General features: G+C 47.9%; 120 protein-coding genes, 3 tRNA genes, 3 riboswitches and 1 other annotated feature (2 of these 127 cut by a window edge). Of the genes, 93 read left to right on the top strand and 30 right to left on the bottom strand.

Features of this window, described 5'->3' with window-relative positions; translation table 11 throughout:
- The 4 genes from HMPREF1705_RS05235 to HMPREF1705_RS05250 all read left to right on the top strand — a co-directional run.
- Nucleotides 1-2,749, top strand: the 3' portion of a protein-coding gene (locus HMPREF1705_RS05235) for a UPF0182 family membrane protein (protein ID WP_242603533.1). It extends 59 nt beyond the left edge of the window; 2,749 of the gene's 2,808 nt are visible here — the last part of the coding sequence; the start codon falls outside the window, past its left edge; its stop codon occupies nt 2,747-2,749.
- Nucleotides 2,750-2,857: 108 nt separating this feature from the next.
- Nucleotides 2,858-4,162 (top strand): DUF362 domain-containing protein, encoded by a 1,305-nt coding sequence (locus HMPREF1705_RS05240; protein WP_057940745.1) that lies wholly within the window; start codon nt 2,858-2,860, stop codon nt 4,160-4,162.
- 195 nt (nt 4,163-4,357) lie between these two features.
- Entirely contained in the window at nt 4,358-5,248 is an 891-nt protein-coding gene (locus HMPREF1705_RS05245; protein ID WP_057940746.1) for a hypothetical protein, read from the top strand.
- Between the two features lie 244 nt (nt 5,249-5,492).
- Nucleotides 5,493-6,020, top strand: coding sequence for a Glu/Leu/Phe/Val dehydrogenase family protein (locus HMPREF1705_RS05250; protein WP_242603535.1), 528 nt, complete (start codon nt 5,493-5,495; stop codon nt 6,018-6,020).
- A 79-nt stretch (nt 6,021-6,099) separates the two neighbouring features.
- Here the strand turns inward: HMPREF1705_RS05250 and HMPREF1705_RS05255 are convergent, their stop codons facing one another.
- Both HMPREF1705_RS05255 and HMPREF1705_RS05260 read right to left on the bottom strand, forming a co-directional pair.
- Nucleotides 6,100-6,936 (bottom strand): phosphoenolpyruvate hydrolase family protein, encoded by an 837-nt coding sequence (locus HMPREF1705_RS05255; protein ID WP_057940747.1) that lies wholly within the window; start codon nt 6,934-6,936, stop codon nt 6,100-6,102.
- 18 nt (nt 6,937-6,954) lie between these two features.
- Nucleotides 6,955-8,166 (bottom strand): Tm-1-like ATP-binding domain-containing protein, encoded by a 1,212-nt coding sequence (locus tag HMPREF1705_RS05260; RefSeq protein ID WP_057940748.1) that lies wholly within the window; start codon nt 8,164-8,166, stop codon nt 6,955-6,957.
- A 98-nt stretch (nt 8,167-8,264) separates the two neighbouring features.
- Here HMPREF1705_RS05260 and HMPREF1705_RS05265 point away from each other — a divergent pair, with 98 nt between their 5' ends.
- The 47 genes from HMPREF1705_RS05265 (at nt 8,265) to HMPREF1705_RS05495 (ending at nt 51,271) form a co-directional block, all read left to right on the top strand.
- A complete protein-coding gene (locus HMPREF1705_RS05265; RefSeq protein WP_009201850.1) occupies nt 8,265-8,909 on the top strand; it encodes an L-fuculose-phosphate aldolase in 645 nt (214 codons plus the stop codon).
- 10 nt (nt 8,910-8,919) lie between these two features.
- Nucleotides 8,920-9,948, top strand: coding sequence for a 2-hydroxyacid dehydrogenase (locus HMPREF1705_RS05270; protein ID WP_009201849.1), 1,029 nt, complete (start codon nt 8,920-8,922; stop codon nt 9,946-9,948).
- A 42-nt stretch (nt 9,949-9,990) separates the two neighbouring features.
- Nucleotides 9,991-11,532, top strand: coding sequence for an FGGY-family carbohydrate kinase (locus HMPREF1705_RS05275; protein WP_009201848.1), 1,542 nt, complete (start codon nt 9,991-9,993; stop codon nt 11,530-11,532).
- 320 nt (nt 11,533-11,852) lie between these two features.
- Nucleotides 11,853-13,265 (top strand): C69 family dipeptidase, encoded by a 1,413-nt coding sequence (locus HMPREF1705_RS05280; protein ID WP_040348281.1) that lies wholly within the window; start codon nt 11,853-11,855, stop codon nt 13,263-13,265.
- A gap of 278 nt (nt 13,266-13,543) precedes the next feature.
- Nucleotides 13,544-14,752 (top strand): PocR ligand-binding domain-containing protein, encoded by a 1,209-nt coding sequence (locus tag HMPREF1705_RS05285; RefSeq protein WP_009201845.1) that lies wholly within the window; start codon nt 13,544-13,546, stop codon nt 14,750-14,752.
- Nucleotides 14,753-14,755: 3 nt separating this feature from the next.
- Complete coding sequence (locus tag HMPREF1705_RS05290) at nt 14,756-16,351, top strand: helix-turn-helix domain-containing protein (protein ID WP_009201844.1); 1,596 nt, start codon at nt 14,756-14,758, stop codon at nt 16,349-16,351.
- A gap of 196 nt (nt 16,352-16,547) precedes the next feature.
- Nucleotides 16,548-16,892, top strand: coding sequence for a BMC domain-containing protein (locus tag HMPREF1705_RS05295; RefSeq protein ID WP_040348279.1), 345 nt, complete (start codon nt 16,548-16,550; stop codon nt 16,890-16,892).
- Nucleotides 16,892-17,344: a EutP/PduV family microcompartment system protein gene (locus HMPREF1705_RS05300; protein ID WP_057940749.1), complete on the top strand. Its 453-nt coding sequence runs from the start codon at nt 16,892-16,894 to the stop codon at nt 17,342-17,344. Before HMPREF1705_RS05295 ends, HMPREF1705_RS05300 begins: the two co-directional genes overlap by 1 nt.
- Nucleotides 17,341-17,619 carry a BMC domain-containing protein gene (locus HMPREF1705_RS05305; protein ID WP_009201841.1) on the top strand — a complete coding sequence of 93 codons (279 nt, stop codon included), beginning with the start codon at nt 17,341-17,343 and terminating at the stop codon, nt 17,617-17,619. Before HMPREF1705_RS05300 ends, HMPREF1705_RS05305 begins: the two co-directional genes overlap by 4 nt.
- 23 nt (nt 17,620-17,642) lie before the next feature.
- A complete protein-coding gene (gene pduB / locus HMPREF1705_RS05310; RefSeq protein ID WP_009201840.1) occupies nt 17,643-18,470 on the top strand; it encodes a propanediol utilization microcompartment protein PduB in 828 nt (275 codons plus the stop codon).
- Nucleotides 18,471-18,500: 30 nt separating this feature from the next.
- Nucleotides 18,501-20,171: a propanediol/glycerol family dehydratase large subunit gene (locus tag HMPREF1705_RS05315; protein ID WP_040348277.1), complete on the top strand. Its 1,671-nt coding sequence runs from the start codon at nt 18,501-18,503 to the stop codon at nt 20,169-20,171.
- 13 nt (nt 20,172-20,184) lie between these two features.
- A complete protein-coding gene (locus tag HMPREF1705_RS05320; protein ID WP_009201838.1) occupies nt 20,185-20,844 on the top strand; it encodes a propanediol/glycerol family dehydratase medium subunit in 660 nt (219 codons plus the stop codon).
- 24 nt (nt 20,845-20,868) lie between these two features.
- Nucleotides 20,869-21,402, top strand: coding sequence for a diol dehydratase small subunit (locus tag HMPREF1705_RS05325; RefSeq protein WP_009201837.1), 534 nt, complete (start codon nt 20,869-20,871; stop codon nt 21,400-21,402).
- A 27-nt stretch (nt 21,403-21,429) separates the two neighbouring features.
- On the top strand, nt 21,430-23,265 hold the full coding sequence (locus HMPREF1705_RS05330; RefSeq protein ID WP_009201836.1) for a diol dehydratase reactivase subunit alpha: 1,836 nt from the start codon (nt 21,430-21,432) through the stop codon (nt 23,263-23,265).
- On the top strand, nt 23,262-23,723 hold the full coding sequence (locus HMPREF1705_RS05335) for a glycerol dehydratase reactivase beta/small subunit family protein (protein ID WP_009201835.1): 462 nt from the start codon (nt 23,262-23,264) through the stop codon (nt 23,721-23,723). Before HMPREF1705_RS05330 ends, HMPREF1705_RS05335 begins: the two co-directional genes overlap by 4 nt.
- 18 nt (nt 23,724-23,741) lie before the next feature.
- Complete coding sequence (locus HMPREF1705_RS11135; RefSeq protein ID WP_009201834.1) at nt 23,742-24,341, top strand: BMC domain-containing protein; 600 nt, start codon at nt 23,742-23,744, stop codon at nt 24,339-24,341.
- Nucleotides 24,307-24,621 (top strand): BMC domain-containing protein, encoded by a 315-nt coding sequence (locus tag HMPREF1705_RS05345; RefSeq protein WP_040348276.1) that lies wholly within the window; start codon nt 24,307-24,309, stop codon nt 24,619-24,621. The genes HMPREF1705_RS11135 and HMPREF1705_RS05345 overlap by 35 nt, the downstream gene beginning before the upstream one ends.
- 49 nt (nt 24,622-24,670) lie before the next feature.
- The gene (locus HMPREF1705_RS05350; protein ID WP_009201832.1) at nt 24,671-25,300 is read left to right on the top strand and encodes a PduL/EutD family phosphate acyltransferase; all 630 of its coding nucleotides are present in this window, start codon (nt 24,671-24,673) and stop codon (nt 25,298-25,300) included.
- Entirely contained in the window at nt 25,297-26,196 is a 900-nt protein-coding gene (gene eutJ, locus HMPREF1705_RS05355) for an ethanolamine utilization protein EutJ (RefSeq protein WP_009201831.1), read from the top strand. The genes HMPREF1705_RS05350 and eutJ overlap by 4 nt, the downstream gene beginning before the upstream one ends.
- The gene (locus tag HMPREF1705_RS05360) at nt 26,177-26,833 is read left to right on the top strand and encodes a hypothetical protein (RefSeq protein ID WP_009201830.1); all 657 of its coding nucleotides are present in this window, start codon (nt 26,177-26,179) and stop codon (nt 26,831-26,833) included. The genes eutJ and HMPREF1705_RS05360 overlap by 20 nt, the downstream gene beginning before the upstream one ends.
- A gap of 2 nt (nt 26,834-26,835) precedes the next feature.
- On the top strand, nt 26,836-27,153 hold the full coding sequence (locus HMPREF1705_RS05365; protein ID WP_040348275.1) for a hypothetical protein: 318 nt from the start codon (nt 26,836-26,838) through the stop codon (nt 27,151-27,153).
- Nucleotides 27,150-27,446 (top strand): EutN/CcmL family microcompartment protein, encoded by a 297-nt coding sequence (locus HMPREF1705_RS05370; RefSeq protein WP_009201828.1) that lies wholly within the window; start codon nt 27,150-27,152, stop codon nt 27,444-27,446. The genes HMPREF1705_RS05365 and HMPREF1705_RS05370 overlap by 4 nt, the downstream gene beginning before the upstream one ends.
- Nucleotides 27,447-27,467: 21 nt before the next feature.
- Entirely contained in the window at nt 27,468-28,409 is a 942-nt protein-coding gene (locus HMPREF1705_RS05375; RefSeq protein WP_009201827.1) for a cob(I)yrinic acid a,c-diamide adenosyltransferase, read from the top strand.
- An 11-nt stretch (nt 28,410-28,420) separates the two neighbouring features.
- Nucleotides 28,421-29,803: an aldehyde dehydrogenase family protein gene (locus tag HMPREF1705_RS05380; protein ID WP_057940750.1), complete on the top strand. Its 1,383-nt coding sequence runs from the start codon at nt 28,421-28,423 to the stop codon at nt 29,801-29,803.
- A 13-nt stretch (nt 29,804-29,816) separates the two neighbouring features.
- Entirely contained in the window at nt 29,817-31,139 is a 1,323-nt protein-coding gene (locus HMPREF1705_RS05385) for a 4Fe-4S dicluster domain-containing protein (protein WP_009201825.1), read from the top strand.
- 13 nt (nt 31,140-31,152) lie between these two features.
- On the top strand, nt 31,153-31,701 hold the full coding sequence (locus tag HMPREF1705_RS05390; RefSeq protein ID WP_040348271.1) for a BMC domain-containing protein: 549 nt from the start codon (nt 31,153-31,155) through the stop codon (nt 31,699-31,701).
- A 30-nt stretch (nt 31,702-31,731) separates the two neighbouring features.
- Complete coding sequence (locus HMPREF1705_RS05395) at nt 31,732-32,829, top strand: glycerol dehydrogenase (RefSeq protein WP_009201823.1); 1,098 nt, start codon at nt 31,732-31,734, stop codon at nt 32,827-32,829.
- A 228-nt stretch (nt 32,830-33,057) separates the two neighbouring features.
- Nucleotides 33,058-34,191: an ATP-NAD kinase family protein gene (locus HMPREF1705_RS05400; protein ID WP_057940751.1), complete on the top strand. Its 1,134-nt coding sequence runs from the start codon at nt 33,058-33,060 to the stop codon at nt 34,189-34,191.
- 61 nt (nt 34,192-34,252) lie between these two features.
- The gene (locus tag HMPREF1705_RS05405; protein WP_262349492.1) at nt 34,253-34,771 is read left to right on the top strand and encodes a TIGR01440 family protein; all 519 of its coding nucleotides are present in this window, start codon (nt 34,253-34,255) and stop codon (nt 34,769-34,771) included.
- A gap of 50 nt (nt 34,772-34,821) precedes the next feature.
- Nucleotides 34,822-36,675, top strand: coding sequence for a RiPP maturation radical SAM C-methyltransferase (locus HMPREF1705_RS05410; protein ID WP_242603603.1), 1,854 nt, complete (start codon nt 34,822-34,824; stop codon nt 36,673-36,675).
- A 57-nt stretch (nt 36,676-36,732) separates the two neighbouring features.
- The gene (gcvPA, locus tag HMPREF1705_RS05415) at nt 36,733-38,139 is read left to right on the top strand and encodes an aminomethyl-transferring glycine dehydrogenase subunit GcvPA (protein ID WP_009201819.1); all 1,407 of its coding nucleotides are present in this window, start codon (nt 36,733-36,735) and stop codon (nt 38,137-38,139) included.
- Between the two features lie 19 nt (nt 38,140-38,158).
- Nucleotides 38,159-39,718, top strand: a complete 1,560-nt coding sequence (gcvPB, locus tag HMPREF1705_RS05420) for an aminomethyl-transferring glycine dehydrogenase subunit GcvPB (RefSeq protein WP_009201818.1) — start codon at nt 38,159-38,161, stop codon at nt 39,716-39,718.
- A 122-nt stretch (nt 39,719-39,840) separates the two neighbouring features.
- A complete protein-coding gene (locus HMPREF1705_RS05425) occupies nt 39,841-40,365 on the top strand; it encodes a Fur family transcriptional regulator (protein WP_234945540.1) in 525 nt (174 codons plus the stop codon).
- A complete protein-coding gene (locus HMPREF1705_RS05430; protein WP_242603539.1) occupies nt 40,271-41,374 on the top strand; it encodes an ABC transporter ATP-binding protein in 1,104 nt (367 codons plus the stop codon). The genes HMPREF1705_RS05425 and HMPREF1705_RS05430 overlap by 95 nt, the downstream gene beginning before the upstream one ends.
- Before the next feature lie 28 nt (nt 41,375-41,402).
- Nucleotides 41,403-42,101, top strand: coding sequence for an ABC transporter permease (locus tag HMPREF1705_RS05435; RefSeq protein WP_242603541.1), 699 nt, complete (start codon nt 41,403-41,405; stop codon nt 42,099-42,101).
- Between the two features lie 170 nt (nt 42,102-42,271).
- The gene (locus tag HMPREF1705_RS05440; RefSeq protein WP_091461666.1) at nt 42,272-42,574 is read left to right on the top strand and encodes a DUF5320 family protein; all 303 of its coding nucleotides are present in this window, start codon (nt 42,272-42,274) and stop codon (nt 42,572-42,574) included.
- Nucleotides 42,575-42,585: 11 nt separating this feature from the next.
- Complete coding sequence (locus HMPREF1705_RS10945; protein WP_057941011.1) at nt 42,586-43,143, top strand: NifB/NifX family molybdenum-iron cluster-binding protein; 558 nt, start codon at nt 42,586-42,588, stop codon at nt 43,141-43,143.
- Nucleotides 43,144-43,191: 48 nt separating this feature from the next.
- Nucleotides 43,192-44,067: an ATP-binding protein gene (locus HMPREF1705_RS05450; protein ID WP_057940756.1), complete on the top strand. Its 876-nt coding sequence runs from the start codon at nt 43,192-43,194 to the stop codon at nt 44,065-44,067.
- Nucleotides 44,068-44,088: 21 nt separating this feature from the next.
- Nucleotides 44,089-44,964 carry an ATP-binding protein gene (locus tag HMPREF1705_RS05455; RefSeq protein ID WP_057940757.1) on the top strand — a complete coding sequence of 292 codons (876 nt, stop codon included), beginning with the start codon at nt 44,089-44,091 and terminating at the stop codon, nt 44,962-44,964.
- Nucleotides 44,965-44,968: 4 nt separating this feature from the next.
- A complete protein-coding gene (locus HMPREF1705_RS05460; RefSeq protein ID WP_057940758.1) occupies nt 44,969-45,367 on the top strand; it encodes a NifB/NifX family molybdenum-iron cluster-binding protein in 399 nt (132 codons plus the stop codon).
- A gap of 1 nt (nt 45,368) precedes the next feature.
- Nucleotides 45,369-45,644: an indolepyruvate ferredoxin oxidoreductase subunit alpha gene (locus HMPREF1705_RS10645; RefSeq protein WP_071804891.1), complete on the top strand. Its 276-nt coding sequence runs from the start codon at nt 45,369-45,371 to the stop codon at nt 45,642-45,644.
- Nucleotides 45,645-45,801: 157 nt separating this feature from the next.
- Nucleotides 45,802-46,587, top strand: a complete 786-nt coding sequence (locus tag HMPREF1705_RS05470) for a 4Fe-4S binding protein (RefSeq protein ID WP_057940759.1) — start codon at nt 45,802-45,804, stop codon at nt 46,585-46,587.
- Between the two features lie 30 nt (nt 46,588-46,617).
- Complete coding sequence (locus HMPREF1705_RS05475) at nt 46,618-46,800, top strand: hypothetical protein (RefSeq protein WP_131725251.1); 183 nt, start codon at nt 46,618-46,620, stop codon at nt 46,798-46,800.
- Between the two features lie 127 nt (nt 46,801-46,927).
- Nucleotides 46,928-47,878, top strand: a complete 951-nt coding sequence (locus HMPREF1705_RS05480; RefSeq protein WP_057940761.1) for a radical SAM protein — start codon at nt 46,928-46,930, stop codon at nt 47,876-47,878.
- A 455-nt stretch (nt 47,879-48,333) separates the two neighbouring features.
- The gene (locus HMPREF1705_RS05485; RefSeq protein ID WP_040348264.1) at nt 48,334-49,395 is read left to right on the top strand and encodes a FecCD family ABC transporter permease; all 1,062 of its coding nucleotides are present in this window, start codon (nt 48,334-48,336) and stop codon (nt 49,393-49,395) included.
- Between the two features lie 50 nt (nt 49,396-49,445).
- Nucleotides 49,446-50,186, top strand: a complete 741-nt coding sequence (locus HMPREF1705_RS05490; protein WP_262349493.1) for an ABC transporter ATP-binding protein — start codon at nt 49,446-49,448, stop codon at nt 50,184-50,186.
- A complete protein-coding gene (locus HMPREF1705_RS05495) occupies nt 50,183-51,271 on the top strand; it encodes an iron ABC transporter substrate-binding protein (protein WP_009201802.1) in 1,089 nt (362 codons plus the stop codon). Before HMPREF1705_RS05490 ends, HMPREF1705_RS05495 begins: the two co-directional genes overlap by 4 nt.
- A gap of 202 nt (nt 51,272-51,473) precedes the next feature.
- On the opposite strand, the gene HMPREF1705_RS05500 is transcribed toward HMPREF1705_RS05495, so the two are convergent.
- The 5 genes from HMPREF1705_RS05500 to HMPREF1705_RS05520 all read right to left on the bottom strand — a co-directional run bounded on the left by HMPREF1705_RS05500 (nt 51,474) and on the right by HMPREF1705_RS05520 (nt 55,957).
- The gene (locus HMPREF1705_RS05500) at nt 51,474-51,734 is read right to left on the bottom strand and encodes a type II toxin-antitoxin system RelE family toxin (protein WP_009201801.1); all 261 of its coding nucleotides are present in this window, start codon (nt 51,732-51,734) and stop codon (nt 51,474-51,476) included.
- On the bottom strand, nt 51,721-51,933 hold the full coding sequence (locus tag HMPREF1705_RS05505; protein WP_057940762.1) for a type II toxin-antitoxin system Phd/YefM family antitoxin: 213 nt from the start codon (nt 51,931-51,933) through the stop codon (nt 51,721-51,723). The genes HMPREF1705_RS05500 and HMPREF1705_RS05505 overlap by 14 nt, the downstream gene beginning before the upstream one ends.
- Before the next feature lie 49 nt (nt 51,934-51,982).
- Complete coding sequence (locus HMPREF1705_RS05510; protein ID WP_057940763.1) at nt 51,983-53,452, bottom strand: NAD(P)/FAD-dependent oxidoreductase; 1,470 nt, start codon at nt 53,450-53,452, stop codon at nt 51,983-51,985.
- A gap of 151 nt (nt 53,453-53,603) precedes the next feature.
- Nucleotides 53,604-54,137: a nickel pincer cofactor biosynthesis protein LarC2 gene (larC2, locus tag HMPREF1705_RS05515; protein ID WP_057940764.1), complete on the bottom strand. Its 534-nt coding sequence runs from the start codon at nt 54,135-54,137 to the stop codon at nt 53,604-53,606.
- A 29-nt stretch (nt 54,138-54,166) separates the two neighbouring features.
- A complete protein-coding gene (locus HMPREF1705_RS05520) occupies nt 54,167-55,957 on the bottom strand; it encodes a hypothetical protein (protein ID WP_057940765.1) in 1,791 nt (596 codons plus the stop codon).
- Nucleotides 55,958-56,310: 353 nt separating this feature from the next.
- On the opposite strand from HMPREF1705_RS05520, the gene HMPREF1705_RS05525 reads away from it, so the two are divergent.
- From HMPREF1705_RS05525 to ilvB, 6 genes are all read left to right on the top strand, one after another.
- Nucleotides 56,311-57,087 carry an Mrp/NBP35 family ATP-binding protein gene (locus tag HMPREF1705_RS05525; protein ID WP_057940766.1) on the top strand — a complete coding sequence of 259 codons (777 nt, stop codon included), beginning with the start codon at nt 56,311-56,313 and terminating at the stop codon, nt 57,085-57,087.
- Nucleotides 57,088-57,384: 297 nt separating this feature from the next.
- Nucleotides 57,385-57,912 (top strand): acetolactate synthase small subunit, encoded by a 528-nt coding sequence (gene ilvN / locus HMPREF1705_RS05530; RefSeq protein ID WP_057940767.1) that lies wholly within the window; start codon nt 57,385-57,387, stop codon nt 57,910-57,912.
- Between the two features lie 35 nt (nt 57,913-57,947).
- The gene (gene ilvC, locus HMPREF1705_RS05535; RefSeq protein WP_057940768.1) at nt 57,948-58,958 is read left to right on the top strand and encodes a ketol-acid reductoisomerase; all 1,011 of its coding nucleotides are present in this window, start codon (nt 57,948-57,950) and stop codon (nt 58,956-58,958) included.
- 18 nt (nt 58,959-58,976) lie between these two features.
- A complete protein-coding gene (locus HMPREF1705_RS05540; RefSeq protein WP_057940769.1) occupies nt 58,977-60,536 on the top strand; it encodes a 2-isopropylmalate synthase in 1,560 nt (519 codons plus the stop codon).
- Between the two features lie 24 nt (nt 60,537-60,560).
- Nucleotides 60,561-61,700 (top strand): isocitrate/isopropylmalate dehydrogenase family protein, encoded by a 1,140-nt coding sequence (locus HMPREF1705_RS05545; protein WP_057940770.1) that lies wholly within the window; start codon nt 60,561-60,563, stop codon nt 61,698-61,700.
- 5 nt (nt 61,701-61,705) lie between these two features.
- Complete coding sequence (gene ilvB, locus HMPREF1705_RS05550; protein ID WP_057940771.1) at nt 61,706-63,370, top strand: biosynthetic-type acetolactate synthase large subunit; 1,665 nt, start codon at nt 61,706-61,708, stop codon at nt 63,368-63,370.
- Between the two features lie 158 nt (nt 63,371-63,528).
- On the opposite strand, the gene HMPREF1705_RS10820 is transcribed toward ilvB, so the two are convergent.
- Complete coding sequence (locus tag HMPREF1705_RS10820; protein ID WP_370739594.1) at nt 63,529-63,672, bottom strand: hypothetical protein; 144 nt, start codon at nt 63,670-63,672, stop codon at nt 63,529-63,531.
- Complete coding sequence (locus HMPREF1705_RS05555; RefSeq protein WP_057940772.1) at nt 63,665-63,997, bottom strand: hypothetical protein; 333 nt, start codon at nt 63,995-63,997, stop codon at nt 63,665-63,667. The genes HMPREF1705_RS10820 and HMPREF1705_RS05555 overlap by 8 nt, the downstream gene beginning before the upstream one ends.
- A 229-nt stretch (nt 63,998-64,226) precedes the next feature.
- On the opposite strand from HMPREF1705_RS05555, the gene HMPREF1705_RS05560 reads away from it, so the two are divergent.
- The 11 genes from HMPREF1705_RS05560 (at nt 64,227) to pssA (ending at nt 76,381) form a co-directional block, all read left to right on the top strand.
- A complete protein-coding gene (locus HMPREF1705_RS05560) occupies nt 64,227-65,336 on the top strand; it encodes an ABC transporter ATP-binding protein (protein ID WP_057940773.1) in 1,110 nt (369 codons plus the stop codon).
- 14 nt (nt 65,337-65,350) lie between these two features.
- On the top strand, nt 65,351-66,016 hold the full coding sequence (locus tag HMPREF1705_RS05565) for an ABC transporter permease (protein WP_187366928.1): 666 nt from the start codon (nt 65,351-65,353) through the stop codon (nt 66,014-66,016).
- Nucleotides 66,017-66,030: 14 nt separating this feature from the next.
- A complete protein-coding gene (locus HMPREF1705_RS05570; RefSeq protein ID WP_057940774.1) occupies nt 66,031-66,948 on the top strand; it encodes a glycine betaine ABC transporter substrate-binding protein in 918 nt (305 codons plus the stop codon).
- Nucleotides 66,949-67,044: 96 nt separating this feature from the next.
- Nucleotides 67,045-67,205, top strand: a riboswitch (cobalamin riboswitch).
- A 108-nt stretch (nt 67,206-67,313) separates the two neighbouring features.
- Nucleotides 67,314-69,242 (top strand): TonB-dependent receptor, encoded by a 1,929-nt coding sequence (locus tag HMPREF1705_RS05575; protein WP_057940775.1) that lies wholly within the window; start codon nt 67,314-67,316, stop codon nt 69,240-69,242.
- Nucleotides 69,243-69,408: 166 nt separating this feature from the next.
- Nucleotides 69,409-70,083, top strand: a complete 675-nt coding sequence (gene sdaAB / locus HMPREF1705_RS05580; RefSeq protein WP_057940776.1) for an L-serine ammonia-lyase, iron-sulfur-dependent subunit beta — start codon at nt 69,409-69,411, stop codon at nt 70,081-70,083.
- Nucleotides 70,080-70,964 carry an L-serine ammonia-lyase, iron-sulfur-dependent, subunit alpha gene (gene sdaAA / locus HMPREF1705_RS05585; protein WP_057940777.1) on the top strand — a complete coding sequence of 295 codons (885 nt, stop codon included), beginning with the start codon at nt 70,080-70,082 and terminating at the stop codon, nt 70,962-70,964. The genes sdaAB and sdaAA overlap by 4 nt, the downstream gene beginning before the upstream one ends.
- Before the next feature lie 54 nt (nt 70,965-71,018).
- Nucleotides 71,019-71,801: an ATP-binding protein gene (locus HMPREF1705_RS05590; RefSeq protein ID WP_057940778.1), complete on the top strand. Its 783-nt coding sequence runs from the start codon at nt 71,019-71,021 to the stop codon at nt 71,799-71,801.
- A gap of 103 nt (nt 71,802-71,904) precedes the next feature.
- Entirely contained in the window at nt 71,905-72,435 is a 531-nt protein-coding gene (locus tag HMPREF1705_RS05595) for a nitroreductase family protein (RefSeq protein ID WP_057940779.1), read from the top strand.
- 125 nt (nt 72,436-72,560) lie between these two features.
- Nucleotides 72,561-74,999: a DNA gyrase subunit A gene (gene gyrA / locus HMPREF1705_RS05600; protein WP_057940780.1), complete on the top strand. Its 2,439-nt coding sequence runs from the start codon at nt 72,561-72,563 to the stop codon at nt 74,997-74,999.
- 1 nt (nt 75,000) lies between these two features.
- Nucleotides 75,001-75,657, top strand: a complete 657-nt coding sequence (locus tag HMPREF1705_RS05605; protein ID WP_009201776.1) for a phosphatidylserine decarboxylase — start codon at nt 75,001-75,003, stop codon at nt 75,655-75,657.
- Nucleotides 75,658-75,664: 7 nt separating this feature from the next.
- Entirely contained in the window at nt 75,665-76,381 is a 717-nt protein-coding gene (gene pssA / locus HMPREF1705_RS05610; RefSeq protein ID WP_057941013.1) for a CDP-diacylglycerol--serine O-phosphatidyltransferase, read from the top strand.
- 50 nt (nt 76,382-76,431) lie between these two features.
- On the opposite strand, the gene HMPREF1705_RS05615 is transcribed toward pssA, so the two are convergent.
- The 13 genes from HMPREF1705_RS05615 to HMPREF1705_RS05675 all read right to left on the bottom strand — a co-directional run bounded on the left by HMPREF1705_RS05615 (nt 76,432) and on the right by HMPREF1705_RS05675 (nt 87,697).
- Complete coding sequence (locus HMPREF1705_RS05615) at nt 76,432-77,715, bottom strand: dicarboxylate/amino acid:cation symporter (RefSeq protein ID WP_057940781.1); 1,284 nt, start codon at nt 77,713-77,715, stop codon at nt 76,432-76,434.
- Nucleotides 77,716-77,903: 188 nt separating this feature from the next.
- Nucleotides 77,904-78,695 (bottom strand): energy transducer TonB, encoded by a 792-nt coding sequence (locus HMPREF1705_RS05620; protein ID WP_165588961.1) that lies wholly within the window; start codon nt 78,693-78,695, stop codon nt 77,904-77,906.
- Nucleotides 78,695-79,090 carry an ExbD/TolR family protein gene (locus tag HMPREF1705_RS05625; protein ID WP_057940783.1) on the bottom strand — a complete coding sequence of 132 codons (396 nt, stop codon included), beginning with the start codon at nt 79,088-79,090 and terminating at the stop codon, nt 78,695-78,697. The genes HMPREF1705_RS05620 and HMPREF1705_RS05625 overlap by 1 nt, the downstream gene beginning before the upstream one ends.
- Entirely contained in the window at nt 79,087-79,974 is an 888-nt protein-coding gene (locus HMPREF1705_RS05630) for an ABC transporter substrate-binding protein (RefSeq protein ID WP_057940784.1), read from the bottom strand. Before HMPREF1705_RS05630 ends, HMPREF1705_RS05625 begins: the two co-directional genes overlap by 4 nt.
- Nucleotides 79,967-80,596 (bottom strand): MotA/TolQ/ExbB proton channel family protein, encoded by a 630-nt coding sequence (locus HMPREF1705_RS05635; RefSeq protein ID WP_242603545.1) that lies wholly within the window; start codon nt 80,594-80,596, stop codon nt 79,967-79,969. The genes HMPREF1705_RS05630 and HMPREF1705_RS05635 overlap by 8 nt, the downstream gene beginning before the upstream one ends.
- Nucleotides 80,597-80,638: 42 nt before the next feature.
- Complete coding sequence (gene thiW / locus HMPREF1705_RS05640) at nt 80,639-81,151, bottom strand: energy coupling factor transporter S component ThiW (RefSeq protein WP_057940785.1); 513 nt, start codon at nt 81,149-81,151, stop codon at nt 80,639-80,641.
- Between the two features lie 30 nt (nt 81,152-81,181).
- Nucleotides 81,182-82,108, bottom strand: a complete 927-nt coding sequence (locus HMPREF1705_RS05645) for an ABC transporter substrate-binding protein (RefSeq protein ID WP_057940786.1) — start codon at nt 82,106-82,108, stop codon at nt 81,182-81,184.
- A gap of 70 nt (nt 82,109-82,178) precedes the next feature.
- Nucleotides 82,179-82,922, bottom strand: a complete 744-nt coding sequence (locus HMPREF1705_RS05650) for an ABC transporter permease (protein WP_057940787.1) — start codon at nt 82,920-82,922, stop codon at nt 82,179-82,181.
- On the bottom strand, nt 82,915-83,658 hold the full coding sequence (locus HMPREF1705_RS05655) for an ABC transporter ATP-binding protein (RefSeq protein ID WP_057940788.1): 744 nt from the start codon (nt 83,656-83,658) through the stop codon (nt 82,915-82,917). Before HMPREF1705_RS05655 ends, HMPREF1705_RS05650 begins: the two co-directional genes overlap by 8 nt.
- Nucleotides 83,659-83,724: 66 nt before the next feature.
- Nucleotides 83,725-83,835: riboswitch (TPP riboswitch) on the bottom strand.
- A gap of 72 nt (nt 83,836-83,907) precedes the next feature.
- Nucleotides 83,908-85,002, bottom strand: a complete 1,095-nt coding sequence (locus tag HMPREF1705_RS05660) for an ABC transporter ATP-binding protein (RefSeq protein WP_009201765.1) — start codon at nt 85,000-85,002, stop codon at nt 83,908-83,910.
- Entirely contained in the window at nt 84,999-85,628 is a 630-nt protein-coding gene (gene modB, locus HMPREF1705_RS05665) for a molybdate ABC transporter permease subunit (RefSeq protein WP_057940789.1), read from the bottom strand. Before modB ends, HMPREF1705_RS05660 begins: the two co-directional genes overlap by 4 nt.
- A complete protein-coding gene (gene modA / locus HMPREF1705_RS05670) occupies nt 85,625-86,386 on the bottom strand; it encodes a molybdate ABC transporter substrate-binding protein (protein ID WP_009201763.1) in 762 nt (253 codons plus the stop codon). The genes modB and modA overlap by 4 nt, the downstream gene beginning before the upstream one ends.
- A 120-nt stretch (nt 86,387-86,506) precedes the next feature.
- Entirely contained in the window at nt 86,507-87,697 is a 1,191-nt protein-coding gene (locus tag HMPREF1705_RS05675; RefSeq protein WP_009201762.1) for a coenzyme F420-0:L-glutamate ligase, read from the bottom strand.
- Nucleotides 87,698-87,931: 234 nt separating this feature from the next.
- Between HMPREF1705_RS05675 and HMPREF1705_RS05680 the strand changes: the two genes are divergently transcribed.
- The 7 genes from HMPREF1705_RS05680 (at nt 87,932) to HMPREF1705_RS11080 (ending at nt 92,720) form a co-directional block, all read left to right on the top strand.
- The gene (locus HMPREF1705_RS05680; RefSeq protein ID WP_009201761.1) at nt 87,932-89,938 is read left to right on the top strand and encodes an FAD-dependent oxidoreductase; all 2,007 of its coding nucleotides are present in this window, start codon (nt 87,932-87,934) and stop codon (nt 89,936-89,938) included.
- 13 nt (nt 89,939-89,951) lie between these two features.
- Nucleotides 89,952-90,503 (top strand): hypothetical protein, encoded by a 552-nt coding sequence (locus tag HMPREF1705_RS05685; protein WP_009201760.1) that lies wholly within the window; start codon nt 89,952-89,954, stop codon nt 90,501-90,503.
- A 127-nt stretch (nt 90,504-90,630) separates the two neighbouring features.
- Entirely contained in the window at nt 90,631-90,753 is a 123-nt protein-coding gene (locus HMPREF1705_RS11140) for a hypothetical protein (protein WP_009201759.1), read from the top strand.
- A gap of 145 nt (nt 90,754-90,898) precedes the next feature.
- Entirely contained in the window at nt 90,899-91,777 is an 879-nt protein-coding gene (locus tag HMPREF1705_RS05690) for a lysophospholipid acyltransferase family protein (RefSeq protein WP_009201758.1), read from the top strand.
- Nucleotides 91,778-91,788: 11 nt separating this feature from the next.
- Nucleotides 91,789-92,250: a RuvC family protein gene (locus HMPREF1705_RS05695; protein WP_242603546.1), complete on the top strand. Its 462-nt coding sequence runs from the start codon at nt 91,789-91,791 to the stop codon at nt 92,248-92,250.
- Nucleotides 92,240-92,434 (top strand): hypothetical protein, encoded by a 195-nt coding sequence (locus tag HMPREF1705_RS11075; protein ID WP_009201756.1) that lies wholly within the window; start codon nt 92,240-92,242, stop codon nt 92,432-92,434. Before HMPREF1705_RS05695 ends, HMPREF1705_RS11075 begins: the two co-directional genes overlap by 11 nt.
- Nucleotides 92,424-92,720: a chemotaxis protein CheX gene (locus HMPREF1705_RS11080; RefSeq protein WP_009201755.1), complete on the top strand. Its 297-nt coding sequence runs from the start codon at nt 92,424-92,426 to the stop codon at nt 92,718-92,720. The genes HMPREF1705_RS11075 and HMPREF1705_RS11080 overlap by 11 nt, the downstream gene beginning before the upstream one ends.
- A gap of 19 nt (nt 92,721-92,739) precedes the next feature.
- Here HMPREF1705_RS11080 and HMPREF1705_RS05705 read toward each other — a convergent pair whose 3' ends face one another.
- Together HMPREF1705_RS05705 and HMPREF1705_RS05710 are read right to left on the bottom strand one after the other, a co-directional pair.
- On the bottom strand, nt 92,740-93,288 hold the full coding sequence (locus HMPREF1705_RS05705) for a chromate transporter (protein ID WP_009201754.1): 549 nt from the start codon (nt 93,286-93,288) through the stop codon (nt 92,740-92,742).
- A complete protein-coding gene (locus HMPREF1705_RS05710; protein WP_009201753.1) occupies nt 93,281-93,814 on the bottom strand; it encodes a chromate transporter in 534 nt (177 codons plus the stop codon). Before HMPREF1705_RS05710 ends, HMPREF1705_RS05705 begins: the two co-directional genes overlap by 8 nt.
- A 142-nt stretch (nt 93,815-93,956) precedes the next feature.
- On the opposite strand from HMPREF1705_RS05710, the gene HMPREF1705_RS05715 reads away from it, so the two are divergent.
- Complete coding sequence (locus tag HMPREF1705_RS05715; protein ID WP_111089572.1) at nt 93,957-94,994, top strand: hypothetical protein; 1,038 nt, start codon at nt 93,957-93,959, stop codon at nt 94,992-94,994.
- On the opposite strand, the gene cuyB is transcribed toward HMPREF1705_RS05715, so the two are convergent.
- Nucleotides 94,991-95,743 carry a cysteate racemase gene (gene cuyB, locus HMPREF1705_RS05720; RefSeq protein ID WP_009201751.1) on the bottom strand — a complete coding sequence of 251 codons (753 nt, stop codon included), beginning with the start codon at nt 95,741-95,743 and terminating at the stop codon, nt 94,991-94,993. The two genes, HMPREF1705_RS05715 and cuyB, sit on opposite strands and share 4 nt — an antisense overlap.
- Nucleotides 95,744-95,802: 59 nt before the next feature.
- Nucleotides 95,803-96,537 (bottom strand): SDR family NAD(P)-dependent oxidoreductase, encoded by a 735-nt coding sequence (locus tag HMPREF1705_RS05725; RefSeq protein WP_009201750.1) that lies wholly within the window; start codon nt 96,535-96,537, stop codon nt 95,803-95,805.
- Between the two features lie 103 nt (nt 96,538-96,640).
- Here HMPREF1705_RS05725 and HMPREF1705_RS05730 point away from each other — a divergent pair, with 103 nt between their 5' ends.
- The 6 genes from HMPREF1705_RS05730 (at nt 96,641) to HMPREF1705_RS05755 (ending at nt 100,630) form a co-directional block, all read left to right on the top strand.
- Nucleotides 96,641-98,719: a patatin-like phospholipase family protein gene (locus tag HMPREF1705_RS05730; protein WP_009201749.1), complete on the top strand. Its 2,079-nt coding sequence runs from the start codon at nt 96,641-96,643 to the stop codon at nt 98,717-98,719.
- Between the two features lie 87 nt (nt 98,720-98,806).
- Nucleotides 98,807-98,892 (top strand) — tRNA-Tyr (locus HMPREF1705_RS05735).
- A 4-nt stretch (nt 98,893-98,896) separates the two neighbouring features.
- Nucleotides 98,897-98,972, top strand: a tRNA-Thr gene (locus HMPREF1705_RS05740).
- A 174-nt stretch (nt 98,973-99,146) separates the two neighbouring features.
- Nucleotides 99,147-100,352, top strand: coding sequence for an elongation factor Tu (gene tuf, locus HMPREF1705_RS05745; protein ID WP_009201748.1), 1,206 nt, complete (start codon nt 99,147-99,149; stop codon nt 100,350-100,352).
- Between the two features lie 30 nt (nt 100,353-100,382).
- Nucleotides 100,383-100,532, top strand: a complete 150-nt coding sequence (rpmG, locus tag HMPREF1705_RS05750) for a 50S ribosomal protein L33 (RefSeq protein ID WP_009201747.1) — start codon at nt 100,383-100,385, stop codon at nt 100,530-100,532.
- A 21-nt stretch (nt 100,533-100,553) separates the two neighbouring features.
- Nucleotides 100,554-100,630 (top strand) — tRNA-Trp (locus HMPREF1705_RS05755).
- Between the two features lie 144 nt (nt 100,631-100,774).
- Here HMPREF1705_RS05755 and HMPREF1705_RS05760 read toward each other — a convergent pair.
- Nucleotides 100,775-101,560 carry a hypothetical protein gene (locus HMPREF1705_RS05760; protein ID WP_009201746.1) on the bottom strand — a complete coding sequence of 262 codons (786 nt, stop codon included), beginning with the start codon at nt 101,558-101,560 and terminating at the stop codon, nt 100,775-100,777.
- 6 nt (nt 101,561-101,566) lie between these two features.
- Nucleotides 101,567-102,847 carry an alkaline phosphatase family protein gene (locus HMPREF1705_RS05765; protein ID WP_009201745.1) on the bottom strand — a complete coding sequence of 427 codons (1,281 nt, stop codon included), beginning with the start codon at nt 102,845-102,847 and terminating at the stop codon, nt 101,567-101,569.
- Between the two features lie 333 nt (nt 102,848-103,180).
- Between HMPREF1705_RS05765 and secE the strand changes: the two genes are divergently transcribed.
- The 7 genes from secE (at nt 103,181) to nfi (ending at nt 107,194) form a co-directional block, all read left to right on the top strand.
- On the top strand, nt 103,181-103,363 hold the full coding sequence (gene secE, locus HMPREF1705_RS05770) for a preprotein translocase subunit SecE (RefSeq protein ID WP_009201744.1): 183 nt from the start codon (nt 103,181-103,183) through the stop codon (nt 103,361-103,363).
- A 131-nt stretch (nt 103,364-103,494) separates the two neighbouring features.
- A complete protein-coding gene (gene nusG / locus HMPREF1705_RS05775; protein ID WP_009201743.1) occupies nt 103,495-104,037 on the top strand; it encodes a transcription termination/antitermination protein NusG in 543 nt (180 codons plus the stop codon).
- Nucleotides 104,038-104,069: 32 nt separating this feature from the next.
- Complete coding sequence (gene rplK / locus HMPREF1705_RS05780; protein ID WP_009201742.1) at nt 104,070-104,495, top strand: 50S ribosomal protein L11; 426 nt, start codon at nt 104,070-104,072, stop codon at nt 104,493-104,495.
- 52 nt (nt 104,496-104,547) lie between these two features.
- On the top strand, nt 104,548-105,258 hold the full coding sequence (gene rplA, locus HMPREF1705_RS05785; protein WP_009201741.1) for a 50S ribosomal protein L1: 711 nt from the start codon (nt 104,548-104,550) through the stop codon (nt 105,256-105,258).
- Between the two features lie 79 nt (nt 105,259-105,337).
- Nucleotides 105,338-105,483: a sequence feature (ribosomal protein L10 leader region), on the top strand.
- Nucleotides 105,484-105,495: 12 nt separating this feature from the next.
- Entirely contained in the window at nt 105,496-106,029 is a 534-nt protein-coding gene (gene rplJ, locus HMPREF1705_RS05790) for a 50S ribosomal protein L10 (RefSeq protein WP_040348613.1), read from the top strand.
- A 48-nt stretch (nt 106,030-106,077) separates the two neighbouring features.
- Nucleotides 106,078-106,461, top strand: a complete 384-nt coding sequence (gene rplL, locus HMPREF1705_RS05795) for a 50S ribosomal protein L7/L12 (RefSeq protein ID WP_009201739.1) — start codon at nt 106,078-106,080, stop codon at nt 106,459-106,461.
- 55 nt (nt 106,462-106,516) lie between these two features.
- The gene (gene nfi, locus HMPREF1705_RS05800) at nt 106,517-107,194 is read left to right on the top strand and encodes a deoxyribonuclease V (protein ID WP_370739604.1); all 678 of its coding nucleotides are present in this window, start codon (nt 106,517-106,519) and stop codon (nt 107,192-107,194) included.
- On the opposite strand, the gene dcd is transcribed toward nfi, so the two are convergent.
- Both dcd and HMPREF1705_RS05810 read right to left on the bottom strand, forming a co-directional pair.
- The gene (dcd, locus tag HMPREF1705_RS05805; RefSeq protein WP_009201737.1) at nt 107,191-107,787 is read right to left on the bottom strand and encodes a dCTP deaminase; all 597 of its coding nucleotides are present in this window, start codon (nt 107,785-107,787) and stop codon (nt 107,191-107,193) included. The genes nfi and dcd overlap by 4 nt on opposite strands.
- Before the next feature lie 23 nt (nt 107,788-107,810).
- Entirely contained in the window at nt 107,811-108,689 is an 879-nt protein-coding gene (locus HMPREF1705_RS05810) for a hypothetical protein (protein ID WP_040348238.1), read from the bottom strand.
- Between the two features lie 93 nt (nt 108,690-108,782).
- Between HMPREF1705_RS05810 and HMPREF1705_RS05815 the strand changes: the two genes are divergently transcribed.
- The 4 genes from HMPREF1705_RS05815 to HMPREF1705_RS05830 form a co-directional block, all read left to right on the top strand.
- Nucleotides 108,783-111,191, top strand: coding sequence for a homocysteine S-methyltransferase family protein (locus HMPREF1705_RS05815; RefSeq protein WP_040348234.1), 2,409 nt, complete (start codon nt 108,783-108,785; stop codon nt 111,189-111,191).
- Between the two features lie 15 nt (nt 111,192-111,206).
- Nucleotides 111,207-112,121, top strand: coding sequence for a methylenetetrahydrofolate reductase [NAD(P)H] (metF, locus tag HMPREF1705_RS05820; RefSeq protein ID WP_009201734.1), 915 nt, complete (start codon nt 111,207-111,209; stop codon nt 112,119-112,121).
- A complete protein-coding gene (locus tag HMPREF1705_RS05825; protein WP_009201733.1) occupies nt 112,118-112,960 on the top strand; it encodes an amidohydrolase family protein in 843 nt (280 codons plus the stop codon). Before metF ends, HMPREF1705_RS05825 begins: the two co-directional genes overlap by 4 nt.
- Nucleotides 112,961-113,020: 60 nt before the next feature.
- Nucleotides 113,021-113,128: riboswitch (SAM riboswitch) on the top strand.
- Between the two features lie 75 nt (nt 113,129-113,203).
- Nucleotides 113,204-114,062 carry the 5' portion of an O-acetylhomoserine aminocarboxypropyltransferase/cysteine synthase family protein gene (locus HMPREF1705_RS05830; protein ID WP_009201731.1) on the top strand. Its footprint extends 425 nt past the window's final position, so 859 of the gene's 1,284 nt are visible here — the first part of the coding sequence; the start codon lies at nt 113,204-113,206; its stop codon lies beyond the right edge, outside the window.

Consider the following 114,062-nt stretch of genomic DNA (forward strand, 5'->3'; position numbering starts at 1 on the left):
CATGGGCTGCGGAGTCGTTCTGCCCATCGTTATTTTGGCCGTTATCTTAGGTTTTGTTCCCTTTGTTCGATTCTATACGGATTTTATCTGGTACGATGCCCTCGATTACGCTGCTGTTTTTTGGAAAAAGTTCTGGCCTCAATGGCTGCTTTTTGGATTCGTTTTCATATTTTCCCTGGGTATCATCAGATTTAGCTTAATGCGGGCAAGGAAGACGGCCTTGGAAGCTGTGGTCTTTTTCGATTCCCCCTTGAACCTGCCTCGGGTAAAGATGTTGATCAACGCCTTTGCCCTAGTTGTTGCTATTGCTTTGGCCTTCGGGGCAAAGGATCAGTGGGCGATGGTCTTGAGGTTTTTGAATCGAATGCCCTTTGACACAAAAGATGCAATTTTCAATAAGGATATTGGATTTTATATATTTCAATACCCCTTTTATAGGTATGCACAAAGTCTTTTGTTTAAAGTCTTTTTGATTTCGTTGATAGGTACGGCTTTCATCTTCTTTATCGCCAGAGCTCAGGGAAGAGTTGACATGGAGTCCTACAGACAAATCCCCCTTTCGGCGCGAGAGCGGTTGCAATTGGGAATTTTGGCCGGCATTTTAATGCTTTTATTGTCGTTGGGGTATTGGCTTGACCGTTACGAACTTCTCTTTTCTCCCCAGGGCGTTGTCTACGGAGCGGGATATACGGACTTGCATGCTCGTCTGTTGGCCTTAAACGTCCTTGCCACAGCCGTCGCCGTCATCGGGCTTTTTCTCCCCATAGCTGCCAGACGCAAAAGCTGGAAGTTCATAGCAGTCTTGATTGGAGTATGGATCGTTGGAACAATTGGTTTGCGGGGCATATATCCAGGGGTAATTCAAAGATATGTAGTAGAGCCCAACGAATTTCAGCGGGAAAGCCCTTACATAAGACATAACATCCTGGCCACGCAACGCGCATACGGGTTAGACGATGTAGTAGTGCGCCATATCACTCCCAAAGACGGAGTGACGGTGGAAGATTTTAATAAAAACATCGAAACCATAGAGAACATAAGGTTGTGGGATTACGGCCCCCTGCTTAGAAGCTACAAGCAACTTCAGGAAATTAGGACCTATTACGAATTCCCCGACATCGACATAGATCGCTATTATTTACAAGGCGAAGTGCCCAGGCAGGTGATGCTCGCCGCAAGGGAATTGGACGTTCGGCAGCTTCAAAACCCGACATGGGTGAATATGCATCTCGAGTTTACCCATGGTTATGGTATAGTAATGAATCCTGTCAATGAGGTGACTCCGACGGGTTTGCCCGTGTTTTACGTTCAAGATTTGCCTCCCAGGACGACCATTCCCCTTTCCATTGAATATCCTCAAATATATTACGGAGAAATGACCGATTATTATGTTCTGGTAAAAACGACGGTTCAAGAGTTCGACTACCCCGCTGGAGACGAGAACGTCCGCTCCACCTATGAAGGCAGCGGAGGAGTTCCCGTTAATTCTTTATTACGCAGGTTGGCATTTTCCGTTCGCTTTGGCGATACTCAAATTCTTTTTACCGACGTAATCACGTCGGAGAGCAGGATCATGTATTACAGGAATATACTCGAAAGGGCTAAGCGCATCGCGCCCTTTTTGCTTTTCGATCAAGATCCCTACCTTACAGTGATGGGCGGAAGGCTTGTATGGGTGATGGACGCTTACACCATAACCGACAGATATCCCTATTCGCAGCCAACACTTCTATCGACCAAAGCCGGAAAGATGCGTTTTAACTACATCAGAAACAGCGTAAAAGTTCTGGTTGATGCCTATGACGGTAACGTTGAGTTTTACATTTCCGATCCTGAGGACCCTTTGATCCTCAGTTGGAATAAGATATTTCCCGATCTGTTTAAGCCCCTGGAAGAGATGCCTTCCGAGTTGATCCTCCATCGACGTTATCCCATGGACCTTTTTCAAGTGCAGGCTCAAATATTTGCCGTGTATCACATGACGGACCCAAACACCTTTTACAACAGAGAAGACGTCTGGTCCTTCCCCACGCACGGAGGATCGCTGGCATCGCCCTATTATATCGTCACGAAGCTGAGAGAAGAGGAGAGGGCTGAATATGTTTTGGTCACGCCCTATCTCCCCACAGGAAAAAACAATATGATTGCCTGGTTAGCGGGGCGTTGCGATGGAGATGCTTACGGTCAGCTGGTGGCCTATGTGTTCCCGAAGCAGAAACTGATTTACGGCCCCCAGCAGATAGAGGCATTGATAAATCAACATCCCGAGATATCGGCACAGGTTTCCTTGTGGGGACAGAGAGGCTCGGACGTAATATTTGGAAGATTGCTGGTGATCCCTTTGGACGATGCAATTTTGTACGTGCAACCTCTCTACTTAAGGGCAGAAAACAGCGATCTTCCCGAACTTAAGAGGATAATCCTTGCGGCCGGTGGCCGCGTAGTTTGGGGAGAGCGCTTCGATGACGTAATTAGCGATTTATTTGGAATTGTGGACGAAAGGGAAACCAAAGCGGCAGAATCTCCTTTGTACAAATCTGAGGACTTGCCTGAAGGCGGTACCCTCGGGGAATTAGTAAGGAGGGCTAGGGAAACATACAATGAAGCAGAAGAAGCATTGCAAAGGGGCGATTGGGCAGGGTACGGAGAAGCTTTAAAGCGCCTGGAAGGCTACTTGCAGCACCTGGACGATTTGACGAGACCCTTACATGAAGAGGAGATCGGAGATGAATATAATTTAATTGATTGAGTTTTCTTGGAAAATTAATGTAGCGTGTTGTTCCAGAAATGTGATATCATTATCCAAAGGGTTGATAGGGGAAGCTATGGATATACAAGTTGAGGAGGGGAGATATAAATGGGAAAAGTAAAGGTATCTGTCGTTAAGGCAAACGGAATAAAGGGAAACGGGGAATTTATGGCCGGCAAATTTGTGAGATACGATGAAGACGTAGCAGCGATAAAGGCGGCGGTCAAGAAAGCCGTGGAGCTGTCCCTGGGAAGCATCGATGCCATAGTTAAGCCAGGGGATAGGGTATTGGTTAAGCCCAATTTGGCATTTCAAGCACCTCCTGAAAGTTTTGCCGTAGTAGATCCCAGAACGGTGGAAGCAGTAGTGGCTTTCCTTAAAGAGGAGTCCAAAGCTGCTGAAGTTTGGGTAGGCGATAATCCCTCTTTAGGGCTTCACGTTGGCAAGGCAAAACCAGCCTTCAAGGAATCGGGTATGGAAGAGGCAGCGATTCGCGGTGGGGCGGATAAGGTTATCTACTTCGATGAAGAATCCACTGTTGTCGTGGAAATCCCGGAAGGAAAGGTATTTAAAAAAGCCGAAGTCTTTAGACCTGTCCTGGATGCAGATGTCGTCATTAACTTACCCAAGATGAAAGTCCATATTGGAGGGACCGTTACTTTAGGCATAAAAAATTGGAACGGCATCGTTCCTAACAGGCACCCAAGCGGACAGCAACAGGGTGCCCACAGGATAGACCTTGGCCAGAAGCTGGCCGATATGCTTCGAATCAGAAAAGCTGATCTGACCATAGTAGACGGTATTATAGGCATGGAGGGACAGGGACCGCATGCGGGAACGCCGATCGAGATGAATTTGATAATAGCGGGTAGGGACACGGTGGCCGTAGATACAGTCACTTCGTATATCATGGGTTTTGAACCAGGGGAAATTCCGGCCGTTAGGATAGCTGCTACAGAGGGACTCGGAGTGGGTGATTTGGCCTCCATCGAAGTGGTGGGAGAAAAGCTTGAAAACGTCAGAAAGTTCTTCAAGCGGGCCAACGATAATCCTGTGGGAGTGTACAAAGGTCTGACGGTTCTTATCCAACAGACCTGCCCCGGATGTTATGTTTATCTGCGCGGTGCTTTAGATTCCTTCAAGAATACGGGTATAGACGTAGAGAAGATGGTGGCGGAGAAGGGCGAGTGTGTATTTATCGCGGGCGGAGTGCCTGATTTTGATCCTTTGTGCGCCGAAGGCAAAAATCTGTTTGTGCTTGGCGATTGCTGGAAATACTTCCCTTCCAAGGAAAAGGTCGAAGAAGCGATGAAGCTTGCAAAGAAAGTCTTTACATACCCAGGTTGTGCTCCCGTTTATGTCTTCTCAAAGGTAAACAGCGATCTTCAGGCCTTAGCTAAAGGAAAGGCGTAAAAACTCAATGGCTCAAGGCCAGCCTTGAGCCATTGAGTTTTTGGTATCACATCGACAATTCCTATTTTTGAAGAGAGAATAGAGAAGATAAAATAGGAAACTAAAGCAATTATCTTGGGAGGTGATGTCTCAGGATAGAGCTTTTTGGTTGTTTCCTTGCGGTTTTGTACAACATTTTGAGAGGAGGTTACAAAGGTGAATTTTGTTACGCTTCTTGCTTCTTTCGGTGGTGGAATATTTGGTGCGGCTTTAGGCGGGCTGCCTGCTTTCGTGTTCACCGGTTTTGCTGTTTTGGTTGGAGCAGCAGCTGTGCTTGGGGGGTCTTCCTTTGACTTTATTTCTAATGTAGCTTTTGGCCCTGTCTTCGGCCCTCACGTCGCCTTTTGCGGGGGTGTTGCCGCTGTTGCCTATGCCGCTAAAAAGGGCATACACGGAGCAGGTAAGGACATAGTCTCCGGAGGGGCGGGGTTCAAGGATCCCATGGCATTGTTGGTGGGTGGCCTCTTCGGCATTTTAGGTTATCTTTTGGTTTCTGTCTTCAATACAATTTTCCCAGCTGGCTTCACCGATAATATAGCTTTAACGGTGTTTTTGTCGAACGCCATAGCGCGTTTGACCTTTGGAAAAACAGGACTATTTGGTACGTTGAGCGAAGATGCACAGGCCCGAGGTCGATTTACACCGGGAGGAAACGACGTGTGGGTGCCCCACCAGCAGGATTTCGGTCAACTTTTTATAATTTCTCTGGGAGTTAGCTTAGTAACAGCATGGTATGCTCTTACTGTTATAGGAATAAATGAAGCATACTTCCCTGCGGCAGCCTTTGTAGGATTCGGCATCTCGGCTGCAAGTTTGGTGTTCCTCTGTTTTGGGATAAACGTTCCAGTTACGCATCATATGACGATCATCGCTTCATTGGCGGCTATTTTCAGCGGTTCTTTGTTCATTGGTGCCTTGATGGGCGTAATATCAGCCTTTTTAGGTGAATTTGCCTCTCGTACCTTTTTCATACACGGCGATACCCATATAGACCCTCCTGCGACGGCTATTTTTATAATGACCTTCGTTTTATGGGTGATCTTTTAGGCGGATAATTTAAAGCGATATAATTTGGCAAACAAAAAACAAGACAGCATCCATTTTTTCGTTGGATGCTGTCTTGTTTTTTTATGTGTATATCCTTTTTGCGATCGCCTCAATTTGAGCAAAAAGTACGACAATATATCTTTACAAAGAATCATTTTAAATTGAGAAAATAAAATCCGATTGGACATGTTTATCGTTTCATAGTATATTTAGTATTACATACAATATTATTGTATGTAATACTATGTGGGGATTTAACCTGGCAAAATTCCTGAAGAAAGTTGGAGCGGAACTTATCGTGACCGATATCTTCGAAGAAAACGTAAAAAGAGCGGTGAACGAACTGGGCTCAAAGGCAGTAAAACCCGATGAGATAATCGGTGCAGATTGTGACGTATTTGCACCTTGTGCGCTTGGAGCAATCATCAAGGATGACACCATAAATAAACTAAAATGTAAAATAGTAGCAGGTTCTGCCAATAATCAGCTCAAGGAAGAAAGGCACGGAGATATTTTGCAACAAAAGGACATTCTTTATGTGCCGGACTATATCATCAACGCCGGAGGCGTAATTAACGTCGTTGCGGAGCTGGAGCCGGGCGGATACATAAAGGAAAAAGCCACAAGAAAAGTCGAAGCCCTGTACGATGCTGTTTTGGAGGTAATAGAGATTGCAAAGAAGGAAAACATACCAACGTACAAAGCAGCGGACAGGCTGGCTGAAAATAGGATAAATTTATTGGCAAAGGTAAAAAGCACATATATAAAATAGCATTAAAGCACAGTTAACTAAAAAGAGAGCAGGTTGGCTTGCCTGCTCTCTTTTTAGTTGGCTATCGATAGAGCCTGAATCAGGCGTTTATCCTTAGGTATTTGAAGCGCTCTACTTGTTCTTTTATAGCTCTTTCTACGGGTATGCGTTCCATGCTCGATGCGCCAAAGAATCCCACGATGCCTTTGGTGTGGGCGAATATGTACTCGACGTCCTCGGGTTCAGCGATGGGTCCTCCGTGGCATATTACCATTACATCCGGGTTGACCGATTTCGCTGCGTCATGTATGTCTTGAACGCGTTTTGCTGCTTCCTCGAGGGTCAAAGCTGTCTTGGCTCCTATGCTTCCCTTTGTGGTCAACCCCATATGGGCAACTATAACGTCAGCGCCTGCCTTTGTCATGGCGATGGCTTGTTCGGCATCGAAGACGTAGGGGCAGGTGAGCATATCCAATTCGTGGGCCATTGCAATTGCTTTAACCTCAAGGTCGTAGCCCATTCCCGTTTCCTCCAAATTCTGCCTGAAGACTCCGTCGATCAGTCCTACAGTCGGAAAGTTTTGAACGCCGTCAAAACCCATCTCCTTGAGCTCTTTTAGGAATACTTTCATGAGCCTGAAGGGATCGGTTCCGCATACTCCCGCTAAAACGGGGGTGTTTTTTACGACGGGAAGAACTTCAGAAGCCATTTCCACGACTATGCCGTTTGCGTCGCCATAGGGGAGAAGCCCTGCCAACGATCCTCTTCCTCCCATACGATATCTGCCCGAGTTGTATATTATGATTAAGTCAGCTCCGCCGGCCTCCGAAAACTTGGCGGAAATCCCGGTTCCCGCACCACAGCCCACTATTGGTTTTCCTGCAGCTACGTTTGAACGCAACCTTTTCAAGGCTTCCTCTCTTGTTATGAATGGCATTTCTATTCACCTCCAGATTTATTTACCTGATAAAAACTCATACATTTTGTCCGTCACGGCCTTGGCAAATATTGGGTCATTTATGTTGGCGTCGATTTCGATAAGGGGAATGTCTTTTCTCAAATTTTGCTTCAATGACTTAAGGAGCGCTTCGTTTGCCTCGGGCCACCAAAATTCTCCTCCCGGCGAGTCAAGTTGCGATAGGCCCTTTAGAGGAAAGAAGATCGCGGTCGGTCCCTTTGAATGGTTCAGCCTTTGAGCCATTATCTCTCCGAGTTTGGCGTTTTCCTCAGGAGTGGTACGCATCAAGGTTACATTCGGATTCCATGGGTAAAGTTTTCTCTTTTTGTACTTTTCGGGAACTGTGTCGATGGCCCAAAAATTCACCATATCAAGACATCCGGGTGCTACGACTTGAGGGATGCCCTTCAAGCCTGCTGTCGTAAGCCTCTTCGGGCCCGCCGACATCACTCCTCCGCAGAGCTCATCGGCCAACTCCGTGGTAGTCAAGTCCAGAGCTGCCACGAAATAGTCGTTTTCGATCAAGTCTTCCATTGTCATTCCACCGGTGCCGGTCGAGTGAAACACCATGACTTCGTAATCTTCTTTTTCCATTATCTCCTTGCATTGATTGATCAGCTGGGTCGTATTGCCGAACATGGAGGCTGCTATCAATGGTTTGGTTGCGACTTCGGGGACTTCAGTTTCGAGCATTCCCGTGAGGGCTCCTGCTGCTCTGGAATAGACGCCTGCGCTTATCGCGTTCACTCCCGCTACGTCTACAATTGAAGGAATCATTACTATGTCCTTGGTCCCGACGTAAGGCTTAGTATCGCCCGATGCCACAGTAGATACTAACACCTTTGGAATTCCGAGGGGGAGAGCTCTCATTGCAGCAGATATTATGGCCGTTCCTGCGGATCCGCCCATACCAAATAGGGCGTCAAGTTGCCCCTCTTTAAAAAGCTTTTTCACGATTTCAGCAGCACCCTTTGTCATAACCGCCATGGCGAGGCCTTTGTCGCCCTTTCCTCTTAAAGAAGCTAAACTTTCTCCGCCTGCCTTTGCTACACTATCGGCATCTATGTCAGGTTTGAAAGAAGGATCGCCTATCACCCCTATATCTACGACGATAACTTTAAAATCCTCCGCTTCGATTCTTTTCTTGACAAAGGCGTAATCCTCACCCTTTGTATCCAGTGCGCCTATCATGACCACATTTTTTGCCATTTGTTTCACCGCCCTCCTGTTATAGTTTTTTCTTAAGGTGGTAGTGTTATTATATGTTATAAAGCTCCAAAAAAATACTCGAGAAGGAGTGGTGTGAATTGCTTTTGAATGAAGAAAGAAACTTATTAGTGGATTATGGCAAAAAACTCATAACGGCCGGACTTACCAAAGGGACGGGAGGAAACATAAGCGTTTTTAATAAAAGAGAAGGTTTAATGGCCATCTCTCCCAGTGGGATGGATTATTTCGAGACTAAGCTTGAGGATATCGTTTTAATGAATCTTGATGGCAAAGTAGTCGATGGCTTTAGAAAACCCTCGAGCGAATGGAGGATGCACCTGATTTTCTATCAGAACAGAGAAGACGTAAAAGCTGTAGTCCATACGCACTCCATGTTTGCCACTACCATAGCAACCTTGCGTTGGGATGTGCCTCCCGCCAGTTACCTTATAGCCTATGCGGGAAAGAAGGTCCCCTGTGCACCCTACGCTACCTTCGGCACGCAGGAGATAGCCGACGCTGCGTATAATACGATGGGCAAAGAATACAACGCCGTTCTGTTGGCTAATCATGGCCTTATAGCCGTTGGCCCCGATATGCCTTCTGCCTTCGGTATCGCAGAGATAATTGAGATGGTTTGCGAAATCTACTATAGGGCCAAGTGCGTTGGTGAACCGACGATACTCTCCGATGATGAGATGGATCTGATGTTGGAAAAGTTTAAGACCTATGGGCAGAAGTGAGTGATGCGAGATGAAGTTTCTAGTTGTAGGAGATGGCTTCGTAAAAAGCTTTCTCTTCGTAGATGTGTTTAGGAAGTATTTTCCCGATGCGGAATTTGTCGAACACGAAGTCCCTTGGCCCAACGAACCATTTTACGATACCGATGAAGTAAAAGAGTGTTCTGGCACCCCTGATGAGCTGATGCCTCTAGTCAAGGATGCAGATGTCTTAGTAGTCGATACGGCGCCCGTTACCGAAGCTTTATTACAAGCTGCTTCAAAACTAAAGGCAGTTGCGTGTACACGGGGAGGTCCCGTCAACGTCAACATAAAAGCTTGTACCTCAATGAAAATTCCGCTTTTCAATAGTCCCGGCAGAAACGAATCGGCAGTGGTCGAATTTACTGTTGGCGCAACGCTGGCTTTGATGAAAAACATGGCTTTAGGACACTATGAGTTAAAACGTGGGATATGGAGGGGCGACCTATATCTTTACGACAAGGTCGGCCCGGAACTTTCCGATCTTACTGTCGGCATAGTGGGCTACGGAAAAGTAGGGCGTAACGTCGCAAAGATGTTTTCCCTATTTGGATGCCAAGTTTTAGTTTACGATCCCTATGTAACGCCTTCAATTATTGAAGAAGAAGGACACAAAAGCACAAGTTTTGAGGAGCTTTTGAAGACGGCAGATGTGGTCAGTTTGCATGTCAGGCTTTCCCCCGAGACGGAGAAGATGATGGATGGAAGTAAATTTAACTTGATGAAGTCCACTTCTTATTTCGTCAACACGGCAAGAGGCGGCATAGTGGATTACGATGCCCTCTACGAAGCTTTGGCGAAGGGGAAAATAAAGGGTGCCGCTTTAGATGTGTTTGATCCCGAACCGCTGCCCCCCGATCATCCTTTGACGAAGCTGGATAACGTCCTGTTGACGCCCCACATCGCAGGGGCGTCGCAAAAAAGTGCGATCAGGGGCATTGAAACGGTCGCCGGATCGCTTTATTTGTATTTTGATAAGGGAGAGCTAAAAAATTGCGTCAATAAAGAAATATTTAGCTGATTCGCTTGATCTTTAGTGAAAACCGAGTGAGGAGGGATAGGGATGAAAAAGTTTTTGATAGGGATCGATGCGGGCACATCTATGGTCAAAAGCGTGGTTTTTGACGAAGAGGGCAATGAGCTGGCAGTGGCTAGGCAAAGGACTGCTGTGTTAAACCCAAGGCCAAATTGGGACGAACAGGATATGAACGAAGTATGGGAAGCCGTAGTCAAAACTATTAAAGAGGCCGTCACAAAAAGCGGCGTCCCCGGCAAACAGGTATGCGCCATGGGAGTGACGGGACAAGGAGATGGGTGTTGGCTCATTGACGAAAAGGGCAATCCGGTGCGTCCTGCCATTTTATGGTCAGACGGAAGAGCGGGAGATTTAATTGCAAGATGGCAAGCGGAGGGCATAAGCGATAAGGCCTATAAGATTTTGGGCTCCGTTCTTTTTTCTGGGGTTCAGGCTGCAATAATTAAATGGCTCGACGAAAACGAACCGGAGTCTTTGACAAGATCGCGATGGGCCTTGTACTGCAAGGATTGGCTAAAGTACAAATTAACCGGTGAAATCACTACAGATGAGACCGACGGATGTGTTCCGCATTTTGATATAGCTAAACGCAGATATTCGGAAGAATTGTTGAAGATGTACGGGACCTTAAAGTATGAATATTTACTTCCCCCTGTAAAAGCTCCCCTTGAAAATCATGCACCCCTTAGCCAAGAGGCGGCTTCGCTTCTAGGGCTTCCGTCGGGCATACCGGTAATAGGAGGACCCTTCGATGTGATCGCCACGGCTACCGGCGTGGGTGCTATACACCCTGGCGATGCCTGCTCCATAATTGGTACCACATGCTTTAACGAGGTAGTAATGGACGGTCCTTATATAGAGCCGATGAACGTTGGATTTACAATGTGTCACGGATTTTCCGGACTGTGGGTGAGGGCCATGGGAGTCATGATGGGAACGCCCAACCTCGATTGGATTTTGGCGCAGGTGGGGAGGCCCTACGAAGAGGAAGCCGCAGAAAGAGGTATGTCCTTCTACGATGTGATAGAAGAGCACGTGAAAAAGCTTGAGATAGGAGCCGGAGGAGTGGTATATCATCCCTACCTTAGCGCTAGCGGCGAAAGAGCCCCCTTTGTCAAGCCCACTGCCAGAGCCCAGTTTTTCGGGATCACCGCTACTCACAATAGAGACAATCTTGTAAGAGCGGTATATGAGGGCGTGGGATTTTCAATGATGGACTGTTATCAATACATCCCCATGAAGGTAAATCGAGTAAGGATATCGGGGGGCGGTGCCCAAAGTGCCTTTTGGTGTCAGCTTCTATCGGACATGACCGGGCTTCCCCTGGAAGTGCCTAAAGGTTCCGAGTTCGGAGCCAAGGGTACGGCTTTAGTCGCAGGGATAGCTGTCGGTTTATACAAAGATATCGAGGATGCCGTCAATAAAACAGTCCAATTAGAGAGACAATACCAGCCAGATGTGGAGAAGACGAAACGGGCAAGGGCCTTTTATACGTTGTATCGACGGTTGTATGAACACGTGTGGGACGATTGGGATCTTTTGCAGGACATACTGACACAACGTTTCTAACCTTGAAATTATTTGTCAAAGGGACAAAAGGGGATATCTCAAGTGCCTTTCCTTTTGTCCCTTCAAAAATAGCGAGATCGCATGAATGTATGAATGAAGCGATGAGAAAATATATAACAAGAATTACTTGGCAGAAATATATACAAAAAGATGGTGTTAGAGCTCTTGCCATCGGAGTGTTTTCATACTGCTTGAAATATTGCCCACGGTGAGGTTCTGTGATGCTATGGAAGTTCGTTTTAAGGGAGTTTTGTCGATATTCTAACCATTCGACACCTTTTTGTATATAAAAGCTAGACCAATAGAGAGGAGAGATAACCGTGTGTGATACTTGGGTGGCTTTAAGAGATGCAACAGCTTCGGGCAGTGTAATATTTGGGAAAAACAGCGACCGTCCTTTTTTCGATTGTCAACCCCTAGTTCTTCATTCTAGCCGTGAGTGGCCAAGGGGTAGCGCCATACAATTAGAATATATTTCAATTCCACAGGTTGATATGACCTTAACAACCTTGGGCTCGAGCCCTTATTGGTGTTGGGGATATGAAGAGGGGATAAACGAGTATGGTGTTGTGATTGGCAATGAAGCCATATTTACCAAAGGGTTTAGGGATTCAGCTAAAAAGTACCAGATTGGCAAAGGGCCCGATCTTGGTTTGACGGGGATGGATATTGTACGTTTAGCATTAGAAAGGGCTATAAGTGCAGAAGAAGCTATTTATGTGATAGGAAAATTGGTGGAAGAGCATGGCCAGTTCGGTTCCGGCGTTCCTTCCCAGGATCATGTTCAGGGAGGTTATGATAATTCCTATATAGTTGCAGATAGAAAAGAAGCATGGATTGTAGAGACAGTCGGTAAAAGATGGGTGGCCAGAAGGGTTATTGGCGGGATTGCTTCGATATCTAATGAGCCATCGATAAGAAATCATTGGGATGCAGGTTCATCGGATATCGTGGACTATGCTATTATGATGAAGTGGTGGCCTGAAAAGTTAAGAGGATCTTTTGATTTTGCCAGGGCGTATATCGATGATATGAATTCAAGACAGGTTTCACACATTAGGGCACAAAGAAGCAGAGATATACTTAAACAGAGTTATGGCAGGATCGATTTATCTGTCATGAAGACAATAGCGAGAGATCACTATGAGGGAACATTTTTAGAAGGTCCATATTTTGACGCAGCTGATCCAGATTTCCAGAGTATATGTATGCATGTTTCTCCTACTGGATTTACGTGGGGCAATACTTCAAGTTCCTGTGTTGCTGTGCTTCCTAAAAATGACGATGATATACCTGTTTTTTGGTGGGCTCCGGGACCTCCCTGCAATAGCTGTTATGTCCCCTTTTTCGTGGACGGATCGGCGTTGCCAGAAACTGTAAGCGAGGCAGGTTCTTTTGGAAAGGTATTAACTCCTCCTGTCAGTGCGACCGAAGACAGTTTTTCCCCTAAGTCCTATTGGTGGCTTTTTAGAAGGTTGATGGACCTTACTAAAGGAGATCCAATAGCGAGCTTGCCAGGATATTACGACGAAAGAAATCCTGTTGTGCGATCGTATTTCGACGAATTAGAGTCTTCTTTTGAGCAGGAAGTACCCGAAATAATTGAAAGAGCACAACGAATTGGTGGCAACGACAAGAAGGGCAGAGCCGAAATCTTTGATCAGTTTACAGCCCAATGTGTGAAGAGAGTGGTAAGTGTATTGGAAAAACTACTACATAATTTTTCATCATGATGTCATGGCTTGCGGATAAATATTAAATAATATGAAATAGTTCTAAAAAGCGCTCAGGAGGCTTTTGGAAGTTAATTGTAGAGAAAGATATTTGGCTATAAAGAAAGCCAAACAAGGGCAGACCAAGTCCTTTGGATATGTTATGGGGCGTGTTTCTAGAATCTTACAGGAATTTGACACTGTCATTGTATAAAAGAACTTTTGGAAGAGGAAAATGATAAGTTATAATTAAATATAGCAATTAAGATAATGTTAGCGATTTCTAGAGAGACGATAAGATGGCGAGTTATGGTTCCTATGAATGGTGGAATGAGATAGTCGAGCTGGAAAAACTCAAAGATCTGGTAGACAGATTTGCCGCGGCTATGCATGTTGGTGCCGTGATAGCTGCTACTGACGGAACTGCGCTGACGATACCCAGCAATTTTTGTGCCTTTTGTCGGAGGCTTCGCTCTCACCCCGAAGGTAGGTGCGGTTGCGAAAAAAGCGATGCTTGGGGAGGTCTACATGCCCTAGATTCGGGAGGTCCTCTGGTTTATCGATGCCATTGCGGGTTGATCGATATGGCAAGTCCGCTCATGATCGAAGGTAGATTGGTAGGCACGTTATTGTGCGGCCAGGTGTTACTCAGGCCCTATACAGAGGAGGAGGTTCGCAGCGAAATAGCTCCCCTTTGGCCATGTAGCGCCGATGAATTGGACGATTGGGTCAATGATTTTTTGGCTCTTCCCGTTGTAGACGAGTCAACCGTAATGAATGCCATGAATCTCTTAAATGTCATGGCTTCTCACGTCGTAGAGTTATGCGAGCGCCATTTGATAGAAAGCAAGCTGCTGCACAGGACTATGGAGTTGGTCACAGCTCAGCGCGACAAGGAGATGCTTGAAAGGAACTTGAAAATGACTCAGCTCAAGGCCCTCCAAAACCAGTTAAACCCTCATTTTATGTTTAATACTTTAAATATCATGTCTCGCTTGGCAATGTTCGAAGGAGCTCCTCAAACACAAGAACTTACTGTCCAATTCGCTGACTATTTAAGATATATACTGAAAAGGCAATCCAGGGAAGAAATGGTCCCCCTTTCAAGCGAGATCGAGTGCCTGAAACAGTATTTAGCCATACAAAAGGTCAGATTTGGCGATCGTTTTTCATATATTTTAGACATAGAGCCTGAGGCTTTATCGTGCAAGATTCCCTTTTTAATACTTCAACCAATAGTTGAAAATGCCGTTGTTCATGGGATCGAGCCTTCTCTCAAACCGGGATTGGTTTGCATAAGCGCCAAGATTGAGAATAAGAAACTGGAGATCACCATAGAGGACAACGGAGTCGGTTGTTCCTTGGACGAAATATCCGAGGGCGTGGGTATTTCCCATGTTAAAGAGAGGCTTAAATTACTTTACGGAAGAGAGGCATTATTCGATATATGGAGCGAACCAGAAGTCGGTACGAAAGTAAGTCTAAGCTTACCATCTGTGGAGGATTAGGTCATGTCCAGGAAAATACTCGTCGTTGAGGATGAGCCGCTGGAAAGACGCGCACTGGTCGAAAGGCTCAAATCTTTTCCTGTCTACTTGGAATTGGACGAGGCTTCTAATACGGTGGATTTTGAAAATAAGGTACGTTCGTGGAATCCTGACGTGGTTTTGCTCGATATAAAGGTTCCCGGCGGAAACACTTTGACATCACTGGGAAAGCTGCGAAGCGAAGGTTTTCAGGGCAAGGTTATAATTGTGACTGCCTACGATTTTTTCGAATACGCCCAGCAGGCTGTGGGGCTAAACGTAAATGCTTTTTTGGTAAAACCGATCAAGGATGAAGCTCTTTGCGACGCCATAGGCAAAGCGATAGATGAAATAAAGGAAGCCAACAGAACGTCCCAACAACTGTTGAGGCTGAAAAAGTTTATATTGGATAACAAGAACTTCGTGGCATCCCTGATGATGCAGAGCATAATTAACGGCGAAGAGATTACCGAGGGGCTCAAAAACGTGGCTAGGGAAGTTGGATTTTTACCTACAAGGGAGTTGCATGTCTTTGGAGTGGTAGCTTTGGGTACATCAGATGTAGAGGAGAACCAGTGGCCTCAGCTGACCCTTTTGGGAGAACTTCAAAGAACCTTGGGGGAGTCTGTTTTTTTGGTACCCTGGGTTCATTACATAACTCTCATATTTTTTAATGCTCCCTTGGAAAGTCCTGAGACAGTTGCGTATAAAGTTTTCGACATGGCTTTACAAAACGATATCCATTGCAATATCGTTTATATGGGGAAAATCAGAGATTTAAACGAAATTTCGGAGATTCTACCCAGTTTGGAAGAGACGCTGGAAGAAAGCATTTTAGAGGGTTTTGGGAACTTCATATACGGGCAACTTAAGCCCAAAGTGGAAAAGGTAAAAACGGATGCCGGCCAAATTGATTTCAACGAATCATTTTCGGTCGTTTTGGAAGGTATAAGAGATGGGCAATTGCAACTTGTAAACGAGGGAGTCAACAGGTTGTTCTCTCTTTTATCTCAATGTGAAGTAACAAGGGCCAACGTAGAAGTTGTAAGATTGCTGTTTGGAGGCTATTTAGGTCAAATATGTCAGTTGCTTTTAGATCTGAAATGCGACGAAGAGGCTATCAAGACTTGGGCCAGAAGGCAGGTTAGGGATATGATGATACCGGTCAGGAGCCTCGTCGACCTAAAAAACATGTTTTTTATCTCCCTCGAAGAGGCGTGGAGGGTCAGGCAGAGTGTAAAAGATCCGGAATTGGTATTGATTCAAAAGGCCTTAACGTACATTGAGGAAAATTTGGGCGAGGCTAATTTATCCAAAGTTGCCCAACACGTATATGTTAGCCCCAGCCATTTGAGCAGGATGTTCGGAAGGGTCTTGAACAAGAGGTTTATTGATGTCATAAAAGAAAAGCGCATAGAACGCGCTAAGAAATTACTTGCAATGGGATACAACGTCACCGAGACAGCTTCCGCTGTGGGATATGAAAATATCGCTTACTTCAGCACCCTCTTTAAGGAAATGGTTGGTTATTCCCCAAGTGAATACAAGAAATCACTTCCCTTTTTAAAAGATGGCACCTGATGCCGGATGAATTGTTTTTTCAGTAATAGAAATATGAGCAAGAAAACAAAAGTTTAGTAAAAGGACCTGAGGAAGAGCATCTCAGGTCCTTTGTCGTATGCGCTAGCACAAAATTTGATCAAAAATGAGTTATTTGCTTTTAATGCAATATTATTGCTTTCCTAGTTTACTAATACATGGTATAGGGGGTGCTCAAGTGGAGGGTAGCGAACGTTTAAGAGTTATCCAGGAATACGTCCCCGGCAAACAAGTCACTTTGGCGCATATTATAAGAAATCCAAAGGGAGACCTTTGTCAGAAAGTGGGTATCGACAGGGCTGGAGCGATAGGCATCATGACAATTACCCCCGGCGAGGGTGCCATAATAGCTGCCGACATAGCGAGTAAATCCTCTGCCGTAAACGTGGAGTTTGTGGATAGATTCACTGGTTGTGTCATCCTTACGGGCGAAGTTGCCTCCGTGGAAAATGCCCTAAGCACAGCTGTTAATTCCCTCAAGGATGCGCTTGGGTTTTTTCCTGCCGAGGTCACCTTTACATAATGTGTGTCATGGTTATCGGGCCGTCAGGTGCCGGCAAGACAACGCTGTTGAAGGCCTTAAAGTTGCTGGAAGATGAAAGGCCCCTTCGCAAAACGCCCTTTTTTCAATTTTCCGGCAAGGCAATTGATACGCCCGGTGAATTTTTTGATCTACCTCGTTTTTATCATGCATTAATTACGGTTTCTTCGCGTTCACAAATAATACTCCTTTTAATTGACCCCACAAATTTAAGACAGTTTCCCTCCCGTTTTACTAAGTCTCTGAGGTCTAAGGTCATCGGAGTTATAAGCAAAGCGGATTTAGTCAATGAAGATCGGATAAAAATTGCAAAAAAGTTTTTGGCGGAAGCGGGAGTTGAGGAGGTGGTTTGCGTCTCTGCCTTAACAGGAGAAGGGATAGCTGCTTTAAAGCAAAAAATTGAAAAGTCCATCAGGAGGTGTGTAAGACCGTGAATGGAGAAGCGTTGGGTATGATCGAAACAAAGGGACTGGTCGGAGCCATCGAGGCTGCCGATGCAATGGTCAAAGCAGCGAACGTCAGACTTATCGGCTACGAGAAAATTGGTTCGGGCCTGGTTACCGTAATGGTTCGCGGTGACGTTGGAGCGGTGAAGGCAGCGGTTGATGCGGGAGCGGCCTCGGCGAAACGTGTAGGCGAGATAGTTTCAGTTCACGTCATTCCAAGGCCACACAGCGATACCGAGAAGCTTTTGCCTAAACTGGGCTAAGCCACCTTGTGGAGGTGTGATTGATGGAACAAGATATCATGCAAAAGGTCATGGACGAAGTTATGAAACGCCTCGGAAGCGGCAGCACTGTCGTAACCCCCGAGAAGGCTACGCAAGAAAAGGAGAAGTGTGAAACGCCAAATGTGAGCGTACAGAAGAGTGTCGTTGGCGTTACCGAATACGTTGGCATCTCCGAGGGCGACACCATCGGCTTGGTCGTGGCCAACGTTGAGCCTATGCTTCACGAAAAGTTGGGCATAGACAAAAAGTTCAGATCCGTGGGGATCTTTTCGGGCAGAACAGGTGCAGGGCCTCAAATAATGGCTGCCGATGAAGCGGTAAAAGCTACCAATACCGAGATAGTGTCCATAGAGCTTCCCAGGGATACCAAAGGTGGAGCCGGTCACGGATCGTTGATAATTTTCGGGGCGGAAGACGTATCCGATGCAAGGAGAGCCATTGAGGTGGCTTTGAAGGACTTGCGCCGCACCTTCGGAGATGTTTATGCGAATGACGCAGGACATCTTGAATTTCAATATACTGCCAGGGCCAGCTATGCCTGCAATAAAGCCTTCAACGCGCCTGTCGGAAGGGCCTTCGGATTAATAGTGGGAGCTCCTGCAGGCATTGGTTTCGTCATGAGCGATGCGGCTTTAAAGGCCGCTGAAGTTGATTTGATCGATTACTTGTCGCCTACAAAAGGATTATCCCTTACGAACGAAGTAGTTATAACTTTCACGGGTGATTCCGGAGCCGTTCGGCAGGCTTTGATAGCGGCAAGAACGATAGGTAAAAAGCTGCTTGGCGCAATGGGTGCTGAGCCTAAATCGGCTACGACCCCTTACATTTAGGGATTGTCGAATACGGAGGGGGCGAACAAATTGGCTGAAAAGAAGAGCAAAAGATTTGAAGTACTGAACAATAGGCCGGTACATAAAGACGGTTTTATTGCCGAATGGGTGGATGTAGGACTTTATGCGATGGGAAGCCCCAATGACCCAGTTCCGTCAATAAAGATCGAAAACGGCAAAATTACCGAAATGGATGGCAAAAAACGCGATGACTTCGACATGATAGAGCAGTTCATTGCTAATTATGCTATCGATACCGAGATAGCTCCGCAAGCCATGGCAAAAAGTGATGTAGAATTGGCGAAGATGTTGGTGGATCCAAATGTATCGAGAAATGAAGTCACAAAGATCTTTCAGGGTTTGACGCCGGCCAAGATAAACAACGTAATGGACTGTTTGAACATCGTCGAAATAATGATGGGCATATCTAAAATGAGATCCCGCAAGACTCCCGCAAACCAGGCTCACATCACGAGTGCAAAGGATCATCCTGTACAGCTTGCTGCCGATGCCGCTGAAGGAGCTTTGAGGGGATTTGTGGAACTGGAAACAACGGTGGGCGTGAATCGATATGCTCCTTTAAACGCGCTCTCATTGCTGATAGGTTCTCAGACCGGCAGGCCAGGGGTGCTCACCCAATGCGCTCTTGAAGAGGCCTTCGAACTACAAATAGGAATGAGAGGACTTACGAGTTACGCTGAAACGGTATCCGTATATGGCACCGAAAGCGTGTTTATAGACGGGGACGATACGCCTTGGTCTAAAGCTTTTTTGGCATCTGCCTATGCAAGTCGAGGGCTGAAAATGCGCTTCACTAGCGGCACCGGTTCAGAGGTTCAGATGGGTGCAGCCGAGGGGAAAAGCATGCTATATCTTGAAACCAGGTGCGTTATGATAACCAAAGGCGCCGGAGTGCAGGGTCTGCAGAATGGATCCATCTCCTGCATAGGAGTTCCCGGAGCCGTTCCAAGCGGCTTAAGGGCCGTTGCGGCAGAAAACTTAATCACCGTGACGCTTGATATGGAAGTTGCTTCAGGTAACGACCAGACCTTCTCGCATTCGGACTTGAGACGAACTGCACGCACCATACCTCAGCTTTTCTCTGGGACAGATCTCATCTTCTCCGGTTATTCAGCCGTACCCAATTACGACAACATGTTTGCCGGTTCCAACTGGGATATTGAGGATATGGACGACTATCTGGCTATTCAGCGTGATTTCAAGGTCGACGGTGGTAATAAGCCTGTCTCCGAAGAAGAAGTAGTCGCTGTCCGCAATAAGGCTGCAAGAGCGCTCCAGGCCGTTTACGATGCGCTGGGATTTCCACCCATAACCGATGCCGAAGTCGAAGCTGCAACTTATGCTAACGGAAGCAATGATCTGCCCGACAGAAACGTGACCGAGGACTTGAGGGCGGCGGAAAGGCTTTTGAACGAGGGTATAAACGGCATCGACATTGTTAAAATACTAGCTCAAAGGGGTTTCAGAGATATAGCTGAAGCTATCGTAATGATGATGCGCCAGCGGGTTTCCGGCGATTATCTGCAGACTTCAGCCTGGATAGATCGTGATGGTACTGTTTATAGCTCCGTTAATGATCCCAACGATTACCAGGGCCCCGGCACGGGCTACAGAATATCGGAAGAGCGTTGGAAGGAAATAAAGGAAATCCCCTGGGCGATAAGGCCCGAGGACGTATAGGGAGGGGAAGACAATGCAGGTCAACGAAGAATTGATTAAAAAGGTAATAGCGGAAGTTTTACAAGAAGTAATGGGAGAGCAGGCCAAGACGTCTTCCCCCACGGCCACCCTGCCTCAAAGGGGAGGGAAAATGACTTTAGTGGAGGTTGGTGTGGCTAAGAAGGGGACTGATCCAAAGGAAGTGGTAGTTGCCATCCCTCCGGCCTTTGGAACCGTGTTTACCGAAACGATAGTGGAAGTCCCTCATAGCGAGGTTTTGAGGCAGGTCTTTGCGGGTATTGAAGAAGAAGGTCTTAAACCAAGACTTGTGCGCGTATATCACACTGCCGATGTGGGGTTCATAGCTCACCAGGGCGCTAAGTTGTCCGGTTCGGGCATAGGTATCGGTATATTGTCCAGGGGCACGACGGTCATACATCAACGGGATCTAAACCCACTGAACAATTTAGAACTTTTTCCCCAGGCACCCCTTCTCGATGCCGAAGTTTTCAGGGCAATAGGCCGCAATGCGGCGAAATATGCTAAAGGGGAACACCCCACTCCGGTGCCGACAAGAAACGATCCCATGGCTCGTCCTCGTTATCAGGGTATTGCAGCACTATTACACAATAAAGAAGTGCGCTATTTAGACCGCTCCAAGTCACCGATGGAGCTTGAAGTTCGTTTCGAATAAGAGGGGGCGTTAAAGTTGGCTCAAATGCTTAATGAAGAAATGATAGCTGAACTGGTAAAAGAGGTTTTAAAGGGTATGAGTTCTTCGGGAGGAGAAGAAAAGGCCCCCACTCCAAAAGAAAGCACGGGACAAAAAGGGAGCCTTTCCGTAAAGGATTATCCCTTAGGTTCCAAAAAGCCCGACACTATAAAGAGTCCAAGGGGCAATGCCTTTAGCGAACTCACCTTAGATGCTGTCTTACAGGGCAAGGCTACCTTTGAGGACTTTCGAATTGCTCCGGAAGCCTTGTTGATGCAGGCGGAAATAGCAGAGTCGGCCGGAAGGCGTCAGGTGGCATCAAATTTAAGAAGAGCTGCCGAATTGACGAAAGTGCCTGATGAAAGGGTGTTGGAGATCTATAACGCACTAAGACCACATAGATCGACCAAGGAAGAACTCGTAGCAATTGCCGATGAGCTTGAGAACAAATATAACGCAACGGCATGTGCCACCTTCGTTAGAGAAGCGGTCTCTGTTTACGAGCGACGCAAACTTTTACGTGGCGATATACCGGAATAGCGGCACAGTTAAAAAGGAGGGTCTTCAGTGCCTATTATTGCTGGCGTTGACATAGGAAATGCTACTACTGAAGTGGCCCTTGCGCGAGTGGAAGATGGCTCGGTGGACTTTATCTCTTCCTCTATTGCCTATACTACGGGAATAAAGGGAACATTGCAGAACGTAACCGGTGTTCGCCGAGCTCTGTCTCTTGCTTTGGAGCAAGCGGGATGGCCGCATGAAGATTTCAAAAGGATCGACATAATACGATTGAACAAGGCTGCTCCTGTGATCGGAGACGTTGCAATGGAGACTATTACCGAAACGATCATTACCGAGTCAACGATGATTGGTCATAATCCATCGACGCCGGGTGGAGTTGGGATTGGCGTTGGAAGGACGATATCGATTTACGATCTCGAAAAGACGAAGCCTGAAGATCCTGTGGTAGTTGTCATTCCAGAAAGCGTTAGTTTTGAAGAGGCTGCAAACATGATCAATCTAGCCTTATCTCGTGGAATAGCCGTCAATGGGGTTATTTGCCAGTCAGACGACGGAGTGCTTATAGCAAACCGGATCAATAAAACTATTCCTATTGTCGACGAAGTCAAGGCAATCGATCGTGTTCCTTTGGGCATGCAGTGCTGTGTGGAGGTAGCTCCTCCGGGAAGATCTGTGGAACTTTTGTCCAATCCTTACGGTATTGCAACTATTTTTGGTTTGTCTTCCGATGAAACTCGTCAGATCGTTCCCGTTGCCAAAGCCCTAATAGGCAACAGGTCAGCCGTTGTGATACGGACACCCTTGGGCGAGGTGAAGGAAAGGCGTATTCCAGCCGGAGAGCTGTATATCCTAGGTCCAACGGGCAAGAGGAGCATCAACATTGACGAAGGCGCCGAGGCGATCATGGAAATTGTCGATGCTAATTGGCCCATTACTGATATTTTTGGCCAACCAGGCACCAACGTTGGAGGAATGATGGAGCGGGTTCGTAAGACCATGTCGGAATTGACGGGTTTGCCTCTGGGGGAGATACACATAAAAGATCTATTGGCAGTCGATACAATGGTTCCTCAGAGAGTCGTGGGAGGCTTGGCAGAGGAATTTGCCATGGAAACCGGAGTGGCTTTGGCCGTAATGGTAGAAGCCCAGGAGCTGCCAATGCAAAAATTGGCCTCTGCAATAGAGTCCGATATGGGCGTAAAAGTCGAAATCGGAGGGGTTGAGGCCGAAATGGCAGTTTTGGGAGCATTGACCACTCCCGGAACGGATGCTCCTCTGGCGGTCTTGGATTTGGGTGCTGGCAGCACCGATGCCTCACTGCTCCGCTCCAATGGTCAGGTAGAACTCATTCATCTGGCGGGCGCGGGTAACATGGTTAACACCATAATTTCCAGCGAATTGGGCATAGATGATATGGAGTTAGTCGAGAACATTAAGGAACATCCTCTATGCAAGGTCGAAAGTGTTTTCCACGTTCGCCTCGAGGATGGAACGGTGAGGTTTTTTGAAAAGCCTCTGGCTCCCGAGCTATTCGGTAGAGTTGCCTTGATGATAAAGGAGGACTTTTTAAGTCCGATTTTGTTGGATACATCTATCGAAAAGATCAGGGATGTAAGGAGGAAAGCGAAGAAAGAGGTCTTCGTGACAAATGCTTTAAGGGCTTTAAAGCGTGTCGCCCCGGCACAAAATATACGTCTCATAGATTTTGTGGTGCTCGTCGGAGGTTCAGCCCTGGATTTCGAAATTCCAAGCATGATCACGGAAGAATTGGCCAAGTATTCCGTCGTTGCCGGGAGAGGGAATATCAGGGGTAGTTTAGGGCCGCGCAATGCTGTGGCGACCGGTCTTGTTCTATCGAGCGCTGGGAGGAAGGCTTTATGACTTGGTGCGGTAGATTGGGCGAGATGAAAGAGGAACGACCGACGATTGTGCTGTTGCTTGACGAGTCCTCCAGGTCTATTGCCGGCGAGGTGGGTATCGGTGCCGAAGAAGAGGGGGTTCCTCTGGCATGGGATGTCATGGAGGGAGATGCCAAAAAGCTCGCATGGGAAGCAGCAAATCGATCCCGTTTGCGGGTCGGAATAGGCGTTACTCAAGAGGGGTGTGCCTTAACCTTAGCAAATCTCGATCCGGGAAAGCCATTAATTTATCACGAGGACGGAGGAGCGCTTCGTTGGTTGGGGCAGGCAGCAGCACGTTTGGTCAAAGGCCTTCCCCTGCCCCCAATGCCCCAATTAGCCAAGAGCACTTTCAATAAGGGTAAGGCCCGCGTACAGGCGAGCGAACAAGAGGTTGCGGCAGTAATCGCTAAAGTTTTGCGACAAATGGGTTTGGCTTAGGAAAGGGGGATCCCCAGTGTGCAGGATATTAAGTTAGCCTTGGGGTTCATAGAGACAATAGGGTTGGTGGCGGCCGTAGTTGCTGCAGATGCTGCTTTAAAAGCCGCAAATATTACCCTGATAGGTCGAGAAAATTCTCAAGGCGGCATGATGACGGTAAAAATTGCAGGAGACGTAAGTGCAGTGAAAGCTGCCCTATCTGCCGCTAAAGCTGCCTCCGAAGGGGTCAATCGAGTATGGTCAATTGATGTTATCCCAAGGCCCGGACGAGGAATTGGTGAGACATTGGCTTATAACAAAGCAACCTTGGGGTCAGAGGAGTGGCTTGATTCGCTTTTTCCTAGCAAAAAGGCAGAAAAGAGCGAGCCAATCGTTTCAGATGAAAAAGAGATTGAGGACGAAGTAGATCGGGCTACACCTCCGAAGCATGATGAAGAATTAAAAGCCGAAGCTACCGAAGTTAAAGAAGATTTTATAAAACCGGAGCAGGACAGAGGGAAGAGATCAAGCAAAACAAGCTCGAAGAGGACGCAGAAAAGAGGCAGTCGAAACGTAAATGTAAATAACAAGGGAGGGGAAACTCATGACTCAGGAAGCCCTGGGAATGATCGAAACTAGAGGACTTATCGGTGCTATAGAGGCAGCGGATGCCATGGTAAAAGCTGCAAATGTCCATTTGGCGGGACAGAGGTTTTCAGGAGCTGGATTGGTGACCGTCATGGTAAGAGGTGACGTTGGAGCGGTAAAAGCAGCTGTCGATGCAGGAGTGGCCGCTGCATCGAGAGTGGGAGAAGTCGTGTCGTCCCATGTCATCCCAAGACCGCATACAGATACCGAGGGCATATTACCCCATGAAGAGGCTCCTAAGACCGAGCCAATTGATGTGCAAAGCGATTAGTTTGATTGCTTTGCAAAGAGAAAATGCTATCTAAGAGGATGTGTTAATTATGGATGAAGCTCTGGTGAGGGAGGTTGTCCGTAGATTATTGGACAGGCTTGACACAGATCCGACGCAGGTTGTAGCCGGAGTTAGCAATCGTCATATTCATCTTACGGAAGTGGATGTCAAGATCTTGTTTGGTGAAGATTATATGTTGACCAAAGTCCGCGATCTTCGTCAGCCGGGGCAATATGCATGTAAGGAGACGGTTACTTTGGCCACAGCGGGCGGGGTATTGGAAAACGTCCGCATTTTGGGGCCTACCAGGAAAAACACGCAGGTTGAGATGGCGCCTTCAGATGCTAGAAAGTTGCATATCGACATACCTCTGGTTAAGAGCGGGTCATCTCAACCCTGCCCTCCCCTTGTCGTAATCGGACCAAATGGGCACATAGTTTTAAAGAAAGGCGTAGGCATGGCTTGGCGTCATATGCACCTTTCTCCCTCAGAAGCAGAAACGCTTGGCCTAAAAGACGGCATGGAGGTAGACGTGGAGGTGGGGGGAGATCGAGGGCTCATTTTCAAAAGGGTGTGGGTTAGAGTAGGTCCAAATATGGTGAGCGAGTTTCATGTGGACATAGATGAGGCAAATGCCTGTGGCTTGAAAACAGGAGATTACGTGAGGGTTTTGGTATGACTTACGGAAATCAAAGCGTCTTGCATGGTGATTTAATCGACGAAAATGTCCTAGGTAAGCTTGCATCTATCGATCAAGCCTTAGGCTGCAGCGAGCCTTTGGCAGATTGGGAGGAGCTTTATCTCGGCTTCGATCTGGGCACCACTAACATGAAGCTTGTCGCATTGAATGAGCGGGGTCAGCCTGTTACCGCTGCTTTATACGACTCCCGTTCTTCCATACGCGATGGCGTAATAGTGGATTATATTGCCGCCATCGATGGCATGGAACGTTGCCTGATGGCATTGAGAGAGCGTTTGGGAATCGATGAATTTCCCGGAGTGGGCGCATCGGCCTACCCGCCGGGGATCTCCAGAAGGACTGCCGAAGTGTGTGCTAATGTGGTAGAGGCCTTGGGATTTTCATGCCTCGGCCTCTACGAAGAACCCGTGGTTGCGGCGGTAGCTTTGGGTTTAAAAAGGGGAGCAATAATAGATATAGGCGGAGGTACGACGGGCATAGCAGTGATTTCAGATGATGAAGTGGTGTATTCTGCTGACGAGCCAACAGGGGGTACCCATGTAACGTTAGTTATTGCCGGTGCTTTGGGCATATCCTTCGACGAAGCCGAAAGGTTAAAACGTGACGTAAATTCCCATAAAAAAGTCTTTAATATAGTCCGTCCCGTATTTGAAAAGATGGGTTTGATTGCAAAGGACCATCTTACCAAAAGCGGCTTTCTCGGGAGAGTACCGGTCGTAGTTGTTGGCGGTGGAGCAAATATGCAAGGTGCCTCGGAAGTTATATCTAAGGTGTTGGGAGTTGAGGCTACCTTGGCTCCATATCCATTGGTTGTGACCCCTAGCGGAATTGCTGAATGCCTGTGGAGGCGATGTCATGGGGGATATTGTAAGTAACGTATGCGATATCGTGATGAAAAGGGTATTTATGCCCAGGGTAGGGGTTCTATGGTCTTCGGAAGGCCCCAAAATGTATCAATGGCAATCATGTGACGAGGTAACATGGGTACATTATGTGCCAGAGAATTTTTCCGAGGTGTTTAAAGTCGACAATAATCCCTGTTATTTCGTGGAATCCCTGGAAGACCCGCGGCGTGAATCTGCTACGTTATCGGCCTTGGCGATACCGATGGCCTCCATGCAGCTGATTTCCGAAATATATTTGGGAATCCCCTATTCTGCTGCTGGGTTGCTCGTCGATGGTTGCCTTGAAAAGGGCATGCCGGTCGTACTCCATATTGGCTCCGTCAAGTGTCATCCGGAAACGACTGCAGCGAAGAAAGGCACCTTTGAAGATATTTTATTGAAACTTTCCAAAAAGGGCATTGCTGTAATTGCGGGCGATGAATTCGTTAGAAAAGAAGATGGGGTCAGCAAAGCCTTGTATGTCGAAGAGGAAGGCTGGATAAGTTGGTGTGAAATAGCAGATCGCCTGTCAGGCGTTTGTAAAGTGCTTTTGGGCAAGAAGACTCGCTTGACCGATGAGGCTTTGGACAGACTCCGGTCTCTCGGCATTAAAGTGGAGGAGAGATGACGATGGCCCTTCAATGGGAGCTCATAGTTGCACCCTCCCCTTCATGTAAGAGGATTTTGATGAACCGAATTATGAAAAGTATGCCTGTTGATCAAAAGGAGCTGCTCAACAGAGTGAAGTGGGGCGCAGTTTTGCTATTGCAGGGAATGGTAGCACAGACGATAGCTGCTGTAGATATAGCTACTGACATCGCTTCAGTAGAGGCATTTGAGGTAATGGGAAATTGTCCTCAGCACATGCCGGCTGTAGCTATTGTCGGGTCTGTGAGCGAAGTGGAAAGGGCTCTTGAAGCTTTAAAGAGTGGGGGTAAATTGCTGTGAAGCTGGGCAAGGTGATAGGTCAAATTGTTTCGACCCGTAAAGATGAAAGGCTTGTAGGCCATAAATTGCTGCTTGTTCAATTTCTGGAACCGACAAAGGATGGAAAACTTGCGATTGCCCGTAGCGACGGTCGCGTCGAAGTTTCCGTTGATCTTGTGGGCGCAGGTGTGGGAGAGACGGTCCTTCTCTGTTCGGGTAGCTCGGCCAGAAACGCTACTGGAGTAATAGATGCTCCAATTGACTACGCCATCGTGGGAATTATCGATACCGTTGACGTGTTTTACGACGAATAGGTGCAGGAGCCGTAGAGGGTTATGGTGAGAATATATACCAAAAGGGGCGACTTGGGAGAAACGTCTCTCTACGATGGTACCAAGGTCAGAAAGGACGATCCGAGGATCATCTTAAACGGCACCTTGGATGAAGTGACCTCTGCTTTGGGAATTGCTCAATCAAAGGCACCTTCTAAGGTTTCGAATTGGATTGCAGAACTTCAGGCTGAATTGATAGAGGTCATGGCTTACATTGCTCGCGGGAAGGCTGACAAAGGAAGGGTGTCGTCAACCGAACTGGAAAGACGTATCGATCATCTTATCAGCGAATACCCTTTTTATAATAAATTCGTTCTTCCCGGAGACGATGAAACAAGCGCAGCTCTTCACCTTGCGAGGGCATTTGCAAGAAGGGCCGAAAGAGTAGGTCTTAAATCCCTTGAGTCCAATTTAATCGACGGAGAGGCCTATAGATATCTGAATAGGCTTTCCGATTATATATATGTCCTGGCTGTTTCGGCCTACTGGGAGAGCGCTATAAGAAAAATTACAAAATTGGTGGTGACCAAAATGAACAAAGACATAAGTGGCCTTGATGCACAGCGGGCGCGCGAACTGATAAATGAAGGGCGCAGAAAGGCACAAGAGATAGGAGTTCCGATGGCCATGGCAGTTTGTGATTCCTACGGTTTTTTGATTGCTTTCGAGAGAATGGAGGGCGTTCTTCAAGTCAGTCTGGGTCTTGCGCCCAAAAAAGCCTCTACCGCCATAAAGCTGAAGATGTCCACTGAGGCATTGTCTCGCTTAGTGCAACCGGGCAAGGATCTTTACGGTCTTCAAAATGACCCCGAGCTGGTGGTATTCGGTGGGGGTCTGCTGCTGAAGGATGGTGCGGAGATTGTAGGTGCAGTTGGAGTAAGCGGAGGATCTGTTGAGCAAGATGTAAGCGTTGCCGAAGCCATGGTCAGAGCGTGGGAGCGTTAGGGGGGATCTTTATGGAATCAGTTCGGGTAGATGATCTTGTTAAAAAAATTGTCGAGAAGGTAACGAAGGAACTGGCTCAGGAGGCCAAAGGTCGAACTTCTGTTGGGGAAATCGTAGGAGCTGCCGTCGAAGCCCAAAGGGCATGGCAATGGGATTACAACCTCGATGCTCGAACTAAAATCCTATCGGCGATCAAGTCGAAGCTCCTGCCCCACGCTGAAGAGCTGGCCAAGCTTGCGCGAGACGATACGGATATGGGCCGTTTAGATGATAAGATATTAAAGAAAAAACTTGCAATTACCAAAACGCCAGGACCCGAATACTTCACTACCAAGGCAATATCAGGAGACAACGGCCTTATACTGGAGGAGTTGGCTCCCTTCGGAGTCATAGCCTCGATAACGCCATCCACCAATCCGGTAGCCACCGTAATAAACAATACTATCTGTATGTTGTCAGGGGGCAACGGGGTAGTATTCTCACCCCACCCAGGTGCACTGCGTTGTACCTTAAGAACTGTAGAGCTGATCAGAGGCATTTTGGCCGAGGAGGGGGCGCCAGTCGAGGTGGTGTCGGTGTTGAGTGATGCGTCTCTGGATAGCTTAAAGGAGTTAATGTCCCATCCGGACATTAAGCTGATATCAGCCACAGGAGGACCAGGAGTGGTAAGGGCTGCCCTTTCTTCAGGAAAACCAGCTATAGGAGCAGGCCCCGGCAACCCCCCGGTCCTGGTCGACGAGACGGCGCATCTCGAAAAAGCAGCCAAGGACGTAATCGCAGGTGCTTCCTTTGACAACAACCTTCCCTGCATCGCGGAAAAGGAACTGATAGCCGTCAATTGCATTGCAGACGATTTAAAAGAGCTGATGTGTCATAACGGGGCGTACGAATTAAAGGATCGATCGAAGATAGCTGATTTGGTAGAGCTGGTGTTGACAAAGGATCACAAGATAAAAAAGGATATGGTTGGCAAAAATGCCTCAGTATACCTGGAAAAATTGGGCATTACCCCTCCCCCCAATGTGCGGCTTATATTAGTTGAATGCGACGAAAAACATCCCTTCGTTCAGGAAGAGCTAATGATGCCGATACTTGCCATGGTAAGAGTTGCTGATTTCAGAGAGGGACTGGCCATGGCAAAGCGCGTAGAACACGGCTTCAAGCATTCTGCCATAATCCACAGCACCAACATAGACAACATGAGCGATATGGCTAAAACTATGGAGACGTCCATGTTCGTAAAGAACGCTCCATCCTTTGCCTCCATCGGTGTAGGAGGCGATTGTCCCACAGCCTTTACCATCGGGACCACTACAGGGCATGGTCCTACGACACCATTGTCCTTCTGCAGAATTAGGCGGTGTCTGCTCCATGGGGCTTTTCGCATAGTTTAGGCGGGCGACACTTATGACTAAAGATGAATTGATCGAGCTTGTAAGATATGCAGGTGTTGTAGGCGCAGGAGGAGCGGGATTCCCCACCCATGTGAAGCTTCAGGCTACAGATATAGATACCTACGTCATAAACGGCGCTGAATGCGAGCCGCTCCTTTACGTAGATCAGACCTTGATGTTAAATTGGGCCTCCTATTTGATAGCTGCATCTAAGGCCATGTCGTCTGCCATGGGGTGTAAGGTCGTTTTTGGGGTAAAACAAAAACATGGCGACTGCATAAGCGCCTTGCAGGCTGCGGGAGGCGATGTATGCGTTTTAGGCGATTACTATCCGGCCGGAGATGAGGTTATCCTGCTTCACGAGTGCGTCGGCCGTATTGTCCCTGAGGGCGGCTTGCCGCTCCATGTGGGTGCCATCGTAAACAACGTGGAGACGCTTTACAATATAGGTCGGGCTTTAGAGGGAAAACCCGTAACTCATAGCTTCGTTCAGGTCGGAGGAGCGGTCAGTTCTCCAGGTGTATGGAGCGTTCCCCTGGGAGTGGAGGCCTCAAAGTTGGTCAAGGCTGCCGGGGGACCGACCATTGATGAGCCCGTGTTTGTGGACGGTGGCCCAATGATGGGGCAATATCACAAAGATGCAAATTTCCCCGTCACCAAGATGACAAAGGCCATATTGGTACTGCCGTCAAACTCCGCCTTTGCAAGGTACGAGAACATGCCAGTCAGCGTAATGCTTAGGCAGGCTCGCGTGGCCTGTTGCCAATGTAACGAGTGTACCATGGTTTGTTCTCGCTATCTTATAGGCTACGACCTTCGTCCCCATAAGATTATGCAGGCCATGGCGTATGAATCCATGAGATTACCCGAGATAGTCCAGTCGGCCATGCTTTGTTCGGAATGCAATTTGTGCAGCGGCCTTTATGCATGTCCCATGCACCTTTCCCCAAGGCGGGTAAATCAGGTGATAAAGGGAGCCATGAGGCAGCAGGGGGTAAAGCCACAGTTCGAGAAAAAGGCGATATATCCTAGAGCAGAAAGGCCCTTCAGGTTGGTCCCGACCAAGAGGTTGATGTCGCGCCTGGGTTTGGACACATACGACGTACATCCTCACTTTAACGGCGAGTTTGTGGCTGAAAGGGTGAAGATACCTCTTAAACAACATACTGGTGCACCGTCTGTTCCCGTCGTGTCGTTGCATGATGAGGTTCAGGAGGGAGATTTGATAGCCAAGCTGCCGGATAATGCCTTGGGAGCTAACGCCCATGCCTCCATCAGCGGCTTGGTCGAGGAGATAACCTCGGAATATATTGCGATTAGGGCTTCAGGCCTGTAGGGGGATGGTTGCCATGGAAAGGGCTATAGGAACTTTCGAACTTATAAGTGTGGCAAGGGGTGTAGCGACGGTTGATACTATGCTTAAGGCAGCTAACGTGAAGCTGTTTCATGCCTCACCAATATGCCCCGGGAAATACCTGATCGTGGTATGGGGACAGGTGAGTGCCGTCAAAAACGCCTTAAACGCAGGAAAGCAAGTGGCAGAGGAGATGTTGACAGACGAGATGCTGCTTCCAAACGTTCACCCTTCCGTCTTTCCTGCTCTGGCATGCACTACAGAAGTAGGCGATATGGGAGCATTGGGCGTGGTAGAAGCGTTGGCTGCTCCATGCATCATAGAGGCAGCAGATGCGGCTGCCAAGGCTGCTAAGGTAGTTTTGATAGAGATCAGGTTGGGAAGGGGCATGGGGGCTAAGTCCTTCTTCTCCATGGGAGGAGATATTTCTGAGGTCAAGACGGCCCTTACGGTTGCTAAAGAGCTGGTCGCAAGCAAGGGTTTGCTTGTGGATACATCTTTTATCCCCAATCCCCATCCCGATCTGAAGGGTGCAGTTTTGTAACCTATTTTAAACTTATAAGGAGGAATTGAAATGACCAGAATAATGATAGCCCCGGGCAGGTATGTCCAGGGAGCAGGGGCAATGAACGAGGTCGGAAAACACGTAGCATTGCTTGGCAAAAAGGCATTGGTGCTTGGCGGAAAACGAGGTCTAGATTCCGTTAGGGATGCCATGAAGAAAAGTTTTTCCGAAAACGGCATAGAATATTTTGAAGAGCACTTTGGCGGGGAATGCTGCGACCAGGAAATCGACAGGCTAACGGCGATTGCCAAGCAAAGCGGTGCTGACGTTATAGTTGGCGTTGGCGGAGGAAAGGCGCTTGACACTGCTAAGGCCGTTGCCGAGTACATGAAGGTCCCCGTGGCCTCAATACCCACCATAGCAGCAACGGACGCTCCTTGCAGTGCACTGGCCGTCATTTATACACCTGAAGGCGTATTTGAAAGGTATTTCGTCCTTCCCCATAATCCCAATTTGGTGTTGGTGGATACCAATATAATTGCTAAAGCTCCAACCAGGTTGCTTGTGTCCGGCATGGGAGACGCCTTAGCTACGTGGTTTGAGGCAGAAGCGTGCAGCTTCACGAAGGCCCCCAACATGCCCGGAGGCGAGGGGACTGCCGCAGCACTGGCCTTGGCCAAACTCTGTTACGAATTGTTATTGGAATACGGCTTGGATGCCAAGATCGCCTGCGAAGCCCACGCCGTGACTCCTGCATTGGAAAAGATCGTCGAAGCCAATACCCTTCTTTCCGGCTTGGGGTTTGAAAGCAGCGGGCTTGCCGCCGCTCATGCAGTCCACGACGGGATGACAGTCCTGGAAGAGACGCATAAAGCCTATCATGGGGAGAAGGTATCCTTTGGCACGTTGACGCAGTTGGTGCTTCAGGACGCAGATCCTGACACCATATATGAGGTGCTGGATTTCGCATGCTCAATTGGTCTTCCGGTAACACTAAAGCAGCTTGGGCTCAAGGAGGTAAGCTACGAGAAATTGTTCCCGGCTGCTGAAGCTGCCTGTGCGGAAGGCACCACCATGGCAAATATGCCGTTCAAAGTGACCCCGGAAATGGTCGCAAATGCCATGCTTGGCGCCGATGCATTGGGGAGGGCCTTCTTGGAAGAGTAAGTAAGATACTTAGATGACATAGCTAATCGGTCCCCGCAATGAAAGTTTGTAAGCGGGGACCATTTTTTGTCTGTATATCGAGCCTGTACTTAAAACTATTTTAATAAGCTAAACCATATTTGTGATGTTGAAAGATAGTTAATGTTGTATAATGAACAAAGGTTATCTGTCAGTTTTCTACTGTGTGAATGACTTATTTCTGCTGTATCGTCGTTAGGGGGTTTATTAATGATTCGTCATCGACTTGGGCTTATTGTAAATCCCATTGCCGGCATGGGAGGTAAGTTGGGATTGAAGGGCACAGACGGCCAGGAGGTTTTACGGATCTGCAGGGAAAAGGGGGCAATAGCTGAGGCGCCCAAAAAGGCCGTAGAAGCACTCCTCCGGCTAGCCCCCTTAAAAAGCGAAATAGAGATAGTCACATACCCTGGAGAGATGGGCGAGATCGAGGCAAAAGATGCAGGTTTTAACCCTACCGTTATAGGCAAGATCACCCCGGGAGAAACTACCTCGGAAGATACAAGAAGAGCAGCAAAAGAGATAGCAGATTATGGAGTGGAGATATTGTTGTTTGCCGGCGGAGACGGAACTGCCAGAGACGTATATTCGGCTATAAAAGAAAAAAGGCAACCTGTTTTGGGAATTCCGGCGGGCGTTAAAATCCATTCCGGTGTATTTGCAATAAATCCAAGGAGAGCGGGCGAGCTTGCTCTCCTTTATTTGCAGGGAAAGACAAAGGATGTAAAGGAAGCGGAAGTCATGGATATAGACGAAGAGGCCTTCCGCAAAGGCCGGGTTAGTGCTGCCCTTTACGGATATTTGTTCATTCCTCACGAGAGGACTTTCGTTCAAAGCAAGAAGGCGGGGCAAGCAGCTTCTGACGCGATGGACCTGGAGGGAATATCCTATTACATTTTGGATCATATGGAGAAGCACAAGGATGCCCTTTACATTTTGGGCCCCGGCACAACAACGAGGGCCATTAAAGAGAAGTTAGGAGAAGGCTACACGTTGCTTGGTGTTGACGTCGCCAAGGGCAAGAGACTTGTATCCTTCGATGCCGACGAAGAAAAATTGCTCGAAATTCTATCGGATGCCAAAGAAGCCTTTATAGTCGTCACGATAATTGGGGGACAGGGATATATATTTGGAAGGGGCAATCAACAGATCAGTCCAAAGGTCATAAGAAAGGTCGGTCTTGACAACCTCATCGTAATTTCGACGCGCAACAAGGTATCGGCCTTGGGCCATAATCCCCTTCTGGTCGACACGGGAGACGAAGAGCTGGATCGAGCACTCTGCGGATATATTAGAGTGGTTACGGGATATCTCGAGCAGCGCATTATGAAAGTCTCAGCTTAAATTTAAGGGAGGAGGTTTTGGCGTGTAGTTAAGTGAAATAACGTCATCCCTACACAGGGCACTGTCAGAACTTTTGTCCATTAGCGAGCTTAAATCAAAGGACATACTCGTCGTTGGATGCAGTACCAGCGAGATTTTGGGAAAAAAGATAGGTTCGGCATCGAATCTTGAGATTGCCAAGGCTGTTATGGACGGCATTAGGCCTCTTGTCAAGAAATTTGATTTATACCTCGCAGTGCAGTGTTGTGAGCATTTGAATAGATCTCTTGTCGTAGAGGGAGAGTGCGCTGAGAAATATCAGCTCGAGATTGTTACCGTCCTGCCTCACCTCAAAGCCGGTGGTGCCCTGGCGGTGACGGCTTACGGAGAATTCAAAGACCCAAGGGTAGTTGAAGGCATAAGGGGTCATGCGGGAATCGACATTGGAGATACAATGATAGGAATGCATCTCAAACATGTTGCTGTCCCGGTCAGGAGCGAGATTAAAAAGATTGGCGCTGCCAACCTGGTCATGGCAAGAACGAGACCAAAATTAATTGGAGGAGAGAGGGCTCAATATCCCTCTTACTACAAAAAATGATCTCATCAATACCAAAAGCAAAAGCCAACCTGGATGTCGCTTTGATCAACATGCCCTTCGCCAGTTTTAGGCAACCTTCCTTTGCCCTCGGTATTTTAAAAAGCGCTTTGAAAGATGAATTCAACGTCAAGGTTTTTGATTTCAACGTTACTTTTTCTGAAAAGATCGGTGTAGATTTGTATGATAAAATATCTACATGGCATATTGTAGATTTGCTTGGAGACAGGCTGTTTGCCGAAATGCTGTATGGTAATAATATTCCTACATTCGAGGAATATATTGGCCAAGTGCTCATAGGAAATTTAAAGGAGCATAAAGCACCATACGATAAACCTGCCGTTGACGCTCATCTTTACGATGAACTTTTAAAGGTTCAAAGCTCGGCAGGCCCTTTTTTAGAAGAAATTACAAAGGTCGTCGCAAAGGAAAGGCCGAAAATAGTAGCTTTCACAAGCATGTTTCATCAGCAGGTCGCCTCTTTGGCGTTGGCAAGGAGGATAAAAGAGGTTCTCCCAAACACCACAGTGGTCTTTGGTGGGGCCAATTGCAAAGGAGCGATGGGCCTGGAATTTTTGGCGAAACATCCCTTCGTGGATGCCATATGTCTAGGAGAGGGCGATACTTCATTTAAAAAATTCGTCGGTCTCTGCCTTGAAGGTTTAAACTTAGGCGGCCTGTCCAAGGTAGATGGAATTGTAACTCCTATGGATCTGAAAAGCGAAGGTGCAAAATTTTCTGATCATTGTCGTCATGTTTTGGAGATGGATATGGGTTTGGTACCAATTCCGGATTACGATGATTTTGCGAACATTTATAGAAAAAGAAGGTCCGATTCGCGAGGAAAGCCGAGGTTGTTTTTCGAGATGTCCAGGGGTTGTTACTGGGGCCAGAAAAAAAGGTGTATCTTTTGCGGCCAATCGAGCGAGACGCTTGTCTTCAGAAAGAAAAACAGAGGCAGAATAGTCTCAGAAGTAAGAACTCTTGCAAGCAAATACGAGGGCTTTAGTTTATGCGCAAGCGACGAATCGGCCGATAAGGAAATGCTCGAGGCTTTGGCGGATGCGCTGTCCGCATTTGAAAAAAAGCCGGAAATCATTTATCTCCAGGTAAGGCCGGACATTGACTTTGGATTACTTGAGAAGCTATCTGCCTGTGGGCTAAAAAGGCTCGAAGTCGGCATTGAATCCTTAAGCTCAAGGGTTTTGTCCATAATTGGCAAAGGAGTGAGTGCACTTCAAAACATAGCATTTCTCAAAGGGTGTCGCGAAGCAAAAATAATGCCGGTGTGGAACTTTCTATGGGGTTTCCCGGGCGAACCTGTGGAGGCTTACGAAAACATGGCGAAGCTAGTGCCCCTGTTGACTCATTTACATCCGCCCAACTATGCTGGTCAATTCAGGCTAGACCGCTTTAGTCCCTGTTTCGAAGATCCCTCGGGATATGGTATAAAGGACGTAAGTCCCTATCCATCCTATTCTTACGTTTACCCCTTTGATGATGAATCAGTGAGCAATCTTGCCTCTTTTTTTACCTTCGAATATCAGGTTCCCCAAAATTGCGCCGAGTATACCCATGAACTTATGGAAAACATATTTTTCTGGAAGGAAATTCATCCCAAAAGTTCGCTTTGTTTTTCACGCTACGAAGAAGGGCTCATAATCGACAGAAGGTCCGGTGAGGGTGAATGGCACATAAAGCTTGATCCCTTTACATTGGCGGTTTGCAAAGCTTGCAGTAAGCCCGTGACCATTGAGGCTATCGCGTTAAGTTTAAGCGAAAAAGGTTTCGTAGAAGATGAAGATAAGATTAAGCAATCTATTATCAATTTAATAAAATATGGTATGGTATTAAAGGAAGGTGAGATGTTATTGAGCCTTGTGACTGAAGAAGAGGTGATGCCCTGAGGAAATGTATCTGGTTATTTAGCGCTTCAAAATTTATCATTTGGGAGGGGTAACAGCATGGAAGAGAAGGAAAAGAGAAGGGCTCATCCTTATATCCCCAATTCCGTTCCCGAAATTAAGGAGGAGTTGCTGAAGGAAATAGGGATTGAAAGCGCGGAAGATATTTTCGGTCAAATTCCAGAACATTTAAGGCTTAAAAGGCCTCTAAACATCCCCAAGGCAATCACATCCGAATACGAGCTTAAAAAACACGTAACGAACCTGCTTTCCAAGAACAAAAATTGCGAGGAATACCTAAACTTTCTGGGCGGCGGATGCTGGCAGCATTACGTGCCGGCAGTTTGTAAGACCATAATGGAAAGGGATGAATTTTTGTCCGCCTATGTAGGAGAGGCCTTCGCAGATCACGGCAAATTTCAGGCCCAGTTTGAATACGCAAGCTGCATAGGTGAACTGGTCGACATGGATATGGTGAACACTCCTACCTACGATTGGGCCATGGCATGTGCCACCACCGTAAGGATGGCATCGCGCATGACGGGAAGAGGCAAGGCATTGGTGGCCGAATCGATCAGCCCTGAGCGGCTGTCATGCATCAAAAACTACGCATGGTCTGCGACCCCGGATATAGAGACGGTCAAGTACGATCCGAAAACCGGCTTGCTTGACGTTGACGACTTAAAGAGCAAACTGTCCGACGATGTTTGCGTCTTGTATATGGAAAACCCAAATTTCTTCGGCGTCATAGAAAGCCGGGGACAGGAGATAGCCGACCTTCTTCATTCTAAGGGGGCGTTGCTGTCGGTAGGCGTGGATCCAATTTCTTTGGGCGTACTTGAACCGCCTGCTCACTACGGTGCCGATTTTGCCTGTGGTGATGTGCAGCCTCTTGGCATTCCCATGAGCTATGGCGGCGGCTTGGGTGGATTTATTGCTACTCCCGACGAGCCCAAGTTCGTGGCGGAGTATCCCTCTTTGCTGTTTGGGATTGCGGAGACAGTGGAAGAGGGAGAATACGGATTTGGCGAGGTCTTGTACGAGAGAACGTCTTATGCATCTCGCGATAAGGCCAAGGACTTCTTGGGTACGATGGCCCAGCTTCACGGCATCGTGGCAGGCGTTTACATGGCTTTGATGGGACCGCAGGGAATGAAGGAATTAGGCGAGGGATTGCTTCAGAGGGCTTCTTATGCCGCTAAAAAGCTTTCGTCCATCAAGGGAGTTAAGGCGCCGCTCTTTGATTCCTATCACTTTAAAGAATTTACGGTCAATTTCGACGGGACAAAAAAGACGGTTGCAGAGATAAATAAAGCCTTGCTTGACCACAAAATATTTGGGGGCAAAGACCTGTCGAAGGACTTCCCTGAAATGGGGCAAAGCGCCCTCTTTTGCGTGACGGAGCTTCACAGCAAAGAGGACATAGACATGCTGGCGGATGCTCTGGCCTCCGTCGTAGGCATGTAATGGTAGGAGGGGATATGAGATGGAGGACGTTAAATTGAGAAATTTCCATCAGGCCCATTGGAACGAGCCGATAATATTTGAGCTCTCCGTCCCGGGGCGAAGGGGTCTAATCCCTCCGGCTCCGGACGAGGAAATCAAGAAGGAGGCGGGCGATGCGAAAAATCTCGTGCCAAAGGGGATGTTTCGAGAGCAACTTCCGGCATTGCCCGAGTTAGATCAAAAGAGGGTCTTAGCGCATTATATCCACCTCGCCCAGGAGACACTTGGGGCAAACCTGTGTAATGACATAAGCCAAGGAACGTGCACGATGAAATATAACCCCAGGATCAACGAAGAACTGGCGGCACATCCGGGTATAGCTTCCCTTCATCCCTGGCAGGATGTGGATACCGTTCAAGGGATACTTCAAATGTATTACGAATTCGAGGAGATCCTCAAAGAAATCTCCGGGATGGACAAGTTCAGTTTGCATCCACAGGGCGGAGCTCATGCCGTTTATACGGCAGCAAGCATAATGAGGGCTTATCATCGCGATCGAGGCGAGTTGGATAAACGCAGGGAAATCATAAGCGCAGCCTTTACGCACCCCTGTGATCACGCAGCCCCTGCAACGGCTGGCTTCAGGCTGATAATCCTTCCTCCCAGCGAAAACGGCTATCCTTCAATAGAAGCGGTCAAGGCTGCCGTATCGGAAAGGACCGCCGGGATGTTCATAACCAACCCCGAGGATACGGGGATATACAACACGGAGATCGACCAATTCGTCAAGATAGTACACGATGCAGGCGGCCTGTGCTTTTACGACCAGGCAAACGCAAACGTCCTTCTGGGAATAGCAAGGGCACGCGAGGCCGGATTTGACATGTGCCACTTCAATATTCACAAGACCTTCGGCACTCCTCACGGCTGTTCGGGGCCAGGCTTAGGTGCACTGGGCGTAAGGGATTACCTGGCAAAGTACTTGCCCTTCCCAACGGTCGAATACGACGGGGAAAAGTATTACCTCGATTTCGACAGGCCGGAAAGCGTGGGCAAAATAAGGCAGTTTCAAGGTCCTGCAGGGGTATTGGTGCGCGCCTATGCCTGGATCAGGGCCGTAGGTCAGGAATACCTCAAGGAAGTATCCGAGATATCTACGATAAACCACAATTACCTGCAAAAGAAGCTGCAGGAATTGATCCCTGAAATGGACGTACCTTACGCACCAGGAAGAAGACGCCTTGAGGAAGCCCGTTACTGTTGGCAGAAGTTGTTCGAGGCGACGGGAGTTAGCACGACGGATATCATGAGACGAGTGGGCGACTTTGGATTGCAGCATTACTGGACGAGCCATCATCCCTGGGTGGTTCCCGAGCCCATGACGCTTGAGCCCTGTGAAAGCTACGGTAAGGAGGATTTGGATGAATACGCAGCAGTTTTAAAACACATTCGCGATGAGGCCTACTCCAATCCTGAAGTTGTGAAAAATGCGCCTCATAAGTGCGCATCCCACAAGTTGGCCGATGAGTCTGCGCTGGATGATCCCAAGCGTTGGGCAACCACATGGAGAGCGTACATAAAGAAAAAGGGTCGAACCTAAACCAGTTGGACGAAGTAGAGTAGATAGAAATATAATGGTGGCAAGGCCTCTAAAAAAATGACCAATAGGCTTTGCTGCCTTTTTTATATGACCCGAAAGCTGATCGAGAGGTGATTGAGATAGTGGATGAAGAGAAAGTGAAGGAAAAGGTGGAGGAGTACTTGCGCTCCTTGCAAGAAAAAGGTTTTCGCATTACCAGTCCTCGGAGGCTCATAGTAGAGACCATACTTCAAAATTGGGATAAACATCCGAACGTTAGAGAGCTTTTGGACCTCATACAGGAAAAGGATCCCTCCATAGGTCTTGCCACGATCTACCGTACAGTAGAGCTCTTGGTGGAGATGGGCTTTCTGCACGAGGTAAATTTAGATGAGGGTTTTAGCCGATTTGAGGTGTCGCTCAAGGATATCCATTTCCATCTTGTCTGTCGCGGCTGTGGCAGGGTGGTGCATCTTAAAGATGAAGATCAAAAGAGCCAGGTCGCGGAAGAGTGGGCTGAAGATATGGGGTTTACTCTACTTCCGCAAAGCATTGAGCTCTTTGGCGTATGTCATGAATGCCTCAGAAAAGGTTTTGACCCCTCAAGAATGCCCCAAGGGGAATGTCGTTGTCGTCGCAGGAGGCGCATGCATCGCGGACTTATGTGATGTACTGTTGCAATATCTTCATTGCCCAAAAAGAAAGGAGTGCATTGTCACGTCCATAGCTATTAAAGCTGAAGGGTTAATCAAGCGGTATGGGGATTTAGTTGCCGTCAACGGCGTAAGCTTCGATGTGGAAGAAGGAGAACTTTTTGGCTTTTTAGGCCCCAATGGTGCTGGAAAAACCACCACCATCCGCATGCTTACTGGGCTATCTAAACCTACAGCAGGCAATGTGGAGCTGTTGGGTCTTGACATTAAGGCGAACGCTGCAATGACCAAGGGGTTTACGGGAGTAGTGCCGGAGGCCTCAAATCTTTACGACGAACTTACGGCCTTGGAAAATCTCCTCTTTATGGGCAAACTCTATGGCGTAAGAAGGAAGGAGAGATATGAACGAGCTATGACGCTGCTTGAGCTCTTTAGCCTGCAGGAAAAGAGGGATCGTCCATTTCGGACGCTCTCTCGGGGGATGAAGAGGTCTCTTACCATTGCCGCAGCCCTCATTCACAACCCTAAGATATTGTTTTTGGATGAACCAACTGTTGGACTTGACGTCATGACTGCACGCTCTCTGAGAAGTGCTATTCAAAAATTGCGCGATCAAGGGATGACGATATTTTTGACCACCCATTACCTGGAAGAGGCAGACGTTTTATGCGACCGCATCGCGATCATCGTAAGGGGACAAATTGTCTCGGTCGAAAAGCCTGAAGTGCTAAAGAAAATGGCGATTAAGGAACAGGCCATTGAACTTACCATAAGGGGATCTGCCTCAATATTGGTAGAGCGGCTAGCCGCTCTTATAGGGACTAAGCCCATCATTATAGACTCGAACACTTTGCGTTGCAGTGGAACCACAAATAGTCTGCTTCCTCATATCTGTCGAGCAACACAAGATGCAGGGGCAGAAATTGAGTCTATTAATACTATAAAACCCACTCTTGAGGAAGCTTTTGTGAGGATCACCGGGCTTTCCCCAAGTATGATGACGATGGAAAAGGGAGGTAAGTGACGATGCGCGATGACTTGAGGGGAATATGGTGTATTATCGAAAAGACATGAGGACCTATTACCTTAAACCTCCCGCCATAAGTTGGGGAATAGTCTTTCCTATTGCATGGGTTCTGGCCTTTTATCTTAGAAACCCAGTGGATTTTAAGGGGTTGATCCCTGGGCTCCTTGCCATGACCGCGTTGTTCAGCACCACTGCTGCGGAAGCGGTGGTGATAAACTTCGAGCTTCGCCTCGGGTCATTGGAGAGGCTTTTACTTGCTCCCATTAGCATTATGGCAATTTTACTTGGGAAAATTCTGGGCGGAGCTATCTTTGGCCTTCTTATGAGCTCACTAGTGGCAGTGATGTGCGCCCTTTTCTTAAATTTTGACTTGGACTGGATATCCTTTTTATCAATTCTTTTGCCGGCCCTGCTGGCATTTTCCGCTATGGGATCACTTCTTTGTTTAATGGTAAAGGAGGTCTTTGAGGCTCAAACCCTGCTCAATCTACCTCGCTTTGTCATGGTATTTATAAGCGGTGTGGTATATCCTGTTGAGGCCATGCCGAAAGCCTTGCAATTTTTAGCTCATCTTTTTCCCCTCACATACGCAGTTAAAGGATTCCAGGGCATTTCAGGTGTTAGTCAAGGTGTCACTCTAGCGCTTTATGCTGCTGTTTTGATGGCCTTCTTTTTGATTTTTTTCCTTCCGGCGGCCAATTTGTTATCAAAAAAGTTTGAATGACTTTTCATATGCTTGATAGGAACATATTGACTGGTTATTTCGTTTAAGAATCGTATAATCATATACCTATTACCTCTCCTTTGTTGTCAAATGTATTGACAATGACGGTTATTTTAGTATAATTACAATTGATAATGATTATCAATATTAATATCAAGGGGGGGTTGGGTATGCCCAGAGGATTTGGCAGGGGCGGTTATGGGTTTGGCTTTCGGGGGTGGAGCCCCGCATGGCCATATGTGGGTATGGGCAGAGGTGGTCTTCCCAGATGTTGGTACTTCTTGGGCGGTGCTGCAGGGGCACCTTACGAAGGATATATCCCTCGTCCTTGGTGGGGGTATGCGCAAGGTGCTTCTAACCCTCAAGCAATGAGTAAAGAGCAGGAAATTGAGCTTCTAAAAGCTCAAGCTGATGCCGTAAAGGCCCAACTCGATGCTATTGAAGCCCGCGTCAGAGAACTTGAGGGAAAGTAGAGGTGGATTTTGTGAAGATAGCCGTATCGGCGACCGCTCCTAATTTAGATGCGTTGGTAGATCCTCGCTTTGGACGCGCTCCCTACTTCATCATCGTCGATCCTGATTCTATGCAATTTGAGACTATGGAAAACAGCAGCGCAAGTGCTCCAGGAGGGACAGGAATCAGCGTTGCTCAGGCGATAGTGGGGAAAGGGGTACAGGTAGTGCTTACAGGAAGCTGTGGCCCCAATGCATATGAGGTCTTATCTGCCGCTGGCGTGCAGATCATCACAGGCGTTTCTGGCACAGTAAGGGATGCCGTTTTATCTTTTAAGCAGGGGAAGCCGGCGTCTACATCTGCCCCAGATGTCCCTCCTCACTTCGGGATGGGCGGAGGGTTCGGCAAAGATAGGGGTCGAGGTATGGGCGGCTTCGGGATGCACGGAGGCGTTAGCATGTCAGGGGTTGTGTTCCAACCGCCGAGCGAAGAAGAAGGGCTCAGGCAGCTGAAAGGTCAAGCAGAAGCGTTGAAGCAGCAACTTTCTGAAATAAACCGTCGCATTGATGAGATAACTTCTGAAGATTAGAGCGGCAATGGTAGCAGAAGCTGTAAATACGTGCGAGGGGGTGGGGATATGATCGTCTCCGTAGCGAGCGGCAAAGGCGGTACAGGGAAAACGTTGGTAGCCACGAGTTTAGCCTTGGCTGTAAGCGAACGTGCTTCAGTACAGATATTGGACTGTGACGTAGAAGAACCGAATGTCAACCTGTTTGTGCACGCGTCTATTGAAAGTGCAGAGCCTGTATATGTCCCCATCCCCAGAGTAGACGCTGATAGGTGTAATCATTGTGGCAGATGCGCAGAAGTATGTGCCTATCATGCCATAGCGTCCCTTCCGAGTAAGGTGATTGTTTTCCCTGAGCTGTGTCACGGTTGTGGAGCCTGTTCTTATTTGTGTCCAGAGTCAGCTATTGTAGAAACTAATAGGCAGGTAGGTGTTGTTGAAATAGGTTATCGTAATAATCTGGAACTTGTCCAAGGAAGGCTCAATATGGGGGAACCCATGTCAACACCAGTAATAAGGAAAGCCAAGATGTATATAAATGGTCAAATTGATAATCAAAGGGACGTGATAATCGATGTGGCTCCGGGCACCTCTTGCCCAGTGGTAGAGGCTGTACAGGGGAGCGACTATACCATCTTGGTCACCGAGCCGACCCCCTTTGGGCTGAATGATCTTTCTCTGGCAGTGGAGATGATAAGATATCTTAACATCCCTTGCGGGGTCGTAATCAATCGTTCGAGTCCTTCACGCGATAGCCTGATAGAGAAATATTGTCGCGAGAGCGAGATACCTGTGTTGCTAAAGATCCCTTTCGACAGGGATATCGCTACTCTCTACTCCAAAGGTATTCCCCTGGTAGAAGTGAAGACGCGATGGCACGATGCCTTTTTAGATCTCTTCTACACACTTAAAAAAGGTCGGCTTCATGCCACATATAACGCTTAAACACCAAGAAAGGAAAGCCCTATGAACGAAATTGTAATAATAAGCGGTAAAGGCGGCACGGGAAAAACCAGTATAGCGGCTTCGTTCGCTGCCATTGGGAAGAGCAAGATTTTGGCAGATTGTGATGTAGACGCCTCCGATCTTCACCTTGTCATGTCTCCCAGAATAGCAGAAAAGGGTGAATTTTGGAGCGGGAAAAAAGCTCGCATCGAAGAGGAAAAGTGCAACAAGTGCGGCCTTTGTCAAAAGCTATGTCGGTTCGGCGCAATAAAAGACTTTAAGGTCGATCGCCTCTCATGTGAAGGGTGCAGTTTCTGTTTTCATGCATGCCCAGCCGGCGCAATAGTGATGGAAGATGTCCTATCGGGCCACTGGTTCGTGTCCGAGACCAGGTATGGCCCTTTGGTTTATGCAAGACTCATTCCCGGAGAAGAGAACTCGGGAAAGCTCGTGGCTTTGGTGAGGCAGAAAGCAAAGGCATTGGCCGAAGAAAAAGCGTTAAAGTATATTATCACCGATGGGCCGCCAGGTATAGGTTGCCCGGTAATATCGTCCCTTTCAGGAGCTGCAATGGCTTTGTTGGTAGCTGAACCCACTGTGTCAGGGGTCTACGATTTGGAACGCGTGGCGGGAGTTTGCAAACACTTCCGCGTTCCGGCTGCAGTCTGTATAAACAAATACGACTTAAACGAGGAAATAGGCCGCGAGATCGAAAGATACTGTAGTCAGCGAGGCATAGAATTGATCGGTAAACTTCCCTTCGACGAGGTTTTTGTTGAAGCTATATCGCGAGGAGTGCCGGTGGTAGAGGTCGATAGAGGAAACATAAAAGACGAAATAGAGCGAATGTGGGATGCCATTGTTACGATGGTAGAAATCAATAGAAAGAGGAGATGATGCCATGAAAGTGATGATTGCTTCTGATAGAGGTGTTGTTTGTCCCCATTTCGGCCACGCTCCAGAATTTAGACTCGTTGAGATCGATGGAAGCAAAGTTGTAAAAGAAAAGATTTACACTAATCCTGGACATGCACCGGGAGTGCTGCCCAGATGGATGAAGGATCTTGATGTGGATATAGTGATAGCAGGAGATATGGGGCCGAGGGCAAGAGATTTGTTTGCCTCTTTCGGCATAACGGTTCAAACGTGCGATCCCATGAGTGTAGATAGCGCGCTCGAAGCATTTATAAAGGGCAATCTTTCCGGCAGTTCCAACACTTGTCATCATGGCGAGGAACATGGTGCAGGTGCTGCTTGTAACGGGCATCACGAAGCATTAGAGGAATTGCAGGGGCAATAAATTGGCATATGCTGTAAATCCCAATATATGTCAAGGTTGCGGGGTATGCGCTAAGACATGCCCCACAGGAGCCATAAAAGTGGAAGATGGCAAAGCAATCATAGACCAAACTCTCTGCAACCAGTGTGGTGCATGTGTCACAGTTTGCCCCTACGGAGCCATATTTCGAGACCTTTCCGAGATTCAGGGACTAGAGCCGGTCAAAGAGGGGTATGGCGAAGGGTCTTTTGTAGTTATAAGGGCGAAAAAATCTCGTGCTGAGCCTGTTTATAGCTAAAGTCGGGGACTTTTGTAGATCTTTGGACTAATCTTTTGGTGTTGAAATGAGATTGTAAACGTTTGATTTGTCTGGCTTGATATACCCTACATGGGTATGGTAAAATAGGTCCACACAAGTTGGAACGCTGCGCTCTCAGAAGCGGAGGGATATGCAGATGGAAGGGAAAGGACAGATAGACCCCCAAACGTGGAAGGGCATTCGCTCTGTAATGCAAGTGCAGCTTATGGTAGCTTTCGTCGTGGCCGTGCTGATGCTGAAACAATGGTGGTTTTGCGCCTTGATGATAGCCTTGGGTGGCTTGCTCTCCGCATTCCATGGGAGGATATGGTGTGGCTTGCTCTGCCCTAACGGCGGATTCATCGATCTAATCTGGTCGAAGATCTCTCTGAGATTATTGCCTTTCCCAAGATGGCTCAACAAGGGCAGAGTCCTTCAAAGCGCATTCCTCATCGGTATGATTGGATATTTCGCCTGGATCGTTTGGCTTGTCAATGTCCATAAGGGCTTGCCAATAGCTTATGCTTCTTACGCCCAGCACGGCTATTTGTTCCTGCGATTTTGCCAAGTCATGCTGGCTTTGGCGGCGGGTTTAGCAATCGTATTTGAGCCCAGAACGTTCTGCGCTCACCTGTGCCCGGGCGGCACGATAGGGACGATAGCAGCTGCATTGACTAAAAGGAGCCCTATAGTGATGGATGCGGAGAAGTGCGCAGGTTGTAGGGTTTGTACTTCCGTCTGCGATGCCCCAGACCGTCTCCTCGTGCCGCTCATCGAGAAATCACAGACGCTGCAGGCCCAAGGCAAGAAGGAAAAGCTTCCCATTTCGCCAGAATGCTACGGGTGTCTCGACTGTGTGGCAATTTGTCCCAAAGGCGCTCTGCGCGTAGAAACCTTAAACGCATCTGAAACAGAGGGAGTTCCCCTGAAAGAAGCACAGTAACAGCAATAATTTTTGTCGGAGGTGAAGGATATGAATGAAAGGGGTTTTCGATGCCTCAATTGCGGTGAGGAGTTTTATGGAGAATCGTCGAGGGAGATTCAGTGCCCTCAATGTCGCAGCCATGTGGTTATGCTCCTCGAAGGCCCGTCGCTGCGCAAAGCAGCGGGCAGCAGTGGAAGCGACGGCGGCAGCTGCCCATTGTGCAATATTTAAGTTTGTGGAAGACTGCCAAGTAAATCCTATTTTGACAGAAAAATAGGGCTTGGCGACGTCGTTGAAGGCGGGCAAGAGGGTGTATAATCTCAAAATGAGAAAGGTTATCTAGAAGGGGGTGTTTCTCATGAGCATATTCGGTCCCGTTCCGTCTCGTCGGTTGGGATCGAGCCTTGGCATTAACAACATCCCCTATAAGATCTGTTCTTATACATGCGTCTATTGCCAGATCGGGCCAACGTTGCGCATGGAGACCCAGCGCCAGCACTACAGCGATCCGGAAGAACTCGCTGCTCGTGTCAAAAAAAGACTCTTGCAGCTTGCGGAAAGGGGAGAACGAGTCGATTATCTAACAATCGTTCCCGATGGTGAACCCACACTTGACCTCGCCCTTGAAGAGTTGCTATTGAGGTTGAAGGAAACGGGCATTCCTGCAGCCGTTATTTCCAACGCCTCTCTCATCTCGAAGGCAGATGTAAGGAGGGCTCTATATGTTGCGGATTGGGTCAGCCTGAAAATTGACGCCCTTACGGAAAACTTATGGAAACGAATCGACCGCCCGCACCCATCCCTTGATCATGGCGATATCCTTGTCGGCATGGAGGAATTCGCTCGTTCCTATAAAGGCACGCTGTGCAGCGAAACCATGCTTGTGAAGGGTCTTAACGACGGACCGGCGGAACTCGAAAAAGTTGCTCGGTTTGTCTCCTCCAGCCTGAGTCCCAGCAAGGCCTACATTTCCGTCCCCACCCGTCCTCCCGCCGCCTCATGGGTACAGATGCCCGATGCAGAGACGGTCGCAGCCGCCTATGCAATATTTACAGAGCAAGGGATTGATACAGAAACGCTAACGGGCTACGAGGGCAACGCCTTTGTAGTTACCGACGACCCTGTAGAGGAAATTTTAAACATCACCGCCGTCCACCCCATGCGCAGCGACGCCGTCAAAGAGGTTTTGCGCCGCAAGGGCTCCGACGAAAAAAGCATTGATCGCCTCGTCGCCGAAGGCAGGATCAGACGGGTTCAATACGGGAATTGGGTCTATTATGTCCGAGTTATGAAAGAAGGGGAACGGTAAAAATGTCGAAATTTTCCCTTGACGTCCTGAAATGACATGTCTACCCCTTTACCATATCGTTAAGCCTCCTTATCTTGTTCTCATAGGCGTGAGATAGTCTTTCTGAAGATCGAACTATTTCCCTGGATAGCCATACAATGTCTATAGAGTTCCTAGTTACCAGCAGTTTTTTATCCGTGTCGCATCTCCTCCAGCCTGTATATGTCCTCACCATGGCTTTGTGCTTTAATGCATGTACTTCGGTCCAGCCCGTAGATACCTCCGTGGCCGTAAGGGCTTAGATCCTTAAAGAAAAATTTCATCTAAAAGGGATTCTCGGGATGGTTATTCTCTTTGTCAATCATGAGGAAACAAACTCCTTTCGAAGAGATTAATTTTGAGGAAGACCGGAAAGTTGACATCTGAGTGTTATGGATTATATTATTCGTAATACTCATCTTATTAGGGGGCTCGCAATGTCAAGCAGATCTACTATCGAGGCATATAAAGCATATACTTACCGTCGCAAAGTGATGTTTTTCACTCTCACCTTAGGGCTTATGGCGATGGTCTTCGTCTCCCTCTCCGTAGGCTCCTCCCAAGTAAATTTAAGCGATGCCTTTGCAGCCTTGTTAGGGCGTTCCGATGACGTTACATCTACCATCCTATGGCGTATCAGGCTTCCTAGGATCATTGGAGCGGTCCTCGCCGGATGGGGGCTTGCCATGGGAGGGGTGGCGATGCAGTGCATCCTGCACAACCCCCTTGCTTCTCCTTATACGCTTGGGGTCTCTCAGGGGGCGGCGTTTGGAGCTGCCGTTGCTCTCGTCATTTTAGGTTTGGGACCGAGCGGCAAAAACGAAAGCTTCTTGGCAGGTTTGCCTTGGGGCGTGAGCATGTTCGCCTTTTTAGGGGCTTTCGCCTCCACATGGCTCATCTTGTTCCTGAGCCAAAGAAGGCGCCTATCTCCCGAAGCTATTGTGCTATCAGGGGTCGCCCTGTCAGCGCTCGCCACGTCGGGCACCATGATGATCCAATATTTCGCCAGCGACATTGAGGTGGCATCTATCGTGTTTTGGACCTTCGGCGATGTGGGGAGGGCTTCCTGGAATGAACTCCTTCTAATGGTCCTCTCTATCGTTCCTGCGAGCTTGTTCTTTCTGCTCAACCGCTGGAACATGAACGCCCTCGCCGCAGGAGACGATGTTGCGAAGAGCCTTGGCGTAAATGCCGAACGCCTGAGAAAGATGAGCCTCATAATAGCTGCTTTAATTGCCGCTGTAGCGGTCGCAACTTTTGGCGTTATCGGATTCGTAGGCCTCGTCGCACCACACATAACCCGTAGATTGGTGGGCGGAGATCACCGCCATCTATTGCCCCAATCGTGCGTTGTGGGAGCTTTGATACTGCTCTGCGCAGACACGGCTGCCAGGAGCGTTATGGCGCCAATTGTGCTTCCCGTCGGCATCGTAACCTCTTTCATGGGGGCACCGCTTTTTCTCTATCTGCTCATGAAGGGAGGATATGGAAAATCCTAACAGCCAAAGATGTCTCATTTGGATACCGAAAAGATGTAGTCCTAAAAGGGATAACGATCTCAGTGGACAGAGGGACCACAACGGCAATCCTCGGTATGAACGGCTCGGGTAAATCGACGCTTATAAAGTGCCTCAATGGTTTACTGAAGCCGTGGTTAGGAGTTGTTATGCTCGATGGCGACAACCTAAGCGAGCTAAATCGCCAGCAGATATCGCAAAAGGTCGCTTATGTACCGCAACGTTCTCCTGAAGGTGAGCTTTCCGTCTTCGATGCCGTGCTGTTGGGACGAAAACCCCACATGAGGTGGAATCCTACAGATAGAGACTTCGAAGTAGTTGACGAAGCCCTGTGCGCCATGGGGCTTGAGAAGTACGCCCTTCGTCCCGTCAGAGAACTCTCCGGGGGCGAAATCCAGCGAGTCGCTTTGGCCCGAGCCATAGCTCAAGAGCCAGATGCACTCCTGCTCGATGAACCGACCAGCAGCCTCGACCTCCATCGACAGATCGAGGTGATGAATTTGCTCTGCGAGTTGGCAAGAGAAAGGGGCATGGCGATAATTTTTTCTCTCCACGACATAAACCTGGCCCTTCGTTTTGCCGACAAATTTCTCTTGCTGCGAGATGGCGAGGTTTATGCCTACGGTGGACGGGAGATCCTTACTCCTAAGCTCATAGAAGAGGTATTTGACATTCGTGTTGTTATGCACCGCGTAGATGATCACTTCATAGTCATTCCAACATTCGAAACCAAAAAGGAAAGAATTTTTACAAAAGTTGAGGTAGGAGCATGAAAATAGGAACATTTGCACCAAAACGTATTTTGGCTTTTGGAGCGGCGCTCGCCCTCTTTTGGATAACCTCTTCTGTTGTAGGGGCGGAACCTCTAACCGTTACAGATCTGGCAGGTAGATCCGTAACAATTGACCTTCCTGTGAAAAGGATAGTTTGCGCAGGACCGGGAGCGCTTAGGCTTGTAGTCTATATGAACCAAACAGGAAAAGTGGTCGGCGTGGAAGAGATGGAAAAAGACCCGACAGGGCGACCTTATGCCTATGCCCACCCAGAGTTCAAATCCCTTCCCACGATAGGCCCAGGAGGGCCAGCCTATATAGACCGCGGACCAGATCCAGAAGCAACCCTTGCATGCAAACCAGACCTGCTTTTTGTAACATACATGCAAGGGCAAAACGCAGAAAAACTACAGAACAAACTGGGCGTTCCCGTTGTAGTGCTGTCCTATGGTCACTTGGCGACTTTCGACGAGACAGTTTTCGATTCCTTCGAGTTGATCGGACGAATAATGGGATGCAACGATAGAAGGGCAGATGCCCTCGTCGAATTTTTCACGCAGATGAAGCAAGACTTGTTTGAACGAACAGCAGCAGTGAGCGAACATCGGCAAAAAGTATATGTAGGCGGGATTGGACATAAAGGGTCGCATGGCATCGATAGCACCCTTAAGTCCTATCCTCCTTTTGAGTTTTTAGGCGTTAAAAGCGTCGTAGAAGGACTAAAAGGCGACCATATTTTTATAGACAGGGAAAAACTCTTGGAGTGGGATCCGGACGTGATTTTTATCGATGGCGGCGGAAGACATCTAATCCAGGCAGATATAGAAAAAAATCCGCACTTTTACAAACACCTGTCGGCGTTTAAACAGGGGAGAGTTTATTTGACTCTCCCCTATAACCACTACACCACAAACTTGGGCACCTGTTTTGCCAACGCTTATTACGTGGGTACCGTCTTATACCCAGAGGCGTTCAAAGACATCGATCCGGAGAAAAAGGCTAATGATATATATAAATTTCTCTTAGGCAAAGGCGCATATGATGATATGAAAAGGAGCTTTGGCGGCTATGGCCCCATATTTTAAACGCCTCACTTTACATCTATTGGAACTTTACGCAAAATCTAGGATAGTCCCGATTAGCAATGCATGTCGCTTGCTACGTCATTACAACAAGCGGCATCAGACCCAAATGGATCCAACTTCTTCTCGTGGTTCCCTTAGCGCAGCATGTTACGGAATATATGTAATTCTACCTAAGAATATAGAGAACCAATACTATTATTGACTACCGATATGCATCTCTGCGATGTCTTACCCGCATTACCATTACAGCCTTCTTCTCGTCGTCAACTTCATAAATTATGCGATATTCTCTGACACGGATCCGCCAATCATTCTTTGACCCCACTATTTTGCGGCAACCTGCAGGTCTTGGATTTTCGGCCAAAGCTCTGATATTAGAGATAATGCGGTCAAAATCTTCGGAAGAAAGGCGCTTTAAATCCCGTTCGACTGCCCGTTCCAGGTAAACTCTATACTCGTCCACTCTGACATTCTCTCAAAAATTCATCCAATTCCCTAAAATGCAGGGGCTTTTTGCGCATCTCTTCCAAGAGTTTCAAATCTTCCACGTCCTCCAAGCGTTCTAACAGCTCCCGATATTCATTAATATCTAAAATTACAGCCACTGGTTTGCCATCTCGATATATAAATTCAGGTGTTTTTTTCTTAGCACCACTTTTCATGACTTTTCACCCCTAATATATATTATAACCTAGCTTTGGCGTACCCAGCCTATATAGGCCGTGGCCTGGATTTGGAGGCAAGGGTTGTCTGATAATTAAAGAAGAGCGCGAGGTAGGGGTCGTCCACAGCGTTTTGCGAAGGACAATGAGCAAAGTAGTGGCGCAAAATCTCTGATATGCTTTCCTTCGCGGTAATGATGTCCAAAAAACGCTCGCTCAAGTTGATTACGGGATCGCCTTCGATCACAGCTTGAAAACCGATTATTTGCCCTTCTTTTAAACCAGGAGTTTTTTCTTTCGAGATAACGACCTTCCAATAACCGTTTTTCCCCAAAGGCATAGCATTATCCCTCGTTCTAACAGGAAGGACGATTGTCTTTACAGGGATCCCTGCTTTGTTTGCCGCCTCTTCGCTCCACCCTACGCTGGTCCAATGCAGGTCAAAGTATGAGCTAACTCCCCATATTGTAACGGGCGGAAGCTCTGCAGGCATTCCTGTAATGTTTGACGCCGCAACCAACCCTTGTCGCATGGCAAGGGTGCCTATGAGGGGCAATATCGCCCTGCCAGTGGGTGCATCAACGACCTGTACGACATCCCCCACGGCGTAGACATCGGGATGAGATGTTCTCATGTGGGAGTCGACCACGATTCCCCGCTCCATTTTGAGCCCGCAAGCTTTAGCTAATGCTACGTTGGGGCGCACGCCTGTAGCGAAGAGCACACCATCAGCTTTGATAGTCGAGCCATCGGACAAAACTACACCTTCGGGTGTTACGTCAGTCACACTCACGCCGATATAGGCTTTAACGCCCCGCTCGAGCGCACGCTTTTCAATCAAAGATGCCATATCCGCGTCCAAGGCCACGCTCAAATGCGGCAATACCTCGACAATATGGACTTGAAGTCCGCGATCGTGGAGGGCTTCTGTCATTTCTAGTCCAATGGCACCGCTTCCTACTACAACCACGCTTTTGCCGCGAGAGGCGAACTTATCAAGTCTTCGAGCGTCATCTGCTCCCCTGATGACATAGACGTTGGGCGCCAACCTGGATTTCTCGACAAGTTCATTTCCATACATAACCCATGTGTCTTTGCCCTCAGATGTTACAGACGATGTGCCTTCCCGCAAAACACCTGATACAGGAGGAATCCATGGGACGGCGCCGGTGGCTAAAATGAGCTTTTCAAAGGAAATCTCGATCTGCCCATCAGCCTCTTCCGCATAAGCTTTTTTGGAAGCTATATCAAGTTCTTTCACGACGCCATGTACGATATCCTTCGGCATATCTTTGGGCATGCGCTCGCCTTTGGAAAGGTCTACCACCAGCGCTTCAGGGCCTTGGGGCACGAGCTTTCTGCCAACCCCATACGGCAAGCTACAGATGATCGTTGGTTCTTCATTCATAACTATCTTCACGTTGTCCTCGCCCATCATTCGCAAAGCCATATAGGAGATGCGTCCACCCGGGCCTCCGCCGATGATGAGAACTTTAGTAGAGAAACTATTTTTATCCATGTATTCTTTCCTCTCTTCCCCTTTTAAATTAACTCCATATAATCCCGCAATTTAGGAAACATTATATACCCACCAGGGGTAATATGCAAGCTATTCCACACATAAAATCTCATAGCTGTAATGTATATTGTTCTTTATGTTCCTAATTTGCTTAATGTGATGTGGGAAAGTAGGGTTCCTCGAAATTGAACACATACCCATATACATTGACTTGTGTTTGGCTCATTACAGCCAATTCAACTGCTGCTTTGAGGACTTTAAAGGAGAATACGTGCTTGTTATTCCTATTTATTTTATTTAGTGCTGCTTTCAAATCCTCATATTCGGCTTTGCATTGAAGAATCTCTTCATTGGTTCCAGCTAAAATCTTCACATTAACATTGATGACATCGCCCTCGCCATTTGGAAATTCTATTCGCACAATACCGTTGCGGATGGGGTGAAAGGGGATATGTTCGGGCTCTATAGCTCTCATGCCCAATGTGTCCAGCTCAATTGATAAAAAAGATCTTATGCCTTCAAGTTGTGATTTGGGCAAGTCGATTAAAAAAATATATTCGCTTCTTCCTTTTTTCGTGATGGCTGGTATAGCGTGAACGCTTGAGGCACCGCGAGCCATCAACCCATCGATCAGATAAGGTAATGCCTCCCCTGTTATGCTATCTACGTTAACTATTAGGAGCATTGTTATCCCCTTTCTTCGCTGTTATTTACCTAATCAACTGCATCTTGCATATCTTTCGCTAAACGCACTGCAAGCTGGCCCACTTTATAGGCCTTCTCTTCGGCTCCAGGTATAGCGTTTGTGATGTTGGCTCCTTTTACAGCTTGTTTGGCAGCATCTTTTGAATCCAATTTGCCAGAAGCGGCAGCTACAGCAGCAGGTATGACCGCATTGACAGTGCAGCAACCAATGTACATTAACTCCTGAGCCACTGCTGATGCTACAGTTATGGGGATGGTCCACTCGGTTCTTTGATTAAGCACAACATCCGGCGTTACTTTATGAGATAAACCTTCAATCTTAAACTCCTTGCCATCTACCGTGACAACTGCATCTATATCGGCATCGAACCCCCAGAAGGTTTGAGCGAAAGGATGGTCTCTGCGGGCTCCCCCCTTTAGCTTGTTGAACTTAATCGATATCTTTCGATTGAAAAAGTTGCTGAATATCATGCTCGAACGTTCCTCAACCTTCGTTAGCCTCTTGAGATCTATGTCGTGGCATATTTCTTCAAGGGTCTTGCCTGCCTTGAGGCCATCCCATGTGTACTTGGCTATGCGGTACTCCATGTTGTAACGAATTCCCTGGGTTCCCTTAATGACTGCCTCTGTAACCGGGCCGCGCGTGAGTTGCTCTGCTTTGTGAGCTACCATATTTGCCGAAGCTGCGGCAATCTCTGGATCGATCCATTCATTAAGCTTCATGTCACGTATCATGTCCGCAGTTGCCTCGACATCTCCGCCAGTCTCAAGGAGCTTCATGGAAGCACATATGGAGTCAGCTACAAGATGAGCAAGCGGGGGGTTAACGGGACCTGCTCCAAATCCTGCGCCAATCATGGGACCTTCCTGAAAGATCGCTATCATCTCGTTAAGGGTCATCATTCCGACAACGGTGGGTGCTCCAATATCCTTCAAGATGATTCCCATATCTCCAATTAACGTCGCTGTGTCGTACTCCTTCCCGGTTCCGCGCATATGAAGCTTTGGGGGAAGTCCGGCCGCTTCTGCAGCGCCCTTGCCGACAAGATATCCTGTTCCTTGGACAAAAAATTCGCCATATTCTTGACCTATCATTCCATCCGGATTAACTATTTCTAGAACAGCTGCTGCTGCGATTGCAGCCGAAAGCCATGGGTTGGGGTTGATGCCAACACCTTGATATGCTCTAAACATGGCTTCCACTCCTACTTTCGTCCCCTTTTTAGCTAGATCAACGTAAATCATATCCTCTCCTAAAACGCTATGACCATAAACGGCTCCACCTGCTACGAAGGGAGGGACAACTTCTCCGCTAAAACGACATATCTCGCCCTTGTCAATAGCTTCGTAAATTGCTTTAACTGCAGGAAAGCCTGAAACTTTGTTAGTTAGCTTAGAAATAGGTATTGCTTGAACACCGGCTCTAGATGCGCCGGCCTTAATCCTGGCCAACGAACCAAGTTTTCTGTTCCCAGCCGGGACTCCGGCTCTCGACGCTGTTCCCATGAGATTTAAGAACGCTGCAACAATGAGGGCAGCGTTTGCTGCATCGGCACCAGCCTCTTTGGCCGCTTTTATCCCAGCTTCTACTATTGCATCTACTGGTAGATATTCCATGTTAGCGTCTGAAAGCTTTGTGCTGCGTCCCTGAAGGATTTCTTTGACTACTACGTTAGCTACACTATATACAGCGAGATTGAGCATTCCATGTCCTCTCGTGAGTGCTTCAAGACGATCGCTGGTCTCATTTTCGACGAAGGTATTTGCCGCCATAATTGCTGAACCTATCTCCTTTTGCATTTCTGTTACACCTCCTATTCTTTGGTTGACGAATCTCTTTGCGTTATTTCCTTAACTTTAAGTATATTGAAATTGATACTCATTTATGATTTTATCAAGAGGAGTTGCTATGTCAATATATGGGAGGCTCTATTCAATAGTTAATGCGAAAACTTACCGGTGATGAGAATCCAAAAGAATAGTTCCTTCGCTCGGTATTATAGATATAGATATTGATATTCATTATCTATAAAGTATAATATACAGCGTTTGCTTTATGAGGAACGAAAAGGAATTTCTTGTGTTTTTTCCTTACGGAGAGTCATGTATGTTTGGATCAGGATAATCAATTGGGAACGAAGGAGGAATTCGTTATGAATGAAGACCACGATAGTGCGCCAATCGCCAAAGCCAAGAAAGTGGGAGTGGATCATGTATTAGCTATAGGAAGTGGCAAAGGGGGCGTTGGAAAAAGCTCTGTTACTGCTCTGTTAGCTGTAGCTTTACAGCGACAAGGATTTAAGGTAGGTATTCTGGACGCAGACCTCACAGGGCCATCCATTCCAAAACTTTTAGGGGTGGATGGAATGCCTAAGGCTGCTTTTTCCAGCTTAATTCCACCGGTTTCGCCAAATCTTGGGATCCGCGTAATGTCCATAAATCTTCTCTTAGATGATCCTTACAAACCTGTGATATGGAGAGGACCCCTTGTAGCAAACGTTATAAAGCAATTTTGGGAAGATGTGATGTGGGGAGAGATTGACTATCTGTTGGTAGACTTGCCACCTGGCACTTCTGATGCTCCCCTCACGATCATGCAACTATTGCCTTTAGATGGTTTTTTGGCTGTCACATCACCCCAGTCCCTTTCGGCCATGGTTGTAATTAAGGCAGTGAACATGGCTAACATGTTGTCCATACCAGTTTTAGGTGCAGTGGAAAATATGAGTTATGCCATATGTCCTTACTGTCATCAGGCGTGGGAGCCCTTCGGTTCTAGCCACTCGGAAGAGTTGGAAGAACATAACATCCCTATTTTGGCTAGACTGCCCATAGATCCGTCAATTGCCAAACTTGGAGATAAAGGCAAGCTTGAAACCTACGATAACGCGGAGGTGATGCAGAGTCTTCTAGCTATCGCAACATATTAGTAGCGACGGACGCGGCTCCTAAATATTCTGAATTGCAAGTTAATTTTATTTGCTTGACATGTCTCTGCGATCAAATTAGAATGATCAGAAATTTACCGCTAGAAGGAGGGGAAACGCAGATGTTACGCCAGGACGTAGTATGCATGGAATTGGTCCTAGTGCTAGTTCTAATAATTATAAGCTGCGGGTCCCCTCCCGGAGCATAGGGCTCTTATTACCCTTAGCTTCCAAGGTCGGGACCCGTAAGCGTTACAGGGGTCCCGACCTTTTTATTTTCTTATGAAGGAGGTGATAATTGTGAAATATGTTATAGGAGTATTAGCTGAGGACAACCCCGGAGTGCTTTCTCGCATAGCAGCCCTAATAGCACGAAGAGGATACAACGTGGAGAGCTTAAGCGTGGGTCATAGCCATATCGAGGGATTTTCCCGATTTACCATGGTTGTAGAAGGCGATGAAAGGGTTGTCGACCAGATTGTGAAGCAGCTGGATAAATTAATAGAGATAGTGGAGGTGAGAAATTTGAGTCAGGCTCCCTATGTGGAACGTTGGATCATGTTGATCAAGGTTTCGGCTCCATTGGAGATCAGGCCTCATGTCCTTCAAACGGCCGAAGCCTTTCGAGGAAAAGCTGTAGATGTGGGCGGAGATGCCTTGGTCTTCGAGGTCACCGGAGACAAGGGCAAGGTTGAAGCCTTCTTGTCTGCCATGAGGCCTTTCGGGATTTTGGAAGTAGCTTCAAGCGGAGCCGTGGCAATGCAGCGCGTAGGATTTGAAGGTAAAGTTTCAGGCCGATGCGAAGAGTATGAATTGAAACTAGCATAAAATTTTGCACGACTAATATTAAGGAGGAATAGAATATGGCAAGGGTTTATTATGACGGAGATGCTGACATAAAAGTTTTGGCTAATAAAAAGGTCGCAGTATTGGGTTACGGAAGCCAAGGCCATGCCCATGCGCAGAACTTGCGGGACAGTGGTCTGAGCGTAGTGGTTGGTCTTCACAAAGGGAGTTCTTCTATAGAAAGGGCACGCCAGGATGGCTTGGAGGTGCGGGATGTAAAAGAGGCGGTGGCCATGAGTGACCTGGTCGTCTTTCTCGTTCCCGATCACATCCAGGCTAAAATCTACAAAGAACAAGTGGCTCCTAACCTAAAAGATGGAGCAGCGCTGGTTTTCGCCCACGGTTTTACCATTCATTTTCATCAGATCATACCCCCTTCCACCGTAGACGTCTTCATGGTCGCTCCCAAAAGCCCTGGGCATCTGCTGCGTAGAACCTATCAGGAAGGAAAGGGCGTTCCTGCGCTATTTGCAGTTCATCAGAATGCGTCGGGTTCGGCCAGAGAGATGGCTTTAGCTTATGCCTGTGCTTTAGGTTGCGGACGAGCAGGTTTGATTGAGACAACTTTTGCCGAGGAGACGGAAACGGATCTATTCGGAGAACAGGCTGTCCTCTGCGGTGGAGTGACGGAGTTGGTCAAAGCAGGTTTCGATACCCTGGTCGAGGCAGGATATCAGCCGGAAATTGCTTATTTCGAATGTTTGAACGAGCTTAAGCTGATAGTGGACATGATGTATGAGGGAGGGCTGTCTTGGATGCGCTATTCGGTGAGCGATACGGCCAAATATGGGGACATGGTAGCAGGTAAGAAAGTTATTGATTCGAAAGTCAGAGAGACGATGAAGGAGCTTTTGAAAAACATTCAAGAGGGCAGCTTTGCTAAAGACTGGATACTTGAAAATCAATGCAACAGGCCTCAAATGAGAGCTTGGCAGCAGAGGGAGAAAAATCACCTTATAGAAAGGGTCGGCTTTGAACTTAGAAAGATGATGCCCTGGCTCGATGCCAAAAAAGCTCCGGAAAATTAAAAAAGGAGATGTCGAATGATGAGTGACGATCGTGTGAGAGTATTCGATACGACGCTTAGAGATGGAGAGCAGTCGCCGGGAATAAATTTAAATTCGCAGGAAAAGCTCCACATTGCCTATCAATTGGCTGCCTTAGGCGTGGATATCATAGAAGCCGGTTTTCCTGCCGCTTCACCGGGAGACGCAGAGGCCGTCCGACTTATAGCTGAAAAGGTTAAAGGTCCCATAATAGCAGGATTGTCTAGGACAAGAAGAGAAGACATAAGGGCTGCCTTTGAGTCGGTAAAATGTGGAGAGCGTCCGCGCATTCACGTGTTCATAGCCACAAGCGATATCCATATGCAATATAAGCTCAAGATGACGAGGGAAGAAGTGTTGGAAGAAATTCGTTCCGCTGTAAGTTATGCCAAAAGCCTCGTTGCCGACGTGGAATTTTCCGCAGAGGATGGCAGCAGGTCCGACCCCGAATTTCTGATTGAAGCCTTCAAGGTCGCAGCAGATTGCGGGGCAACCACTTTAAACTTGCCCGATACCGTGGGATACGCCATACCCGAAGAATTTGGAGATTTCTTTTCTAGGGTGATGAAGGGCGTAGGTAGAGAAGATGTAATATGGTCGGTTCACTGTCATGATGACTTGGGCTTGGCCGTGGCAAATTCCCTGGTGGCAGTTAAGGCGGGAGCAAGACAGGTAGAGTGCACAATAAACGGAATAGGCGAACGCGCCGGCAACGCTTCACTGGAAGAAATTGTCATGGCCCTGCGTACCAGAAAAGAGTACTTTGGAACCGAGACAGACATAAACACTACTCACCTTTATCCTACTAGCAGGCTTGTGTCGCGATTGACGGGTTTCGCCATACCTCCCAATAAAGCAGTTGTAGGAGATAACGCCTTTTCTCATGAGGCCGGAATACATCAGCACGGTGTCTTGTGCGATAAGAGGACATACGAGATCATGAGACCTCAGGACGTAGGAGCTCCCGACACTAAATTGGTGTTGGGAAAGCATTCCGGGAGACACGCCTTTTCGGAGAGGATAAAAGGCCTCGGATATCATTTAAACGAAGAAGAGATGGCAAAGGCCTTCGTGTTATTCAAGGATTTATGCGATAAAAAGGGCATCGTCAGCGACGGCGATATTGAAGCTTTGGTCGTGGACGAAATTCTTGGAGGCGCAACGAAGAGGACCTTTGAGTTGAGGGATTTCATGGTCAATGTGGGAGCGGGCGGCAGGGGATCTGCTACCGTGGTGATTTCCGACGGCGAAAGGACTGTGAGCGATGCCGCCACAGGCAACGGCCCTGTTGATGCAGCTTACAAGGCGATAAAAAGGATAATAAACATCGAACCTGAGTTGGTCAGCTACAAGATTTCCGCAGTTAGCGAGCGCTCCGATGCAGTGGGAGAAGCGGTGGTAGTTGTGAAATTGAAGGGCGTGTTGGCCCAAGGAAGAGGAGCGAGCACCGACGTCATAGAGGCGAGCATAAAGGCCTATTTAAACGCCGTAAATCGACTGGTCCAAATTGCGGAGGCCAGAGGGATTAACATCCTTCCACAGTATGTGAGCACGGTGTAATGTCGAGGAGAGGGAGTGGGGAAGATGACTCATGATGCTAAAATGACGTATCGTATTGGGCTTTTGCCGGGAGATGGCATAGGGAAAGACGTGATTACTGAGGCGCGAAAGGTCGTTGAAACTGCTGCAAGTTCGTTTGGTTTTTCCGTGGAGTGGAGGGAATTTCCCTACGGGGCCGAACACTACTTGAATACAGGAGAGATCTTGCCGGACGAAGCGCTGGAAGAGATGCAGCAGTGCTGCGCGCTGCTACAGGGAGCCATAGGAGATCCCAGGGTTCCTCCGGGTGTCCTTGAGCGGGGAATATTGCTGAAGACGAGGTTTTATTTCGATCAATACGTTAATTTGAGGCCTGCCTTGACCTATCCCAATGTTCCTACGCCTTTGAAAAGGGGAGAGGGCATAGATATAGTTGTAGTCAGAGAAAACACCGAAGACCTTTACGTAGGTTTGGGCTTTCTTTCTAATGAAGAGATCGAGGCAACGGTGGATATGAAGAGACCTTCATATACGTTAAAGGGAGCTCTTTCCCTAAAAGTTGATCCTTCCATGAAATTTGCTGCACAGTTGGCTTTGGCTACGGAAATGGGCGTTAGGCGCATTACGCGCTATGCCTGCAACTTGGCCCGTCGCAGAAAGGCAAGCGAAATAGTGCTAGCGACGAAATCAAACGCCGTGAAAGAGCTGTACGGCCTTTGGGAAGAAATAGCGAAAGAGGAGACCTCAAAAGAGGGGATATCACTAAAACTGGTCAATGTAGATGCCCTCTGTTATCAGCTTGCAAGAGATCCCTCGGGATATGGCGTGATCTTATGTCCAAATTTGTTTGGCGACATCGTAAGCGATCTTCTGGCGGGACTTACGGGCGGGTTGGGTTTGTCGCCCAGCGCAAACATAGGAGATGGCCTATCGATGTTCGAGCCGGTTCATGGTTCTGCGCCCGATATAGCCGGTACAGGAAGGGCAAATCCCTTAGCTGCCATATTGTCGGCAAGTTTAATGCTTGAACATCTTACACAAGTTGAGGCGTCCGAAGCCGTAAAAAATGCTGTTTTGGAATATTTAAGGGCCTTTCCGCGGCAAAGACATCCTATGGAGCTTGGTGGCGAGGCGACAACTTCAGAGGTCGGAGACAGTGTTGCCTCAATTATCCAAAGGATGTGAGTAAAATGCGCTTGACAGGGGCACAGATGATAATTAAGGCCTTGGAAGAAGAGGCCGTGGAGACGGTGTTCGGATACCCTGGAGGGACAGTAATTCCGCTTTATGATGCCCTTTACGATTCAAAGATAAGACACGTATTGATGCGCCATGAACAAGCGGTAGGGCATGCGGCCGACGGATATGCGAGGGTAAGGGGAAAACCGGGCGTCTGTTTCGTTACGTCGGGACCTGGTGCTACTAATATAGTGACTCCTTTGGCTTCGGCCTATATGGATTCCATTCCGGTGGTAGTGATCGCCGGCCAGGTAGCTACGAAGGTGATGGGAACTGATGCATTTCAGGAGGCCGATATCTTTGGCTGTTCCATGTCAATGGTGAAGCACAGCTTTTTGGTAAAAAGCGCTTCTGAAATTCCAAAGGCGGTGCGTGGGGCCTTTTACATCGCCACAACAGGAAGGCCGGGTCCCGTTTTGATAGTTTTGCCCGTGGATGTTCAAAACGAGGAAGGAGAGTTTGTCTATCCTCCCAAGTTAGAATTTCCGGGATATCATCCCGAAAGGAACGAGGATCTTACGATGTGGGGCGATGTGGTTGAGGCCATCAATAAAGCCGAACGGCCCTTGTTGCTTCTTGGGGGAGGGGTTATACACTCCCGAGCAAGCGCAGCATTTAGCAGCTTTATCGACGAATTCAGGATGCCTGTGGCTACCACTCTCATGGGCAAAGGCGCCTATCCAGAAGGAAATTTTTTGTCCTTGGGCATGGCCGGAATGCACGGGCGCCCTGCGGCCAATAGGGCGATCCTGGAAGCCGATCTGGTCATTGGGGTAGGAACACGTTTTTCCGACAGGACGACGGGTAGAGCGACCCGCTTTGCTCCAAATGCAAAGATCATACATATCGATGTCGATCCTGCGGAAATCAACAAGAACATAAGAGCGTCCCACTTTCTGATAGGCGATGCAGGAAAGATTATATCGGGTTTGCATGGGGAAATTAAAGCTCGCGACCGTTCCACCTGGCTCCAAGGCATAGAGAAATTTAAACAGGAGGAAGTATGCGACGATGACAACTCTTACATAACTCCTCGCGCCCTTTTGATGTCTCTTAGAAAAATGGTCGAGCCTCAACAAATAGTCTCGACTGAAGTGGGACAAAACCAGATGTGGGCTGCCCTTCACTGGCAAGTAAAGTTTCCCGGAACCTTTTTGTCTTCCGGAGGTCTCGGGACTATGGGATACGGCCTTCCTGCTGCAATTGGGCCGGCCTTTGCTCTTTTAGACCGACCCGTCCTTTGTATTTCCGGTGACGGAAGTTTTTTGATGAACGTACAGGAGCTCGAGACTTGCGTCAGATATAATTTGCCCGTCAAGCTGATTGTCATAAACAATTCCAGCCTTGGCATGGTAAGGCAGTGGCAAGAGCTGTTTTGGAGCGAAAGGTATTCGGCCACCAATGAAGCGCCGTCGCGCTCGCTGGTGGAAATAGCAAGCGGGTTTGGAGTGAAGGGTTATCGAATTGAACGTTCTCATGAGATTAGCTCTACACTTCAAATGGCATTAAGTCAAGATGGGCCTACATTGGTGGAATGCATCGTTCCTACGAAGGAAAAGGTCTTCCCGATGGTTCCTCCGGGCGGCGGGATGGACGAAATGATCCTTGAAGCTTGAGAATCCACAAATTGATGCCAACCAAATTGCTTCGTAATCGAAAAAATAAGCTCCCACTCCAAGCCATAAGTGGGAGCTTATCGGGTGTTTAAGCATGCCTTAAGTGACGTTTCGCCTGAAGATCCATTTGTCACTTCCGTGGAGCAGAGCGGGTATGCTCACAAGATCTCCTTGGTATCGCTTATGGAAGAGTCAAGTCGGACGTTTACGAATGGCGCTATGACGAAGAGGGCCAACAAAAAGAAAGCGATGATGGCACGAGGCCACCCAATGTCAATGATGAATTTTTTTATCCTATCCAACTGAGATCACACCTTCCTCGTTTGATGCCTTAGCTCCCATCAGGAGAAGGCCAAACTCTGAGCTGTCGCTTGAAGCGGGAAGTATGCCAGCAATTTTTCCTTCGTGAACTATTGCTATACGATCGCAGATGGCACGCATTTCTTCGAGCTCGGAGGAGGTCACTACAATTGTGGTCCCGTGTTGCCTGTTGCGCTGATATATCATATCGAGAACAAGTTTTTTCGCTCCGATATCGATACCACTTGTGGACTCGGATACGAAAGGCAGCTTCGGGTCAAGGGCGCAAGCCCTGGCCAGACACACCTTCTGACATGAAAAGGTCAACGCGGTCCAAGAGCTGATATCTTTGACAAAGAGGCCTTTTTACGTATATATTTAAACCGATGTGAAAGTCGGAAGACACCTCCTTTGCTAGACAAATCATTGCGCAAGGCATATCTGCTTAATTGAAATTTATTGGGAAGAGAGTTTAAGTTTCGAAATTCATATTTCGCTTAAAAGGCACTTCTGTGCTTGAACTTATGCTTTGTCATTTCGGGAGCGTGATATCGATTTGATTAAATTCGAGAAGGTCACCAAAAAGTATGGGGATACAGATGTTTTAAAGGAAATCGACCTTGAAATGCGCAAGGGCGAGATAACCATTCTTATAGGCCCGAGTGGCTGCGGCAAGACTACTACATTGAAGATGATAAACAGGCTGATAGAGCCCACAAGTGGAAAAATTTTTATAAACGGAGAGGACATAGGAAAGCTGAGCCCCATCGAGCTGAGAAGGAATATCGGATATGTGATACAGCAGATAGGACTCTTTCCGCACATGACCGTTGCCGAAAACGTCGGCTTGGTGCCCTATTTGAAGAAATGGCCAAAGGACAAAAGAATGAAAAGAGTGGAAGAGCTGCTTGAGCTTGTGGGATTGCCCCCCAGGGACTATATGAACAGATATCCCAGCGAACTCTCGGGAGGGCAACAACAGCGCGTTGGCGTAGCGAGGGCTTTGGCTTCTGACCCTGAAATCATTCTAATGGACGAGCCTTTTAGCGCCTTGGACCCGATTACCAGGGAACAGCTGCAGGAGGAACTGTTCAACCTGCAACAGGAGCTTCAAAAAACCATTGTATTCGTCACACATGACATTGACGAAGCTCTTAAATTAGGGGATCGGATATGCATAATGAGAGATGGCATAGTTTTACAATTCGATGCTCCGGAGGTCTTGTTGAAAAATCCTGCTCACGGATTCGTCGAAGAGTTCATAGGTAAAAAGAGATTGATGCGCGCTCCTGATCTCATGACCGCTGAAGACGTCATGATAAAAGATCCCGTTAAAGCTCATCCCAGGAGGACACTTGCTCAGGCAGTGGAGATAATGAAAAGCCATGCGGTAAACAGCATATTGGTTGTAGATGAAAGCGACAAACTTCTGGGTATCGCTACTGCTGGAGATATTAGGGAACATTTTGGCGAGAAGAAGTATTTAGATGAAATATATACCAAAGATGTAATTTCTGTTCGTCCAAATGAATCTTTATCATATATAATTAAGCTTATGGCCGAAAAAAATATAGGTTTTGTCCCGGTAACGGATGATAATGGCATTTTGGTAGGTTTAATAACGAGAAGTTCGTTGATAAACATATTTAGCGAAAGATATTTTTAAAAGGCGTGATGGGAATGAGTATTTTCAGTCAATATATCAGTTTCATGCTTGAAAGACAGGATCAAATTCTGGAATTGACGACCCAACACCTATATCTGACGTTCATCGCGGTCTTTTTCGCCGTTTTAGTCGCCGTTCCGCTGGGTATAACGATAACGAGGTTCGAGAAAGCTGCGGGTATAGTCGTCGGGATTGCCAACGCTGTGCAGGCTTTGCCGAGTTTGGCGCTGTTGGGTTTTTTAATTCCCATACTTGGGATAGGATCCAAGCCGTCCATAGTGATGATCTTCTTGTATTCGCTCCTTCCTATAATAAAGAACACCTACACGGGATTGACAAATGTGGATAGGGCCATTCTGGAAGCCGGCAAGGGCATGGGAATGACGAACTGGCAACTGATGAAGATGGTGCAGCTTCCGTTGGCTTTGCCTGTGATAATGGCAGGCATTAGAATATCGGCCGTCACTGCGGTAGGCCTTACGACGATAGCCGCTTTGATCGGGGCAGGGGGATTGGGTCAGCTGATCTATCGAGGAATTTCGATGGTCAACAACAGGATGATCATTGCCGGTGCAGTTCCGGCGATGGTTTTAACTTTGGTTATAGATTTTTTGTTAAATATTTTAGAAAAATTAGTTACGCCTAAGGGAATTAGGAGAAGAGCAAAAAGCAAAAAGTAAAGGAGGAGATGCATATGAGAAAGTTGTCCCTTGCAATTTTTGTGGTCCTTTTTGCGATATCGCAAGTTTTTTGTTTTAGCAGCACAAGCTATGGAGCCGGTGAGTCGGCAGGGAAGGTTGTAGTTGGTTCCAAGAATTTTACCGAGCAAATGGTAGTGGGGCACATGGTCGCTGAATTGATCGAGGCGCATACCGATTTGAAAGTCGAAAGGAAGCTGCATTTAGGGGGAACCAACGTATGTTTTGAGGCCTTGAAGAGGGGCAGCGCTAGTAATGGTATAGATATTTACGTGGAATACACGGGGACCGGATTGGTCAATATACTCCAGATGGAATCGAAGACCGATCCTCAGGAAGTGTATGAAATCGTAAAGAAAGAATTTGAGGACAGATGGAACTTGATATGGCTGAAACCGTGGGGATTCAACAATACCTATACCTTGGCAGTGAAGGAGGAGTTCGCCAAGGAAAATGGCATTGAAACTTTCTCCGACCTCGGCAAATTGGCCGATAGGCTCGTATTCGGGTGTACCATGGAGTTCGCCGAACGCTCCGACGGATACCCGGGATTTAAAAAGGCCTACGGATATTCCTTCAAAGAAGTAAAGGCCATGGACCCGGGTCTCATGTACTCGGCAATAGACAACGATCTGGTTCAGGTCATAAGCGCCTTTGCTACCGATGGGTTGCTTGTGGCCCATAAGCTAAAGATATTGAAAGATGACAAAAATTTCTTTCCGCCCTATTTTGCTGCGCCCCTTGTCAACGGAGAGGTTTTAAAGCGATATCCGCAGATAGGAGATGTCCTTAACAGGCTTGCCAATTCGATAACCGACGAGGACATGCAGCAGTTGAATTACATGGTAGACGGTGAAGGCAGGGACGCTGCCGAGGTGGCTAGGAGTTTCTTGAAGGAGAGAGGCTACATATAATCTAATCGGAAATATGTTGTTTGCCTGTGCGAGCAACGAAAACCGGGCCCCTGTTGATTTTTATAGGGGCAAGAGGTAAGATAGCAGGCGAAAAAAGAACAACACGATCGTTTCGGTGACGGGAAACCGGTGAAAATCCGGTGCGGCCCCGCCGCTGTAACCCTGACGAAATCGCATATTGCCACTGCCTTTTGGTGGGAAGGCGCGACAGTAGGATGAAGGGAAGCCAGAAGACCGGCCGAAGACGATGAGATGCTTGCATCATGCGGCGGCGTGATCTGGCAGGGAAAAGGGGTAACCTGTCTTTCGTAGAAGGTTGCCCCTTTTGCTTTATATAACTAATATGTTGATTGGAGGGTAGGTCTATGAAGTTGTCATTGAGTTTTTCAAAGATCATCGTGTTTTTAAGCTTTCTATATCTGTCGTCTTTTTTAGGCGGGGAGGTTTTGGCTCAGGAAGGTCCCGTAACGGTTGCCCCGGAGCTTGTCACGGGAAGCAGGCTGGCAGAGTCGCTAGATGAGGTTCCGCAGGCAACATATGTGATCACAGCAGAGGAGATCGAAAGAAGCAGAGCTAAGACTTTAAGCGAGGTATTGGATAAGATCCCAGGCATATCCACTTTAAGGAAAAATTCGTGGGCACAAGATGATTCGTTGAGGATGAGGGGCGTTGCAACGGAAATATTAATACTGGTCGATGGTGTTCCATATTACAACGCGAGCTATGGAGCAGATATGTTCAATGTTGACTTAAGGTCCATCCCCTTGGAATCGGTCGAACGGGTCGAAGTTATAAAAGGTGCCGGATCTGCACTTTACGGTTCAATGGCTGCAGCGGGTGTAATTAACATCATCACCAAGACGCCCGATAAGTACAAGACGTCAATCATAGCCGAAGGCGGCAGCAACGACTGGCGCAGGTATTCCGTCTCGGCAGGGATTAAAGGAGACGTCTTTGATGTCGGGATTCGCTACAATCATAGAGAAGAAGGCGAAGTGCCTATCAGGTATTATGATGATGAAGTTTATAAAGCGCTTGACTATGACGAAGATTCGGCGAGCATTGCACTTTCTTGGGGGAACTGGCGCTTTGGAGCCGATTTCGGTTCCTATAATTCAAAGTGGGATGCAGGTAACCCTATGATAGATAAACAAGAGGACGATTATAAGAGATTTTATCTGAAATATGCAGACCTTAAAAATGAAGTAATAGCCTATGCCCATTTCATTAATAAGGAGTATGTCCAAGGAGGACAAGGAGGAGATGATGACTTACCTGATTTCACTAGGCCGTTGCCTAACGACTATGACCAAGACATTTGGGGTTTGGAGTTTACTCAAAAATCTTCGATTGGAGAGGTGCCGCTTGCCTGGGGAGTTGCTTATCGCTTTGAAAAACTTTCCGCGAATGGTGATGGTTTGATAGTTGATAGTGACAAAAAAACTTATTCAATAGACAAATTTTCTTACAAAGGGGAACGATATAACATTGCTCCCTTTACGCAGTTTTCCTTTGTGTTGGGTGACGTGCTCATGGACATAGGTTTAAGATATGAAAATTGGGATGTTGATGATGGAAAAGACGAGTCTGAATTTACCCCGAAAATATCTTTTTATAGACAGGATGACAGCGGAAAGCTGTGGTATTTAACGGCGGGCAAGTTTTTTGCCATGCCAAGCTTGTATCAGTTGTATGCAAAAGATGCTATGCTTGAGCCAAATCCTAACCTGCTTCCGGAAAAAGGATATACTTATGATTTAGGCGTAAAGGATCCAAATAATAGATGGAACGTAGGTTTGTTTTACATGACATTGGATAACAAATTTAAGTGGGACCAAATTGGTAGTAAGGGAAGATATATTAATTTGGCCGAATTTCGCTCCTTGGGTATTGAGGGACAGTTTGAAAAAGCGCTTACTTCTAATCTAAAGTGGATTAACGGAATGACCTGGCAAAAGCCGGAAGAAAAACAAACTTCAAGTGACCCTTGGAGGAAGGGTGGCACTCCTCAATGGGAGCTTTATAGCGAGCTTAATTACGACAACGGCCCCTGGTTTGGCAGCTTGAGCGCCCACTATTATGGTCAACGTGAGATAGATAATTTACAATCTTATCATAACAATAGGGCAGATGATGACTTCATTACTGTCGATGCTATTTTGGCATACGATATGGAAGACTATAAAATAACTCTGGCTGCTTACAATATATTCGATGAAGAGTACATAATTGACACTTCAGGGTACATCGGCCCAGAAAGAAGGGTATATCTGACCTTAGAACATTTGTTTTAGCTAAAATTAGGCCCCCACAAAAGTCCAACGTCCCAACAATAAAGGGCCCCTCAAGTTGAGCGGCCCTTTATGTTTTATAATTTTAACCAAAATGTGGGGGCTTTTTATGATAAAATTCACAATACGGAATAGGGGTTGAACAGTCTTTAAGCGGAAGGTGAAAAATATGGCGTTGTTGGACATAATAGGACCTGTGATGGTTGGGCCTTCTTCGAGCCATACGGCGGGTGCGGCCAAGCTGGGCAGGCTTGCCAGAAGAGCATGGAACGGAGAGGTCAATAAAGTCGACATATTTTTAAGAGGCAGTTTTGCCTCCACATATTGGGGACACGGCACGGATAAAGCGCTGATCGGTGGGCTTCTCGGATTTATGCCCGATGACGAAAAGATAAGAGATGCCCTTGAGATCGCCCGACAGAGGGGATTGGAATATCGCTTTTTTGCCGAATCCATCGATGGAGCTCATCCCAATTCGGTAAGGTTCGTCATATATAAAGAAGACAAGGCAATGGAATTGGTGGGAGCTTCCTTGGGCGGTGGCGTGATAGAGCTTCAGGAGATAGACGGCTTTTCCATCTCCTTAAGTGGAGATTTGGCTGCTATAATAACCTTTCATAGAGATCAGCCGGGAGTAGTTGCTGCCGTTGCAGGCGTAATGGCAGAAAAAGGTCTTAACATAGCTACAATGCGGTTGCATCGACAGGGGCGCGGAGGCAAGGCTGCAATGGTAATAGAAATTGACGGCGAATTGAAAGAGAGCACGAAAGATGAGATCTTAAATTCCCATTCGGCCTTGATGCGCGTGATCTTTATCCCCTCTCCGGAGAGTGATGTCAGATGAGGTCTTTCGAAGAGATACTGAAACTTTGTGAAGTCGACCTTGAATTCCACGAAGCCGTAGTGGAACTGGAAAGTCGTGAAAGCGGAAAGAGCGAGGATCTCATATACACAAATATGTCGTACATGCTCGATGCTATGGAACAATCGGTAAATTCAGCGATAAATGCGAATTTCAAAGGACGTATGATGGAAGATGAAGCACAAAGGTTTGAGCGGTACATTGCTCAAAGAGATGTTCCCCTTTCAGGCAAATTCATAGCCAAGGCCTCTCGCATAGCGCTTTCCGTGTCTCAGTACAACGCGAATATGGGGCGCATAGTGGCCGCTCCTACTGCCGGAAGCTGCGGTATATTGCCCGGCTTGTTATTTGCCTATCGGGATTTGTATGGGCCTTCCAGAGATATGCTGGTAAAAGCCTTGATCGTTGCAGGCGGTGTTGGCGAGGTCATTCAGAAGAGAGCCACCCTGGCGGGAGCGGAGGGCGGCTGTCAGGCCGAGTGCGGCGCTGCTGCAGCCATGGGATCGGCAGCTTTGGTTTATCTTGAGGGAGGAAGTCCTGCGGCCTCGGCCCATGCTGCAGTTTTGACGATAAAATCCTTGATGGGTTTGGTGTGCGATCCCGTGGCGGGGTTGGTGGAGGTGCCTTGTATAAAAAGAAACGGCACCTTGGTCTCCCTGGCATCGCTTTGTGCCGACATGGCCTTGGCCGGGATCAGGTCCGTAATCCCTCCCGACGAGGTCATCGATGCAATGCGGAGAGTTGGGAGGGCCTTGCCGGAAAGCTTAAGGGAGACATCTAAGGGAGGGTTGGCGGCAACGCCGAAGGGCAGGGAATTAGAGAAGAAGATATTCAGTGAAGTTCCGCCCATGGCCGAAATTTAAAGAAAATTCGATCGAGCCCGGAGATAAAAGAGAAACGGGGGTGTCACTTCAATCATGACGAAGGTTTTTATATGCGGTCGCGGTGGGAGCGGGAAGAGCACGATAACCGCAATGTTTGCCAAATTTTTGGCCTCGGAAGGGATGCGAGTGTTGGTAATAGATGCCGACGAAAGCAACCGCAGCCTATATAGGATGCTTGGGCTCAGTGCTCCCAAGAGCACGTTGATGGACGATCTGGGAGGAAGGGTTGCCGTAAAAAAAGTTGTCTTCGACAACAAAAAGAGTGGGTTCGACGAGGATGCCAAGATCCACGTTGACGATTTGCCGCGAACTTGCGTTAGCAGGAGGGACGATTATGCCTTTTTGGCCATTGGCAAAATTTGCCAACCCGACGAGGGATGCGCCTGTCCCATGGGAGCGCTGGAGAAGGGGTTTCTTGCGAGGCTGCATGCTCCCGGATGGTGGATTTTGGTGGACTGCGAGGCAGGCATAGAACATATCGGGCGCGGCATTTGGCGAAGCGCCGATATTTTCCTTGTAGTTCTTGAGCCCTCCCACGAATCATTGGAAATGGTCAAGTTTATGAGCGATTTGGCAAAGGAAGTGGATCGCCCGATGGTGGCGGTTGTCAATATGGCCGATGATGATGTAATTGAAGACGTCAAGGCATCGCTTGAGTCCACAGGGGTAGAAACCGTAGCATTTTTTCCTCGAGACAAAAGGATTGCCGCCTCTAACTTGAAAGGCGATGCGGTTCCTTTGCTTCCGGGATTTGTGCCTTTTCTGCGATCTTGTTTCGAGGCGATATCGGAAAAGACCAATGCAATTGGATCCTGAGGCTGTTGCTTTGCCTTGAAAGTTGGTCCTTAAAAAGTGCAGTATAATTATCATCTGTAGCCCATTTGAGGATCGACAAAATTTTGTTCAGGAGGTGTTTGCGATGTCTTTGCGAGAAGATCGCGCTATACAGGTTATCTTGGGCAGAAGGAGCATAAGGAAGTTTCAAAAGGATAGAAAGGTTGAACCGGAAAAATTGGAGATAATTTTGGAATGCGCACAGGCAGCCCCTACGGCGGGAGGCACGAGGCCCTGGCATTTCGTCGTCGTGGACGAAAGATCGTTGCTCGATGCATTGGCTGAGGCTCATCCTTACGGAAAGATGCTTCATGAAGCAGGACTTGCCGTCGTCGTCTGTGGCGATCCCTCCATCAGCGATTTTGCAAAACGGTATTGGGAAGAGGATTGTTCAGCTGCTATGCAAAACATCCTGCTGGCATCGCAGGCATTGGGGCTTGGATCGGTGTGGCTTGGCGTCAATAACTCCCCTGGTCGTCCAGAAGCTATAAGGAAGGTTTTGGGGATACCTCAACATATCAACGTGTTAGGTATAGCTGCCATAGGGTATCCTGCAGAAAGCAAGGAACCCCATAGTGGTTACGACAACCAAAGGGTTCATCACAACAAATGGTAAAATACCATCCCTCGAGGTGAAAAAGGTAAAAATATGTTAAAATATGATTCATAAGCGACGGACTTTTAGCTACGCCGTCGCTTCTTTATTGTTGACAGTCCCATCTTTCCGTTGGAGGTATCGAAATGGCAGAAAGCAGCAATATAGGTAAAGTGCTTAGATTACCGATAGAAGAAGAAATAAAGCTGAGTTATCTCGATTATGCCATGAGCGTAATCGTGGGCAGGGCTTTGCCCGATGCGAAGGATGGCCTGAAACCCGTGCAGCGAAGGATACTTTACGCGATGATGGAATTGGGCTTGAGGTCAAACCAACCCTACAGAAAATCGGCCAGGATAGTCGGAGAGACCATGGGAAAATATCATCCCCATGGAGACGCGGCCATATACGATGCCATGGTCAGAATGGCCCAAGACTTTTCCATGCGCTATCCACTGGTGGACGGACAGGGCAACTTCGGTTCGATAGATGGCGATCCCCCCGCGGCTATGCGTTATACTGAAGCCAGGCTTTCTCCGCTGGGCGAAGAAATGCTGAGAGACATAAACGAAGACACGGTAGACTGGGGCCCGAACTTCGACGAAACTTTACAGGAACCGCTCGTCTTGCCGTCGCTTCTTCCAAATCTTTTGGTCAATGGCAGCTCGGGAATTGCCGTAGGCATGGCTACAAACATCCCCCCCCATAATTTATCGGAAGTGGTGGATGCCCTCTGCCTTTTGATAGACAGAGGAGAGGACGTCGAGCTCGGAGACATAATTGAAGTCATGCCGGGGCCTGATTTTCCGACGGGGGGAACGATAACCGGAAGGGAAGGCATCATAAACGCTTACAGGACGGGAAGGGGCAAGATCGTCTTGCGCGGAAGAGTCTCCATCGAGCAGATGAAGCGCGGAAAGACGAGCCTTATAGTGACAGAGATCCCATATATGGTCAACAAAGTCACGCTGATCGAAATAATAGCAAGGGGCGTACAGGAGGGCCATCTGACCGGGATAGCGGACCTAAGAGATGAGTCGGACAGAGACGGAATAAGGGTCGTCATAGAACTTCAAAGAGATGCAGATCCCCATCTGGTTTTGAAGCAGCTTTACAGCAGAACGCCTCTTCAAACCACCTTTGGCGTCATTAACCTGGCCCTTGTGAATGGGGTGCCGAGGGAGCTCGGATTAATAGAACTTCTCAAAATATTTCTGGATCACAGGAGAGATGTCGTTCGTCGCAGGACAAATTATCGCCTCAGGAAGGCGGAGGAAAGGGCCCATATAGTGGAGGGACTGGTAAAGGCCCTGGATATGATAGACGAGATTATTGCTCTTATCAAAAGATCCAAGGATGCTCAGGAAGCAAGGGTAGGGCTCATGGATAATTTTGGCTTCACGGAATTACAGGCACAGGCAATACTCGACATGAGATTGCAGCGTCTTACCAACCTGGAACGGAGCAAATTGGAAGAAGAGTTGAGACATCTTCTTAAGGATATAGAGATGTACCACTCTATCCTTGAAAATCCCAGCGTGTTGGATTCTGTAGTCAAAGAGGAGCTGACGGAGCTCAAGAGACAATACGGCGATGCCAGGAAGACCGAAATTGTAGACGAATTAGTCGAAGTGGCAGACGACGAACTGATACCTGAGGAGGATATAGTCGTAGTTTTGAGCAAGGACGGTTATTTAAGGCGCGCCTCTTTAGGAGACTATCATCTGCAGGGACGGGGCGGCAAAGGCATCAAAGGATTAAAACAAAAAGATGATGAAGTGGAGATGTTCGCTGCCACTACAACTCATCATGACATATTCCTTTTCACGAGCAAGGGGCGTGTCTTCGCCATAAAGGGATATTTGCTCCCCGAACCGAAAAACGGGAAAGGCAAACATGTGAGCTCCTTTTTTACCCTGGAGGAAAATGAGCGCGTTGTGGCAATAAAAGAGGACACGATGCATGGAGCCAGGTTCGTATTCTTTGCGACCGAGAGGGGAATTGCCAAGAGGCTCGATGTTAGCGAATTGGCCAACCTGACCCGTGCCGGCCGGCGGGTCATTACCTTGGACGACGGAGATTTTATAGCCAGGGTACGGTTTACATCCGGCGAAGATGAGCTTTTGTTCGTTTCTGCCAAGGGTCAGGCACTGAGGACGAGCGAGCAGGAATTTCGTCCAATGGGTCGACAGGCCAGGGGCGTGCGCGCCATACGGCTGTCGGAAAGCGATGTATTGGTTGGATGCGAACCCCTGCAGGAAGGAATGGCGATATTGTTTATTAGCGAAAAGGGCGTCGGCAAGCGTACTTCCTTCGACGAATTTCCTCTGCATCACCGAGGCGGCTCGGGCGTGAGAGCTATGCGGCTGTCGAGCCGCACGGGATCGCTTGTAGGCGCCTGGAGCGTGACTGAAGATGATGAGGTCATGATAGTTACCAGTAAAGGGCGTGTGACGCGGATAGCGGTTAGGAATGTTCCTGTGCTTTCTCGAACGGCGACGGGAAGCATTTTGGTAAGGCTTGACCAAGGCGATAGCGTGGCAGATATTACGATAGTTCGAGACGATGCCATGGAGGAAGTCTAGCATGAAGATAGCTCCAGAGGGGATAGTCCCGATCGCAGCAGCTGTTTTTATGGCCTGCGGTGCTTGGCTTATATCTCCTGTCTTGGGAGGTATCATGGGGTTGTGTGCGTTATTTTTAGCGTGGTTTTACAGGGAGCCCCATGTCGACGTTCCGAGTGACCCCCAAGCCTTTGTAAGTCCGGCGGATGGGAAGGTCGTAGAGGTTGAAAGCACTGACATTCCCTTCGTCGGTAATTCTGCCAAGATAGGCATATTCATGACGGTGGCCGACGTGCACGTGAATCGCATTCCCTATGAAGGGAAGATATCATTTTTGAAATATCGGAAGGGTAAACATTTGGTGGCCTTTGCTCCCAAGTCCTCGGAGATCAACGAAAGGTTATATACCGGTCTCGAGACAAAACATGGTAATGTTTTGCTTGTGCAGATTGCAGGCTTGCTGGCAAGGAGAATAGCGTGTAGAGTGAAGGTAGATCAATTCATGGCCAAGGGACAAGCCTATGGCATGATAAAATTTGGTTCAAAAGTCGATGTTTATCTTCCGCCTTGCGTAAAGCCAATCGTAAAGATTGGCGATAGGGTCAAGGCCGGAAGCAGCGTTATAGGCATGGTTTTAGAGGATGAAGGGAGTGATATCGTTGAACAGAAAAGTTCATAGAAAGAGAATGTTAAAAAAACCCATCTCTCTGCGCAAATTGTTTCCCAACATGATCACGAGCGGAAATATTTTATGTGGCATCATGTCATTGATTTTGGTGTTTCATGATCACCTGATGCCGGCCGTCTGGTTGATCCTCATGGCCGCATTTTTCGATTTGATGGACGGAAAGGTGGCAAGGTCGTTGGGAGGAGACAGCGCGTTTGGGATGGAATTTGACAGCTTGGCCGATGTGGTCAGCTTCGGAGTTGTGCCCGGCCTGATTTTTTATGTCTCATATTTATACCCGTCAAGCGGTATCCTGGGCGCCCTTGGAACTGCCTTTTTCGTATTGTGCGGGGCACTGCGGTTAGCCAGATTTAATGTGGTACATACAAGCGGAAGCTTTCAGGGGCTTCCAATCCCTGCTGCGGGTTTGTTTTTGACCTCCTTCGTTATTTCGGGCGTGATCTTGCCCTCCCTCGGGGCTGCAATAATAGCAACGGGGACCGGGGCCCTGATGATCTCGAACATATCCTACTCAAGCTTGAAGCAGTTGAGCAGGGATAACATAAATGTTTTCAGGCTCCTGTTTTTGCTTAGTTGTTTTATAAGCCTTTCGATATTGCTGAAGGAAAAGTCTCCTTTGGCTTACATGCTGATATACGTCTGCAGCGGTCCTGTAGGGATCGATTGGGGCAAGTGGCTTTCTTTGAAGGGAGACGAAGTTACGGACCATCGATAAATAAACAAATAAGAGGGAGATTCTTTTCTCCCTCTTATTATTTGTTGAGCTTAAGACCATTTAGATATATCCAGGTCACCTTCGCTTTTTGCGACGACGCTCGTTCCAACGAGGTCTCCCGTTACGTTAATACAGGTCCTTCCCATGTCAAATATGGCGTCAACGCCTAATATCATTGCGTAAGCAGCAGCTACGGGCGTTCCGGGTTCTACGGGCAAACCTACGGAATTTAACACCAAAAGCAGCATAATAGCACCTGCACCAGGCACTCCGGCTGTGCCTATGGAGGCAAGCAGGGCTGTTACTATTACTATCAACTGATCCGAAAGGGGCAATTGATGACCAACGGCAAAAGCTATAAAGAGAGCGCAAACTCCCTGATAAATAGACGTACCGTCCATATTGATGGTGGCTCCAAGGGGGAGCGTAAAGGAGTAGGTGCCTTTGGATATGCCCATATTTTCAGCGCAGGCCATGGATACCGGCAATGTTCCGCTACTGCTTCTCGTTACAAAGGCTGTTATAATGGCTTCCTTTGCGTGAGCCAGAAACTTGCTGAGGCGCAATCCAAAAAACCGGAGTATTAGCCCGTAAACTACCGCTACGTGGACTACAATAGCTAGATATTCCGCGCCCACTGCCGTCGCTAAGGGTCCTATGACCCTCGGGCCCTCCTTCGCCAGGACTACAGCTACTAAAGCAAACACGCCAATGGGAGCGTATTCCATTATCCCCCTTACGATCTTGTACATTACCTCTGCAGCTCCGTTGGCGAAATTATATACGATGTTAGCCGATGTTCTGAGCTCTTCCTTTTCGCTTTCCCGTAACAGGGAAAGGCCTATTCCAAAAAGCAGGGCGAAGAAGATTATGGGTAACACATCTCCCTTGGACAAGGCCTCGACGGGATTTGTCGGCACTATATTCAAGAAAGTATTCACCAGGGAAGGTCTTTTCAGTTCAAATCCTCCCGCTTCCGCGCCCGCCAGCTCTAACCCCAGACCCGGTTTAAACAAGTTTGCAAAGATCAAGCCTATGGCAACGGCAAAGACTGTGGTTATCAAATAATAGATGATTATTTTTATTCCTACCCTGCCCAGGCGATAGGGGCTTATGCTCGCCGTTCCGACGATAAGGCTAAAGAGTATTACTGGAACGACTATCATTTTAAGGAGTCTAATGAATAAATCCCCGAAAGGTTGCACCCAAAGTATCTTGTCCTTAAGAAGCAATCCCGCCGCTACACCGAATATGAGTCCCAGCAATATTCGAATGAGCAAATTCGATCCAAAGTACCAACCCATAAAGCCCCTCTTTTTTTCTCCCTCTGACATAAGATCACCCTCCCTCTATTGATGTGGATTTTATGGATTGTTTTAATTATACTTCATGTTGCCTGATCTTGCTGTTACATTTCGATAAAAATTTCTTTTTATCGAAAAAATTAGCGGTTATTGATTTAAAATAAAAACTATTTTAATAATCTATGAATGAGGAACAGTTTGATCGATTTGTCCGGCACTTAGGGATTTAACTTGAAAACGACCGGCACTAGAACCTCTTTTTCTTCCAAAGATTTAAATATCCACTGTTTGACGGCCTTTAGGGCGCTTTCATCGAGCAAATCAAAACCGCTGGAACGATGTATCCTGGCTTCCTCTACCTTGCCGTCGGAAGAAAGTCGCACATATACGATGACAGTTCCCTCTTCTCCTCGTCTTCTGGATATAAGAGGATAGATGGGTTTGACGCTTCGAAGGATGTCAAGTTCGCTGGCTACTGCAATAGGTTGTTGGGGCTTGTCGGAAAAAGTTGAAGGGATTTCGGGTTGGCCTTTAAGGCCTTCTTGAAGTGGCGAAGGTTGAGAATTGCTGCCGTCACTTTCCCTTGGGAGGGGCTTTGCCACCTCTGCAGGCGATGCCGTCGAGTCTGTGGCCTTTACGTCGATATCCTCTGGAGCACGTTCCTTTGCCGGAGCTTTCTTTTCTTGTTCAGCCAAAGGCTTCTTGGACGCAGGTTTCTTTGTTAGGTTTGTAGTCCCTTTGTCTTCCTTTGCTTTGTCTTCCTTTGCCTTGTAGTCCTTCGTCTCTGAGGGCTTGTCAGGCGAGGATGGTTTTGTTGGACCAGGATCTTTATCCTCTGCAATCCTTGAGGTCTTTTCGGCCTCATTCGCATTTGCAAGCCTGATGGCAATGACACTATCCGTCCTTTGTGGGAGAGCTTGAGGCTTTGGGATTTCCAGGTGCCAGAAAAGTGCCAAATGAATCAAGAAACTTAAGGTCAATGGTCCTATCCATTTCCCGATATTGCCCATCATGGGGTCCCCTTGTCGCCTCCTCCCACCGCAAGGGATATTTCGTCGATTCCTCCTTCTTTGAGGGCGTTCAATACACGGACAATGGCTTCGTAGGGCGTCCTTTTGTCCCCTGCAAGGAGGATCGGTCTGCCTTTGCTTACCACCTCTCTTGCAAGGCCTACCGCTTTCGGGATTTCTGCCTTTTCGTCGTTGACAAAGATTTCTCCATTTTGATCGACGTTTATAACAAGAGGCGTCTGAGACACTGGCTGACCAGTGCCCTCAGGTAGCGATACAGTAATGCTTCCCTGGACGAAGGCTGCCGTCAGGACGAAAAAAATTATCAATTGAAACACCACGTCCACCAAAGGCGTTAGTTCTATTTCCGGGGAAGATCTCCTTTTCGATCTCATTTAAGCTCTCCCTCCCGGAGGCCCAGCTTCAGGGCTTTTAAAAGAATGTCCGCGCTTTCAAGCACTCTGGGTCCAGGATGAAGGAGGACCTCGGCTTCCAGGGAGACCACGCCCCCTTCCTTTGCCTTTATCGGAAGGCCTTCTATGGTTTTTATGAAGTCTTCAACAGTCGTGGACATTCCTATTTTTGATCTGACCAGAAATATAACATCGGGATCGTAGGAAAGAAGCTCCTCCCTGCTTATGGCGGGGAAGGAATATTCTTTGCTTTCGGCAGCATTTTTTATGCCTATAGCTTTCATGATGTCTCCTATGTAGCTCCACCCGCCGGCGACAATAAGAGGATCGTGCCATACGACCACCAACATCGATGCCTCTTTTTGCAAGTTATTTGTCGTATGGCGTCTTTTGTCCGTTAATCCCCTTTCGATGTCCTTCCACACTTCTTCAGCCCTATCGGTCCTCCCTACCTTTTTTGCTATCTCGAAAAATGCCTCTTTTACGTCATCCAGTCTGTGGTGTAGTGTGAGTTCCAGGGTATCTATTCCAAAGCTTTCAATGTGTTCCAGCAAATCGTGGTGAAAATTCCTCTCTCCTATGACCAGGTCCGGCTTGAGGTAGAGGATCTTCTCGAGGGAAGGGTCGACGCTGCCTCCGACGCTGTTTATGAACGATACCTCCGGGGGATAGGTGTCGTAATCCGTAACCCCTACCACGCGATCGAAATAATCCAGTGCATAAAGCGACTCCGTTATACTGGGAGAGAGGGAGACTATCCTTTTGTAGCCCTCCTTTGCGTCAGCCTCTGCATGAGGAGTCAATGTCTGTATTGATAAGATACACAGGAAGAACAAAAAAAACGAAATTTTTTTGACGTCAATCATGTTCTGTCCTTCCTCTTAACATCTTTTCCCGCAAAATGAAATCGGATCCCCTCCAAAGGGACTCCTCGAGAGCATCGATTTTGGAGGAAAACCAGGAATAGCACAAGACGGCAGGTATCGCTACCGCAAGGCCCGCGACGGTTGTCAGCAGGGCTTCCCATATGCCTGAGGCAAGCAGGGCCATATTGGTGGGGCCCTCCGATTCGGCGACGGAGCGGAAGACGTCGACAATTCCCAGCACGGTGCCTAAAAGCCCCAATAAAGGCGTTACTCTGGCCACCGTGGAAAGAAGGGTTAATCCCTTTTCCCATCTGTAAAGCTCATGGCGAACCTCTTGTTCCAGCAACATCTTCAATGCCTCTGGCGGCGCCAGCCAGTGATCTATAGCTGCCCTAAAAAGACGATGCAAGGAGCTCTCCTTTTCGCGTACCAAAGAAGCAGCTGCCTCGGCATCTCCCTTGTAGAGAAGTTCTCTCAATTTGCGTTCTAGTAATTCAGGGTTCGTCCAAGACTTGGCGTAAAACCAAATCCGTTCCAATACCACGGCAAGCCCGACGATAGAGACTGCCAGGATGGCGTACATGCTGGGACCGCCCATCTTTATGACGTCGATGAATTCCAAAGATTACCACCTCTGCGTTCTCGTATATAGAGAAGGTTAGCATTACGTAAGCGTTTTGCCAATGTTTTTTTGAAACCATCTCGTCCTGTCCAAAGCGACGAGGAGAGCGAAGCCCAACAGTGAACCCGGAACGCTGCTTAAGAGAAAAGCCGGCATCACTAACCATAAAGTAGCTTCTTTGCCGATCGATGGGGCTAAGATGTAGACGCTTAAAATCGCTCCGATGATGCCGGTACCGACGGGCTCTGTTAAAGCTGCGTACAGTTTCTTGTCCTTGAAGACCTTTGCCGTTATGCCAACTACCAAAGCGCCGGGTATGCTCCCAGGAAAGGCAAAAAGGGTCCCCGTACCCAAAGCGTTTCGTATTATGCTCGTAGTCAACGCTGCGCCTCCTGCCCACCAGGGGCCGAGAAGCACTCCCGCTATGGCATTTATGGCATGCTGAAAGGGGAAACAGCGTGTCGGACCGACGGGAATGCTCAATCCCGAAAGGAGAACGGCCATTGCGGCGAACAAGGCCGCTAAAATTAGATTTCTTAGCGCGGTCTTTGTCATTTTACATTCCTGCTTTCTTCTCCAGAATCTTTAATCCTTCCACAGGAGAGGCTCCACATCTACGGGGCGCTCGATGAGGCCGACTTTATGCGCAAAGTCGGCAAAGGTCCTCCAGCGTTCCGCATCCAAAATTTGGCTTTCAGCATAGAAGGGCAGTGTCTTCTCGAAGGCCAGCTTTTCGAGCTTCTCATCGGATTCCGGGACGGCCTTCAAGTATACCGCAAGTGCCTCCTTCGGATTTTTTAAGGTGTATTCAGTTGCTCTTGAAAGGGCTTTTCTGATGGATCTTATAGCTTCCGGATTTTTCTTTGCGAAAGTGGGGTTGGCAACGACGACCAATTCGTCATAATCGGGAAAGCCGTGTTCTTCCAGGGCAAAATAACCGGGTTTGTATCCTTTTAATTCCAGTTCCACCACTTCGTAGTTTCTAAAGCCGCCCATGACTGAGTCAACTCTTCCCGATACGAGGGAAGGCACAATAGCAAATTCTACGTGCACCAGGTCGTAATCTGTCACTTCATTGAGCTCGCAAAATGCCTTAGCCAACACGTCCTCCATTCCGGCAACAGTATATCCCATCGGTTTGCCATTCAAATCCTGTGGTTTTTCGATGCCGCGTCCTTCGATATACAATACTGTGGAAAGAGGATGGCCAATAAGTCTGCCCACGACGAGCAGGGGTATTCCCTCCGATGCAGCTACCAATGCCTGCGGTTCGTAGCTTATGCCCAATTCCGCTCTGCCTGCTGCTGCAAGCTTGAGAGCATCGGCGCTTTCGGATGGGGGTATTATCTTTACCCCTAAGCCCTCTTCGTCGAAATATCCTTTCTGTTGTGCGACATATAGCGGAATGTGGTCCACGTTGGGAAACCAGTCCAGGATCAGGGTAATTTCCTTTCCCATCGCCGGGACCGCAAGAGTCAGGATCAACAAAAATGTCAAACACATCCGTTTCATTTTTACAACCTCCTATTCATGAATAATTATGTATTTACAGTTACCCAATGGAGCTTATGTCTCGAATCAGTCATTCCTTGTTGTTGAGCCAGAAGAGAAAGCGTTTCTCCAATCTGCTGACCAACAGCCAAAGCCCCATGCCCATTAAACTTAGCCAAACCAGTGCGGCGAAAAGCATATCGGTCCGCAACCTTGCGTTCATTTGAATCATCAAATATCCTAACCCCCTTTGAGCTCCCACCCATTCTCCCAGAACCGCTCCGATGGTGGCCACTGCCACTGCAACCTTAAGTCCTGAAAAAAAGGACGGCAGAGCAGCGGGCCAGTAGAGAAGCCTCATCTTTTTTCGGAATGGGGCATCGAGGAGGTCGAAGATGATCTCCAGATCGGAATCGACCTGTTTAAAGCCAGAATATGTGGAGACCGTAAGGGGGAAAAAGATCACTATTGTTGCCATGACTATTTTGCTCAAAAGACCATAGCCGAACCAAACGACCAAAAGAGGTGCCACGGCAAACACGGGGATCGCCTGAGAGGCGACCAGGAATGGCGTTAAGGCGGCATCTATGGAGGGATGTTTGAACATGATTATCGAAAGCGGCAGTGAGATGGCAAGGCTTAAACATAAGCCCAGGCAAATCTCCAGGGCTGTTACGAGGGCATGGCCGGCTAAAAGAGGAGTCTGCAATAAAGTTGTCTGTAGGACGATTGAGGGAGGGGGAAGTATGAATTTGGGTACGTCGAGAAGGCGTACCACAAGTTCCCATATGACCAAGATGGAGGTCATCAAAAGAAAGGGATCCTTCCTATGCATCTACCAGCTCACCTCTCAGTATGGAGAATATTTCTTCTTCCATAGCGGCCAACTTTGGCCCCAGATTTTGTCTGGGTTTAGGCATATCTCTCATGTCTATTTCTTTGATGATTCCTGTGGGCAGATGAGACAACAAAAATATCCTGTCGGCGAGGAAGAGGGCCTCTTTGATGTCGTGAGTAATCATCAGGACGGTCTTTTCAAACTCGAGCTGGATGCGAAGGATTTCTTTCTGCAGCAACCTCCTGGTGAGGGCATCCAGGGCAGATAGAGGCTCATCGAGGAGCAATATTTCTCTGTCGAAGAGAAGAGTTCTCACCAGTGCCGCCCTTTGGCGCATTCCCCCCGAGACTTGATAGGGAAAGTAATCTTCAAATCCCGACAGGCCGAAACGGGACAGGAGGTCGATGGCCTTATTGCGTTCCCTTTGAAGGTCTTTGCCCAGGACTTTTGCAGGGATCAAGACGTTATCCAAAAGGGTGGACCAGGGCAAAAGCAGGTCCTTTTGCAGCATCATAGCGGTTTCGTCCTTCAGATCGCTAACCTTCTCGCCCTTCCATTCGATATGGCCGCTGTCTTTTCTTTCTATCCCGGCTATGACTCTGAATAGAGTGCTTTTACCGCACCCTGAGGGGCCAAGAAAGACGGCAAAGCTTCCGCGTTCGGTGGAAAAATTTATATTCCTGAACACCGTCAGGTTCGGATAGATCTTTGTGATACCGCAAACCTTCAACAAAAATTGCCGACCTCCTCTTTTGGGATCAGTCGGCATGCAGGGAAAGGCTGCACTTTAAATTGATATTGCAAAATTTCCTTACCTTCCCTCCGCCGGCATGACCCGGATCAGGTTCTAAGGGTCGAAGCTGTCAAAAGCTTCCTCTCAGTCGGTTACCCGACTCCCCCGGGACTTGTATTTTCATTCTATCACAAACTTTGCATTTGAGAAGGGCCATGCATCTTAAGGCACTTAACGAGGGGCTATCGATCAGTTCGCAGAACAACACTCCCCATCCGTCAATACCGTTATGCTCGACGGTTTGATGCTGAATAATATGGGATGTCCCTCCCGCAGGTTTAGGGTTAGGTATGAATCTTTAGAGTACTCCGCATGCCACTCTACATCGGCTCCGAATATATAGAGTCTGACGGATCCGTTTATCTCCATTTTCTCCACTATCGTTCCCTCCTGTGTGTTAGGTTGCAGTTCATGATCCACGGGAAGATTGGGGTAAATGAGTTTTATCTGGTCGGGAGGGATGAAAACCGTCGCCCTACCTGCGGTCAAATCTTTGGAGGGCGAGAGCCTCAACCTCCCCTTTTGCCATGTGAACCAGTGATAGCCGTCATCGATTGCTATTTCGCCTCGTATTAAAGTTCCCCATCCCAGGGAATGCCAAATGTTAGCTTGAATTAAAGGGTCCCAGAGCTTGCTTGCCTCGAGGTCGGCCATTATCGATCCATCGCGCATGATAAAGACCCTGTTCGCCAGAGAGCAGACGTCCTCGATGTCGTGGGTCACGTATAGAATTGGAGTTTTGACCCTTTCGAAAAGCTTTTTCAGCTCTCTTCTCAGCGCCCGACGCAACGGTCCTTCGAGGGCGCTGAAGGGTTCGTCTAAGAGCAAAAGATCAGGTTTTGGCGCCAAGGCCCTTGCCAGCGCAACGCGTTGCCTCTGTCCGCCGGATAGTTGATCGGGCATTCTGTCGTAAAACCCTTCGAGCCTCATGGCATCTAGCCAACTTTTTGCCAAGCGCCACCTATTCGGCCCCTTTAGGCCATATGCGACATTTTCCAAGACCGTCAGATGGGGAAATAGGGCAAGCTCCTGAAATACCAGCCCGATCTTTCTCTTTGCCGCCCTTATAAAGACGGAAGAGGAAGAGTCGTATAAAAGGCGATCCATGAGGTTTATGCGCCCATTGTCGGGCTTTACTATGCCTGCCAGTATTTTCAGGGTTTGGCTCTTCCCGGCACCACTGGGGCCGAAGAGCACTCCTATCTCCTCTTTGAGTCTGAGTGAAACGTCAAGACTAAAATTGCCTAATCTTTTGGAGAATGTAGCCTCTAAACAATCTTTCACGCCTTACCTCCCACCCTCTTTACAATTAATAGGCTGGCAATTCCCAATGCCGTCAGCAAGATGGCAGCAATATTTGCCTCAAAAAAACTCATGGATTCGACGCTGCTGTATATGAAAAGCGGCAAAGTCTGGGTTCTGCCGGGTATGTTCCCCGCTATCATTAAGGTTACGCCGAATTCCCCAAGGGCTCTCATAGAGGATAGGGCAAGTCCTCCGATGATGTAAGGTTTAGCCAGGGGGAAGGTCACCCTCCGAAACACCTCGAATTCGCTGTCGCCAAGAGTGCGGGCTGCCGCTTCCAGCTTTTCGTCTACAGAGCTGAAACCCGATTTAGCGGCCTGTATCATTATGGGAAGGGCGGGAAAAAGAGGAGCTATGACGGCAGCGGTAAAGGAAAAAAGTATATTTGCCTCTTTCAGATACGGGATATGTCCCAGCGCCATGAGAAGGTATAAACCTACAACGGAAGGAGGAAGAGCGATCGGCAATATAATGAGGTTGTAAACCAAGTTCTTCCCCCTGAAGTTCTTTTTTGCCAATATCCAGCCGATCGATGTTCCTAAAAAAAGTAGCAGGGGAATGTCGGCCGCTAATACCTTTAAGCTTACGAAAAGAGACGGAATCATTTCCCTTGCACTGGCTCAAAACCCCATTTGATCCATGTTTCGTTGGCCCTTTCGGATCTTATGTATTCCCAGAAGGCCTTGAGGTTCTCCGAATATCTTCCCTTGACCAGGCCACCGCTGTTTTGCAACGGTTCCACGGGGAGCACGGTATATCTTCCATTGTTCAGCTTTTTTGCGATCGATAAGGAGAACATCCCTATATCTGCTCCTCCGCTTTTGACGGCCAGGGCAGCCTGTTCGACATTGCCCATTATCACAAGTCTTTTTTCCTCTAACAGCTCATCGTAAATGCCCTGAGATTGCAGATAATGTGCAGCGGCTTTGCCGAAGGGCGCAGCTTTAGTGTCGGCGATGGATAAGCGGACATCCTTTTCCTTGAAAGCTTCGGTAGAAATAGGCTCGTCCTTCGCCCACCATGCCACAAGGGGAGATAAAGCCATGGGAAATACATCGAACAAAAAGCCTTCTTTTCGAAGCTTTTCAGTCCATTCCGGACTCGCGGATAGATATAAGCCAAAAGGAGCCCCTGCCATTATTTGAGACGCGAGCTTGCCCGAGGCGCCGGCAACTATTTTAGGGGCCCTTCCTATCTTTTCGGATTCGAATTCGGACGCCAACTCCTTGATACACTCATGAATGCTCGAGGCAACGGCTACTATGTCTTCTTGGGCGGCCGGAGCGGCATTGACGGCATTAAAGGACAGAATAAGGGTTGCTCCGATCACGATTGCAAGCAATTGTCTGATTCTTTGCGACATGGAAATACCTCCCACGGAATATATTAGGATGCCCGGGTTGATCTAGCCATGCGATTAGGGATGCATCCATGTCAAGTATAGATATCTTCTAAAAAAACGCAACATTGTTGCAAAATTGTATTACCATTCGGCCGTATAATCGTCGAAGTATCCCTGCACTAACACTATGGGCGTTCCCTTGTCTCCGCTTCCGCTGGTCAGGTCGCACAAGCTTCCGAGAAGATCGGTGTACATGCGGGGAGTGGTGCCCAAAGTCTCGTTTGTATCTATGTCAAGCTCTTTCTTCTTAAGAATACGCTCTTTGACGGATTCTTCGAGGGCGCTTCTACTTCCCTCCAGCTCTTTGTCGATTACATATTTTAATTTGATCTCTTTAGGTGTTCCCGTTAGGCCTTTGGTGAAGCCGGGAGAGACCACGGGATCGGCAAGCTCCCATATGCCGGTCTTGGGGTCCTTGAAAGCTCCATCGCCGTAAATCATTACTTCCACTTCTACGCCAAAGATGTTTTTAAGCCTGGACTGTATTTTCTCGCAGATTTCCTGGCAGTTTCGTGGAAAAAGTTTGACCTTGTCTTCAGAGGCCATGTTAGATCCGAGCAAGCCATACTCGGGGTTATAGCCGCTCCCGTTCACGGGTTCGGTAAGCAGATCGTCCAATCCGAGAACCCTCTTGGCGCCGGCTTTGGAAAGGATTTTTTTCGTCCAAGATCTTTCATGGATGTTTGCGACCAAGATTTCGCTTGAGTAGTTCAAAGCCACCTTTGGATCGTTTGAAAAATATATATTCACTTTGCCTTTAGGGGCCAGGCTTTTGTAAAGCTCTACGTAATCTACTCCTGTAAAGGGATGAACAATGGCGAGCCCTGGTATGGTTCGATAGTCTTTTTCGTCTAATAAATCGATGTAGGGATTTATGTCTTGATCGTAAAGGACGTCCCTGTCCATTACGGGATTGCCAACCTCGTCGTTGGGATAATTTAAAAAAAGATGTATAGTTTTTCCGGTCAAAGCAATGCCTTTTAGGATTAAAGAGAACCTGTTCCGACTTATTATGGGAAAAAGAACTGCTATTTCCTCAGCAGATGTCTTTTGTGAAATGTCGGCAGCTATGTGGTATATAGAGGCATAGTTTCCCTGCGTTCTGGCGACTAATGATTCGGTAATGCCTATGACATCCCTGCTTCGCAGCGAAAAGCCCTCATCTTTGCACGCCCTCTTTATGGAATCTATCACTAACGAGATCACGTCATCTCCAGCTTTGGCCAAGGGTGCCCTGATCCCTCTAGCTATCGTGCCAACTCTACGTGCCATGTTAAATTACGCCCCCCTCGCGCTTTGTGTGGGTTTCTTTGCGACCGTTCGATAATATAACATAAATTTGTTTTTATCGATATCTTACCAAAGCAGTCGGCCTCTTTGTTATTTTAAGCCCAAAGTGATGGTTAATATACCATGGCGTATAAATAACGCGGCTTTCAGGGCATGATATAATATATTACAGCTAGCGCATGAGGAGATTGACATAAATAAGGAGGTGTCTCGAAAATGCAGAAGGGTCAAGAAAAGCTGTTTGAGCCCATCAGAATAGGAAGTGTGGTAATACCAAATAGAATTGCCATGGCTCCCATGGGAATCATTGGCATGGTTACTGAGGATGGCTGTTTTGCAGACAGAGCCGTCGAATACTACGTCGAACGGGCTCGTGGCGGTACCGGGCTTATCATAACGGGAGCAGTTAAGGTCGAAAACGAGATAGAAAAGCTGAAAATGCCTACCTTTCCGTGTATAACGTTAAATCCGCTTCATTTCATCACTAGGGCTTCGGAACTTACGGAAAGAGTTCATGCCTACGGATCGAAGATATTCGTCCAAGTTACGGCCGGTCTGGGCCATAATGCTCATCCAATCATGCTCGACTGTCAACCGGTAGCTCCTTCGGCCATTCCAAACTACTGGGAACCCAACGTAACATGCAGGGAGCTTAAGACCGAGGAAGTGGAACGCCTGGTCGAGAGGTTTGCAGAAGCAGCAGAGATCGCCGTGGCTTGCGGCTTCGATGGCATCGAGATACACGCCATGCATGAAGGCTACCTTCTGGATCAGTTCACCATGAGCTTCTTCAATAGGAGGACCGACAAATACGGCGGAGACCTGGAAGGAAGGCTTACGTTTCCCATCGAGATAATTAAGGCCATTAAGTCCAAGGTGGGCAAGACCTTTCCGGTCATCCTTAGGTTTAGCGTAAAAAGCTACATAAAGGGATGGAATAAGGGAGGTTTGCCCGGAGAGCAGTTCGAGGAAAGAGGAAGGGACTTAAAGGAAGGCCTCATAGCAGCCAAGATACTGGAAGAAGCAGGTTACGACGGCTTTAATGCCGATGCAGGTTCGTACGAAGCCTGGTACTGGGCCCATCCGCCGAACTATATGAAACACGGCTGTTACATAGACCTGATTCGAGAGCTAAAAAAGGTGATAAGCGTTCCCGTGCTCATGGCCGGCAGGATGGAGCTGCCTGACCTTGCCGCTCAAGCTTTGGAAGAAAAAACTGCCGATGTGATCGTCTTGGGAAGAGGGTTGCTCGCGGATCCCGAGTGGCCAAACAAGGTAAAGTCAGGCCAGGAAGAAAGGATCAGGCCCTGCTTGGGATGTCAAGATGGCTGTCTGGGCAGGATATTTGAGGGCAAACCACTTTCGTGCGCCGTTAATCCTGCCTGCGGAAGAGAAAGAGAGATGATTCTTACTCCTGCTCAAGAGCCGAAAAAGATTTGCGTTATTGGGGGAGGCCTGGCAGGCATGGAGGCTGCAAGGGTTGCCGCTTTGCGGGGACACGATGTGACTCTTTACGAGAAGGGCAGTCGACTGGGAGGACACCTGCTCGAGGCTTCGGTACCTGAATTCAAAAAGGACGAAGTTAGATTGTTGGAGTGGTATGAGGCGGAACTTGCTAATGCAGGTGTAAAGGTCAAACTTAATACTGAAATCACCTTAGAGCAGTTAAAAAAGGACAATCCTGACGTCGTAATTGTGGCTACCGGATCTGTGCCGAAGGATTTAGATGTGCCCGGCTTAGAGAAGAATAACGTCATAAAAGCAGAAGAGCTGCTGCTCGGCAGAGGCAAGGCAGGTCAAGATATTCTCGTAGTCGGCGGAGGCCTGGTCGGTTGCGAGACGGCTCTGTGGCTGGCTCAGCAGGGTAAATCCGTAACAATAGTCGAGATGCTCGATGAACTGATGTCAGCAGGCGTGCCGCAATGTCACGCAAATAAGATGATGTTACTCGACTTGTTGGATTTTTACAAAGTAAAGAGCATAACGGGAGCTATCGTTAGCGAAGTGACTCCCGAAGGAGTGATCTTAACGGATAAGAGCTTTAGGCGTAAAGAGGTGAAGGCAGATACAATAGTCATAGCCATTGGTCTCAGGGAAGAGAAGGGCTTATACGATTCGGTGCGCAAGGAATTTCCCAATACATATTTGATCGGAGATGCCATGAAGGTGCGTAACTTCATGTTCACCATATGGGATGCCTTCGAGGTGGCGAAAAGCATTTAACGGCGAAGGATCTATGTCGGAAAAGCTGGCTTTTTTGTGCGAAGGCGCAAATGACGTTCTGGTCGTAAAAAGCATCGTTAGACAGCTTGTCCCGGACCGTGTAATAACAAAGGTAAGACAACTTGGGGGAGTCAACAGGCTTCTGAAGGAAGCGGATCGTCATGCGCGAATCTTGAATGCCAAGGGATACTTCGTGATAGCCATATACGACGAAGCAGACGATAAGGATGAAAACCTCATATTGGAATCGGAAAGTCCGGGGTTAATCTTCGTTCCCGCTAGGCGGAAAATTGAAGCCTGGCTTTTGGCGGATGATGATGCCGTTAAAAGGGCCTCGGGGTTAGCCTTTCGAGGCCCTTTTCCTACGGATCGGATAGAAGATCCCAAGGCCGTTTTGTTGCATCATTTTTACAGGGCGGTTCGTGAGAGGAAGAGGTCTTATATATTTAAAGAAAGGGATTTTTTTAAGGCTATTTTATTGAATTGGGATTTAGAGCGGGCGAGAAGGAAAAATATTTCCTTGAATGTACTGTACGAGAGTATAAACCGTAAAAGGAGGGCCTAGGCCCTCCTTTTACGGTTTTGAATTTCTAGTCCAGATTCGCATAAAAATGTTCAAAAGAGGATATAGCCAATTAAGTGAGAAGGTTCAATGATATATAGAAAATTTTACTAAGTTAGGAGTGCAAGAAATGAAAACCTATCCCATTGGTTTGGTGCCCGGGCCTGTTTCAGTGCCTAGGGACATAAGGGAAGTCTATACCGTCGATTTTGGAAAAGCCCTGGATGTTTTGCAGGAAATTTTGAACAATTAGGAAGTTTTTAGGTTATACTTTTCAGTATGTCTACGGAAGCTTTCAAGTCACTCCTTTGTGAAAATACCGATATGCCGAAGGACACGTTTTGAGATAATTCATACATGTCACGGACAACATAACTATGGATGGTGATTAAATTTTCATGACTCAAGAGCTTATATGGTTAGGCATACAGTATTTGAGCATGCAATCACACCTGTTGCCCCATTCTGCAGCCCTGTCTTTGGGCGGCAGCTTGGGGCGCATGGTCTTCAGCTTAAATAAGGACAAATCCTCAAAGGCCATTATCAGGTGTTCAAAATTTTTGGGCTGTAGCCTCGAAGTTGCCAGAGAGGTCGTCGCAAAATCGTATATAAATTTGGGCAGAAGCGTCGTAGAATTTCTGAATTTGGCGAAGATAGGCAAAAAAATAGACGAAATAGTTTCTGCCCATGACATAGAAAATCTTAACGATGCCCTGGCTTGCGGCAGGGGAGTGATATTGCTCACAGCACATTTGGGCAATTGGGAGCTCGCAGCGGCCTATCTGGGGATTAAGGATTATCCAATGAGGGCTATAGGAGCCGAACAGCGGGATGCTCGTATCACTAAGTTGATAACCGATATCAGGGCCTCCTGTGGTGTCGAGACTATTGGTAAGGGTTTCGACCTGAGGGGTGCCATAAGGTGCCTTCAGGAAGGAAATATCTTGGGTGTTTTGCTCGATCAAGACGCAAAGGACAAGGGAATAATCGCTCCCTTTTTAGGACAACCGGCAAGCACTCCCTACGGGCCCGTAAAGCTTGCCATGAAGATGCGATCGCCAATAGTTCCCCTGTTTATAGTACGAAGGAAGGATAACATTCATCACGACCTTTACTTTTTGCCCTCTTTGGAGGAAAGGGTAAAAGATTTTTACGACAGACCTATTGAAGAAAACGTTCGATTGTGCAACGATATCCTGTCCGAATGGATTTCAAGGCATCCCGAACAGTGGCTTTGGCTGTATCCCCGATGGGCCTCTACTTTGGGTGACAGGTGATGTACCTCGGCTTGGATCCAGGAAGGGATAAAATTGGCTTTGCCTTTGTAGACGAAAACGGCGAGCTGCTTTATTCGGGAATTATCTCCAAAAAATTATTTGAAAGCTTTTTGATTGCCTTGTCTGAAGGCAATTGGGTTGAATTAGCTCCCTACGGGTGCGAGGGGGATACGTCACTGCTCGTCGACAAAAACGTGGAGTTGGTGTTGTTGGGCGGCGGCACTACTTCGGAGGAGCTAGAGCGCGGGTTGCGCAGAAGGAAAATCGAATACAAAGTTGTAGATGAATCCTTCTCAACGTTGCAAGCCAGAAAGATGTATTACAGAATCCATCCGCCCAAGGGTTTTCGCAGGCTTTGGCCTTTGTCGCTTTTAGTCCCCGGAAGGGACATAGATGACCTGGCTGCCTGGGCGCTGACCAGAAGGTGGATGGAGAAGAAGATCGTCGATGGAGGGGTAACGCATGGATCCTAAATTTTTTTCGGTAGTCGTCAACGGATTTGCCGGGGCTCTGGTATCGGTATGCAAAAGTATGGGCGTAGACATAACCCTCGATAAAGCTGCTATCACCTCCGAAGTGAGCGTTTCGGGAAGCAGGGCAGCCGCCTTGGTTGGGTTTGTTGCATCCAAGGGGCACCGTAGCAATTATGGTAGATGAGGCAAGCTTTAACGAAATAGTGTCTGCCATGTCAGGCGGAGCTATAACGCCAAAGCTGGGCGATGCGCTGTCCATGAGTGTGCTGGGGGAGCTGGCGAACATGGCAAGCGGGCAAGCATTTATAAAGCTAAATGAGATGGGAAGCGTAGATTTGACCCCGCCGCAGCTGTTGGTGGGAGAGCGTATAAGATCCATTCCGTCAGCAGGAGATTCGACCAGATATTTTACTCTGCCCTTCAGGTTGAAAGATGGAGGCACTTTGTATATGGTCCTTGCTATAAGCTAGGCTCTTTATTTTAGACATTTCATAACGCTCTGGCAGCTAATGCCGTCGCGACCGCCAATGCACCGCAAAGTATGATTGCCAGAGAGGGTTGGTCCTTTGCCTTTGACTTAAGCAGCAAGAACAGAGCCAGCGGTGTCAATAGTATATATATCGGTTCCCCTAGGGATGACGATAAGAGCCGCAGGGCGCTCGCTGTAAGAAGGGCTGCAACTCCCGGACGCAGGGATTGAGTTATTTTATGTTTGGCTTTTGTGCTGATGGAAAAGAATTTAATAGTGTAAGTTATTGTTAAAAGCAAAATAATGGGCGTTCCAACCATGAAAGCCGTTGCAACTGCAGCTCCCGGCAGGCCGGCAAGTCTTTTTCCGATATAAGTTGCTGCGTTGACTGCGATTGGGCCGGGTGACATCTGTGCCAAACTTATCATTTGTTCGAATTCCTCGGGAGAGAGCCAGTGGTAGTGTATTACTACTTCGTGATATATCAATGCGATGGAAGCCAATCCTCCGGCAAAACTGCCCAAGGAAATCCTGCCAAAGGCCAGAGCAAGAAGTAACAGTTCATTCAATGTCCCTTTTCCCTCCCCATGATATATTTACGATAAACCCGATGCTTAAAGCAAAAAGGGGGTGAATCCCCATGAGCATTAGGGCGGTCATGAGGATGTAGCTTATAAAGCTAACTGCACCCATCTTGTAGACAGAGTAGATCCATCGGGAAGCGGTTAAAAGGACGAAGACCATTACGCCTATTATCCCTCCCCGCAAAAAGGTTGCCACAAAGTAATTCGAAGCTCCTTGATTCATTAATAGGGGGGCCAGAAAATAGATTATCAGGAAAGGTGGTAGTATCGCCCCCAATATTGCCGTCAGTCCTCCGATGCTGCCCTTTAAGCTTTTGCCTATCAAGTATGATAGGTTCGTTATTATTGGTCCGGGGAGGGATGTGCTGACGGCAATAAGGGAAGGGATGTCGCACAGCGAATCCCAGGATTTCTTTTTTATCTCCAGCTCTATAAAGCCTATGAAAACGAAACCTCCCCCTAGGGCAAGCAAACTTAACTTCAGGAAGAGAAAGAAAATGTCTTTAATCATGACAGAGCCGCCTTTATAAATTTATAAGTTAAGGATCCTTTATCGTTGCCAAATACGATGTATTTGGTCTAATCTTAATAACAATTGAACTGTTAGGCAAAGGCTTTATGCTTAAATATTTCAAATAACGGAGAAGATGAAAATGACCGAATGGTATGTCAAGGGGCTGTTGGCCTATATGTTAGGCCTTAAAGAAGAAGAAATAGAGGAGCTGATCGATAGATACCTCCAGGAGGTGGGCGAAGAGGATCCGCGGACTTTGTTCGTATACTTGATGAAGGAATGCAAAGACTATATGGCTATATGGACATCGATGTCCTTTAGCAATCAAATCACTATTTTGGCAGCAGCGATTGTAGGACCGGACAGCCAGGTGATATGGACATCTCAAACCGCCTTGCCCTATTCGGCAAAGGATATTACCCTTGAAAAATGGTCGACAGTGGCCAATATATTGTCCAAAGGGGCGGGAACTTTGCCTGCTTCCGTTAACGAAGCGGAATTCATAGCGGCACAACATGCGAGTCAGCAACTGCGAAAGGTGTGGCCGGAGGTGGCTAGCGATGCCTATAACGTATTTTTGCAAAGCAACGAAAATGCCTCGGTGAGCGAAAGCTTTCTACCCAAGGAAAAATTGATAGAATATGAGAAAAAGATTCGCGAAGCTACAGGAAGGACGATTCCCATCATTTCCTTCAAGATCGCCAAATTATCCTTGCCCGAGCTGAGGGAAAAGAGCGTAAACCTGACCTCGCTGGATCCTGCGATAACGAGGTATTTAAATCGCGTTACCAAAAATGTAGACGAAACGGGTTCATATGCAGTTGATGCTTCTTCAGATGAGAATGCGTCTCTTTTGGAGATCGACCCTGTCATAGATGCTGTTAACGGGACGCCATTATCGGAGCTTCGTCCCGGAGACGTGATATTTCTCGCAAAAGATGAGAGCGAAGCTATAGGCCAGATCTTCATGGTGCGATTGCTTAAGAACGGCCAATACGAAATTCACGGCATACTTGAAGACGACGATAGGGAGGATTATTTCAGATTCATTGCGCCGGGAGACATTAAAGTCAAGACACCGCAATCCCATGCGAAGGTCGGTTTAGATCTGCGCCTGATACTTGCCTTGATATTCGTGGTCATTTTATTCGTTGCCCTTCTTTTTTTGCCCTTCTAAGAGCAAAGACTCTTTTGATCGTAAATAACGGAAATACATTTTAAAGCAAGGGCATTGAGGCTGGAAATCATCAGGCTTTCTTTGCCTATTGCCTTGAAAGCCAGGGGAATCTCAGTACAGGCTGCAATAAAGGGGAGATCCCTTTCCCTGCTCAGCGAGGACAGGATATCCTTTAACAGAGAGCCCGCGCCTTGCAAATCGTTTTTCTTTACCAGTTCGATACAATTTTGGATTTGTTCCTGCGAACTTTTTTCGGGCAGCAAAAGCTGCACTCCCATTCGTGGGGCGTGTTTTTGGTAAAGCTCCGTCTTTATCGTTCCGGAGGTGGCGAGAAGCCATGCTCCACCGGATGTGCGTCTTTTTGTTTCTTCAAGAGTTGCCTCCACTATGTGGATTAACGGTTTCGGCAAATCAGCCTCCATTTTATCTATAAAATAATGGGCTGTATTGCAGGGGATGGCCAACAGGTCAGCGCCCCAGGAGGCAAGCTTGCGCAATCCTTCGAGCAAGTAGGGCGAAGGATCTTCTCCTCCCCTCAATATGGCTTTGGTCCTGTCCGGTATTTGTGGCCAAGAAAGCAAAATTACCTTTGGGTGTTCCTGATCGCATTCGGCAGGGGCCAATTTGGCCAGCAGCGTCATGAATTCCGCGGAGGCAAGAGGTCCCATACCGCCTAATACTCCTAGAGTCTTTTTGGGAAACATGGCTATGGTCAGGTCTCCTTTGTGTTTTTTATTTTTTTCATCCAACTCATGACCAACAGTGGGATTCGATATCTTTGATATTTTCCCACATGATCTTGCTTTTATTAGTCCATATATCTGCCTGCATTGATGTCCAACACTTCGCCGTTTACGTAATCATTTTCTATCAAAAACCTTACCCCATGGGCAATTTCCTCTGGATAGGCCAATCTGCCGTTTGGAGAAAGGGCGGCCAATCGGGATTTATCTTCGGGCGTCAAAAGGTCTGTATCCACAGGCCCTGGCGCTACGGCGTTGACCTCGATATTGTGTTCGATTAATTCTCTCGCCAGATGAAAGGTCATGCCGATCAGCCCCGCCTTGCTCGCTGCATAATGGACGCCCATGGTCCCTCCGTTTTTCCCCGCCAGGCTGCTTATATTAACTATTTTACCCATCCTGTTGCCGATCATATAAGGTAACACGCATTGAGTGAGCAAAAATACGCCTTTCAAGTTCAAGTTCAACACCCTGTCCCACTCTTCCTCGCCGATTTCCAGTAGTATCGTGTTTTCCCCTATTATACCTGCATTGTTTACAAGTATGTTGATAGTATCGAAGTCCTCGACGATTTGCTGAACGACAGCGCTTATTTCTGCCCTGTCGTAGAGATTTGCTCTGTAATGACGTGCCTTTCTTCCCGTTTTTTCGATTTCTCTGACGGTCTCCAGGGCCAGTTCTTCCTTTGCGTTGTATGTTAAAGCAATATGTGCTCCATGGGCTGCCAGATCCATGCAAATTGCTTTGCCTATACCCCTGCTTCCACCAGTGACCAAGGCAACCTTGTCTTTTAAATCCATCTTAACTCCCCCTTCACTCTGTGGTTTTTGTGTTTATAGGGTATTAGTTGCACCATAAAGTTATAATAATACAGAAAATCTACTTTTCCTGGAGGTTAACATTATGTTCATAAAAAATAAAGCCAGGCCGTTGATGATCTTTTTGCTATCTGTGATGTTATTCTGTATCCAATCTGACGCTTCAGCTGATGAGGGAGTTGTCTTGGCCCTCTCGGGAGGGGGAGCTAAGGGATTGGCCCATATAGGTGTTATCAAAGTCCTGCAAGACGAGGGAGTGCAAATAGTCGGAATTGTGGGAACGAGCATGGGAGCGATAATTGGAGGTTTAGCAGCCGCGGGATACGATGGAGACGAACTGGCAAATATTTTTCAGGAATTGGACATATACGAATTGTTCTCCGATTCAAGGGACGGCAAAACGCCATCGTCTCAGAGTAAGTCGATAATCAGAATTGGTTACGATAAGGAAGGGCGAATTGTTGGAAGAAAGGGGCTCATGGAAGGCAAGGGTCTTTACGAGGAGATGTTGAAATATACGGCTAAAGCGGAAACCTACGATTTCATGAAATTGCCAATACCCTTCGCAGCTGTCGCCACGGACCTTGAAACCGGAGACATGGTTGTAATAACCAAGGGAAATCTCGCTTCTGCGATGAGGGCATCGATGGCCCTGCCGGGTATATTTTCCCCGTGGCCTTACGAGGGCAAGCTCCTCATCGACGGCGGTATGGTGGCAAATTTGCCCGTTAGAGTGGCAAAAGAGCTTTTTCCCGATTATCCAGTGGTAGCTGTAGATGTCACAGGAAAGTTGGTGACCAAAGAGGAGATACGTTCGATAGTGGACGTGTTAGGCCAAACGGTCGGCATAGTGACGGCAAAAAATGTCCAAGAGGACCTGCAATACTCGGATTTTGTGATAAGACCCTCCGTAGACGATATATCTTTGATGAACTTCTCCAATGCGTCTCGAATAATCGAGCGCGGCGCAGTTGCCGCCGCTCAAGAGATAGAGAATATAAAGCTGCTTGTGGCCAATAAAGTCGATGAAACTTACACCTCAGCCGAAAGGCCCGTCGTCAAAAACGTGATCTTGACCGGATTGCCCGATATAGAAAAACCCTTTATTGCCGAAAAGAGATGGTGGATAGGCAGGCCGCTGAATATGGCACTAGTTAATAAAGCCCTTTTGGAACTTTTGAGGCATGATCGTGTGGCATCAGCCGACTACAAACTTTTAGAAGATGACGAAGAGGTCACCGTCGAGTTCGTGGTACAAAGGAAACCTCCTAAAGAATATAAATTCTATGGCTACAGCACAAACCTGTCCCCCTACAACAGGTGGGTTAGCCTCGAATATACGGGAAGAGATGTACTGGACATAGGCGATGAGGCAAACTTGAAATTATGGTTGGGTGAGAACACTCTTGCGAGGGCTAGCTATATGGGGAAAGAGGGAGGGGCGTGGCGTTTCGAATCGGATCTGGCTTTTCAAGATTGGGAGATTTCTCCTGAAAACAGTGGAAAAGTAGATTGGAAGAGGTCTTTTTTGTATTTGGGATTCAGCAAGGTCGACGAAGACTTACTGCCCTTTAGCGGAGGGTTCGCCTTCGATTACATAGATGGTGATGGAAGCGATCATCATTGGGGCCCAATGGTCAAACTTTTTTATAAGAATAAATCAACAGATAAGTCAAAGGGATATTTTGAAGCCAAAGGAGTGCTATGGTATCCTGAAGGAGAAACGTTGCTTGGGCATTTGGACTTTTATTCTTCTTTTTCCGTTGGGGATAAGTTGAGCCTGAATTTTTCCGGAGGTTTGGAGAAAGGGGATGCGAGCACTCCTGCTTGGGCATCTTACCTTGGAGGTCACGGAGAACTGCTAAGTCGTTACGGACATCCTGTTATGGCGGATAACACGGCCTGGGCCAGAGTAGGCCTAAAAAGCGCCCTGATAAGAGGCTGGTTTGCAAGGTTTGAACCCGAATTCTTCGGCGCTGTAGGTTACGCCATGGATGACGATTGGAATAGCTTTGATGATATTTGGGAAGTTGGGATAAGGCTTAATATTCCCAACAGGCTTATTGACTTGAACGTATTTGCTTTATATGATGATCGTAGCGATTGGACTTTTGGCTTTTCTGTGGGGATGCCGCCCCTTTCCTTTGAACCGGTTATGCCGTAATTTCGCCCATGTAGAGGTTTTGAAGTTGACAAACCACGAGGTCCTTGTATAATCATTTTCGCGAGCCGGTTTATTTGGTTGGCTTTTGGGGGGATAGCCAAGTGGCCAAAGGCAGCAGACTGTAAATCTGCCGGCGGACGCCTTCGCAGGTTCAAATCCTGCTCCCCCCACCATTAAGCCGACTTAGCTCAGCAGGCAGAGCACTTCCATGGTAAGGAAGGGGTCGCCGGTTCGATTCCGGCAGTCGGCTCCAGAACGCTAGAGGTCCGAGACGCATGGGTTGTTTCGGATCTCTTTTAGTATGTTGCCGGGAAATTATTTGCAAACGTGCAAGAAAAGGGCAGCAAGAGAAGGTAACGGCCGTCTTCTTGAAGTCGTTAAGGGTTAGCAATGCACGATCAGGTTAGTTTAAGGGAGGCTGACAAGCATGGCAAAGGCAAAGTTTGAGAGGATGAAACCACATTTAAACATAGGAACCATAGGGCACATCGACCACGGCAAGACAACCTTGACCGCCGCTATAACCAGGACCCTTTCCACCCAGGGATTCGCTGACTTCACCCCCTTCGACGAAATAGACAAGGCCCCTGAGGAGAGGGAACGGGGAATAACGATAAGCATATCCCACGTGGAGTACCAGACCGACCACAGACACTACGCCCACATAGACTGCCCCGGACACGCCGACTACATAAAGAACATGATCACCGGAGCAGCCCAGATGGACGGAGCCATATTAGTCGTATCCGCTGCCGACGGGCCCATGCCGCAGACGAGGGAACACGTCCTTTTGGCAAGGCAGGTCAACGTCCCCTCCATAGTGGTCTTCATGAACAAGGTGGACATGGTAGACGACGAGGAATTGCTCGACCTTGTCGAGATGGAAGTGAGAGACCTCCTTTCAAGCTACGACTTCCCGGGAGACGAAGTCCCCGTGATAAGAGGCTCCGCCTTGAAGGCCCTGGAGTGCGGCTGCGGCAAGAGGGAGTGTCAGTGGTGCGGCAGGATATGGGAGCTCATGGACGCCTGCGACAGCTACATACCCCTTCCAGAGCGCCCCGTGGATCAACCCTTCCTCATGCCCATTGAGGACGTCTTCTCCATAACGGGACGCGGTACCGTCGTCACCGGCAGGGTCGAAAGAGGAAAGATAAACTCAGGCGAGGAAGTGGAGATCGTAGGCATGAAGGAGGACAAGACAAAGACTGTGGCCACCTCCCTTGAGATGTTCAGAAAGATCTTAGACGAGGCCATAGCGGGAGACAACATAGGAATACTCCTTCGGGGCGTGGGCAAAGACGACGTGGAAAGGGGCCAGGTGGTGGCAAAACCCGGCACCATAACTCCCCACAAACACTTCAAAGCCGAGATATACGTCCTGAAGAAGGAAGAAGGCGGAAGACATACCCCCTTCTTCAACGGCTACAAACCTCAGTTTTACTTCAGGACCACCGACGTCACCGGTGAGATAACCCTGCCCGAGGGCGTAGAGATGGTAATGCCCGGAGACAACGCCAACATAGAAGTGAAGCTCATAGTTCCCGTAGCCTTGGAGAAGGGCTTGAGGTTTGCCATAAGGGAAGGCGGACGTACAGTAGGTGCCGGCGTAGTAACGGACATACTGGACAAGTAAGTCCCCTTAAAAGTGAAAGGGGGGATATGAATGGCCGATGTAGTTGGATTGGAGTGCACCGAGTGCAAGCGCCGAAATTACGTGACAACTGTTAACAAGAAGAAACAGTCCAAGAAACTCGAGAAGAAGAAATTTTGCCGGTGGTGTAATAAACACACCTTGCACAAGGAGACGAAGTAGTATAAAATAGCTCTTGCAAGCAGGTCCGTAGCTCGAATTGGCAGAGCACCGGACTCCAAATCCGGGGGTTGCAGGTTCGAATCCTGCCGGGCCTGCCAGAATATACACCCTGACTGAGAATATTCTCAGTCAGGGTTTTTTATTGCAAATTTAGGAGCGTCGGACTGGATTTATGCGACAGCGATTTGAATGGCGCAATAAAACTTGTGCCTTTCGAAAAGGGAACCTATTATTTCGCTTGACTAACCCGAGGTTAAGATTTTATCGATCATCTCCTTTGCCTTGGGCAGTAATTCGGCATGTAGGTATTCCTCGATCGGTAGTTCGCGAATTTTACTCAGGTCTTTATAGTTGCCTGACATAACGCAGCCAAGTTGTTCGAGATTTTTTCCTTCTTCAGGACCTGCGATTTTTGCGATTTCCTCGTTTGAAGCAATATTTTTAAGGGGCTGCATAAGTTCAATTCCATAACTTGCAAAAAAATCCTTGAATGATTCAAGGACGTAGGGAAGCTGGTTGAGCTTAATCACACCTTCGTGGGAACTTCTTTCTCCGGTGACAATTCTTGAGATTTTGAGTTTAATGGCTAGAAGAGCTCTCATGATGTGAAGGTAGAGGTGGCAGGCTATGCAGGGGGTGTAAAACCCCCATCTTTCTATTGAGATTTCAAAGGAGCTAGCGCAAAGTTGCATCCATAACTTCGGAGAACCGTGAATTACCGGCTCAAAGGTGTGAGCGTCCCTTTTGGCGAGCTCTTTCTTTACAAAATCGAGCCTCTTTATCAGAACTTCAGGGTTTCCGTACTCAGTTCCCGTGTAAACGATGGAAGGCAGGAGAAAAGAAAATTGGTGAAGTTCGTGGGCTTTTAGGATAGCCACAATGCTGTCCCTACCGGCTATCTCTCCTATTACGGCAGATCCCCTTGAATGAATATTCATTACTTTTTCTAAGGAAAGCATCCATTCCGGAAATTCAGTTATTATATCAGGTTTTGTGGCAAAAATCTCAAGTAGCTTTTCTCTTTTCATAATTAATCACCCTAACGATTTGTCACGACTAATGCGTAAGGGACATTGTCCGTATTGCAGTCCGTAAAGATCTGCCCTGTCCATGAAATTTAGGATCATGGGCATCATTTCATTTCCCTTGACTTCGCCAAGGGAGCCGTAGAGGCATGATATCTCGTCGAAATTGACGACTTTATCTCTTCGAAGGTATTTGCCAACCATCAATAGCGGCACGCTTTCTCCGGAATGTATCATGTCACCAACGCTTGGAGTGGAGTGGTCGGCAGTTATCACCAGCAGGGTTTCGTTGAAGTCCAATTCCGGCAAGATCTTTCCAAGAGCACTATCAAGTGATTCGATGACCTTTACCTTATTTTCCGGGATGCGGGTGTGAGCTGCGACGTCCGGAGCCTTCGTATGGACGAAGCAAAAATCTTTTTCGGATTCGACTGCCTGTTTTAGTTTTGCAAGCAGGTCTTCATAAGGATCTTTTATGTTAAATCTATGAACTTTCATGTCAAATATTTTGCCTATGCCTGTATATAAAGCCGAAGACACGAAAGCTTCCGATCTAAGTTTCCATTTTTCCTCAAAGCTTTTTATCTTTTTTAATTTTCCAGCTCTTTGGGTTGCCGCAGCATTTATGGGCGGCAAGCCCAAGTCTTTTCTTTTGCTGTTTAGGGGATTTGAGGCTAATTTTAAATGAGCCCACAGAATATATTTGTTCAACACCTCTGCAGTTTGATTTGCTGCGTCGAGGTTTTCGGCTCCCTCCAGGGATTCAATTTGCAAAAGGGGGCGACCGTTAAAAATAGGATTAGAGTCAGAAATTTGGGAGGATACATTGCCAGACAGTTTTAGGATGCCGTCTATGCCGTGCGTTGGCTTAAATTCGACCTCTATGCCTTTATGTCTAAAATATCGTATATCATCTATCAATGACATTATCGTTTCTTCGTCTGCAGGTGGCTTTTCCTCTGCAAGATAAAGAGTGTCGTCAATTTCTTTTACGGACAACAGTTTCACGAGAACGAAAACTTCGTCGAAGCTGACTTCGAAATCGTAACCCAAGGCTTCTATGACTCCCCTTCCGGGGAAATCTTCAATGGCATAACCAAATATTAAAAAGTGAGCAATTTCGCTGGGCAGGGGCGCACCTTTGCAGAGGGCAGTCAAAGATCCGTTAGCTCCGACACTTGCTAAATAATCAAGTGTCGGTGTATGGGCTTTTTGCAGGGGAGTGTTCTGGTTCCAGTCGGATATGCCTCTGTCTCCCAAACCATCCAATATGATAAATAGGCATTTCAAGATGATGCCTCCCTTCGAAAGGGTATATTTGTTTCAATAACCTCTTTGTTGTTGTTATCTGTTATTATATAGTTTAGGTTAAATTTACACATCAAAGATCACGAAGCCGATTCGCTTGACTTATAAAATATGTGCATGATAATATACTTCGGCAAGTGCCAATATGTCTTATGTTGGTTGCTGTCCTGTGTATCTGTTCAATAGGGTTTTCATGAGTCTGTTGTATTGAATTTCATTTGGTTTACAGGTAGGTTCTATATTAGGGATAGGATTGCGGTTCCGCATTTATAGAGCTTTTCGTTTTCTTACCTCATATAGCAGGAGGAAAAGAATTTGGGAAAGGTTATGAATTTTTTGAGAGAAGCGCGGGCAGAGCTTAGGAGGGTTACGTGGCCAAACAGAAAGCAAGTTTGGATATCTACGTTGCTGGTTATAGGTGTTACCCTGTTGGTCTCGGCCTATTTAGGCGTTCTGGATTTGATATTTACTGCAGTTTTCTCAAAAGTTGTAGGGTAGTGTTTTTCGAGGAGTTATTAACTGCCGTAGAATTTTTAAGGATCTCTAAGGGATCGACATTAAAGAGCCCTTGTATCATAAAAATAGAGCATTAGGGGGGTGAGGGGGCCCAAACGGCCCCCTTTTCGGTGATGAGTGACAAAAACGAGCGTCGGTGGTATGTTATCCAAACATATGCAGGATATGAAAACAAGGTCAAAGCCAATCTTGAACAGCGTATAGCTACCATGGGCATGGAGGATAAAATATTTAGAGTGCTCGTGCCGATGGAAGAGAGAGTATATGTCAAGGACGGGAAACAGAAGAAAGTAAAGAGAAAAGTATTTCCCGGCTATATCCTCGTGGAGATGATCCTTGACGACCAATCTTGGTATGTAGTGAGACATACGCCGGGCGTTACGGGTTTTGTTGGAGCCGGAAATAACCCTATACCTTTATCCGATAGAGAGGTACAGGATGTATTCGCCAAGATTGGCAGGGAACAAATGAAGCCGAAGGTGGAAATCGATCTCAAGCCGGGAGACGTGATTCGCGTGAAGAGCGGGCCCTTTGAAGGGCAGGCTGGTACGGTTGTCGAGGTCATTCCGGAGAAGGGAAAGGTCAAATTTTCGGTCACGCTTTTCGGTCGCGAGACTATTGTCGAGGCCGATTACAATGATTTGACCAAAATATAAAAGCAATGAAGGTCGCATAGGAGGGAATTTAAATGGCAAAAAAGGTGGTAGCACAGATAAAGCTGCAGTTGCCGGCGGGTAAGGCCACTCCAGCACCGCCAGTGGGTCCTGCCCTTGGCCAGCACGGCGTAAATATTATGGAATTTTGCAAACAGTTCAACGCAAAGACCGCAGACGATGCAGGCATGATAATTCCTGTCGTGCTGACCGTTTATGCCGACAGAAGCTTTACCTTCGAACTTAAAACGCCGCCAGCCAGCATACTGCTCAAGAAGGCTGCCGGGGTCGAGAAGGGTTCGGGCGAACCGAACAGGAACAAGGTCGGCAAGGTCACGAGGGAACAGGTAAGGGAAATAGCCAAGACCAAGATGCAGGATTTAAATGCCAACGACATTGAGGCAGCTATGCACATGATCGAGGGAACGGCCCGATCTATGGGCATAGAAGTGGTAGGTTAGGGGATATTAGTGGCAGGGGAGACCCGCTATTGACCACAGGGAGGAATGCGATATGGCAAAACGATCGAAACGTTATTTAGCAATGTTGGAGAAGGTCGATAAGGTAAAATTTTATGGCCTTAGAGAGGCGCTCGAGCTTTTGGCGGAATTCCCAAAGGCTAAGTTTGATGAGACTGTCGAGGTGCACATACGTTTGGGCGTAGACCCCCGTCATGCCGATCAGCAAGTTAGGGGTACGGTAAGCTTGCCCCATGGGACTGGTCAGGAGAAGAGAGTGCTCGTCATAGCTTCAGGAGAGAAGATCAAGGAAGCCGAAGAAGCCGGTGCCGATTTTGTCGGCGGGGAGGACATGGTTCAGAAGATCGAAGGTGGATGGCTGGATTTCGATGCAGTTATCGCTACGCCCGACATGATGCGCGTAGTAGGTCGTCTCGGACGAATCCTGGGCCCTCGTGGTTTGATGCCAAGCGCCAAGACAGGGACCGTTACCTTCGATGTGGGCGAAGCTGTTAGGGAAATCAAGGCAGGACGAATCGAGTTCCGTGTCGATAGGTACGGAATCATTCATGTGGGGATCGGCAAGATGAGCTTTACACCGGACATGTTATTCGATAATGCAAAAACGCTTTTGCGTGCAGTGCTCCGTGCTCGCCCCGCTGCCGTTAAGGGACAGTACGTACGAAGTATTACCGTAGCTCCAACTATGGGCGTTGGGATCAAGGTCGATCCTGCAAGAGCTCAAAAGGAGTTGGTAGAAGAATAGGTTTGCTATGGGTGGCTTGGTCGCCCTTGAAGATAGATTTTTAAAAGTCTGCTTGATATGAATAGGTAATGTAAGTATAATATGTTGTGCTATTGGGCTTAAGACAGCGGGTGGATTACCTTAATCGGCCAGAAGAAGCCGGCCTGCCGAGGTCCAGGAGATCGTCGCTATGTCATGATGATAAGGCTCCTGGTGAACGCCCGGGAGCCTTATTTTTTTAAAAAAGGAGGTGAAGGAATGCCTTCAAAGGCGAACGTTCAGGAGTTACAAGAGTTAACCGGATTGCTTCAGGGATCTCAGGCGGTATTTTTCTGCGAGTACAAGGGGCTAACGGTGGAGCAGATAGGACAAATCAGGGCGAAGATCAGGGAAGCCCAGGGTTTGATGAGGATAGCGAAAAACACTCTCTTCAGCCTGGCCCTGAAGGAAGTCGGATTGCCGGTACCCGAGGAGATGCTCTCCGGCCCTAACGTTTTCACGATTGCCTATGGAGATCCGGTAGTAGTAGCTAAGACCTTAACGGATTACATTAAAACGACCAAGAGCGAAGCCTTGAAAATAAAGGGAGCTTTGCTTGAACAAAGGCTCTTAGGTCCGGAAGATGTCAGCGTTTTGGCCACCTTGCCATCGAGGGATGTGCTGTTGGCTCAGGTTTTGGGCACTATGGAGGCTCCGATAAGAGGACTTGTCACAGTGTTGTCCGGAAACATCCGAGGTCTGGTGACCTGTTTAGATCAGATCGCAAAGGCAAAGGAGAAAGAAGCAGCTTAAAGACATTTTTGGCACAATCGTTAAAATTTAAAAGGGAGGAATCGAGAAATGACGAAGGAAGAAATCATAAAGGCAGTAGAGGAGATGACTGTTCTAGAACTTTCAGAATTGGTGAAAGCCCTTGAGGATCGATTTGGAGTATCCGCTGCAGCTCCTGTTGCAATGATGGCTGCTGCTCCTGCTGCCGGCGGAGCCGGCGCTGCTGCCGAAGAGGAAGAGAAGACGGAGTTCGACGTAATTCTCAAATCCATAGGAGCGAACAAGATAAACGTCATAAAAGTAGTTCGCGAGATCACCAGCCTGGGCCTCAAGGAGGCCAAGGATTTGGTAGATGGCGCACCAAAGCCAGTAAAGGAAGGCGTTTCCAAGGAGGAAGCCGAAGAGATCAAGAAAAAACTGGAAGAGGCCGGCGCAGAAGTAGAAGTAAAGTAACTGAGAGGCTAAAGTGCGAGATGACCCCAAAGACATCTCGCACTTTTATTTAGGAGTGAAGGATTTGTTTGAATTCCCCCGAGACCCAAAAGAGGCTATCGAATTACAGAAGAAAATATGCGGCTTCGTGATAACAGAAGATTATTGCAATATTGAGAAGATTAGACTGATAGGTGGCATAGATGTAGCCTACAAGGGCAGGGGAGCAAAAGAGGGATGTGCCGTAGCCCTTATATGGGATCGTCTCACCGGCGAGACAGTGGAAGCTGTTTACGTCGAAGAAAGTATCAACTTTCCCTACATACCAGGCTTGCTTTCCTTCAGGGAACTGCCTATTGCAATAAAGGCTTTCGACAAATTATCACTGAAGGCAGACCTGTGGATGATAGACGGAGCCGGAATCGCACACCCCAGAAGATTGGGCATAGCTGCTCATTTCGGCGTAGTTTTGGACTTGCCTGCTATTGGAGTTGCTAAAAGTCGTTTGATAGGAAGCCACCTGCCTGTGCCACGGACAAAGGGGTCGTGGGTGCCGCTGCGACAGAATGGCGAAGTTATCGGACATGTCCTGCGAACGAGAAGTGACGTTCGACCCCTCTATGTGAGTCCTGGCCATAAAGTATCATTATTGCAATCTGCTAATTTGGTTTTAGCGTGTTGCAGTCGTTATCGCTTGCCTGAGCCCACCCGCCTGGCCCATCAGTTGGTAACTGCCAAGGTCCGTTCCAATTAATTTTCCCTTCGAGTGAGCCTCAGCACTTCTTCGTCCTCATAGGCCTTGCTGGCCGTGGCCTTGGTGTCAAAGGCGTACTTGCCCTTGTATGCTTGCACTTCGCCGTCGAGCCTGTGAAAAACAAGCTGAGCTATCCTCGTTCCGGGATACAGGGAAAGAGGCACCTCTCCTTCGTTGACCAGCTCTAAAGTTATAACTCCTTGAAATCCAGGATCGACGAAGGTTGCCGTAGCAATTACGAGACCTGCCCTTCCCCAGGAAGACCTGCCTATGACATAAGCCATGACATTTCGAGGCAATCGAAGGAATTCCAACGTCGAGCTCAGAACGAATTGGCCGGGATGCAATATAAAGGGCTGGCCATAATCAGTCCTTATATGGTCGTAATAATCTACCCAAGCTGTGTTGTCGAAAGCTCTTTTTACGTCCATCACCGGAATCTGACCCTTTCTAAAGAGCACGAAGTCCTGCCCGAGCCTTACATCGAGCGATGCCCTTCCGATCTGGCGATTTAAATCCAACAAAGGTGTAACGATTAAATCGCCCCTATCCAACATGTTTTTGATTTCATTTGAACCAAGCACGTTCGCCATGTATCGTCGCCCTCCTTCGAAATTCAAGACATTTGATATCGCGATAAGAACAGACTGCCGTCGCATGCAAAGGCGATCAGCCTTTCCAGGGAAGTTAATTCCTCAAGCGATGCTCCGCTATGAACTTTGTAGGAGGCCACGATGGAACCGGCGATGAGGATATTTTTTATGTCCAGTGCTTTTTCCTTGTTTTGACAGGGGGGGATATTGTCGAGGAACAAGGATGTGGCATAGACTATCTCATCCCATTGCCAATCCCATACATGGGATGAGACGGCATTCTCGGCAGTATAATGGGACAAAAGGGCAAACCATTCTTTTATCTTCTCCGGCCAATCGAAGGCCTCTAGGTCTTTCCAGGCGAACCTCTCATAGCTGTATGTCAAAAGCGAAAGGGCAGGCGAGAAGATAAGAGCAAAACGGTTATAAGCCTTGTTTTCATACATGGCCCACGCTCTATCCAGATGTTTGGACAAAAATTGAAGGTTTAAGGGGGAATCCTGTTCCTCTAAATCAAAGGGCAGTAAGTACCATTCACAGGGTTGTTCCCAGTTGGGGAAGAACTTCTGCATGTCGCTTAAGGGGAAATCTTCCTCTATAAAAGGCGTGACGTAACATTTAACGGGAGGACCGTACAGGTCCAGGAGTTTATTAGGCCATTCCGGCGCTCCAAAATTTATGCCCAAAATGATCTTATCTACAACAGATAGGGCTTTCGATAGACCTTCGATAGGGAAAGTAGTGGCTTCGTCGGTATTCAGCCCTCTTAAGTTGTGATCTATTATTTCAAGTATTTCCCTGCCCCTTGGCTGCGTCGAAGGTTTTTCAAGTGCGATCTTGAGTTTTTTCATGGTGTAAAAGATGTGCCATCGAGTGTCATTTTTGAAATTTGGATATTTCACGTGAAATTTTCCCTCCCTTTGAGTAGAATACATCTCATTATAGTGTATATATTTGTGACAATATATCATAGCAGGGAAAGGTGTGATTTTGACTTGCCGCTGAAATTTGTTGACTTGATTACCTCCCTCGATAGGGTATTGGTGCTGGATGGCGGAATGGGCACTATGCTCTCCGAGAAGGGATGGCGGCCGCCAATGTTGCCGGAGGAGATGAATCTGATCGCCCCCGATGTAGTGCTCGATATCCACAAAGAGTACCTCAGATCCGGCGCTTCCGTCGTTGAGACCAACTCCTTTGGTGCGAGCCCGATAAAGCTGAGCTATAGGGGGATGGGCGAAAAGGCACGGCGGATAAATGAGGAGGCTGCACGCATTGCCAGACGAGCTGCAGAAGGATGGGACGCCTATGTGGCGGGTTCCATGGGTCCCTTGGGCGAACTTATAAGGCCTCTTGGAAACTTAAGTTTCGAAGAGGCCTACGAAGCATACAAAGAGCAGGCTATCGGGTTGAGAGACGGCGGAGTGGACTTTTTTCTGATCGAAACGCAGATGGACATAAAAGAGGCGAAGGCTGCCGTATTGGCCATTAAAGATGTGGCAGCCCATATTCCTTTCGTGGTTTCCTTCACCTTCGAACGCAATGGGCGTACCATAACGGGAAGTCCGCCGGAGGTGGTTGCCCACTGGGCGAGGATGATAGGAGCCTGTGCTGTGGGCGTTAACTGCGGCTTTGGGCCGGATCTCGCAAGAGAAATAGTCAAGAAACTCTACCTTAATGCAGGAATCCCAATCTTTGCCTATCCGAACGCAGGTACCCCCGGAAAGGAGGACTTCGATCCAAGGGAATTTGCCGAGGAAGGGCGCGAATTAATTCGGGCGGGAGCTTCCGTCGTAGGCGGTTGCTGCGGCACAACCCCTGAACATATAGCTCATTTGAAAGGCGTTGCTTCGCAAGAAAAACCCCTACGTCCCCGGAAAGTCGAAAAGGCGGCCTTGGCAAGCAGGAGCAGGTTGGTTTTTGCGGGAGCCGGTGAGCCTATAGTCGTCGTAGGTGAAAGGATAAACGTATCGAGAAAGTCGCCCATAAGGGATGAGGTGGCTCAGTACAAGTGGGATGCCCTCTCGGAGGAGGCGAGAAGACAAAGCAGTTCAGGATCCCAGGTGATAGACGTCAATATCAGTCTGCCCGGCATCGACAGAAAAAGGGCGATCCGAGAGGCGGTCGAGGCCGTAGAAAGCGCCTGCACCCTCCCCATCTCCATTGATGCCGACGAAGCTGACGTCCTTGAGGAGGGGTTGATTCACGTTGCAGGAATTCCCTTGATTAATTCCGTGACTGCCGAAAGGGAAAAGTTAATTAAGGGCATAGAACTTGCAAAGAGGTACGGCGCTTGCCTGGTCGTGCTTGCCATAGACGAGGATGGTATATCGGAGACGGTGGAAGGGAGAATAAAGGCCGTAGAAAAGGTTTGCGCTCTTGCCGACGAGATGAGTTTTTCGAAATCGAGACTGTTCGTAGATCCCCTTACCATGTCAGTGGCCGCAGATGGGAGAGCCGGAGTTGTCACGCTAGAGGCACTCAGGGCGTTTAAAAAGCTTGACCTTTTTACCATAATGGGTGTCAGCAACGTATCGCACGGTTTGCCCAACAGGCCTCTTTTGAACAATGCTTTTCTCACCATGGCAGCAGGCGCTGGATTGGATTCGGTGATAGCAAACCCGTTGGACGAAAGCTTCGCTTCCCTGATGATGGCTTGCAATCTTTTGGTCGGACGGGATAAAGGGGCATCAGGCTATATAACTTGGGCGAGGTCTTTAAAGTCAGAGGAAAAAGACACCTCTTCCCCTGAGAAGAAGGAAGGCGCCTCGAGCCCGATAGAACAGATGAAGGGCATGATCGTACAGGGTGACAGGGGGGGCGTTTTGGCCGTCGCCAGGAGGTTTTTGAGCGAGGGAGGAGAGCCTTTGGCTCTGATAAATGACGTTGTCCTCCCTGCTTTGGAGGAGGTGGGCAGATTGTACGAATGTGGCGACTACTTCTTGCCCCAACTCATTTCTTCTGCCGAGGCGGCACAAGGCGTGTGTGATCTCGTGGAGCAAGCAGTATTAAGCAGAGGAGGAACCCTGAAAGACCGGGGATGCATCCTAATGGCCACGGTGGCGGGCGATATTCATGACATAGGAAAAAATATAGTATCCATGGTTTTGAAAAGCCACGGATACAGAGTTATAGATCTTGGCAAAGACGTGGCGCTGGAGAAGATACTCGAAGAGGCAAGGAGGGGAGAAGCCCAAATAGTAGGGTTGTCGGCCCTCATGACCACGACGATGAGTGAAATGGAGAGGGTAACAAGGAAAATCAAAGAAGAAAATCTGTCGGTCAAGGTTATAATAGGCGGAGCGGCGGTTTCGCAAAACTATGCCGACCATATAGGCGCAGACGGTTATGCTCCCGATGCCTTGAGCGCCGTTCGTCTTGTCGAAAAACTGCTTGGTCGATAAGGGGGTATACATAAATTGAAAATCAAAGATATTTTTGAGAGGAAGAAGTTCGTATTTTCTTTCGAGATTTTTCCTCCAAAGCCTACCACGCCTCTGGATAGGATTTACAGTACTTTGGATGACCTCAAAGGTCCCTCACCCGACTTTATAAGCGTAACTTACGGCGCAGGCGGGTCAACGCGGGATAGGTCACCGCAGATAGCCATAGATGTTAAAAACGTCTACGACATCGAATCTCTCGCCCATTTGACATGCATCGGCTCTACGCGGGATGAGGTGGTGGGGGTGGTTGATCTTCTTCTAGAGAGTGGTGTTCATAACATTTTAGCCTTAAGAGGGGATCCTCCGCAGGAAGCCGTAAGCCCCTTTGTTGGAGGAGACTTTAGTCATGCTATCGATTTGGTTAAATTTTTACGAGAGAGGTACGGAGAGAAGATAGCGATTGGCGGGGCCGCCTATCCGGAAGGGCACATAGAGTGCGATGATCCGATTAAGGACCTGCACTATTTGAAGCAAAAAGTTGATGCCGGCGTGGATTTTTTGGTAACTCAACTGTTTTTCGACAACGAGCTCTTTTATCGTTTTGTTGAGCGGACGAGCATTGCGGGCATAGAAGTGCCCATATCGGCAGGAATTATGCCGGTGGTGAACAAAAATCAAATCGAAAGGATAGTAACCCTTTGCGGCGCCTCGCTGCCGAAGAAGTTCGTCAGGATTCTTCACAGGTACGCCGACGATCCTCGTTCACTGGAAGAAGCAGGCATTGCTTACGCGACGGACCAGATAGTGGATCTGATAGCCTCTGGAGTGAGAGGGATACATTTATATACGATGAATAAGGCACATGTTGCAAGAAAAATAACCTCTAACATAGAAACCCTGCGAGAGGGGTTCGTAAATGACAAAAACAATGAGGAGGCTCTTTTGTGAGGATCGTTGATTGTCATGTCCACGTATATCCTCCGGAGGTCATACGCGATTGGGAGAGGATCGCTGAAAGTGAGCCCTATTTCGGAATGCTCGCCAGAGGCAAGGTGCACAGATGGGCAACTGCGGATGACGTGATCGCTCAAATGGATGCCGATGGCATCGCCCAAAGCCTTATATTCGGTTTTTCCTTCAGCGATCTGGCTTTATGTAAGCTCTGCAACGATTACGTAATCCGAGCAGTGAAAGAGCACCCCGACCGTTTTAAGGGAATGGCGGTGGTGCCCCCCCTAGTGAAAGGCGCCGTAAAGGAGATAGAAAGATGCAGGGAGGAAGGGCTGATAGGGGTAGGCGAGATCTTTCCTCAAGGGCAGGATTTCGACATCACCGATCCCAGGGAAACGTGGAGGCTTGCTGCTGCGTGCTACGAGATGAACATGTTTGTGATGATTCATACCGCGGAACCCGTCGGCCATGATTACCCCGGAAAGGGTAATGTGGGTCCTAAGGAAGCGGCGGCCTTTTGTCTCAATCACCCTGAAGTAAAAGTGATCTTTGCACACTTCGGCGGCGGGCTTTGGATTTACGAGATGATGCCCGAGATGAAGCTCGCCCTAAAAAACGCATATTACGATACGGCAGCTGCTCCCTTTCTTTATGGCCCGACTATTTTTAAAGCCATCGAAGCGGCGGGATTGGCCGGAAAGTTCCTTTACGGGAGCGATTATCCCATTCTTTCGTTAGAGCGATATAAGAGGCTTTTAGCCCAACTTAATATGAGTGACGACTTTTTAAAGTCCATCTTTGGCTGCAACTTTGAAAAATTTGCAGCCTCCGATTGAAAATTGACGGAAAAATGGTATCATTAGGCAACGCGTAAATACTGATAAAATATTTTGAAACTCTTATCCAGAGCGGCGGAGGGACTGGCCCTGCGAAGCCCGGCAACCTGCTTACCCTTTGGGGAGCGTGGTGCCAAAACCTGCAACCGAAAGGTTGAATGATGAGAGGGACGAGCGAAAAGCCTTCTTCCCTCTTAAGGGAGAAGGCTTTTTAATTAAACTTCACCAAAGGAGGCCAATCAGTTGGAAAAAGATTTAAAAGGATTTTCGACCAGGGCGCTTCACTCGGGGTGGGATCATGATCCGAGCACGGGATCCTTTGGACTTCCCATATATTTGACGGCGGGTTACAAGTTCGGTTCCGCCGAGGAGGCCGCGTCTCTGTTCGAGCTAAAAAAGGAAGGTTTCATATATTCTCGAATCGGAAACCCTACGGTGGCAGCTTTTGAAGAGGTAATTGCAGACCTTGAAAGCGGTTCGGCTGCCGTTGCCACTTCGTCGGGGCAGGCGGCCTTCAATCAATTGCTTTCTTTAATCTGCAAAAAGGACGACCACGTGATATTGGGACGCAAGGTATATGGCGGGACTTTGACTTTGCTTTCGAATATCTTTTCTAAATTCGGCGTGGAAGTAAGTGTCGTTGATACGGACGATCCGGAGGAAGTGGCAAGAGCTGTATCTCCGAAAACTCGTTGCATAATAACCGAGACAGTGGGAAATCCAAGCCTGAACGTAGCTCCCCTTGAGGAGCTTGCTGTCATAGCGAGAGATAACGAAGCCTTGCTGATAGTGGACAATACTTTCATGTCTCCTGCCCTCTGTCGGCCGGTGGAATGGGGCGCAAATGTAGTGGTCCATTCGGCTACTAAATATCTCAGCGGTTTTGGCAACATCATAGGGGGAGTAGTTGTAGACGGTGGTAACGTTGATTGGGGAAGTATGAAGAAATGGCCGGAATTTACCGAGCCGGAGGAGGCATATCACGGGGTGGTGTTTTCCGAGGCCTTCGGTACAAAAGCGCTGGCGACCAAGCTGCGTGCCTGCGCTCTGAGGGATATTGGAGGGTGCATGTCCCCCTTCGATGCCTATCTTCTTTGGATGA

The organism is Acetomicrobium hydrogeniformans ATCC BAA-1850 (genome assembly GCF_000160455.2).
Classification (GTDB): Bacteria; Synergistota; Synergistia; order Synergistales; family Acetomicrobiaceae; genus Acetomicrobium; species Acetomicrobium thermoterrenum.

Excerpts from the sequence above, each read along its gene's own strand:
- HMPREF1705_RS05450 (WP_057940756.1), top strand. The coding sequence starts at position 43,192 with ATGATCGTCTCCGTAGCGAGCGGCAAAGGCGGTACAGGGAAAACGTTG.
- gyrA (WP_057940780.1), top strand. The coding sequence starts at position 72,561 with ATGGCAGAAAGCAGCAATATAGGTAAAGTGCTTAGATTACCGATAGAA.
- HMPREF1705_RS05395 (WP_009201823.1), top strand. The coding sequence starts at position 31,732 with ATGACCAGAATAATGATAGCCCCGGGCAGGTATGTCCAGGGAGCAGGG.
- HMPREF1705_RS05390 (WP_040348271.1), top strand. The coding sequence starts at position 31,153 with ATGGAAAGGGCTATAGGAACTTTCGAACTTATAAGTGTGGCAAGGGGT.
- rplJ (WP_040348613.1), top strand. The coding sequence starts at position 105,496 with ATGCCTTCAAAGGCGAACGTTCAGGAGTTACAAGAGTTAACCGGATTG.
- sdaAA (WP_057940777.1), top strand. The coding sequence starts at position 70,080 with ATGAGGTCTTTCGAAGAGATACTGAAACTTTGTGAAGTCGACCTTGAA.
- HMPREF1705_RS05540 (WP_057940769.1), top strand. The coding sequence starts at position 58,977 with ATGAGTGACGATCGTGTGAGAGTATTCGATACGACGCTTAGAGATGGA.
- ilvB (WP_057940771.1), top strand. The coding sequence starts at position 61,706 with ATGCGCTTGACAGGGGCACAGATGATAATTAAGGCCTTGGAAGAAGAG.
- HMPREF1705_RS05430 (WP_242603539.1), top strand. The coding sequence starts at position 40,271 with ATGAATGCCTCAGAAAAGGTTTTGACCCCTCAAGAATGCCCCAAGGGG.
- HMPREF1705_RS05300 (WP_057940749.1), top strand. The coding sequence starts at position 16,892 with ATGTGTGTCATGGTTATCGGGCCGTCAGGTGCCGGCAAGACAACGCTG.
- gcvPA (WP_009201819.1), top strand. The coding sequence starts at position 36,733 with ATGGAAGAGAAGGAAAAGAGAAGGGCTCATCCTTATATCCCCAATTCC.
- tuf (WP_009201748.1), top strand. The coding sequence starts at position 99,147 with ATGGCAAAGGCAAAGTTTGAGAGGATGAAACCACATTTAAACATAGGA.
- HMPREF1705_RS05275 (WP_009201848.1), top strand. The coding sequence starts at position 9,991 with ATGAAAAAGTTTTTGATAGGGATCGATGCGGGCACATCTATGGTCAAA.
- rpmG (WP_009201747.1), top strand. The coding sequence starts at position 100,383 with ATGGCCGATGTAGTTGGATTGGAGTGCACCGAGTGCAAGCGCCGAAAT.
- HMPREF1705_RS05260 (WP_057940748.1), bottom strand. The coding sequence starts at position 8,166 with ATGGCAAAAAATGTGGTCATGATAGGCGCACTGGATACAAAGGGTGAG.
- HMPREF1705_RS05365 (WP_040348275.1), top strand. The coding sequence starts at position 26,836 with ATGGCCCTTCAATGGGAGCTCATAGTTGCACCCTCCCCTTCATGTAAG.
- HMPREF1705_RS05615 (WP_057940781.1), bottom strand. The coding sequence starts at position 77,715 with ATGTCAGAGGGAGAAAAAAAGAGGGGCTTTATGGGTTGGTACTTTGGA.
- HMPREF1705_RS05350 (WP_009201832.1), top strand. The coding sequence starts at position 24,671 with ATGGATGAAGCTCTGGTGAGGGAGGTTGTCCGTAGATTATTGGACAGG.
- modB (WP_057940789.1), bottom strand. The coding sequence starts at position 85,628 with ATGATTCCGTCTCTTTTCGTAAGCTTAAAGGTATTAGCGGCCGACATT.
- HMPREF1705_RS05475 (WP_131725251.1), top strand. The coding sequence starts at position 46,618 with ATGAATGAAAGGGGTTTTCGATGCCTCAATTGCGGTGAGGAGTTTTAT.
- HMPREF1705_RS05565 (WP_187366928.1), top strand. The coding sequence starts at position 65,351 with ATGAGTATTTTCAGTCAATATATCAGTTTCATGCTTGAAAGACAGGAT.
- HMPREF1705_RS05400 (WP_057940751.1), top strand. The coding sequence starts at position 33,058 with ATGATTCGTCATCGACTTGGGCTTATTGTAAATCCCATTGCCGGCATG.
- HMPREF1705_RS05470 (WP_057940759.1), top strand. The coding sequence starts at position 45,802 with ATGGAAGGGAAAGGACAGATAGACCCCCAAACGTGGAAGGGCATTCGC.
- HMPREF1705_RS05645 (WP_057940786.1), bottom strand. The coding sequence starts at position 82,108 with ATGAAACGGATGTGTTTGACATTTTTGTTGATCCTGACTCTTGCGGTC.
- HMPREF1705_RS05685 (WP_009201760.1), top strand. The coding sequence starts at position 89,952 with ATGTCGGAAAAGCTGGCTTTTTTGTGCGAAGGCGCAAATGACGTTCTG.
- HMPREF1705_RS05485 (WP_040348264.1), top strand. The coding sequence starts at position 48,334 with ATGTCAAGCAGATCTACTATCGAGGCATATAAAGCATATACTTACCGT.
- HMPREF1705_RS05525 (WP_057940766.1), top strand. The coding sequence starts at position 56,311 with ATGAATGAAGACCACGATAGTGCGCCAATCGCCAAAGCCAAGAAAGTG.
- HMPREF1705_RS05495 (WP_009201802.1), top strand. The coding sequence starts at position 50,183 with ATGAAAATAGGAACATTTGCACCAAAACGTATTTTGGCTTTTGGAGCG.
- HMPREF1705_RS05380 (WP_057940750.1), top strand. The coding sequence starts at position 28,421 with ATGGAATCAGTTCGGGTAGATGATCTTGTTAAAAAAATTGTCGAGAAG.
- HMPREF1705_RS05590 (WP_057940778.1), top strand. The coding sequence starts at position 71,019 with ATGACGAAGGTTTTTATATGCGGTCGCGGTGGGAGCGGGAAGAGCACG.
- HMPREF1705_RS05410 (WP_242603603.1), top strand. The coding sequence starts at position 34,822 with ATGCCCTTCGCCAGTTTTAGGCAACCTTCCTTTGCCCTCGGTATTTTA.
- HMPREF1705_RS05545 (WP_057940770.1), top strand. The coding sequence starts at position 60,561 with ATGACTCATGATGCTAAAATGACGTATCGTATTGGGCTTTTGCCGGGA.
- HMPREF1705_RS05575 (WP_057940775.1), top strand. The coding sequence starts at position 67,314 with ATGAAGTTGTCATTGAGTTTTTCAAAGATCATCGTGTTTTTAAGCTTT.
- HMPREF1705_RS05255 (WP_057940747.1), bottom strand. The coding sequence starts at position 6,936 with ATGCCATTCATAACAAGAGAGGAAGCCTTGAAAAGGTTGCGTTCAAAC.
- gcvPB (WP_009201818.1), top strand. The coding sequence starts at position 38,159 with ATGGAGGACGTTAAATTGAGAAATTTCCATCAGGCCCATTGGAACGAG.
- HMPREF1705_RS05505 (WP_057940762.1), bottom strand. The coding sequence starts at position 51,933 with ATGAAAAGTGGTGCTAAGAAAAAAACACCTGAATTTATATATCGAGAT.
- HMPREF1705_RS05690 (WP_009201758.1), top strand. The coding sequence starts at position 90,899 with ATGACTCAAGAGCTTATATGGTTAGGCATACAGTATTTGAGCATGCAA.
- HMPREF1705_RS05630 (WP_057940784.1), bottom strand. The coding sequence starts at position 79,974 with ATGATTGACGTCAAAAAAATTTCGTTTTTTTTGTTCTTCCTGTGTATC.
- HMPREF1705_RS05625 (WP_057940783.1), bottom strand. The coding sequence starts at position 79,090 with ATGAGATCGAAAAGGAGATCTTCCCCGGAAATAGAACTAACGCCTTTG.
- HMPREF1705_RS05605 (WP_009201776.1), top strand. The coding sequence starts at position 75,001 with ATGAAGATAGCTCCAGAGGGGATAGTCCCGATCGCAGCAGCTGTTTTT.
- larC2 (WP_057940764.1), bottom strand. The coding sequence starts at position 54,137 with ATGCTCCTAATAGTTAACGTAGATAGCATAACAGGGGAGGCATTACCT.
- sdaAB (WP_057940776.1), top strand. The coding sequence starts at position 69,409 with ATGGCGTTGTTGGACATAATAGGACCTGTGATGGTTGGGCCTTCTTCG.
- HMPREF1705_RS05240 (WP_057940745.1), top strand. The coding sequence starts at position 2,858 with ATGGGAAAAGTAAAGGTATCTGTCGTTAAGGCAAACGGAATAAAGGGA.
- HMPREF1705_RS05270 (WP_009201849.1), top strand. The coding sequence starts at position 8,920 with ATGAAGTTTCTAGTTGTAGGAGATGGCTTCGTAAAAAGCTTTCTCTTC.
- HMPREF1705_RS05290 (WP_009201844.1), top strand. The coding sequence starts at position 14,756 with ATGTCCAGGAAAATACTCGTCGTTGAGGATGAGCCGCTGGAAAGACGC.
- rplL (WP_009201739.1), top strand. The coding sequence starts at position 106,078 with ATGACGAAGGAAGAAATCATAAAGGCAGTAGAGGAGATGACTGTTCTA.
- HMPREF1705_RS11080 (WP_009201755.1), top strand. The coding sequence starts at position 92,424 with ATGGTAGATGAGGCAAGCTTTAACGAAATAGTGTCTGCCATGTCAGGC.
- eutJ (WP_009201831.1), top strand. The coding sequence starts at position 25,297 with ATGACTTACGGAAATCAAAGCGTCTTGCATGGTGATTTAATCGACGAA.
- HMPREF1705_RS05375 (WP_009201827.1), top strand. The coding sequence starts at position 27,468 with ATGGTGAGAATATATACCAAAAGGGGCGACTTGGGAGAAACGTCTCTC.
- HMPREF1705_RS05285 (WP_009201845.1), top strand. The coding sequence starts at position 13,544 with ATGGCGAGTTATGGTTCCTATGAATGGTGGAATGAGATAGTCGAGCTG.
- HMPREF1705_RS05440 (WP_091461666.1), top strand. The coding sequence starts at position 42,272 with ATGCCCAGAGGATTTGGCAGGGGCGGTTATGGGTTTGGCTTTCGGGGG.
- HMPREF1705_RS05325 (WP_009201837.1), top strand. The coding sequence starts at position 20,869 with ATGCTTAATGAAGAAATGATAGCTGAACTGGTAAAAGAGGTTTTAAAG.
- HMPREF1705_RS05675 (WP_009201762.1), bottom strand. The coding sequence starts at position 87,697 with ATGGCACGTAGAGTTGGCACGATAGCTAGAGGGATCAGGGCACCCTTG.
- HMPREF1705_RS05620 (WP_165588961.1), bottom strand. The coding sequence starts at position 78,695 with ATGGGCAATATCGGGAAATGGATAGGACCATTGACCTTAAGTTTCTTG.
- HMPREF1705_RS05725 (WP_009201750.1), bottom strand. The coding sequence starts at position 96,537 with ATGGATTTAAAAGACAAGGTTGCCTTGGTCACTGGTGGAAGCAGGGGT.
- pssA (WP_057941013.1), top strand. The coding sequence starts at position 75,665 with ATGTTAAAAAAACCCATCTCTCTGCGCAAATTGTTTCCCAACATGATC.
- HMPREF1705_RS11140 (WP_009201759.1), top strand. The coding sequence starts at position 90,631 with ATGAAAACCTATCCCATTGGTTTGGTGCCCGGGCCTGTTTCAGTGCCT.
- nusG (WP_009201743.1), top strand. The coding sequence starts at position 103,495 with ATGAGTGACAAAAACGAGCGTCGGTGGTATGTTATCCAAACATATGCA.
- HMPREF1705_RS05385 (WP_009201825.1), top strand. The coding sequence starts at position 29,817 with ATGACTAAAGATGAATTGATCGAGCTTGTAAGATATGCAGGTGTTGTA.
- thiW (WP_057940785.1), bottom strand. The coding sequence starts at position 81,151 with ATGACAAAGACCGCGCTAAGAAATCTAATTTTAGCGGCCTTGTTCGCC.
- HMPREF1705_RS05680 (WP_009201761.1), top strand. The coding sequence starts at position 87,932 with ATGCAGAAGGGTCAAGAAAAGCTGTTTGAGCCCATCAGAATAGGAAGT.
- HMPREF1705_RS05360 (WP_009201830.1), top strand. The coding sequence starts at position 26,177 with ATGGGGGATATTGTAAGTAACGTATGCGATATCGTGATGAAAAGGGTA.
- HMPREF1705_RS05460 (WP_057940758.1), top strand. The coding sequence starts at position 44,969 with ATGAAAGTGATGATTGCTTCTGATAGAGGTGTTGTTTGTCCCCATTTC.
- rplA (WP_009201741.1), top strand. The coding sequence starts at position 104,548 with ATGGCAAAACGATCGAAACGTTATTTAGCAATGTTGGAGAAGGTCGAT.
- rplK (WP_009201742.1), top strand. The coding sequence starts at position 104,070 with ATGGCAAAAAAGGTGGTAGCACAGATAAAGCTGCAGTTGCCGGCGGGT.
- HMPREF1705_RS05715 (WP_111089572.1), top strand. The coding sequence starts at position 93,957 with ATGACCGAATGGTATGTCAAGGGGCTGTTGGCCTATATGTTAGGCCTT.
- HMPREF1705_RS05345 (WP_040348276.1), top strand. The coding sequence starts at position 24,307 with ATGACTCAGGAAGCCCTGGGAATGATCGAAACTAGAGGACTTATCGGT.
- HMPREF1705_RS05760 (WP_009201746.1), bottom strand. The coding sequence starts at position 101,560 with ATGAAAAGAGAAAAGCTACTTGAGATTTTTGCCACAAAACCTGATATA.
- HMPREF1705_RS05510 (WP_057940763.1), bottom strand. The coding sequence starts at position 53,452 with ATGGATAAAAATAGTTTCTCTACTAAAGTTCTCATCATCGGCGGAGGC.
- modA (WP_009201763.1), bottom strand. The coding sequence starts at position 86,386 with ATGTCGCAAAGAATCAGACAATTGCTTGCAATCGTGATCGGAGCAACC.
- HMPREF1705_RS11075 (WP_009201756.1), top strand. The coding sequence starts at position 92,240 with ATGGATCCTAAATTTTTTTCGGTAGTCGTCAACGGATTTGCCGGGGCT.
- HMPREF1705_RS05455 (WP_057940757.1), top strand. The coding sequence starts at position 44,089 with ATGAACGAAATTGTAATAATAAGCGGTAAAGGCGGCACGGGAAAAACC.
- HMPREF1705_RS05650 (WP_057940787.1), bottom strand. The coding sequence starts at position 82,922 with ATGCATAGGAAGGATCCCTTTCTTTTGATGACCTCCATCTTGGTCATA.
- dcd (WP_009201737.1), bottom strand. The coding sequence starts at position 107,787 with ATGGCGAACGTGCTTGGTTCAAATGAAATCAAAAACATGTTGGATAGG.
- HMPREF1705_RS05570 (WP_057940774.1), top strand. The coding sequence starts at position 66,031 with ATGAGAAAGTTGTCCCTTGCAATTTTTGTGGTCCTTTTTGCGATATCG.
- HMPREF1705_RS05320 (WP_009201838.1), top strand. The coding sequence starts at position 20,185 with ATGCAGGTCAACGAAGAATTGATTAAAAAGGTAATAGCGGAAGTTTTA.
- HMPREF1705_RS05710 (WP_009201753.1), bottom strand. The coding sequence starts at position 93,814 with ATGATTAAAGACATTTTCTTTCTCTTCCTGAAGTTAAGTTTGCTTGCC.
- HMPREF1705_RS05480 (WP_057940761.1), top strand. The coding sequence starts at position 46,928 with ATGAGCATATTCGGTCCCGTTCCGTCTCGTCGGTTGGGATCGAGCCTT.
- pduB (WP_009201840.1), top strand. The coding sequence starts at position 17,643 with ATGGAACAAGATATCATGCAAAAGGTCATGGACGAAGTTATGAAACGC.
- HMPREF1705_RS05520 (WP_057940765.1), bottom strand. The coding sequence starts at position 55,957 with ATGCAAAAGGAGATAGGTTCAGCAATTATGGCGGCAAATACCTTCGTC.
- HMPREF1705_RS05335 (WP_009201835.1), top strand. The coding sequence starts at position 23,262 with ATGACTTGGTGCGGTAGATTGGGCGAGATGAAAGAGGAACGACCGACG.
- ilvC (WP_057940768.1), top strand. The coding sequence starts at position 57,948 with ATGGCAAGGGTTTATTATGACGGAGATGCTGACATAAAAGTTTTGGCT.
- HMPREF1705_RS05595 (WP_057940779.1), top strand. The coding sequence starts at position 71,905 with ATGTCTTTGCGAGAAGATCGCGCTATACAGGTTATCTTGGGCAGAAGG.
- HMPREF1705_RS05730 (WP_009201749.1), top strand. The coding sequence starts at position 96,641 with ATGTTCATAAAAAATAAAGCCAGGCCGTTGATGATCTTTTTGCTATCT.
- HMPREF1705_RS05250 (WP_242603535.1), top strand. The coding sequence starts at position 5,493 with ATGTGGGGATTTAACCTGGCAAAATTCCTGAAGAAAGTTGGAGCGGAA.